General features: G+C 63.4%; 91 protein-coding genes, 1 tRNA gene and 1 other annotated feature (1 of these 93 running past the window's edge). Of the genes, 60 read left to right on the top strand and 32 right to left on the bottom strand.

Annotated features, from left to right (window positions below):
* The 3 genes from H163_RS22795 to H163_RS0113270 all read right to left on the bottom strand — a co-directional run.
* Window positions 1-1,022 carry the start of a CHASE2 domain-containing protein gene (locus tag H163_RS22795; protein ID WP_115336494.1) on the bottom strand. The gene continues 1,171 nt to the left of window position 1, outside the view, so only the first 1,022 of its 2,193 coding nucleotides appear in the window; its start codon is at window positions 1,020-1,022; its stop codon lies off the left edge, out of view.
* A gap of 119 nt (window positions 1,023-1,141) precedes the next feature.
* On the bottom strand, window positions 1,142-2,032 hold the full coding sequence (gene rpoH / locus H163_RS0113275; RefSeq protein ID WP_019965081.1) for an RNA polymerase sigma factor RpoH: 891 nt from the start codon (window positions 2,030-2,032) through the stop codon (window positions 1,142-1,144).
* A 175-nt stretch (window positions 2,033-2,207) separates the two neighbouring features.
* Window positions 2,208-3,233, bottom strand: coding sequence for an RluA family pseudouridine synthase (locus tag H163_RS0113270; protein WP_019965080.1), 1,026 nt, complete (start codon window positions 3,231-3,233; stop codon window positions 2,208-2,210).
* Here H163_RS0113270 and H163_RS0113265 point away from each other — a divergent pair.
* The gene (locus tag H163_RS0113265; protein WP_019965079.1) at window positions 3,232-3,609 is read left to right on the top strand and encodes a DUF6476 family protein; all 378 of its coding nucleotides are present in this window, start codon (window positions 3,232-3,234) and stop codon (window positions 3,607-3,609) included. The two genes, H163_RS0113270 and H163_RS0113265, sit on opposite strands and share 2 nt — an antisense overlap.
* Before the next feature lie 128 nt (window positions 3,610-3,737).
* A tRNA-Glu gene (locus tag H163_RS0113260) sits at window positions 3,738-3,812 on the top strand.
* Window positions 3,813-3,959: 147 nt separating this feature from the next.
* Here H163_RS0113260 and H163_RS0113255 read toward each other — a convergent pair.
* Both H163_RS0113255 and H163_RS0113250 read right to left on the bottom strand, forming a co-directional pair.
* On the bottom strand, window positions 3,960-5,126 hold the full coding sequence (locus H163_RS0113255; protein WP_147290456.1) for a coiled-coil domain-containing protein: 1,167 nt from the start codon (window positions 5,124-5,126) through the stop codon (window positions 3,960-3,962).
* 120 nt (window positions 5,127-5,246) lie between these two features.
* Window positions 5,247-5,879: a DUF1134 domain-containing protein gene (locus tag H163_RS0113250; RefSeq protein ID WP_019965077.1), complete on the bottom strand. Its 633-nt coding sequence runs from the start codon at window positions 5,877-5,879 to the stop codon at window positions 5,247-5,249.
* Window positions 5,880-6,216: 337 nt separating this feature from the next.
* Here H163_RS0113250 and H163_RS0113245 point away from each other — a divergent pair, with 337 nt between their 5' ends.
* From H163_RS0113245 to H163_RS0113205, 8 genes are all read left to right on the top strand, one after another.
* The gene (locus H163_RS0113245; RefSeq protein ID WP_019965076.1) at window positions 6,217-6,654 is read left to right on the top strand and encodes a YHS domain-containing (seleno)protein; all 438 of its coding nucleotides are present in this window, start codon (window positions 6,217-6,219) and stop codon (window positions 6,652-6,654) included.
* Between the two features lie 103 nt (window positions 6,655-6,757).
* Complete coding sequence (gene chpT / locus H163_RS0113240; RefSeq protein WP_019965075.1) at window positions 6,758-7,399, top strand: histidine phosphotransferase ChpT; 642 nt, start codon at window positions 6,758-6,760, stop codon at window positions 7,397-7,399.
* 133 nt (window positions 7,400-7,532) lie between these two features.
* Window positions 7,533-10,307, top strand: a complete 2,775-nt coding sequence (locus H163_RS0113235) for a hybrid sensor histidine kinase/response regulator (RefSeq protein ID WP_026355816.1) — start codon at window positions 7,533-7,535, stop codon at window positions 10,305-10,307.
* Window positions 10,304-10,783 (top strand): chemotaxis protein CheW, encoded by a 480-nt coding sequence (locus H163_RS0113230; protein WP_019965073.1) that lies wholly within the window; start codon window positions 10,304-10,306, stop codon window positions 10,781-10,783. The genes H163_RS0113235 and H163_RS0113230 overlap by 4 nt, the downstream gene beginning before the upstream one ends.
* Before the next feature lie 43 nt (window positions 10,784-10,826).
* Window positions 10,827-11,192, top strand: a complete 366-nt coding sequence (locus H163_RS0113225; protein ID WP_026355815.1) for a response regulator — start codon at window positions 10,827-10,829, stop codon at window positions 11,190-11,192.
* Between the two features lie 21 nt (window positions 11,193-11,213).
* Window positions 11,214-12,410: a protein-glutamate methylesterase/protein-glutamine glutaminase gene (locus H163_RS0113220; protein WP_019965071.1), complete on the top strand. Its 1,197-nt coding sequence runs from the start codon at window positions 11,214-11,216 to the stop codon at window positions 12,408-12,410.
* The gene (locus H163_RS0113215) at window positions 12,407-13,282 is read left to right on the top strand and encodes a CheR family methyltransferase (protein ID WP_019965070.1); all 876 of its coding nucleotides are present in this window, start codon (window positions 12,407-12,409) and stop codon (window positions 13,280-13,282) included. The genes H163_RS0113220 and H163_RS0113215 overlap by 4 nt, the downstream gene beginning before the upstream one ends.
* Window positions 13,283-13,569: 287 nt before the next feature.
* Window positions 13,570-14,559, top strand: coding sequence for an MBL fold metallo-hydrolase (locus H163_RS0113205; protein WP_019965069.1), 990 nt, complete (start codon window positions 13,570-13,572; stop codon window positions 14,557-14,559).
* Between the two features lie 274 nt (window positions 14,560-14,833).
* On the opposite strand, the gene ctrA is transcribed toward H163_RS0113205, so the two are convergent.
* Entirely contained in the window at window positions 14,834-15,526 is a 693-nt protein-coding gene (gene ctrA, locus H163_RS0113200; RefSeq protein ID WP_019965068.1) for a response regulator transcription factor CtrA, read from the bottom strand.
* Window positions 15,527-15,898: 372 nt separating this feature from the next.
* On the opposite strand from ctrA, the gene fliI reads away from it, so the two are divergent.
* On the top strand, window positions 15,899-17,224 hold the full coding sequence (fliI, locus tag H163_RS0113195; protein WP_026355814.1) for a flagellar protein export ATPase FliI: 1,326 nt from the start codon (window positions 15,899-15,901) through the stop codon (window positions 17,222-17,224).
* Window positions 17,225-17,253: 29 nt separating this feature from the next.
* On the top strand, window positions 17,254-17,661 hold the full coding sequence (gene fliJ, locus H163_RS0113190) for a flagellar export protein FliJ (RefSeq protein ID WP_019965066.1): 408 nt from the start codon (window positions 17,254-17,256) through the stop codon (window positions 17,659-17,661).
* Between the two features lie 84 nt (window positions 17,662-17,745).
* On the opposite strand, the gene H163_RS0113185 is transcribed toward fliJ, so the two are convergent.
* A complete protein-coding gene (locus H163_RS0113185) occupies window positions 17,746-18,834 on the bottom strand; it encodes a DUF2336 domain-containing protein (RefSeq protein WP_081626021.1) in 1,089 nt (362 codons plus the stop codon).
* A gap of 517 nt (window positions 18,835-19,351) precedes the next feature.
* On the opposite strand from H163_RS0113185, the gene H163_RS0113180 reads away from it, so the two are divergent.
* From H163_RS0113180 to H163_RS0113145, 8 genes are all read left to right on the top strand, one after another.
* Window positions 19,352-21,526 carry a mechanosensitive ion channel domain-containing protein gene (locus H163_RS0113180; RefSeq protein ID WP_208975397.1) on the top strand — a complete coding sequence of 725 codons (2,175 nt, stop codon included), beginning with the start codon at window positions 19,352-19,354 and terminating at the stop codon, window positions 21,524-21,526.
* Between the two features lie 434 nt (window positions 21,527-21,960).
* The gene (locus H163_RS0113175) at window positions 21,961-23,565 is read left to right on the top strand and encodes an ABC transporter substrate-binding protein (protein WP_019965062.1); all 1,605 of its coding nucleotides are present in this window, start codon (window positions 21,961-21,963) and stop codon (window positions 23,563-23,565) included.
* Window positions 23,566-23,680: 115 nt separating this feature from the next.
* Window positions 23,681-24,688, top strand: coding sequence for an ABC transporter permease subunit (locus tag H163_RS0113170; protein WP_026355813.1), 1,008 nt, complete (start codon window positions 23,681-23,683; stop codon window positions 24,686-24,688).
* A 91-nt stretch (window positions 24,689-24,779) separates the two neighbouring features.
* Window positions 24,780-25,634: an ABC transporter permease subunit gene (locus H163_RS0113165; RefSeq protein WP_244296262.1), complete on the top strand. Its 855-nt coding sequence runs from the start codon at window positions 24,780-24,782 to the stop codon at window positions 25,632-25,634.
* A gap of 4 nt (window positions 25,635-25,638) precedes the next feature.
* A complete protein-coding gene (locus H163_RS22790) occupies window positions 25,639-26,490 on the top strand; it encodes an ABC transporter ATP-binding protein (protein ID WP_019965059.1) in 852 nt (283 codons plus the stop codon).
* Window positions 26,487-27,320, top strand: a complete 834-nt coding sequence (locus tag H163_RS0113155) for a dipeptide ABC transporter ATP-binding protein (protein WP_019965058.1) — start codon at window positions 26,487-26,489, stop codon at window positions 27,318-27,320. The genes H163_RS22790 and H163_RS0113155 overlap by 4 nt, the downstream gene beginning before the upstream one ends.
* 127 nt (window positions 27,321-27,447) lie before the next feature.
* Entirely contained in the window at window positions 27,448-28,566 is a 1,119-nt protein-coding gene (locus H163_RS0113150; protein ID WP_019965057.1) for an ATP-dependent DNA helicase, read from the top strand.
* A gap of 532 nt (window positions 28,567-29,098) precedes the next feature.
* Entirely contained in the window at window positions 29,099-31,543 is a 2,445-nt protein-coding gene (locus H163_RS0113145) for a Tex family protein (RefSeq protein WP_019965056.1), read from the top strand.
* A gap of 291 nt (window positions 31,544-31,834) precedes the next feature.
* Here the strand turns inward: H163_RS0113145 and H163_RS0113140 are convergent, their stop codons facing one another.
* Window positions 31,835-33,049 carry a metallochaperone AztD gene (locus H163_RS0113140; RefSeq protein ID WP_026355812.1) on the bottom strand — a complete coding sequence of 405 codons (1,215 nt, stop codon included), beginning with the start codon at window positions 33,047-33,049 and terminating at the stop codon, window positions 31,835-31,837.
* 432 nt (window positions 33,050-33,481) lie between these two features.
* Here H163_RS0113140 and H163_RS0113135 point away from each other — a divergent pair, with 432 nt between their 5' ends.
* Window positions 33,482-39,163 carry an autotransporter outer membrane beta-barrel domain-containing protein gene (locus H163_RS0113135; RefSeq protein ID WP_019965054.1) on the top strand — a complete coding sequence of 1,894 codons (5,682 nt, stop codon included), beginning with the start codon at window positions 33,482-33,484 and terminating at the stop codon, window positions 39,161-39,163.
* A gap of 57 nt (window positions 39,164-39,220) precedes the next feature.
* On the opposite strand, the gene fumC is transcribed toward H163_RS0113135, so the two are convergent.
* Window positions 39,221-40,603 carry a class II fumarate hydratase gene (fumC, locus tag H163_RS0113130; RefSeq protein WP_019965053.1) on the bottom strand — a complete coding sequence of 461 codons (1,383 nt, stop codon included), beginning with the start codon at window positions 40,601-40,603 and terminating at the stop codon, window positions 39,221-39,223.
* 193 nt (window positions 40,604-40,796) lie between these two features.
* Between fumC and H163_RS0113125 the strand changes: the two genes are divergently transcribed.
* The 4 genes from H163_RS0113125 (at window position 40,797) to H163_RS0113110 (ending at window position 45,478) form a co-directional block, all read left to right on the top strand.
* The gene (locus H163_RS0113125; RefSeq protein ID WP_040678862.1) at window positions 40,797-41,789 is read left to right on the top strand and encodes a metal ABC transporter solute-binding protein, Zn/Mn family; all 993 of its coding nucleotides are present in this window, start codon (window positions 40,797-40,799) and stop codon (window positions 41,787-41,789) included.
* Between the two features lie 82 nt (window positions 41,790-41,871).
* Entirely contained in the window at window positions 41,872-42,645 is a 774-nt protein-coding gene (locus H163_RS0113120) for a metal ABC transporter ATP-binding protein (RefSeq protein ID WP_280176606.1), read from the top strand.
* Between the two features lie 678 nt (window positions 42,646-43,323).
* On the top strand, window positions 43,324-44,556 hold the full coding sequence (locus tag H163_RS0113115) for a metal ABC transporter permease (RefSeq protein ID WP_019965050.1): 1,233 nt from the start codon (window positions 43,324-43,326) through the stop codon (window positions 44,554-44,556).
* Window positions 44,546-45,478 carry a metal ABC transporter permease gene (locus tag H163_RS0113110; protein ID WP_019965049.1) on the top strand — a complete coding sequence of 311 codons (933 nt, stop codon included), beginning with the start codon at window positions 44,546-44,548 and terminating at the stop codon, window positions 45,476-45,478. The genes H163_RS0113115 and H163_RS0113110 overlap by 11 nt, the downstream gene beginning before the upstream one ends.
* Before the next feature lie 9 nt (window positions 45,479-45,487).
* On the opposite strand, the gene H163_RS0113105 is transcribed toward H163_RS0113110, so the two are convergent.
* The 3 genes from H163_RS0113105 to H163_RS0113095 form a co-directional block, all read right to left on the bottom strand.
* Complete coding sequence (locus H163_RS0113105) at window positions 45,488-46,564, bottom strand: quaternary amine ABC transporter ATP-binding protein (RefSeq protein WP_019965048.1); 1,077 nt, start codon at window positions 46,562-46,564, stop codon at window positions 45,488-45,490.
* Window positions 46,557-47,441, bottom strand: coding sequence for an ABC transporter permease (locus H163_RS0113100; protein WP_019965047.1), 885 nt, complete (start codon window positions 47,439-47,441; stop codon window positions 46,557-46,559). Before H163_RS0113100 ends, H163_RS0113105 begins: the two co-directional genes overlap by 8 nt.
* Before the next feature lie 142 nt (window positions 47,442-47,583).
* Complete coding sequence (locus H163_RS0113095; protein ID WP_019965046.1) at window positions 47,584-48,579, bottom strand: glycine betaine ABC transporter substrate-binding protein; 996 nt, start codon at window positions 48,577-48,579, stop codon at window positions 47,584-47,586.
* A gap of 605 nt (window positions 48,580-49,184) precedes the next feature.
* On the opposite strand from H163_RS0113095, the gene H163_RS22785 reads away from it, so the two are divergent.
* The gene (locus H163_RS22785; protein WP_019965045.1) at window positions 49,185-51,293 is read left to right on the top strand and encodes a putative bifunctional diguanylate cyclase/phosphodiesterase; all 2,109 of its coding nucleotides are present in this window, start codon (window positions 49,185-49,187) and stop codon (window positions 51,291-51,293) included.
* Window positions 51,294-51,384: 91 nt separating this feature from the next.
* Window positions 51,385-52,329, top strand: a complete 945-nt coding sequence (locus H163_RS0113085; protein WP_019965044.1) for a 2-hydroxyacid dehydrogenase — start codon at window positions 51,385-51,387, stop codon at window positions 52,327-52,329.
* Here the strand turns inward: H163_RS0113085 and gph are convergent, their stop codons facing one another.
* From gph to H163_RS0113070, 3 genes are all read right to left on the bottom strand, one after another.
* Window positions 52,330-52,989 carry a phosphoglycolate phosphatase gene (gph, locus tag H163_RS0113080; RefSeq protein WP_019965043.1) on the bottom strand — a complete coding sequence of 220 codons (660 nt, stop codon included), beginning with the start codon at window positions 52,987-52,989 and terminating at the stop codon, window positions 52,330-52,332.
* Window positions 52,986-53,672 carry a ribulose-phosphate 3-epimerase gene (gene rpe / locus H163_RS0113075; RefSeq protein WP_019965042.1) on the bottom strand — a complete coding sequence of 229 codons (687 nt, stop codon included), beginning with the start codon at window positions 53,670-53,672 and terminating at the stop codon, window positions 52,986-52,988. The genes gph and rpe overlap by 4 nt, the downstream gene beginning before the upstream one ends.
* 155 nt (window positions 53,673-53,827) lie before the next feature.
* Window positions 53,828-54,592: a DeoR/GlpR family DNA-binding transcription regulator gene (locus H163_RS0113070; RefSeq protein WP_019965041.1), complete on the bottom strand. Its 765-nt coding sequence runs from the start codon at window positions 54,590-54,592 to the stop codon at window positions 53,828-53,830.
* Between the two features lie 318 nt (window positions 54,593-54,910).
* On the opposite strand from H163_RS0113070, the gene glpD reads away from it, so the two are divergent.
* The 9 genes from glpD to H163_RS0113025 all read left to right on the top strand — a co-directional run bounded on the left by glpD (window position 54,911) and on the right by H163_RS0113025 (window position 65,890).
* Window positions 54,911-56,509, top strand: a complete 1,599-nt coding sequence (gene glpD, locus H163_RS0113065; protein ID WP_019965040.1) for a glycerol-3-phosphate dehydrogenase — start codon at window positions 54,911-54,913, stop codon at window positions 56,507-56,509.
* Between the two features lie 23 nt (window positions 56,510-56,532).
* Window positions 56,533-57,621, top strand: a complete 1,089-nt coding sequence (locus H163_RS0113060) for an ABC transporter ATP-binding protein (RefSeq protein WP_019965039.1) — start codon at window positions 56,533-56,535, stop codon at window positions 57,619-57,621.
* Between the two features lie 10 nt (window positions 57,622-57,631).
* Entirely contained in the window at window positions 57,632-58,708 is a 1,077-nt protein-coding gene (locus H163_RS0113055) for an ABC transporter ATP-binding protein (RefSeq protein ID WP_026355807.1), read from the top strand.
* Entirely contained in the window at window positions 58,708-59,580 is an 873-nt protein-coding gene (locus H163_RS0113050) for a carbohydrate ABC transporter permease (protein WP_019965037.1), read from the top strand. Before H163_RS0113055 ends, H163_RS0113050 begins: the two co-directional genes overlap by 1 nt.
* 83 nt (window positions 59,581-59,663) lie before the next feature.
* Complete coding sequence (locus H163_RS0113045; protein WP_244296261.1) at window positions 59,664-60,440, top strand: carbohydrate ABC transporter permease; 777 nt, start codon at window positions 59,664-59,666, stop codon at window positions 60,438-60,440.
* A gap of 17 nt (window positions 60,441-60,457) precedes the next feature.
* Window positions 60,458-60,730 (top strand): DUF2160 domain-containing protein, encoded by a 273-nt coding sequence (locus H163_RS0113040; RefSeq protein WP_019965035.1) that lies wholly within the window; start codon window positions 60,458-60,460, stop codon window positions 60,728-60,730.
* 49 nt (window positions 60,731-60,779) lie between these two features.
* Window positions 60,780-62,486 carry an ABC transporter substrate-binding protein gene (locus H163_RS0113035; RefSeq protein ID WP_019965034.1) on the top strand — a complete coding sequence of 569 codons (1,707 nt, stop codon included), beginning with the start codon at window positions 60,780-60,782 and terminating at the stop codon, window positions 62,484-62,486.
* 158 nt (window positions 62,487-62,644) lie between these two features.
* Window positions 62,645-64,132, top strand: a complete 1,488-nt coding sequence (gene glpK / locus H163_RS0113030; RefSeq protein ID WP_019965033.1) for a glycerol kinase GlpK — start codon at window positions 62,645-62,647, stop codon at window positions 64,130-64,132.
* 139 nt (window positions 64,133-64,271) lie between these two features.
* Window positions 64,272-64,327 (top strand) — a sequence feature (sul1 is cis-regulatory element that is thought to sense ions involved in sulfur or methionine metabolism; They are found in Alphaproteobacteria).
* 78 nt (window positions 64,328-64,405) lie between these two features.
* Window positions 64,406-65,890, top strand: a complete 1,485-nt coding sequence (locus tag H163_RS0113025) for a SulP family inorganic anion transporter (RefSeq protein ID WP_026355806.1) — start codon at window positions 64,406-64,408, stop codon at window positions 65,888-65,890.
* Between the two features lie 65 nt (window positions 65,891-65,955).
* On the opposite strand, the gene H163_RS0113020 is transcribed toward H163_RS0113025, so the two are convergent.
* The 7 genes from H163_RS0113020 to H163_RS0112990 all read right to left on the bottom strand — a co-directional run bounded on the left by H163_RS0113020 (window position 65,956) and on the right by H163_RS0112990 (window position 73,588).
* Entirely contained in the window at window positions 65,956-67,089 is a 1,134-nt protein-coding gene (locus H163_RS0113020; RefSeq protein WP_019965031.1) for a Gfo/Idh/MocA family protein, read from the bottom strand.
* A gap of 14 nt (window positions 67,090-67,103) precedes the next feature.
* Window positions 67,104-67,895, bottom strand: a complete 792-nt coding sequence (locus tag H163_RS0113015) for a sugar phosphate isomerase/epimerase family protein (RefSeq protein WP_019965030.1) — start codon at window positions 67,893-67,895, stop codon at window positions 67,104-67,106.
* A gap of 39 nt (window positions 67,896-67,934) precedes the next feature.
* Window positions 67,935-69,014 carry an ABC transporter ATP-binding protein gene (locus tag H163_RS0113010; protein WP_019965029.1) on the bottom strand — a complete coding sequence of 360 codons (1,080 nt, stop codon included), beginning with the start codon at window positions 69,012-69,014 and terminating at the stop codon, window positions 67,935-67,937.
* 4 nt (window positions 69,015-69,018) lie between these two features.
* Window positions 69,019-69,906, bottom strand: coding sequence for a carbohydrate ABC transporter permease (locus tag H163_RS0113005; protein ID WP_019965028.1), 888 nt, complete (start codon window positions 69,904-69,906; stop codon window positions 69,019-69,021).
* The gene (locus H163_RS0113000) at window positions 69,903-70,784 is read right to left on the bottom strand and encodes a carbohydrate ABC transporter permease (protein ID WP_019965027.1); all 882 of its coding nucleotides are present in this window, start codon (window positions 70,782-70,784) and stop codon (window positions 69,903-69,905) included. Before H163_RS0113000 ends, H163_RS0113005 begins: the two co-directional genes overlap by 4 nt.
* 128 nt (window positions 70,785-70,912) lie before the next feature.
* Window positions 70,913-72,145 (bottom strand): ABC transporter substrate-binding protein, encoded by a 1,233-nt coding sequence (locus tag H163_RS0112995; protein WP_040678859.1) that lies wholly within the window; start codon window positions 72,143-72,145, stop codon window positions 70,913-70,915.
* A gap of 423 nt (window positions 72,146-72,568) precedes the next feature.
* On the bottom strand, window positions 72,569-73,588 hold the full coding sequence (locus H163_RS0112990; RefSeq protein ID WP_019965025.1) for a LacI family DNA-binding transcriptional regulator: 1,020 nt from the start codon (window positions 73,586-73,588) through the stop codon (window positions 72,569-72,571).
* 279 nt (window positions 73,589-73,867) lie between these two features.
* Here H163_RS0112990 and H163_RS0112985 point away from each other — a divergent pair, with 279 nt between their 5' ends.
* A complete protein-coding gene (locus tag H163_RS0112985) occupies window positions 73,868-74,938 on the top strand; it encodes a sugar phosphate isomerase/epimerase family protein (protein WP_019965024.1) in 1,071 nt (356 codons plus the stop codon).
* A 14-nt stretch (window positions 74,939-74,952) separates the two neighbouring features.
* Complete coding sequence (locus tag H163_RS0112980; RefSeq protein ID WP_019965023.1) at window positions 74,953-76,125, top strand: Gfo/Idh/MocA family protein; 1,173 nt, start codon at window positions 74,953-74,955, stop codon at window positions 76,123-76,125.
* 53 nt (window positions 76,126-76,178) lie between these two features.
* Here H163_RS0112980 and H163_RS0112975 read toward each other — a convergent pair whose 3' ends face one another.
* Window positions 76,179-77,294: a Gfo/Idh/MocA family protein gene (locus H163_RS0112975; protein WP_019965022.1), complete on the bottom strand. Its 1,116-nt coding sequence runs from the start codon at window positions 77,292-77,294 to the stop codon at window positions 76,179-76,181.
* A 98-nt stretch (window positions 77,295-77,392) separates the two neighbouring features.
* On the opposite strand from H163_RS0112975, the gene H163_RS0112970 reads away from it, so the two are divergent.
* The 10 genes from H163_RS0112970 (at window position 77,393) to iolB (ending at window position 88,315) form a co-directional block, all read left to right on the top strand.
* Window positions 77,393-78,214 (top strand): MurR/RpiR family transcriptional regulator, encoded by an 822-nt coding sequence (locus tag H163_RS0112970; RefSeq protein ID WP_019965021.1) that lies wholly within the window; start codon window positions 77,393-77,395, stop codon window positions 78,212-78,214.
* A 117-nt stretch (window positions 78,215-78,331) separates the two neighbouring features.
* Window positions 78,332-79,273 carry a sugar ABC transporter substrate-binding protein gene (locus H163_RS0112965; RefSeq protein ID WP_026355804.1) on the top strand — a complete coding sequence of 314 codons (942 nt, stop codon included), beginning with the start codon at window positions 78,332-78,334 and terminating at the stop codon, window positions 79,271-79,273.
* Between the two features lie 96 nt (window positions 79,274-79,369).
* Window positions 79,370-80,467: an ABC transporter permease gene (locus H163_RS0112960; RefSeq protein WP_019965019.1), complete on the top strand. Its 1,098-nt coding sequence runs from the start codon at window positions 79,370-79,372 to the stop codon at window positions 80,465-80,467.
* Entirely contained in the window at window positions 80,467-81,246 is a 780-nt protein-coding gene (locus H163_RS0112955) for an ATP-binding cassette domain-containing protein (RefSeq protein WP_019965018.1), read from the top strand. The genes H163_RS0112960 and H163_RS0112955 overlap by 1 nt, the downstream gene beginning before the upstream one ends.
* A 31-nt stretch (window positions 81,247-81,277) precedes the next feature.
* Window positions 81,278-82,282 (top strand): inositol 2-dehydrogenase, encoded by a 1,005-nt coding sequence (iolG, locus tag H163_RS0112950; protein WP_026355803.1) that lies wholly within the window; start codon window positions 81,278-81,280, stop codon window positions 82,280-82,282.
* Between the two features lie 13 nt (window positions 82,283-82,295).
* Complete coding sequence (locus H163_RS0112945; protein WP_019965016.1) at window positions 82,296-84,206, top strand: bifunctional 5-dehydro-2-deoxygluconokinase/5-dehydro-2-deoxyphosphogluconate aldolase; 1,911 nt, start codon at window positions 82,296-82,298, stop codon at window positions 84,204-84,206.
* Entirely contained in the window at window positions 84,203-86,029 is a 1,827-nt protein-coding gene (iolD, locus tag H163_RS0112940) for a 3D-(3,5/4)-trihydroxycyclohexane-1,2-dione acylhydrolase (decyclizing) (protein WP_019965015.1), read from the top strand. Before H163_RS0112945 ends, iolD begins: the two co-directional genes overlap by 4 nt.
* A 3-nt stretch (window positions 86,030-86,032) precedes the next feature.
* Window positions 86,033-86,935 carry a myo-inosose-2 dehydratase gene (gene iolE, locus H163_RS0112935; protein WP_019965014.1) on the top strand — a complete coding sequence of 301 codons (903 nt, stop codon included), beginning with the start codon at window positions 86,033-86,035 and terminating at the stop codon, window positions 86,933-86,935.
* A 364-nt stretch (window positions 86,936-87,299) separates the two neighbouring features.
* Window positions 87,300-87,506, top strand: coding sequence for a hypothetical protein (locus H163_RS0112930; protein ID WP_019965012.1), 207 nt, complete (start codon window positions 87,300-87,302; stop codon window positions 87,504-87,506).
* Window positions 87,503-88,315 (top strand): 5-deoxy-glucuronate isomerase, encoded by an 813-nt coding sequence (iolB, locus tag H163_RS0112925; RefSeq protein WP_019965011.1) that lies wholly within the window; start codon window positions 87,503-87,505, stop codon window positions 88,313-88,315. Before H163_RS0112930 ends, iolB begins: the two co-directional genes overlap by 4 nt.
* 272 nt (window positions 88,316-88,587) lie before the next feature.
* On the opposite strand, the gene H163_RS0112920 is transcribed toward iolB, so the two are convergent.
* From H163_RS0112920 to H163_RS0112905, 4 genes are all read right to left on the bottom strand, one after another.
* On the bottom strand, window positions 88,588-88,944 hold the full coding sequence (locus tag H163_RS0112920; RefSeq protein WP_019965010.1) for a DUF1850 domain-containing protein: 357 nt from the start codon (window positions 88,942-88,944) through the stop codon (window positions 88,588-88,590).
* The gene (locus H163_RS0112915) at window positions 88,941-91,052 is read right to left on the bottom strand and encodes a TRAP transporter permease (RefSeq protein WP_019965009.1); all 2,112 of its coding nucleotides are present in this window, start codon (window positions 91,050-91,052) and stop codon (window positions 88,941-88,943) included. The genes H163_RS0112920 and H163_RS0112915 overlap by 4 nt, the downstream gene beginning before the upstream one ends.
* A gap of 90 nt (window positions 91,053-91,142) precedes the next feature.
* A complete protein-coding gene (locus H163_RS0112910; RefSeq protein WP_019965008.1) occupies window positions 91,143-92,096 on the bottom strand; it encodes a TAXI family TRAP transporter solute-binding subunit in 954 nt (317 codons plus the stop codon).
* A gap of 210 nt (window positions 92,097-92,306) precedes the next feature.
* A complete protein-coding gene (locus tag H163_RS0112905) occupies window positions 92,307-93,452 on the bottom strand; it encodes an ROK family transcriptional regulator (protein ID WP_019965007.1) in 1,146 nt (381 codons plus the stop codon).
* A 224-nt stretch (window positions 93,453-93,676) separates the two neighbouring features.
* On the opposite strand from H163_RS0112905, the gene H163_RS0112900 reads away from it, so the two are divergent.
* From H163_RS0112900 to H163_RS0112885, 4 genes are all read left to right on the top strand, one after another.
* On the top strand, window positions 93,677-94,816 hold the full coding sequence (locus tag H163_RS0112900; protein WP_019965006.1) for a CobW family GTP-binding protein: 1,140 nt from the start codon (window positions 93,677-93,679) through the stop codon (window positions 94,814-94,816).
* Between the two features lie 3 nt (window positions 94,817-94,819).
* The gene (locus H163_RS0112895) at window positions 94,820-95,092 is read left to right on the top strand and encodes a hypothetical protein (protein ID WP_019965005.1); all 273 of its coding nucleotides are present in this window, start codon (window positions 94,820-94,822) and stop codon (window positions 95,090-95,092) included.
* Between the two features lie 89 nt (window positions 95,093-95,181).
* On the top strand, window positions 95,182-97,791 hold the full coding sequence (locus H163_RS22780) for a hybrid sensor histidine kinase/response regulator (protein ID WP_019965004.1): 2,610 nt from the start codon (window positions 95,182-95,184) through the stop codon (window positions 97,789-97,791).
* Window positions 97,791-98,477, top strand: a complete 687-nt coding sequence (locus H163_RS0112885; protein WP_019965003.1) for a response regulator transcription factor — start codon at window positions 97,791-97,793, stop codon at window positions 98,475-98,477. Before H163_RS22780 ends, H163_RS0112885 begins: the two co-directional genes overlap by 1 nt.
* Window positions 98,478-98,526: 49 nt before the next feature.
* On the opposite strand, the gene H163_RS0112880 is transcribed toward H163_RS0112885, so the two are convergent.
* Complete coding sequence (locus H163_RS0112880) at window positions 98,527-99,501, bottom strand: GNAT family N-acetyltransferase (RefSeq protein WP_147290455.1); 975 nt, start codon at window positions 99,499-99,501, stop codon at window positions 98,527-98,529.
* A gap of 39 nt (window positions 99,502-99,540) precedes the next feature.
* On the bottom strand, window positions 99,541-100,497 hold the full coding sequence (locus H163_RS0112875; RefSeq protein ID WP_019965001.1) for a GNAT family N-acetyltransferase: 957 nt from the start codon (window positions 100,495-100,497) through the stop codon (window positions 99,541-99,543).
* Between the two features lie 263 nt (window positions 100,498-100,760).
* Between H163_RS0112875 and H163_RS22775 the strand changes: the two genes are divergently transcribed.
* Together H163_RS22775 and H163_RS22770 are read left to right on the top strand one after the other, a co-directional pair.
* Window positions 100,761-101,108, top strand: a complete 348-nt coding sequence (locus H163_RS22775; RefSeq protein ID WP_019965000.1) for an NHLP leader peptide family RiPP precursor — start codon at window positions 100,761-100,763, stop codon at window positions 101,106-101,108.
* Window positions 101,109-101,147: 39 nt separating this feature from the next.
* Entirely contained in the window at window positions 101,148-101,489 is a 342-nt protein-coding gene (locus tag H163_RS22770) for an NHLP leader peptide family natural product precursor (protein WP_147290454.1), read from the top strand.
* 57 nt (window positions 101,490-101,546) lie between these two features.
* Here the strand turns inward: H163_RS22770 and H163_RS0112860 are convergent, their stop codons facing one another.
* Window positions 101,547-102,572: a hypothetical protein gene (locus H163_RS0112860; protein ID WP_019964998.1), complete on the bottom strand. Its 1,026-nt coding sequence runs from the start codon at window positions 102,570-102,572 to the stop codon at window positions 101,547-101,549.
* A gap of 435 nt (window positions 102,573-103,007) precedes the next feature.
* Between H163_RS0112860 and H163_RS22765 the strand changes: the two genes are divergently transcribed.
* The 6 genes from H163_RS22765 (at window position 103,008) to H163_RS0112825 (ending at window position 112,890) form a co-directional block, all read left to right on the top strand.
* Complete coding sequence (locus tag H163_RS22765; protein ID WP_160118277.1) at window positions 103,008-104,546, top strand: efflux transporter outer membrane subunit; 1,539 nt, start codon at window positions 103,008-103,010, stop codon at window positions 104,544-104,546.
* A 15-nt stretch (window positions 104,547-104,561) separates the two neighbouring features.
* The gene (locus tag H163_RS0112850; protein WP_019964996.1) at window positions 104,562-105,866 is read left to right on the top strand and encodes an NHLP bacteriocin system secretion protein; all 1,305 of its coding nucleotides are present in this window, start codon (window positions 104,562-104,564) and stop codon (window positions 105,864-105,866) included.
* An 8-nt stretch (window positions 105,867-105,874) separates the two neighbouring features.
* Window positions 105,875-108,049: an NHLP family bacteriocin export ABC transporter peptidase/permease/ATPase subunit gene (locus H163_RS0112845; RefSeq protein WP_040678854.1), complete on the top strand. Its 2,175-nt coding sequence runs from the start codon at window positions 105,875-105,877 to the stop codon at window positions 108,047-108,049.
* 7 nt (window positions 108,050-108,056) lie between these two features.
* The gene (locus H163_RS22760; RefSeq protein WP_051105387.1) at window positions 108,057-110,753 is read left to right on the top strand and encodes an ATP-binding cassette domain-containing protein; all 2,697 of its coding nucleotides are present in this window, start codon (window positions 108,057-108,059) and stop codon (window positions 110,751-110,753) included.
* 17 nt (window positions 110,754-110,770) lie between these two features.
* Window positions 110,771-111,292 carry a cyclic nucleotide-binding domain-containing protein gene (locus H163_RS0112835; RefSeq protein WP_019964993.1) on the top strand — a complete coding sequence of 174 codons (522 nt, stop codon included), beginning with the start codon at window positions 110,771-110,773 and terminating at the stop codon, window positions 111,290-111,292.
* A 722-nt stretch (window positions 111,293-112,014) separates the two neighbouring features.
* A complete protein-coding gene (locus H163_RS0112825) occupies window positions 112,015-112,890 on the top strand; it encodes a LysR substrate-binding domain-containing protein (RefSeq protein WP_019964991.1) in 876 nt (291 codons plus the stop codon).
* Between the two features lie 33 nt (window positions 112,891-112,923).
* Here H163_RS0112825 and H163_RS0112820 read toward each other — a convergent pair whose 3' ends face one another.
* A complete protein-coding gene (locus tag H163_RS0112820; protein WP_019964990.1) occupies window positions 112,924-113,700 on the bottom strand; it encodes an SDR family oxidoreductase in 777 nt (258 codons plus the stop codon).
* Entirely contained in the window at window positions 113,700-114,623 is a 924-nt protein-coding gene (locus tag H163_RS0112815; protein ID WP_019964989.1) for a dihydrodipicolinate synthase family protein, read from the bottom strand. Before H163_RS0112815 ends, H163_RS0112820 begins: the two co-directional genes overlap by 1 nt.
* Between the last annotated feature and the right edge of the window lie 720 nt (window positions 114,624-115,343).

Raw genomic sequence — 115,343 nt, 5'->3', positions numbered from 1 at the left:
GATACGCCCGGCACCTGCTCGCCAAGGGGCGTGGAGCGGATATCGAACAGGCCGGCGGCAGAGGTGCCGATGAAGATGATCTGGCCATCGATCAGCGGCTGCACCTTGGGACGCTTCTGCGGGTCGAGCAGGTCGGCGACGGAAACATAGCGCTCCGGCCGGTTCCAGTCGTAATAAACCCAGAACTCGCCGGTTTCCGTCACTGGAACGGAGAAGCTGCCCACTCTGATCCCGTTGAGCGCCCCGCCCTTGCCGGTTTCATCCGCCCGCGTGATCAGCCCGGTTGCCCCTTGCGCCACGCGAAGGGCCTCCACCGCCAGACTGGGGAAGACTTCGGTCCCGTCAGTCACAAGCAGCGGAATGCGGCGGACGATGCCGCCTGTATCGTCGGCACTCAGCGACACGCTGCCGATGCCGCTTGCAGCCTCCTGCAGGGGCAGAATGGCGCCAAGAGCCGAGGCATAGGGCGGGAGCAGGCCGGCTGGGGAGGGGCCCACATGCGCCATGCCGGCCTTCAGTTGCGGCTGCTGCGGTGTGGCAGATGGAAGTATCGCGAAACCGAGAATGGAGGGTGCTTCTGCGAGGGCCTCCGCAAACAGCTCATCCGTATCCGGCAGCGACTTGAGTGCGGCTTTCACATCCGGCGAGGCAGCAATGGAACTTTCCGGCAGGCTGAGGGCCAGCTGCCGCGGCGAGGACCGGTCGGCTTCGGAAAAGATCACATCGAAGGCAATGGCAGCGGCGCCCATGCTATTGAGCGTGTTGACGATTTCCGCCATCCGGTCTCGTGGCCATGGCCACTGGCCGTAGAGCGCCAGAGAGGCATCGTCGATATCCACCACCCGCACCGGGCTGTCCTGATAGCCGCGGGGGGCGAGCCTCTGATAATAATCGAAGCTCAGCTCGCGCACGGCCTGCAGAAACGGCGGGTCGATGGCACGAATGCCTGCAAGGCTGGCCAAGGCCGCCAGCGTGACGAGCGCGACCCGCGCCCGCTTGCCTATAAAGTGCCCAAACCCCACGCTTCTGCAGCCTCCGCCCTTCGCGGCGCGTCCGGCCGCAGTCTGCCACGTTAGAAAAGCAAAAAACGGGACGCAAGTGCGCGTCCCGTTTCATCAAATGCCATTGATGCTGAAATGGATCAGGCCGGAACCGCCGTCTCCATCTCGCGGGCACTCTTCTGCACCGCCTTCTGCACCTTTTCAAAGGCGCGCACCTCAATCTGGCGCACGCGTTCGCGGCTGACGCCAAATTCGGTGGAGAGGTCCTCCAGCGTCATCGGATCTTCCGAAAGGCGGCGGGCCTCGAATATGCGGCGCTCGCGGTCATTCAGAACCGACATGGCGTTGCCGAGCAGCTTGCGGCGCATGTTCAGTTCTTCCTGGTTGGCGAGAATGGTCTCCTGGCTTTCGCTCTCGTCCACCAGCCAGTCCTGCCATTCGCCGGAGTCCGCTTCCGCAGACCGGATGGGCGCGTTCAGTGAGGTGTCACCGGCAAGGCGGCGGTTCATGGAGATGACGTCTTCTTCCGGAACGCCCAGCTTGGTGGCGATGGCCTGCACCTGCTCCGGCTTCAGGTCGCCTTCCTCCAGCGCCTGAATGCGGCCCTTGAGGCGGCGCAGGTTGAAGAACAGGCGCTTCTGATTGGCCGTGGTGCCCATCTTCACCAGCGACCAGGACCGCAGGATATATTCCTGGATCGCGGCCTTGATCCACCACATGGCATAGGTGGCCAGACGGAAGCCTTTTTCGGGCTCGAAGCGCTTGACGGCCTGCATCAGGCCAACGTTGCCTTCCGAGACGACTTCACCTAGCGGCAGGCCATAGCCACGGTAGCCCATGGCAATCTTGGCGACGAGACGCAGGTGCGAGGTGACGAGCCGTTCGGCAGCAGCAGGGTCTTCATGCTCGCGGTAGCGCTTGGCGAGCATGTATTCTTCCTGCGGTTCCAGCATGGGGAAACGGCGGATTTCGTCGAGATAGCGGCTGAGGCCGCCTTCGCCTGCTGTCAGCACCGGAATGTTCTGGGCCATGAAATGCGCCCCCTTTCCTAAAACCTTCTGCGTTCCCCTACCGGACGTCTGGCAGCACCGCTTGTGCGGCCACTCAGGGCAAACGCTTCACAATGGCATCCGTTCCCGGATCGCCGTCAGGTTCAAGATATAAGTAAGATCTTGCCGAAAACAGGACCGTAAAGGGGGCTGGAACCTAAAATTTTCGTAATGCTTCGAGAAGCGTGGCGAAATCCTCGGGCATCTCGCTTTCAAAATACAGCGTTTCGCCCGTCACCGGATGCTCAAAGGCCAGCACGCCGGCATGCAGTGCCTGGCGCGGAAAATCGATGACAGCGCTGCGAAGAGGCTCCGGAAGCGGGTTTGCCTTGGTCTTGAAACCTGCACCATAAATCTGATCCCCGATCAGCGGCAGGCCGATATGGGCCATGTGCACGCGGATCTGGTGGGTGCGGCCCGTCTCCAGCCGGCATTCCATCAGCGAGGCCAGCGGCGGCTGATCCACCGGGCCGAAGCGCTCGATCACCTGCCAGTGGGTGATGGCCTCACGGCCGCCCTTGCGCACCACGGTCATCTTCTGCCGGTTGCTCTCCGAACGGGCGAGGTTGGCCTCGATGGTGCCGCGCAGGCTGCCCGGCCCGCCCCAGACCAGCGCCAGATAGGCGCGTTCCAGCGGGCCGGTGCGGCCATGGTCGGCAAACTGGTCCGACAGGCCCTGATGGGCAACATCGGTCTTGGCAACAACCAGAAGGCCGGAGGTGTCCTTGTCGAGGCGGTGGACGATGCCGGGGCGCTTGACGCCGCCGATGCCGGACAGGCTGTCGCCGCAATGGGCAATCAGCGCATTGACCAGCGTGCCGGTCCAGTTGCCCGCTCCCGGATGCACCACAAGCCCGGCCGGCTTGTCGATGACGATGAGGGCATCATCCTCATAGACGATGTCGAGGGGGATGTCCTCGCCCTGCGGCTCGGGATCCTCCGGCTCGGGCATGGTCAGGCTCAGGCGGTCACCCTCATGCACCTTGTGCTTGGGCTCTTCGACGGTCTTGCCGTTGACCTGCACCTCGCCGCCCTTGATAAGGGCCTGCACCCGGTTGCGGCTGAGGCCTTCCAGCCTTGCGGCCATGACGGCATCGAGGCGCTTGCCTGCGTCTTCTTCAGAAGCGATAAAGCCGGATGCCCCATCCAGCCCCTGCGGCGCCTGAGGAGAAGTATCGTTCATGACCAATTCCGCCTTCAAAGACCGGGATGTGGAGACCAGCACACATGAGGAGGAAGCTCCTCTGGACCCCGCCGTGCTGCGGGTTCAGACGCGCCTGCGCCGCCTCATGGCGGGCTCCACGCTGATCATGTTCGCCGGATTTGCCGCTCTCTTCGCAGTAATCGTGTACAAGGTCAATTCCGTGGGCAAGGAAAACAGCGGCGTTGCCCTGCCGGAGACGGTGAAACTGGGGGCCGGTGCCGAGGTGCTGGGTCTTTCGCCGGGGGCGAATGGCAGCCTCATCCTGCTGGTTCAGCAGGAGGGCGCGTCCCAGCTGGTGCATCTGGACGCCTCATCCGGCGAAATCCTGGGCCGCACGAAGCTTCTGGCGGAGTAAGCTCTTCCTTCTGATCCGGGCTTCTGAAGCCGGGGAAGACATTTTTCCCCGGCGGATCAGAACTTTGCCCTTGCATGGCTCTGCTGTTGCGCCTATATGAGCGGCCTCGCAGCAAGATTGCTGCTGGCGCTCCCATCGTCTAGCGGTCAGGACGCCGCCCTCTCACGGCGGAAACAGGGGTTCGATTCCCCTTGGGAGTACCAAACTCTTCCCTCACATGATGGATATCAGGCCACACAGCGTTACACGCTGAGTGCGGGCTTTGGCTTGTTTCATCCGGGGATGTTCAGTTTCCAGACCTGAACAGCAAGACAGGCCAGAGGCTTGCGGCATGCTGCCTTCGCCTCACCTCAGGCGACGACCTTCTTTTGCGGGTCTGCCGGGGCAGATGCAGGCGTTGCCGTGACGGCTGACGGTGCTGCAGCCGCTGCCGCCTGGGCTGCCTGCTGCTGGCTGGCGGCAGCGGCGCTGGCACGCACGATCTTGCCGGCCAGCTGCGCGGGGCTGAGCTGCGTTGACTGTGCCGGCTTTGCGGCGGCTGTCTTGCGCGGCTTCGCTGGCTGGGCGGACGTCGCTGCAGGGGCAGAGCGTGGTGCGGGGGATGCAGCAGCCGTGCCGCCCGTCATGGCCTTGGTGATGGACTTCAGCTCGCTGCGAAGATCCTGGACAGTCGTGCCGGATGCCAGTTCGCTGCGCAGCCGCAGGTTCTCGCTGCGCACACGGGTGAGTGCCCGCTCCTGCGCCGCCGTGCGGGCCGCCAGCCTGGCTTTTTCCGTCTCTGCTGCCTGAAGTTCGGTGTCGAGCCGTGTCATCAGCGTTTCGGGCTTTGCACCGGCCATGTCCAGATGCAGGCTCAGGCGCGCAATGTCGGCCTGGGCGGCGATCAGATCGGCCTCCTTGTCGAGAAGGCGGGCTTCCAGCTGGGCGATTGTCTTGCGCAGCGCGCCTGCATCGGCTCCGGGCTGGATCTGGGTGGCCGCTGCACTGCCCCGGTATGTATCGAGCTGGCGCTTCATCGTGGCAATCTGCGCTTCCAGCGAGGTGATCGTGGCGAGCGCTGCCGTGCCGGTCAGCTCGGGTGCCTCTGTCTCGAACGTCTTTTCCAGAAGGGCGGAGTAACGGGCGCCCAGCTCGGACAGGGCGTCCTTCAGGCGCGCGGAATCGCGGCGTTCGGCCTCCAGCTGCTCCTCCAGCGCCTTGTCCTCACGCAGCTGTGCGTGATGCTCGCGCTCCAGCGCTAGCTGGGCCGGCAGTGCGCGTCCGGCCTCGGCACGGAGCCGGGTGCTTTCTTCCTTCAGTCTTGAAAGTTCCCGCTCCAGGCGGCGCAGCTCCACGGCATGTTCGGCACGCAGCGTGTCGCGTGCGGCCATGATCTCGCGGTAGCTGGTTGGCGTGGTGGCCAGCACAGCTTCACGTGTCAGGCGCACGGCGCGTTTCCACACGGCAGACAGAACAGCAAGGCCCAGCAGACTGGCTGCCAGGAACCCCAGAAGTCCATACATTGCCGCTTCGATCACACGCCGTCTCGCTGGTTCTGAAGTCTGTTCTGCCGCCAGTTGCCTTCATCAATACCGCAGCAGAAAGGGCAGGCCAAGAGGCCCGCCCTGAAAAGCTGCCGTTCAGATAACTTCCGCAGATCAGAAAGGATTCCAGGTTGGGCGCTGGGTGAACTTGAGGTAGCCCATGTTGACGCCGAGGCGGGCGCCGACGCCGGCACGCACGGGCACAACGTAGATGTTGTTGTAGGCGAGCACCGTCATGCCGAAGCCGCCGACGAGATAGGCCGAGCCATTGACGCCGACATAGCGGCGGTAAATGTCCTCGACCACCGGCAGATTGTAGATCAGCATCATGACGCGGGCGCCGTCGCCGCCGAAGTCCCAGCCGATCGACGGCCCCTGCCAGAAGATCTTGTGATTGCCGGCATTGCGGGTGTAGAGGTCGCCCTCGCCGTAGCGGGCACCAGCCACGATCGCGCCAGATCCTTCCTCGCCCAGAATGTAGCCGTTGGGCTCGCCATACTGGCTGATGGCCTTCTCGATGACCGAGGCAAGGCCTCCGGAGATTTCACCGAAGAAGCGGTGGCCGGCGTCCAGAATTTCCTGCTGGTTATAGCTGCCGCCCGGAGGAGAGCCCTGGGCCTGGGCGGCCCCCGAGCGGCCCATGAGGGCAGCACTCGCGACCGAGCCGAGCATGAAGCCCATCAACGCGCGCCGGCTGATCGGGCGGCTTTCGCTGGAGCTGGTTCCGGAAGCCTTGTTGTCTGCCATCTTGGTGTTTCTCCAAACTGAAATTCACAGCCATGCGGCTGAAGCTATTCTCTCTTCAAAGCCTGACCTGACGCTTGCGCCGCACACGGCATGCGCGGGGAGACGGCAGGCGCCATACTGGACAAACGCGCAATCACCTTTGCGGTTCCAGGTTCATTGTCCGTGCCGCCCGTCACGGTTTTCGCCTTGCCTCACCGCGGCCGTGTCCCGGTTGGAACGGAACAGGCATTTCGTAGTATGAAGGCTGAACGCTCGAATCATGGCAGCAGGACCCGAATCAATGTCAGAATTTACCTTGAATCTGACAAGGTTATGGCTTCCAGCCAAGCAATTCGCCATGGCAGCTGTTTTCTTTGCGGCCAGTGTCTTCGGAGCGTCTGCCCGTCCGGATTTTTATCTGGCCGATCCGGTCACGGCCTATGCCATCGGCGGCTACGACCCCGTCGCATTTTTTGTCGATGGCTATCCGCGGCTTGGTGACCGCCGGATCGAACTGTCCTGGCGCGGCGTTCGGTGGCTGTTCGTCAATGAGGGCAACAAGGCGGCCTTCGAGCGCGACCCGGAGGTCTATGCCCCGCAATATGGCGGCTGCGGCGCCTATGCACTGGTGGAAGGCTATGCGACGGCAGGCAATCCGGCCATTTTTGCGGTGGTTGAGAACCGGCTTTACTTCTTTCATACGGCGGTGAACCGCTACCTGTTCCTCACCTCCCGCGAGACCTCCGTCGAGGCTGCGGCGGCAAATGCCCTTAAAACTGGCTGTTTGCAGCCCTGAATGGACTGCATTCCCTTGGCAGGGCCTGCCCGCCTGTGTAACGCTTTGGTACATTTTCTCGAATCATGTCTGCAGCTGGCCAGATCTGGAGCTTTGTCCGTCCATGTCCGAAATGAAAGATCTCACCTCCCTCGACCTCTCCGCCCTGGTGTCCAGCCGTATTTGCCATGACATCATCTCGCCGGTGGGTGCGATCATCAACGGGCTGGAAGTGCTGGACGAGGACGGCTCCGGCGACATGCGCGAATTCGCCATGGAACTGATCCGCAAGAGTGCGCGCCAGGCCTCGGCGAAGCTGCAGTTTGCCCGTCTTGCCTTTGGCGCGGCCGGGTCCGCCGGGGCGGAAATCGATCTGGGGGACGCCCAGTCGGTTGCTGGTGCGCTTATGGAGAACGAAAAATCCAATCTCAACTGGCAGGTCGACCGGCAGCTGATGCCGAAGAACTTGGTTAAGCTTTTGCTAAACTTGCTTCTGATTGCCAATCAGTGCGTGCCGCGCGGAGGCGAGATCACCGTTTCGATGACCGGCCAGCCTGCCAGCCCGTCTTTCGAGCTGACGGCAAAGGGCGTAAATCCGCGGATTCCGCTGGGCATGCAGGCGACACTGTCGGGCGAAGAGCCCGAGCGCGTCGATGCGCACTCTGTGCAGCCGATCTATACTGTTCTGCTGGCGCGTGAATGCGGCATGAAGATTGATATTGTCAAAGACGACGAGGGTGTAAGGCTTACCGCAACTCAGGTATAGAAATCACCGGAAAGAAGCTGAATCCGCTTCAGTCTATCTTAACTGTTTAGGGCCAACCTCACGACATGGACATCCCGGTCCAGCCGTTCCTTCGGGGGCGCGGAACCAGTAACTAGTCGGGTGAGTGCAGGCCATGGACGACCTCCTCAGGGAATTTCTGACCGAGACCAGTGAGAGTCTCGATGTTGTGGACGTTGAGCTCGTCAAGTTCGAGCAAGAGCCAAACAACGCGACCATCCTGGATAACATCTTCCGGCTGGTACACACCATCAAGGGTACGTGCGGCTTCCTTGGGCTGCCGCGCCTTGAAGGGATTGCACATGCTGCCGAAACCCTCATGGGCAAGTTCCGTGATGGTGTGCCGGTAACACCTGAGGCGGTGTCGCTCATTCTCAGCTCGATCGACCGGATCAAGGAGATCCTGGCCGACCTCGAAGCTGCCGAAGGTGAAGAGCCGCAGGGTGACGACAGCGACCTGATCTCCGAACTGGAGCGCATGTCGATGAGCGCGCAGACACCTGCCGCCGCCGCTGCTGCCCCCGCTCCTGAGCCGGAGCCGGAACAGGCTGCCGAAGACATGCCGCTGCAGATCCTCGAGCGGCCGCTGCGCCCCGGTGAAGTGTCGCTTGACGAGCTGGAGCGCGCTTTCCGCGAGACTGAGGCCGAAGTCGATATCGCCGAAGCCGCGGACGAGGTGGAGCCTGCTCCCGTAGCGAAGTCCGCGCCGAAACCTGCGGCTGCTGCCGAAGCCAAGGCTGCCAAGGCGCCGCGTGCACCTGTTGCCCGTGACGACGACGGCGAAGACAAGGCTGACAAGAAGGCTGCTGCCGGCGGCGGTGTCTCCAACCAGTCCATCCGTGTCGCGGTTGAAACTCTTGAACACCTGATGACGATGGTGTCCGAGCTGGTGCTGACCCGTAACCAGCTGCTGGAAATTGTCCGCCGTCATGAAGACAGCGAATTCAAGGTGCCGCTGCAGCGTCTGTCCAACGTGACGGCCGAGCTGCAGGAAGGCGTCATGAAGACCCGCATGCAGCCGATCGGCAACGCCTGGCAGAAGCTGCCGCGCATCGTGCGCGACCTGAGCCAGGAACTGGAAAAGCCGATCGAACTGGAAATGATCGGCGCCGAGACGGAACTTGACCGTCAGGTCCTTGAAATGATCAAGGATCCGCTGACCCACATGGTCCGCAACTCCGCCGACCATGGCCTTGAAATGCCTGCGGCCCGCCGCGCAGCCGGCAAGCCGGACAAGGGCGTCATCACCCTGTCCGCTTACCATGAAGGCGGTCACATCATCATCGAGGTCAAGGACGACGGCCGCGGTCTGGATGTGGACAAGATCAAGGCCAAGGCAGTTGAGCGCGGTCTGGCGACCGAAGCTGAACTCGACAAGATGACCGATGCGCAGATCCATCGCTTCATCTTTGCCGCCGGCTTCTCCACCGCTGCCGCCGTCACCAGCGTCTCCGGGCGCGGTGTGGGCATGGACGTGGTGCGCAATAACATCGAGCTGATCGGTGGTACGGTTGACCTTCGCTCCACGCCGGGCAAGGGTTCCAGCTTCATCATCAAGATCCCGCTGACGCTCGCCATCGTCTCGACTCTGATCGTCGAGGCCAGCGGTGACCGTTTTGCGATCCCGCAGCTTTCGGTGGTCGAACTGGTCCGCGTGCAGACCAACTCCGAACACCGCATCGAACGCATCAAGGACACGCCGGTTCTGCGCCTGCGCAACAAGCTGCTGCCGCTGCTGCACCTGTCGCAACTGCTGGGCATCTACGAGGGCGAGGATGCCGAAAAGGCGATCAACGACGACAACGGCTTCATTGTTGTCATGCAGGTCGGCAGCCAGACCTTCGGTGTCGTGGTGGACGGCGTCTTCCACACCGAGGAAATCGTGGTCAAGCCCATGTCCTCGATGCTGCGCAACCTCAACATGTTCTCCGGCAACACCATTCTGGGTGATGGCTCGGTGATCATGATCATCGATCCGAATGGCATCGCTTCTGCGATGGCCAGCCACGCTTCCAGCGCGGTGGCCGAACAGAACGAAGAGAACGAAGACGCACGCAACCGCGTCGGTGAAGGCCAGAAGCCGATCTCGCTGCTGCTGTTCCGTGCCGGGGCTCCCGAGCCGAAGGCCGTGCCGCTGTCGCTGGTCACGCGTCTGGAAGAGTTCGAGGTCTCCAAGATCGAGCGCTCCAACGGCCGCGATCTCGTTCAGTACCGCGGTGCACTCATGCCGCTCGTTTACGTCAACGATGGCGACCACCACAAGACGGAAGGCACCCAGCCGATGCTGGTGTTCTCCGACAGCGGCCGCTCCATGGGCCTCGTCGTCGACGAGATCGTGGACATCGTTGAAGACCGCCTGAACATCGAGGTTGGCTCGGAGCGTCCGGGTATCCTGGGTTCGGCCGTCATCAAGGAGCGCGCAACCGAAATCCTCGACCTCGGCTACTACCTGCCGCAGGCCTTCGAGGACTGGTTCATGCGCAAGGAGATGGACATCCGCTCGCTGACCAAGAAGATCCTCTTCGTCGACGACTCCGCCTTCTTCCGCAACATGCTGACGCCCGTGCTCAAGGCTGCCGGCTACGACGTCACCACCTGCACCGGTCCGGACGAAGCGTTCGAGCTGCTGGAGAGCGGCGTCGAATTCCAGGCCATTGTCAGCGACATCGAGATGCCGCGTGTCAACGGCTTCGAGTTCTGCGAAGCCCTGCGCCGTGATCCGCGCTACCGCAAGATCCCGATCCTGGCCCTTTCGGCCATGGTCACGCCGGCATCCATCGAGCGCGGCCGCCAGGCAGGCTTTGATGACTACGTTGCGAAGTTCGACCGTCCGGGCCTGATTGCAGCCCTCAAGGATGTGTTCTCTGGTGAAATGGGAGTGGCCGCATGAGTGCCATTGATCACAATCTCGCCGGTTCCGGCAGCGACATGATCCAGTACGTCACCGTGGTGATCGGTGGTCAGCTGTTCGGTCTGCCGATTTCCCAGGTGCACGACGTGTTCGTGCCGGAGAGCGTCACCCGGGTGCCGCTCTCCGCTCCGGAAGTCGCTGGCGTGCTGAACCTGCGCGGCCGTATCGTCACCGCCATCGACATGCGCCGCCGCCTGCATCTGCCGCCCCGCCAGGATGGCCAGATGATGGCTGTCGGCATCGAATACAAGCACGAATCCTACGGGCTTGTGATCGATACGGTCGGCGAAGTTCTGACACTCTCGGCCAAGACGGCCGAGCCGAACCCGCAGAACCTCGACAAGCGCTGGTCAGAAATTTCTGGCGGTGTGCACCGTCTGGATGGCCAGCTGATGGTGATCCTTGATGTAGAACGCCTGCTCGGGGCGATGATGAATGAGCCCATGGCCGCTTGAGGCCATGGACGCTCAGAACCCGGGTACTATGGAGAACAGGCAGATGAAACAGTGTCTTGTAGTGGACGACTCCAGCGTGATCCGTAAGGTCGCACGCCGGATTCTTGAGGACCTCCATTTCGAGATCACCGAAGCCGAGGATGGGCAGCAGGCGCTCGACGCCTGCCGCAACCAGATGCCTGACGCCATCCTGCTCGACTGGAACATGCCGGTCATGGATGGCCTCGAATTTCTGACCAGCCTTCGCCGCGAACCCGGCGGTGACAAGCCCGTTGTGGTCTTCTGCACGACGGAAAACGATGTAGCGCACATTGCCCGTGCCATCCGGGCTGGTGCCAACGAGTACATCATGAAACCCTTCGACCGGGAAATCGTTGAGGCGAAGTTCCAGGAAGTCGGTCTCATCTAACCCTTTCACAGGGCAGCCAGGATGGCATTTGCACAGACAAATCTTACCACGGGATCGACTCCCAACACCGACCCCATCCGCGTGATGGTGGTTGATGATGCGGTCGTGATCCGTGGACTTCTCGGCCGTTGGCTGGATGCTGACCCGGCGCTTGCCGTTGTCGCATCCCACCGTAATGGCAAGCTGGCTGTTGATGATATTCTGCGCAGCAACCCGGACGTTGTTGTGCTCGATATTGAAATGCCGGAAATGGACGGTCTGACGGCGCTGCCGCTCATGCTGGCCAAGAAGCGTGATCTCATCGTGGTCATGGCCTCAACGCTCACGCGCCGCAACGCCGAGATCTCTCTCAAGGCGCTGTCGCTGGGTGCTGCGGACTATGTGCCGAAACCGGAAAGCACTTCGGAACTGACCACTTCGGTCGATTTCCGCCGGGAGCTTCTGGAAAAGGTCAAGGCGCTCGGAGAGCGTGCCCGCCGGATCAACAGCCGCGCCCGCGTCATGCGTGCGGAAACGGCGGCAGGGCGTACGGCCTCGCAGGCTCCCGTCGGGGCGCTGGCGACCCGTCCGGCACTGGCGGCCCGTGCCGAAGCGCCGAAGCAGGGCCTGCAGACCAAGCCGTATTCCTCGGCCCGGCCCCGCATTCTGGCGATCGGCAGCTCGACTGGCGGTCCGCAGGCGTTGCAGCAGGTCATGCGGGACATCGGCCCGGTGATTGCCGACATTCCGGTGGTCGTGACGCAGCACATGCCGCCCACCTTCACCGCGATCCTGGCCGAGCACATCGGCAAGGCCGCGATGCGCCCCTCCAAGGAAGGGCAGACGGGAGACGTGTTGCAGCCGGGCCATATCTATGTGGCGCCGGGCGGCAAGCACATGATCCTGGAAAAGGACGGCGGAGCGGTCAAGATCCGGCTGACGGATGATCCTCCAGTGAACTTCTGCAAACCTGCCGTCGATCCGATGTTCGACAGTGTTGCCAAGGCCTATGGCTCGGCAACACTGGCCCTCATCCTGACGGGCATGGGCTCGGACGGCGCGAATGGCGTGAAGACCATTTCAGCCGGCGGCGGCAGCATCATTACTCAGGACGAGGCTTCCAGCGTTGTCTGGGGCATGCCTGGGGCAGCCGCCAATACAGGCCTGTGCAGCGACATTCTGCCGCTCATGGAAATTGGACCCAAAATTGTGCGCGTGTTGAAGGGGACTATCCGATGACACCGGCCGAGTATGAATTCCTCAAACGCTTCCTGAAAGAGCGGTCCGGTCTGGTCTTGTCTGATGACAAGCAGTATCTGGTCGAGAGCCGTCTGGTGCCGGTGGCGCGCAAGAATGGCATTGACGGCCTGTCCGCGCTTGTGGGCTCGCTGCAGCGTGGCGGCAACGCCATGCTGGCCAATGCGGTGGTGGAAGCAATGACGACCAACGAGTCGTTCTTCTTCCGCGACAAGACGCCGTTCGACCATTTCAACAACATCATGCTGCCGGCCATGTTGCAGAGCCGCGCGAGCAGCCGCAGCGTGCGCATCTGGTGTGCTGCCGCCTCCACCGGTCAGGAGCCCTATTCTCTGGGCATCTGCCTGAAGGAGAACGGGGCCAAGGTTGCCGGCTGGCGCTTCCGCATCCTCGGCACCGATCTGTCTTCGGAAGTGCTGGAGAAGGCCAAGACCGGCATCTACAGCCAGTTCGAGGTGCAGCGCGGCCTGCCGATCCAGATGCTGCTGAAGTACTTTTCGCAGCAGGGTGACCTGTGGCAGATCAACCCGGATCTGCGCGCCATGATCGAGTGGCGCAAGCTCAACCTTCTGGAGAACTTCAGCCACCTGGGTGAGTTCGACATCGTGTTCTGCCGGAACGTGCTGATCTATTTCGACCAGCAGACCAAGGTGGATATCCTGCACCGCATCGCCAAGATGATGCCGGATGACGGATATCTGGTGCTCGGCGCAGCCGAAACCGTGGTGGGTCTGACGGATGCCTTCCAGCCGGTGCCCGGCCAGCGTGGCCTCTACCAGCTCAAGCAGGCAGCCGCAAAGCCCGCGTCCCGCTTCGCCGCCGCTGGGGCAACGTCTGCCTTTGGCCTGAAGTAATACCAATGCTCGATGAGCTTGACTCATCGAGCATTGGGTAAGCCCGTGCGGCGCTTGAGCATTTTCAAGGCGTGATGCGTCAGCATCGAAAGCCTTGGTATAAGCTGCCCGGATATCTCTTGTGCAGATGGCCGCCCCAACCAGGGCGGCCATTTGCTTTTCGTCTTCACGATCGTGTCAGATCACGTGCTTCTGCTTGATCTCAACCTGCCGTGCTCCACCTTCGTTCCGGATGCCTGAGGCATTCTGCCTCAGGCCGCGAATGACTGATCATATGGAGAACCGGGATGACGGATCAGCCAGTTTCACTCAGCCGCCGCCATGTTCTGGCCGGAGGCGCCGCAGGCCTGACAGCCGCAGGCGCGGCAGGCCTTGGTCTCGGCCTTGCGCCTGTCCAGGTACAGGCTTCAGCGCCCATGCAGACAGAATCCCTTCTTTCCGTCTCCCGCTTCAAGGTTGGCGCCTTCGAGGTGACAGCCCTTCTCGATGGGGCTGCGGTGAGCGAGGAGCCGCAGAAGACCTTCGGCATGAATGTGCCCGCCGAAGAGTTCAACGCGGTGTCCGAGGCCAATTTTCTGCCCGTGGACAAGTTCCGCAACTCCTTCACCCCGGTGCTTGTGAATACCGGTGACAAGCTGGTGCTGTTTGATACGGGTGTCGGTGAGGGCGGACGCCCGGACCGGGGCAACATGCGTGCTGCGCTGCAGGCCGCCGGCTATACGCCAGAGCAGGTGGATATCGTGGTGCTGACCCATATGCACCCGGATCATATTGGCGGCATGCTGGAGGGCGGCAATCCGGCTTTCCCGAATGCAGTCTACGTCACGGGCCAGGCCGAATATGATTTCTGGTCCGGGCAGGATCCGGCCAGCAATGGCGTGGCCAAGCTGATGGAAACCCACGTCAAGCCTTTCGCCGAAAAGATGACCTTCATCGGGGACGGCGGTTCCGTGGTTTCCGGCATCACCGGCATGGCGGCCGCCGGGCACACGCCGGGCCACATGATCTACAATCTTGAATCGGAAGGCCGGCGCCTCGTGCTGACCGCAGACATGACCAATCACTTTGTCTGGTCGCTGGCCCATCCTGACTGGGAAGTGCGTTTTGACATGGACAAGGCCGCCGCAGCGGAAACGCGCCGCAAGGTGCTGGGCATGATTGCCGCTGACCGGGTGGCCTTCGCGGGTTATCACATGCCGTTCCCCACCGTAGGCTTCGTCGAGGCCAATGGTGATGGCTTCCGGTACGTGCCCGCTGCCTATCAGCTGAACCTGTAAGCGTATCGGGCTTCCGAGCGCTGACAAACCTGTAACCTCTCCATCGTCATCCTCGGCCTTGTGCCGAGGATCTATACAAATCAATAACTTGCAGATGGCCGGGACAAGCCCGGCCATGACGAAAGAGAAGAAAGCCTCCTTTGTCATCAACCTCAAACCCACGTCCGGTTGCCGGACGCGGGTTTCTTGCAATTTGCGGCTCAGATTGCAAAAGAAAAACCCCCGGCCTTGCGGCCGGAGGTTCTCCTGAAGCGGATGAAGCGGGGAGGCTGTATCAGGCCGCCACTTCCATGTCGGGCTCGCGCAGCACATAGCCGCGGCCCCAGACCGTTTCGATGTAGTTCTTGCCCGAGGTGGCCGATGCAAGCTTCTTGCGCAGCTTGCAGATGAACACGTCGATGATCTTCAGTTCCGGCTCGTCCATGCCACCATAGAGGTGGTTCAGGAACATTTCCTTGGTCAGGGTCGTGCCCTTGCGCAGGGACAGGAGTTCCAGCATCTGGTACTCCTTGCCGGTCAGGTGGACGCGCTGGCCAGCGACTTCCACCGTCTTGGTGTCGAGGTTGACGCGCAGGTCGCCGGTGACGATCACGGACTGTGCGTGACCCTTCGAGCGGCGGACGATGGCGTGGATACGGGCAACCAGCTCGTCCTTGTGGAACGGCTTGGTCATGTAGTCGTCCGCGCCGAAGCCGAGGCCGCGCACCTTGTCCTCAATGCCGGCGAGGCCGGAGAGGATCAGGATCGGCGTCTTGACCTTGGAAACGCGCAGCGTCCGCAGGACTTCGTAACCTGACATGTCGGGCAGGTTAAGATCCAGCATAATGATGTCATAGTCGTACAGCTTGCCGAGGTCGATGCCTTCCTCGCCAAGATCTGTCGTGTAGACGTTGAAATTCTCGGACTTCAGCATCAATTCGATGCTCTGCGCAGTGGCGCTATCGTCCTCAATCAACAATACACGCATATCAATCCCCTTGTGCTGCCTGTTCTGGGCAAATCGCAACAGTTCAGCCGGTGCGTGCGCTACGTAGGACTGATGTCAACCCCGACTCACTTCGTGAATTATGGTTAACAAATTCTGATTCCCCGCAGCAAGCACCATTAGTCTGAAACTGTGAAAAAACGCGCCTGCAAGCGAGAGCCCAGGCAATCGGGGCTTTCAAATGCGTTAACGTTTCACATCAGGAAATCAGGCTAGCTGATTCCAGTCAGACTCTTTTGACCTTACCATCGCGCCCTGAAACGGCTCTCGCCTCTCAACGCTTCGTTCATTAACATTAAGCAGAGATGTAAACGTTCGGTTACCAGCGGGCCACGGATCGGGAGGAAGTTTGGTGTGAAGGCACTTTTTGCCGAGATTGAATCGTTGATGCCCGCTCAGATATGGGGCCGGGTTGTGGCGGTGCAGGGTCTCCTTGTCGAAATTGCTGGCCCTATTCACGAGATGAGCGTTGGCGCCCGGCTCGCCATCGATATTGGCGAGGGCATTCCTCCAGTCTTTGCCGAGGTGGTGGGCTTCCGGTCCGGTCATGCGCTGTGCATGCCGTTTTCCGGTCTTGAGGGGGTGCGCATGGGATGCCGTGCTCTTGTTGCCTCCCGCGACAGCGTCGTCCATCCGGCGGCCAGCTGGCTCGGCCGTGTCATCAACGCCATGGGCGAGCCGATCGATGGCAAGGGGCCTCTGGCCGGCGGCGAGGCAGCGAAACGCCTGCGCACGGCGCCACCCCCGGCCGCCGACCGGGCCCGCGTTGGCCCGCCGCTGGATCTGGGGGTGAGGGCGCTCAATACCTTTGTCACCTGCTGCGAAGGCCAGCGTATCGGCATCTTCGCTGGGTCCGGCGTGGGCAAGTCGGTGCTCATGTCGATGCTGGCGCGCAATACGGATTGCGATGTGTCGGTGATCGGCCTCATTGGCGAGCGCGGGCGCGAGGTGCAGGAATTCATCGAGGATGACCTGGGCGAGGAGGGGCTTGCCCGTTCGGTCGTCGTTGTGGCGACATCGGATGAAAGCGTGCTGATGCGCCGCCAGGCAGCCTATCTGGCGATGACGGTCGCGGAATATTTCCGTGACGAGGGCAAGAAGGTGCTCTGCATGATGGACTCGATCACCCGCTTTGCCATGGCACAGCGCGAGATCGGCCTGTCCATCGGCGAGCCGCCGACATCCAAGGGCTACACACCGACCGTCTTTACCGAATTGCCGCGCCTCCTGGAGCGTGCCGGGCCCGGCAAGGCCGGCAGCGGTTCGATCACCGGCCTGTTCACCGTGCTGGTGGAAGGTGACAATCACAATGAGCCCGTTGCGGATGCGGTGCGCGGCATTCTGGATGGTCACGTGGTGATGGAACGCTCGATTGCCGAAAGAGGGCGGTACCCGGCGATCAATGTGCTAAAGTCGGTTTCGCGAACCATGCCGCGCTGTGTTCCGCAGGACTATCTGCCGGTGCTGCGCAAGGCAAAGGCCCTGATGGCAACCTTTGCGGACATGGAGGAACTCATTCGCCTTGGCGCCTACCGGCGCGGGTCGGACCCCTTGGTGGACGAAGCGATTTCGCGTCATGATGCACTTGAGACATTTCTGACGCAGGGCAAGGGCGAGGCGACACCGCTGGATGATGGCTACATGCAGCTCGCCAACCTTTTGGAAATGACTCCGGGTTAGAGTGCGCCTTGTAAGGGGAGTACCGAGTAATGAAGTCCCGAGAAAGCCTCATTCGTCTGAAGCGGTTCCAGGTGGACGAGAAGCGCCGCCAAGTAACCCAGATTGAATCGATGATCGCCGAATTCCACCGCATGGCGGATGAACTCGACGATCAGATCCGGACCGAGCAGGAGCGTGTCGGCATCACCGACGTCACGCATTTTGCTTATCCGACCTTTGCAAAGGCCGCGGCAACGCGGCGTGACAATCTGCGCAACTCCGCGCACGAGCTGGATGACCAGCTGGAAAAGGCCCGCGACGAGCTGAGCGAAGCAATCGAAGAGCTGAAGAAATTCGAACAGCTCGAAGAGCGCGATCATCAGCGGGAACGGGAAGCGCAGGAGCAGGCAGAGCAGGATCAGCTGGATGAAGTTGCAGGACGCGTACGCGCCCGCTGATCGGAATTTTCAGAACGGACACGGGGCTCGCGTGGATGCGCGGGCCTCGTGCCGTTTCAGGGCCAGGTTTCAGAATTTCTCGAATCAGGATGGAGAGGCGGGCACGGGCCGGCGCTGACGGTGTGCTGCAAAGTCGCTGCGCGCCCTCTTGCGTTCCAGTTCGCTCTCGGCTTCGCTTCCAAAGCGCTGGATAAGGGCCTCGGCATGCTCGGGCTGGATATGCATGTGCTTGCTGCGTGCCCGGACCAGCTGAGCAAAGCTGGAGACCGAGAGACCTGCGAGGCGGGCGAAGTGGAGCAGCCTGTCCCCCTCGATGCTGAACACGGCGGAGCGTACATGCGCCTTGTGAGTGTTGCAGGCAAGGGCCAGGAGATCGGCAGCATTGGTCAGCCGGTCGTCTTCAAGCATGAGCAGGATGACATCGTCCAGCAAGGCGGAGCCCAGGGTGATGGCCCGCCAGAGCCGGCTGGTGTTGGACGTGTCCAGAAGCGTGCCCAGCTTGCGGCGAATCTTGCGCCGGCGGGCGATGCCCTCCAGGTCGTCGGCCGTCAGCCGCCCTGCTGCCAGTTCCTTGAGGCGCTCCTGCGTTTCTGCTCCGACGAATGGCATCAGGCCCCGGCAGATGCGCGGCGTCAGGTCGGAGCGCAGCGTCATCTCTTCCCGCAGGACAGAATCTTCCTGTGCGGCGCGGGCAAGTGCCGCCAGTGCCCCTTCGGAGAGCCTGATGCGGCGGTTCCCTGCGAGGCGGCGCCAGACCCGCACCTGTCCCCGGCGGACCAGTGTGTCGGACACTTCGGCCGGAAGATCATCGCGGCGGGTCATGCACTCGAGGTGATCTTCGCCAAGACCCTCTGCGAGAGCCGCGAGTTCCTGCGGACCCAGGGCCGGAGACTGTTCCAGAACCGGGCGGGCGACCTGAATTTCATCCTGCGCCAGCCGGACTGCAAGGCCACTGGGTGTTCCTGCGAAGGATGCAATTTTTTCGGCAAGCCGCACCCGCTCGTCCAGCGGGCTGCCGTCAAGCAGGCGTTGGATCACCTGATCGAACAGCAACAGTTCCTCGACGGAATTTTGGTCTGCGCGAAGCAGGAAGATATCTGCCAGCCTCTGCATCAACTCGCTTCGAGCATCTGGAGAGGCGTTCATGGCTAGACTGATCAGCTCTTGGGCCATGATTTTTCCGTCTGTTTCCAGCCTGCAATCTAGTGTTCTTACTGTTAGCAAAGAGTTATCGACCTTCGTTAACGATTGTCACCACCTTTAGGGGCCTTGAGGCCGGTGCAATTGGGGCAGCTGGAGACTGCCATATCCGATGTCTCCATCGAAAAGCTCCGCCAGCCGCCTCTGCTGTGCAGCCAGTCTGGATATTGCCGTATTGTTTGCTATGACTTAGCGCATGAAATCCACGATTGCCCGACTCACTGCTTCGCTTGGCCGCCTTGGCGGCCCCATGTTGGCCGTTCTGCTGACCGCTGGGGCGCTTGCGCCTGCTGCTGCGCAAAATGGTGCGCCACAAAGTGTTCCTGCGGCTCAGCAGGACCAGCCCGTGCTGCAATCCCGGCCAGCTTCCGAGGCTGCGAGGCCTGGGCAAACACCAGCACAGACATCTGCTCAGTCCAGTCAGCCGTCCGCATCGCATGGGGTGTCACAGGCCCCCGCGCAAGCGGCGCAGCAGGCAGGGGCCGCAGCCGTGACAACGGCAGCCGGCGAGCAGCAATCCATGGCCGAGGCCCGCGACGCTCTGGTCAAGGTCCTGCAGGATCCTGCCGGCCGGGCGGCGCTGATCGGGCTTCTGGAAGGCTTGGGGCAGGTGGAGCAGGCAGGCGCGGCTGTCTCCGGTGCTTCAAATGGTGCCGGTGCAGCTGCGGCTCCCGCAGAGCCCGAGCCGCAGGATGACACATTTGCTGTGCGGGTTGGCGCCTACACCAAATATGTGATCGACGACTTCATAAAAGTCGCCGAGCGGATGACGATCTCGCTGCGCGGATTTCAGCTGCTCGCGACGGGAGAAGTAACGGTCAAGTGGGACCGGATCCGCCATACCGCGCTTGAATTGCTGATCGTTTTCGGCTGCGCTTTTGCCGTCTACTGGGTGCTGCGCCTGATTGGCCGTCCGGTGGGCGACAAGCTGGAACAGCAGGCGGGACAGCGCGGCTGGCTCTGGCGCGCCGGCCTGCTGGTGTTTCTGGCATTCGCTGATCTCATCGCGCTTCTGCTGGGCGCTGTGGCCGGCTATGCGGCGGCGCTGATCCGGCTGGGGCCGCTGCAGAGCGGTCTTTCCCTGTTTGAGACTCTGGCGCTCAATGCCTTTGTGCTGACCGGCCTTGCCCGCCTTGCCGTGCGGATCACTTTTTCGCCCGCACGGGAAAAATTGCGCCTGCTGCCCATGTCGAATGCCCATGCCCGCTACTGGTCGCGGCGGCTTGGATTTGTCGTGTCATTCCTTGGGTATGGCGTGATGCTGGCGGTTCCTGTGGCGAACCTGACGATTTCGATCGCGGTCGGCAATGCCTTGCGGGTACTGGTCGTGCTGCTGGCGACGGCGATTGCGTCCATTATCGTCCTGATCAACCGCACTGATGTCAAGAACTCGATGATTTCCTATGCCCATTCGCTGGAGGGGGAAATCGGGCGGCATGCATTGCTGGCTCTTTCCCGGATGTGGGCGCCGCTGGCCCTGCTTTACATCCTCGTGGTCTTCGGCATCTGGATTACCCGGCCGTTCGAGGCAACCCGTGTGGTGATGACCGGCACGGGCCTGACCATGCTGACGGTGCTTGGGGCCATGCTCCTGTCCCTGATGATGACAAGGGCCATTTCTGGCGGCATCCGCCTGCCACAGGACCTGAAGGAGACGCTGCCGGAGCTGGAAGGGCGTGTGAACCGGTTTGTTCCGCATGTGCTGCAGGTGCTGCGGGTTCTGGTCGGCTTTCTGGCGGGAGCCATCCTGCTGCAGGTCTGGTCCATTCTGGATGTGACCGGCTGGCTGTTCGAGGGCTCGGGCGGCGGGCTTATGGGCAGGCTCATCTCGGCCCTGGTGATTGTGCTCATCTGCTTCGGGATCTGGCTGGCGGTCATGTCCTGGACGGACCTGCGCCTCAAGGGCCGGGCCGACTCCATTATTTCAGCGCGGGAGCGGACGCTCTTCCAGCTGTTCCGCAACGCCTTCACCGTCGTGGTGATCGTGATGGCGGCCCTTCTGGCCCTGTCTGAACTGGGGGTCGACATCGGTCCGCTCATCGCCGGTGCCGGTGTTCTCGGCCTTGCCTTCTCCTTCGGTGCGCAGACGCTGGTGAAGGATATCATCACCGGAGCCTTCATCCAGATCGAGAATGCCATCAACGAGGGAGATGTGGTGACGGTGGCCGGCATAACCGGCACTGTCGAGCGGCTGACCGTGCGCTCCGTGCGCATGCGCGATGTGAATGGCACCACGCATATCATCCCGTTCTCGTCGGTCGACATGGTGTCCAACTTCATGCGCGACTTCTCCTTCCACGTGGCGGAGATCGGCGTTGCCTACAACACGGACATCGCCACGGCGAAGGCGGCCATGAAAACAGCCTTCGACCGGCTGAAGGGACTGCCGGCCGGCGGCAGCATCATCGGCGATCTCGATATGCAGGGCGTTATCGCCTTTGGCGATTCTGCCATCACATTGCGCGCCCGCATCAAAACCTTCCCGGGCGCTCAGTGGGCTACAGGCCGTGCCTATAACGAGCAGCTGAAGATCGCCTTCGACGAGTTCGGCATCGAGATTCCCTTCCCGCAGGTCACCTATCACGTGGCGGACGGGCGCCCGCCGATGCTGACGCAAGAGGATCAGTCCAAGGGCAGCGGGGCGGGATCTGCGTCTGCGACGTAACGCCTTCGCACAAGTTTGCCCCGGCCTGCCGAGCAGTGCCGGGTGCAAAATCTGCTGGCCATAAAATTTTTGTACAAACGGTCAAAGTCTTCCGCAAGCAGCATACCGCAGTCTTTCAGACTAACGAATAGTACGACTTATTCGTGTGGTGTGATGCCTGCGTGTGTTCGTTTTTTTTCTTTTTTGACTCTTGCCTCGCCTCCGGATCAGAAAAGATGCCGGGACTGTTTTTCATATATCGGTCGCAGTTTAGCTTTGTCTTTTGGTTCGGCGTCTGGATTTGGAAAAATCCTTCCAAATTCGCGGTGAACAAGAAATAATTTGGCGGTTGATTTCAGGCGAAAAAGCGGCCTTATTTCGCTCAAGGCCGTGTTCCAGCCCGCCAAACCTAACGGCGGGGTCACGGCCCTTTCATCAAAGGGGAGAACAGTTTGATGATGATGCGTAAAACCCTCAAGGCTGCGCTTCTGGGTGCAACCCTCCTTGGCGTTGCTGCAACCGGCGCGCAGGCAAAGACACTGGTCTATTGCTCCGAGGGCTCTCCGGAAGGCTTCGATCCGGCACTCTACACGTCCGGCACCACGTTTGATGCGTCTTCCCAGACCGTCTACAACGGCCTCGTCCAGTTCAAGCCGGGCACCACGGAAGTCGTTCCGGCTCTGGCTGAAAGCTGGTCCGTTTCCGATGACGGGCTGGAGTACACCTTCAACCTGCGCAAGGGTGTGAAGTTCCACACCACCGACTATTTCACCCCGACGCGTGAGTTCAACGCTGACGACGTCCTGTTCTCCTTCAACCGTCAGGGCCAGAAGGACAACCCCTGGAACCAGTACACCGCTGGCGCTTCCTGGGAATATTATGACGGCATGTCCATGCCGGAGCTGGTGAAGGAAATCGTCAAGGTCGACGATCACACCGTCAAGTTCGTCCTGAGCCGTCCGGAAGCGCCGATGCTGGCGAACCTGGCCATGGACTTCGCTTCGATCCTGTCCGCCGAATATGCCGACACTCTCGACAAGGCCGGCACCAAGGATCAGCTGAACCAGCAGCCGATCGGCACCGGTCCGTTCGCCTTCGTTGCCTACCAGAAGGACGCGGTCATCCGCTATCAGGCTTTCGCCGACTACTGGGATGGCAAGCAGAAGATCGACAACCTCGTCTTCGCCATCACCACGGATGCGGCCGTGCGCCTGCAGAAGCTGAAGGCCGGCGAATGCCACGTGATGCCTTATCCGGCTCCGGCCGACATCGAGGCCATCAAGGCTGACTCCAACCTGCAGATGATGGAGCAGGAAGGCCTGAATATCGGTTACCTGGCCTACAACACCCAGGTGGCGCCGTTCGACAAGCCGGAAGTGCGCAAGGCACTCAACATGGCGATCAACAAGGACGCCATCATCTACGGTGTGTTCCAGGGCTCCGGCCAGAAGGCCACCAACCCGATCCCGCCGACCATGTGGTCCTACAACACGTCCATCCAGGACGATCCGTATGATCCGGAAGCGGCCAAGAAGATGCTTGAAGCTGCTGGCGTCAAGGATCTGAGCATGAAGATCTGGGCGATGCCGGTGCAGCGTCCCTACAATCCGAATGCCCGCCGCATGGCCGAGCTGATCCAGGCTGACTTCGACAAGATCGGCGTCAAGGTCGAGATCGTCTCCTACGAATGGGCCGAATACCTGAAGCGCTCGAGCGACGTGCAGCGCGATGGTGCCGTGCTCCTCGGCTGGACCGGCGACAACGGCGACCCGGACAACTTCCTGGCCGTTCTGCTGGGTTGTGACGCTGTCGGCGGTGCAAACCGCGCCCAGTGGTGCAACAAGGACTTCGATGCCCTCATCCAGAAGGCAAAGACGGTCTCCACCAAGGAAGAGCGCACCAAGCTCTATGAAGAGGCACAGGTCGTCTTCAAGGAGCAGGCTCCCTGGGCAACCATCGCTCACTCGATGGTGTTCATGCCGATGTCGAAGAAGGTCTCCGGCTACGTCATGAACCCGCTCGGCAAGCACTCCTTCGAAGGCGTCGATATCGCTGAATAATCAGTGACACTCGCGGGGCAGCGGAGCCATCTGGCGCCGCTGCCCTTTGCTGTTCCCGGGTGGCGGCGCGCTGGCTCAGCCACGCGTGCCGCTGCCCCTCATCCGGAACCGGACCATGATACGATTTCTCCTGAGCCGTCTCGGCCTGCTCATTCCGACCTTTCTCGGCGTGACGCTGATCTCCTTCAGCTTCATCCGCCTGCTCCCGGGTGACCCGGTCGAGCTGCTGGCGGGCGAGCGCGGCATTGATCCCGAGCGCAAGGCGCTGATTTTCCAGCAGCTGGGCTTCGACAAGCCGCTGTGGGAGCAATATCTCGACTTCCTCGTCAAGATCGCCCATGGTGATCTTGGTGTCTCCTTCGCCACGAAGAAGCCGGTCCTGGCCGAGTTTCTCCAGCTCTTCCCCGCGACGGTGGAACTCGCCTTCTGCGCCATTCTCATCGCCGTGCTGCTGGGCATTCCGCTTGGCATCTTCGCGGCAGTCAAGCGCGGCACGGTGGCTGATCAGACCATCATGGGCACTGCGCTCGTCGGCTATTCCATGCCGATCTTCTGGTGGGGGCTGCTGCTCATCATCCTGTTTTCGGTGACGCTGCAATGGACGCCGGTTTCGGGCCGCATCTCGCTGATGTATTTCTTCCCGCAGGTGACCGGCTTCATGCTGATCGACAGCCTGCTCTCCGGACAGAAGGGCGCGTTCCTGTCTGCCGTCCGCCATCTGATTCTTCCCTCGATTGTGCTGGCGACCATTCCGCTCGCCGTTATTGCCCGGCAGACCCGTTCCGCCATGCTGGAAGTCATGGGTGAGGATTATGTGCGCACGGCCCGGGCCAAGGGGCTGCCGCCGCTGCGGGTGATTGGCCTGCATGCACTGCGCAATGCGCTCATCCCCGTCATCACCACCATTGGCCTGCAGGTCGGTGTCCTGCTGGCAGGCGCAATCCTGACGGAGACGATCTTTTCCTGGCCGGGCATCGGCAAGTGGCTCCTCGATAGCGTCCTTCGAAGAGATTACTTCGCTGTGCAAGGCGGTTTGCTGCTGGTTTCCGGCGTTATCATGCTGGTGAACCTGATCGTTGACGTGCTTTACGGGCTCATCAACCCGCGTATCCGGCACAACTGAGCGCGGAGGAGAGACCATGACAAAAACTTCAGAGGCCGCACCCGTTTCGGCCGAAAAGCTCGCCCAGGAAAGCCGCAACGCCACCCGCGCCATGCTGGCCGAATTCTGGTACTATTTCTCCCAGAGCCGCGGTGCCGTTATCGGTCTGGCTGTGTTCGCACTCGTGGTGCTGATGGCGGTCTTCGCGCCGCTCATCGCCCCGCATGCGCCGCAGGTGCAGTACCGTGACAGCTTCCTCGTCCCGCCAGCTTGGGTTGAAGGTGGCGATTGGCGCTTCCTGCTCGGTACCGATGCAGTGGGCCGTGACATCCTTTCCAGGCTTATCTTTGGTGCGCGGTATTCTCTGTTCATTGGCGCGCTGGTGGTGACCATCGCGTCCTCTGGCGGTATCGTGCTTGGCCTTGTTGCCGGTTATGCCCGTGGCGCTGTCGATACGTTCATCATGCGTGTGATGGATATCATTCTGGCGTTTCCGTCTCTTCTGCTGGCGCTGGTTCTGGTCGCGATTCTTGGACCCAGCTTGACCAATGCGATGATTGCCATTGCTCTGGTGCTGCAGCCGCATTTCGTCCGCCTCACCCGTGCGGCCGTAATGGCCGAGCGTAACCGCGATTATGTGGTGGCGGCGCGTGTGGCCGGGGCAGGGCATCTGCGGCTGATGTTCAAGACCATCCTGCCGAATTGCGTTGCGCCGCTGATCGTGCAGGCGACGCTCTCCTTCTCCAATGCCATCCTTGATGCCGCCGCCCTCGGTTTCCTCGGCATGGGCGCTCAGGCTCCTACCCCGGAATGGGGTACGATGCTGGCCGAAGCACGCGAATTCGTCACGCGCGCCTGGTGGGTCGTCACCTTCCCCGGTCTTGCCATCCTCATCACGGTTCTTGCCATCAATCTGGTCGGCGACGGCCTGCGTGATGCGCTCGATCCCAAGCTGAAGCGGAGCTAAGCCCATGGCGCTACTTGAAATCCGCAACCTCCGGGTCGAGTTCGACACCGCCAAGGGCCCGTTCCGCGCGCTGGACGGCGTGGACTATACGGTCGAGGCCGGTGAAGTGCTGGCCATCGTCGGCGAGTCCGGTTCGGGCAAGTCGGTTGCCATGCTGGCCACCATGGGGCTTCTGCCGGACACGGCCACCATCACGGCGGACAAGATGGAGTTTGAAGGCCGTGACATGCGCAAGCTCTCTGCAGCAGAGCGGCGCAAGGTCATCGGCAAGGACATCTCCATGATCTTCCAGGAGCCGATTGCCAGCCTCAACCCGTGCTTCACCGTCGGCTTCCAGCTCAATGAAGCGCTGAAGGTGCACACGGATCTTTCCGGCAGCGCCCGCAAGGCCCGCGTGCTGGAGCTGATGAAGTCTGTCGGTATCCCCGAGCCGGAGCGCCGGGTCAATTCCTTCCCGCACCAGTTGTCGGGCGGCCAGTGCCAGCGCGTCATGATTGCCATGGCGATTGCCTGCGCCCCGAAGCTGCTGATCGCCGACGAGCCGACGACGGCTCTCGACGTGACGATCCAGAAGCAGATCCTCGACCTCTTGATGAAGCTGCAGAAGGACAGCGGCATGGGGCTGATCATGATCACCCATGACATGGGTGTCGTGGCCGAAACCGCCGACCGGGTGATCGTGCAGTATCAGGGCCGGAAGATGGAGGAGTCCGATGTGCTTTCCCTCTTCGAGGCGCCCAAGCACCCCTACACCCGCGCGCTGCTGTCGGCGCTGCCGGAAAACGCCACCGGCGACCGGCTGCCGACCGTGAGCGACTTTGCCAAGACCTTTGCAGCGCAGGAGGCCGGCGCATGAGTGACGCAATCCTCAAGGTGCGCGATGTCACGCGTGAATATGTCATCGGCGGGGGCATGTTCTCCAAGCCTCGCGTGCTGAAGGCGGTGAAGGGTGTCAGCTTCGATGTGGAGCGCGGTTCAACCCTTGCCATCGTCGGCGAGAGCGGCTGCGGCAAGTCCACCCTTGCCCGCATTCTCACCATGATCGACCCGCAGACCTCCGGCTCCATCGAGATCGACGGCCTGTCCATCGACATCGCCAGGACCGGGATCTCCCGCGAGATGCGCCGCAAGGTGCAGATCGTGTTCCAGAACCCCTATGGCTCGCTCAACCCGCGCCAGAAGATCGGTCATGTTCTGGAAGAGCCGCTGCTGCTCAACACGGACATGTCCGCAGCCGAGCGGCGCGATGCTGCGCTGTCCATGCTGGAAAAGGTGGGGCTGAAGCCTGAACATTACGGCCGCTATCCGCACATGTTCTCCGGCGGCCAGCGCCAGCGCGTGGCGATTGCCCGGGCGATCATGCTGAAGCCGAAGCTCCTGGTGCTGGACGAGCCGGTGTCTGCGCTCGACCTTTCCGTTCAGGCGCAGATCCTCAACCTGCTGAAGGATCTGCAGGACGAGATGGGCCTCACCTACGTGTTCATCAGCCACGACCTGTCGGTGGTGCGCTACCTCGCCGACAAGGTGATGGTGATGTATTACGGCGAAGTGGTGGAATACGGCACCCGTGAAGAGGTGTTCGACAACCCGCAGCACGAGTATACCCGCACCCTGTTCGGTGCGACGCCGAATGCCAGTGTGGACAGCATCCGCGCCCGCCTCGCGGCCAAGGCTGCGGCCGCCTGAAGCAGAACTGATTGAGGATATGCCCCGCGAGGCCGCCAGCCGGTCTCGCGGGGTTTTTGTTTTCGAGCCTTGGTGATGCGGTAAAAACCCGCTATTGCCTTGAGCGAACGAAACGGGAATCGCACGGATGCTCTGGTCGCCCCAGCAGGAAAAGGCCTTGTCGGATGCCGCGCGCTGGCTGAAGCGCGGGGACAAGCAGGTGTTCCGCCTTTTCGGCTTTGCCGGAACGGGCAAGACGACGCTGGCCCGCCATCTGGCGGAAGGCATTGATGGCGACGTGTGCTTCGGCGCTTTCACCGGCAAGGCAGCCCATGTGCTGCGCCAGAAGGGCTGCACGGATGCGGGCACCATCCACTCGCTGATCTACCGGCCGCGCGCGGCCAAGGAAGAGGAGATCGTCGAGGAGGGTGAGGATGCCGGACCGCAGTTTGCCCTGAAGCGTGACAGCGAGGCAGCGCGGGCGTCCCTCATCGTCATCGACGAATGCTCCATGGTGGATGAGGATCTGGGCCGCGATCTTCTGTCCTTCGGCACGCCGGTGCTGGTGCTGGGCGATCCGGCGCAGCTGCCGCCGGTGAAGGGCGGTGGCTATTTCACCGAGGCCGAGCCGGACGTGATGCTGACCGAGGTGCACCGGCAGGCGCAGGACAATCCGATCGTGCGCATGTCCATGACCATCCGCGAGGGTGGCAGCCTTGATTACGGCACTTTCGGCGCCAGCCGCATCATTTCCCGCCGGGAGATCGACAAGGAACAGATCCTTGCCGCCGATCAGGTGCTGGTCGGCACCAACCGCACCCGCCGCCTTTACAACAACCGCATCCGCGAGCTGAAGGGCTTCCTCCAGCCCATGCCCGCTGTGGGTGACAAGCTTGTGTGCCTCAGAAACGACAAGACCCGCGGGTTGCTCAATGGCGGCCTCTGGCAGGTGAAGCGGCAGAAACAGTCCAAGGGCAACACCCTGCGCTATGACATCATGCCCGAAGACGAGCCGGGCAAGCAGTCGGTGGAAATCAAGGTCATGCCTGCGCTGTTCGAGGAAGGCGCGGAGCAGATCCCCTACGCCCTGCGGCGCAAGTCCGACGAATTCGATTTCGGCTATGCCCTGACCGTGCACAAGGCCCAGGGCTCGCAATGGGACCGCGTTGTCCTCTTCGACGAAAGCTTCGCCTTCCGCGAACACCGCGACCGCTGGCTCTACACCGCCGTCACCCGCGCAGCGGAGAGCATTACCGTGGTGCGGTGATGATTTGCGGGAACCATAAATGCCCAGCTGCTGACAGCAGCCCGGTGTGGTGCATTTGATTTATGCTAGGGCATCTCCGCCCCCCTTCCACGAGGGGGCAGTGCTTACATTGGACGCACAGACGAGGATCGGGCCTTGGTTTTACCGCAGCGCCCCTCTCCCCCCTTGAGGGGGAGATGTCAGCGCAAGCTGACAGAGGGGGGTAGCCGCGCCTCAATACGGCAGGATCTCTGCTACAAGCGGACAGTCCATTACCCCCCTCTGCCCCCTGCCGGGGGCATCTCCCCCTCAAGGGGGGAGAGGAGTTGGAGCCTGACTGGCTACCCGTCGCAAACCTTGCCCTACGAGGGAGAGGGTCTGCGGCATTCTATTAGTGTCTTCCCCACCCACTCCCTGTGTGAAACCCTGCATTTCCGTGGACTGTGGCGGGGTGTCTCTTTATCGCCGCCTTTGCGGGCTCTATCGTCCGCGCTCCCTTGCCGGCCTTCCGGAAGGCAGGGGCTATCCGATCAATTTGCGATGGAACGACCCCATGTCCGATCTTTCCGACCTGAGCCCCGAGACCCCCGGCTTTGCCGCCACGCCTGCTTCCGGCAAGAAGGCGCAGGTCTCTCCCGAAGTGGCGCTCAGGATTGCGCGGCGGATTGCAGAGGAGATCGGCTGTCAGCCGAACCAGGTCAATGCCACGGTGCAGATGCTGGACGAGGGCTCGACGGTGCCCTTCATCGCCCGCTACCGCAAGGAAGCGACCGGCGGGCTCGATGACACCCAGCTGCGCAAGCTGGAAGAGCGGCTGATCTATCTGCGCGAGATGGAAGACCGGCGTGCCGCTATCGTGAAGTCGATCGACGAGCAGGGCAAGCTGACGGACGAGCTGGCGCTGAAGATCGCGCAGGCCGACACCAAGGCGGTGCTGGAAGACCTGTATCTGCCCTTCAAGAAGAAGCGCCGCACCAAGGCGCAGATCGCCCGCGAGGCGGGGCTGGAGCCGCTGGCCGATGCGCTGCTGACCGACCCGCGCAAGGTGCCGGAAACGGAAGCTGCCGCCTTTGTCAGCGAGGAAAAGGGCGTGGCCACGGTGAAGGATGCGCTGGATGGGGCACGCCAGATCCTGATGGAGCGTTTCTCCGAAAACGCTGAACTGGTTGGCCGCCTGCGCGAATATCTGACTTCCAAGGGCGTTGTCGTCTCCAAGGTCATCGACGGCCAGCAGGAGCCGGGCGCCAAGTTCGCCGACTATTTCGATTATTCCGAGAGCTGGGCCAAGATCCCCAGCCACCGGGCGCTGGCGCTGTTCCGTGGCCGCAACGAGGGTGTGCTTTCCGTCGAGCTGACGGTGGACACGGATGTGACCGAGGGGCTGAAGCCGGTCGAGCGCATGGTGGCACATGCGGCCGGTATCTCCGAGCAGGGCCGCCCGGCGGACAAGTGGCTGATGGATGTAGCCCGCTGGGCCTGGAAGGTGAAGCTGGCGCTGCACCTTGAGCTTGACCTGATGGGTGACCTGCGCGACCGGGCCGAGGAAGAGGCCATTCAGGTGTTCGCCCGCAATCTCAAGGACCTGCTGCTGGCAGCCCCCGCCGGCGCCCGCGCCACGCTGGGGCTGGACCCCGGCATCCGCACGGGCGTGAAGGTGGCGGTGGTGGATGCCACCGGCAAGCTGGTGGAGACGGCGACCGTCTATCCCTTCCAGCCGAAGAACGACATGGCCGGTGCCCGCAACACGCTGCTGGCGCTGATCGCCCGCCACAAGGTGGGGCTGATCGCCATTGGCAACGGCACCGCAAGCCGAGAGACTGACCGTCTGGCCGCAGAGGTTCTGGCCGACATTCCGGTCGCGGCGCGGCCCATCAAGGTCATCGTCAACGAGGCGGGGGCTTCGGTCTATTCGGCCTCCGAGCTGGCAGCCAAGGAAATGCCGGATGTGGACGTATCCCTGCGCGGGGCGGCCTCCATCGCCCGCCGCCTGCAGGACCCGCTGGCCGAACTCGTCAAGATCGAGCCCAAGTCCATCGGCGTCGGCCAGTATCAGCATGACGTGAACCAGACCCGGCTTGCCCGTGCGCTGGATGCCGTGGTGGAAGATGCGGTGAACGCGGTGGGTGTGGATCTCAACACCGCCTCGCCTGCGCTGCTTGCCCGTATTTCAGGCTTGGGCGAAAGCCTTGCCAAGGCCGTTGTGGAACACCGCGACAGCATCGGCCGCTTCACCAGCCGCAAGCAGCTGATGGATGTGCCGCGCCTTGGCGCCAAGGCCTTCGAGCTTTGCGCCGGCTTCCTGCGCATCCGCGATGGCAGCAATCCGCTGGATTCGTCCTCCGTGCATCCGGAAGCCTATCCGCTGGCCGAGCGCATCGTGAAGGCCTGTGGCCGGGATGTGCGGCAGATCATGGGCGACAGCGCCTTCCTGAAGACGCTGAATGCGGCCCAGTTCACCGACGAGCGGTTCGGTCTGCCGACGGTGCGCGACATCATCGCCGAGCTGGAGAAACCGGGCCGCGACCCGCGCCCCGAGTTCAAGACCGCAACGCTGCTGGATGGTGTGGAAGAGATTTCAGACCTGCGCGTGGGCATGAAGCTGGAAGGCACGGTCACCAACGTCACCAACTTCGGCGCTTTCGTCGATATCGGCGTGCATCAGGACGGCCTTGTCCACGTGTCGCAGCTGGCCGACAAGTTCGTGGATGATCCGCACAAGGTGGTCAAGGCGGGCGATATCGTCTCGGTGACGGTGCTGGAGGTGGATGCCAAACGCAAGCGCATCTCGCTGACCATGAAGAAGGCCGCCGACTATCAGGCCGCGCGCGAGCGGACCAGCCAGGAAGGGCCTCGTGATCCGCGTGGCCCCCGTCCCGGCGGCGGCGCCCCGCGTGGTGGCGGCGCACCCCGTGGCGGCGGCGCTCCGGCACCGGTCAGCGGCGGCAACAGCGCCATGGCCGCAGCCCTCGCCGCTGCGATGAACCGCAAGGGCAAGTGAGCGGGGACTGGTTTTCCGAGGGGGCCGGCTTGAGGGGGCTTCAAGGCTTCCGGTCAGGCACCAACTCCTCTCCCCCCTTGAGGGGGAGATGCCCCCGGCAGGGGGCAGAGGGGGGTAGCGGGCTATCCTTTCAAACGAAAGGTGATGCCGCACTGAAGCGCTGATACCCCCCTCTGTCTGCTGACGCAGACATCTCCCCCTCTCAAGGGGGGAGAGGGGTACTGCGGCCAAAGGAGGGTGTGCCCGGCCCCATCCTGCGAGCAAGACGGGGCGGAGAGATTGACTGCCTTGTCAGTGGCTGATGCCGCTGCCGCCGGCGATGGCGAGGGTGTAGGGCTGGCCTTCCACCGGGATTTCGCCGGTCTGCTTCAGGTCAGCGGTGCTGATGAGGCGCAAGAGGCCCTTGTTCGGATCGGTCATCACCACGGTATCACCGGCCACAGCAAGCCGCGGGCGCGGGTCGCGCCAGTGGCCGTCCATGCTGTAGGGCTCGCTCACCTTGACGGACACTTCGATCTCGCCCGACAGGATGTTCAGGCGGTGCAGCGTGCCGTCTTCGGTCAGCACATAGGCTGCCTGCGGCTTGGCCGGATCCAGCACGAAGTCCACCCGGCGGAAGGGCAGGGTGACGCGGGTGAAGTGGGGCGCATCGGCCGGGTCCACCACGACAAGGCCGTCAGCGCCATAGTTGCCAAGGAAGGCCTGCATGCCCTTCACGCCCAGCAGCGTGCCGGTCTTGCCCTTCGGGAAATCAGCAGGATAGGGCAGAAGCGCGAATTCGGGCTTTGCGCCATCCGTCTTCACCGTCAGGACGCCGTCTTCGCAGCCCGCCGCCAGATAGGCGCCGGAGAAAGCCTCGCCATGAATGCCGGGACAGGAAGCAAGATCCGACGCCGGTTTGCCATCGGCCGAAAAGGCCTGCAGCCCGAGGCGCGGCAGGCTTGACGCGCCTTCCGGCTTTTCCTTTGCCGAAACGGTCGAGAGCACATAATCGCCGAACACGGCCACAAAGCCATGGTGCGCAACCTCCTGCGGGAAGGTGCGCATCTGCGGATCGCCGCCGAGCAGGCCCTTCACATCCGCAAGCGACGCCTTGGCGTCCTTGTCGAAATTGATGGCCAGCACACCGGAATGCTCAACCACATGCACCGGATTGCCACCCTCCATGGAGGTGCTGAGCAGGGCCGGATCGCTGACCTCGATATCCGCGTGGTCGCCGTGGCTTTCCAGCGTGATGCCGCTTTTCAGAAAATCGGCGCGGTTCGCTTCAGCCTGCACCACGGCAATGCCTGCGCCATCACCGAAGGGATAGAGCCTTGCGTGGCTCTTCACTTCGAAGGACCAGCGCTGGTCCGGCTTGTTCAGATCGATCGCCGTGATCTTGCCGGTGGAATGATCGCCAACGAAAACGCGCCAGTGGCTCTGGGCTTCGTCGGCCCGTACCATTGTTCCACCTGCGGCCAGCGCCATCATCGCCAGCGCAAGGGCTGTCGTCTGCCTAAGCATCTCAAACTCCTGTAATGTTATTTTGTAACAAATCTATCTAAGCCAGCCGGTGCCTGTCTGGCAAGCCCTTCCGAGCCGGAGTCTCGGCCCGCCCTCGCAGAGTTTTGTCAAAATGCATGGCCGGTAAGGACTCATTAACCATTGCCGGATGACGTAGGGGGATTAGAGGGGGCTGCTATGGATGAGATGCTGGCGCTGGAAGGCACTGTTTCCCGGCCGGGGAGCGCGTTGCGCGATGCTGCCTGTTCCAAAATGCATCCAGCGGGGCGCCCTAATTCAGCTTCCTGCAAATGGCTGAGGCCCCTGAGGCCGGATCTTGTCTTGCCGGCGGTGGTTCTCCCCGTTCTGCTTTTGCCTCTGGCCGGCACATCCGCAAGCGCGCAGGGGTTCTTGTTTCCGGTGGTTACGGTTGCCGGATGCAATGGACCGTCCATGGGGGCACTCGGTGTCTTTGCCACTGTTGCTGATTGCTACGCAGATACATCGGGCAACCCTGGCCTCGGCATCACTTCAACCGGTTTTGACGGACAGCACGGGGGCGGCGCGGGCTGGGACAGAGCTTCAGGTGGCGGGGCTGGCGGCGGCGGGCTTTCGCTGCGGATCTCCAATGCCTTCGACTATGTCCAGTACAACGGCGGGCCAGCGGCCTTCTCGATCCTGAGTGTGGGCGGCAGGGGCGGTCATGGCGGCGACGGCAACATCATTCATGACGGGGCGTCCGGCGGCCAAGGTGGTGATGGCGGATCCGTGATTTTCATGCTGGAGCCCTCCGGCAGCATCGCGACCGGGACCATGGGAACCGTTGGCATTCTCGCGGTCAGCAAGGGTGGCCAGGGCGGTGATGGTGGCGAGGGCCACGGCGCGTCAGATGGCGGCACCGGTGGCCTCGGCGGCAATGGCGGTTCTGTCTCTGTCATCACCAATACCGGCTCAAGCATTTCCACCCTGGGCAACTATGCCGCAGCGGTGTCTGTTCTCAGTGAAGGGGGCTATGGCGGAGCGGGTGGGAGCGGCGGCTTCTTCTTCGGCCGTGGCGGCTCGGGCGGACAGGCCGGAAACTCCGGGTCATCGGTCAGTGTTAGCAATTCCGGCGCTCTTTCAACGCTTGGCGTCATGTCGCATGGCGCGCTCGCCCGCAGTGTCGGCGGCAATGGCGGAGAAGGCGGGGTCACCACCGGCACAATCCTCGTCCTTGGCGGCAATGGCGGTGCAGGCGGCAACGGCGAGCGTGTCGCGATGATGAACCTGGGCCGGATTACAACGGCCGGGGATCATGCGCGTGGCCTGTCGGGCCTGAGCATTGGCGGTGGTGGCGGCGATGGCGGGCAGGCCTTTGACTACAGCTCCTTTTACGGGGTTGCAGTTGGTGGAAATGCAGGCGGCGGCGGCGACGCTGGCATGGTGACGATCGACAATTCCGGAACCATTCTCACAGCTGGGCGCTACGCAACTGGCATGGTTGGGCGGTCGATTGGCGGCGGTGGCGGTGAGGGCGGCTCTGCTCAAAGCGTGGTTCTGGGATATCAGGCCGCGCTGTCGCTGACGATGGGCGGTCTGGGCGGTTCGGGCGGCAATGGAGGCATGGTGACGCTCACCAGCTCCGGACGGGTTGCCACCGGATATATCGATCCCCTGGACGCGGTTGAGCCGCGCAATGTGCAATTGCCGGGCGATCATGCCGCAGGCATGCTGGCACAATCGGTTGGTGGCGGGGGAGGCAACGGCGGGGCGGTGATCTCGGTCACGGCAGCCGCCAGCGGCAGCGGCGCCGTTGATGTTTCGTTCGCCCAGGGCGGCAGTGGCGGCTCGGGTGGCGACGGTTCGGATGCCGCTGTCTCTGTCCTGAGCGGTGGTTCGGTGATCACTTACGGACGGCTGGCTCCTGCTGTCCATGCTCAGTCTGTCGGCGGTGGTGGCGGCACAGGCGGCCATGCGATCGACGTGGGCGCTGCGGTGGGAGAAGCAGCTGTCAGCCTTTCGGCCGTCCTGGGCGGCTCGGGCGGCAGTGGCGGCAATGGCGGAACGGCTTCGGTCTACAATGAAGGCTCTGCCGCCACAGCATCTTCCAGGTCGCCCGCAGTGTTCGCCCAGTCCGTGGGCGGCGGCGGCGGCAGTGGAGGCAGCGTCGTCACGGTTGATACGGACATTGGCAAGAACGCGCTCAGTTTGAATGTTGTCCTCGGCATGACCGGCGGCAGCGGCGGACAGGGCGGTTCTGTCAATGCCACGACCTTCGCGGCCAGCACCATCCAGACTCTGGGGCATCAGTCGCACGGACTTTTCGCCCAGTCGGTGGGCGGCGGCGGCGGGCATGGCGGCGACGTTCACACCTATGCGATCTCTGCCATCTACGGAAACGGCACTGCTGCGGCAGTGCCCATCGCGGTCGGCGGTCACGGGGGGCGCGGCGGCACCGGCGGCAGCGTGGCTGTCAGCCATTCCGGCAGCATTCTCACATTCGGCGATCAGGCCCATGGCCTGTTTGGCCAATCCGTTGGCGGCGGCGGCGGGGATGGCGGCTCGGTGCTGGCCTTGTCGATTGCCGCGACGCTCGACAGCCGGAGCGGGGAAAACAAGGACAAGGGCGGGAGGGCTGTCAGCACGGCGGTGACCGTTGGCGGGCATGGTGGCGTGGGGAACCATGGCGGCAGCGTTGTGGCCAATGCGGCGGCGGGCAGCTCCATTGCCACCTCGGGTGTCATGGCCACGGGCGTGAAACTCCAGTCTGTTGGCGGCGGCGGCGGCACGGGCGGCGTGGCGCACAGCTTTGCCGTGTCGACATCGGTGCCAAGCTGGAACCGCTTCTATCCACCGCAGCCCCTTCTGCTCAGACTGGTCAACAAGGTGAGGGGGCTGCCCTCGCGCGAGACAGACAAGAAGAACGGTGCCGACATTGCCGTTTCCGTCGGTGGCTGGGGCGGTGCAGGCGGGAATGGCGGCAGCGTCACCTTCACTGCGGGACCCGGCGCAACCGTCGCGACATCCGGCGTCATGGCCTATGGTGTCCATGGCCAGTCGGTTGGCGGCGGCGGCGGCTCCGGCGGTCACGCCATTTCCAACGGTCTCATCGGCTTTGATACCTATGCCCTTGGGGTGTCTGTCGGTGGTTCCGGCTCTTCTGCCGGGGACGGCGGATCTGTCAGCCTTGCCGGCAGCGCAACGGGTCCTGAAACTGGCTGGAGCCTCATTTCGACGCAGGGTGCCAACGCACATGGCGTCTTCGCCCAGTCCATTGGCGGCGGCGGCGGCGATGGCGGAGCGGCTGCTTCCGCCATCAAGAGCATCCCCGTCTTGAGCGGTCAGGGTCTTGAGATGGCGATCGGCGGTGCGAGCGGCAGCTCCGGCGCGGGTGGCAGCGTGCTGGTGAGCAATCCCGGGCGTGTGCAAACCGCTGGCGCGGGCGCCCATGGCATCTTTGCCCAGTCGGTTGGCGGCGGTGGCGGCTATGGCGGCGATACGACCGCCGGAGGCCTTATGAAGCTGGCCATCGGGCGTGCGGGGTCAGGCGGCGGCAGCGGCGGCAGCGTGGCCGTTGAAGGGCAGGGCGCAATCGTCACGCTGGGGGCTGGCGCTGCCGGCATCTTTGCCCAGTCGGTTGGCGGCGGCGGCGGGGCCGGTTCTCTGGCGCATGAAGGCTCCCTTCCGTTTCTGCCGGACACCAACTACGGGCTTGCGCTCACCATTGGCGGCGGTGGCGGCAACGGGGGCTGGGGCGGCGATGTGTCGGTGAACTTCGGCGGCGGTATCGGCACCTATGGTGCCGTTGCCCCGGCCATTCTGGCCCAGTCGATCGGCGGCAGCGGCGGTGCGTTGGGCGTTGTTCGAGGCACAATTGCCGGTGGCGCCTTTCCGGTCACGGTGACCTCCAGCGGGGCGTTCGGGTTTGCAGGGCAGGTTGCTATTGATGACACCCAGGCACCCGCTCCACTTCTTGTTGAAACCCGGGGCGGCGGCTCGGCAGGCATCATCGCCCACGTGGCCAGCGGTGGAGGCGGCCTGGTGCTGATGGACACCGCTGTTCTGCCTCTCGATATTACGGCGGATCCCATTCTGCCATCCATGCTGCCATTGGAGTTCGGAGGCATCGATCTGAATCTGCGTGGCGGCATCTACACCGTGGGTGCCTCCGCTTACGGCATTCTGGCGATGGATCTTCCGCAAACCGTCGCGCTGCTGGGCACGGATGGCCTTCGGATTCCGCAATCGGCCAGCAGTTCCGGTTCTGGGACCGGGATCAATATCTGGCTGCGCAGCACCAGTACCGTCAGCACCTGGGGACCTGGGGCGCATGGCATCTACGTGGTGAGTAATGCGGACTATAACGGCAGCACTGCGCTTACCGCCCGCCTCGACGGCACGGTTGCCGTTCAAGGTGCCGGTGCCTGGGCGGTGAACATTTCCGACGGCTTGACCAGCGGCAGCACAGCTCTTGGGCAGGTCGCGCGGCTTGAGATCGGCCGGACCGGTGCCGTAAGTGCTGCAAAGGGCAGTGCGGGCGGTATCCGGGTGGGGGCGCAGGTGAGCAACCTGATGCTTGATGTGGAAGGCGCTCTGCGGGCACCCGGCGGAACTGCCCTTTGGTCCGGCGCCGGCGGTGCGCTGAACGTGGGGCGCGGCGGTATTCTGGAGGGTGATATCTCTGGTCCTGCCAGCAGGGACCTTGGGATCGGCAATGCGGGGGTGATCTTCGGCTCGATCCGGAACGGCGGTGCATACAGGATCGCTGAGAGCGGACGCCATTTCCTGGCACTTGATCCTGCGGGGCTTGGCAGCGATCGCATCGACCTGCTGTCACTCGATACGGGCCGGGATCAGATCATTCCGCAGCTGACCGCATTTGCCCCCGCGTTTGCGCAACCGAGCACCGTTCTGAGCTTTGCTGGGGCGTCTGACACATCCCCCATCAGTCTGCGTCCGGGCGAATCTTTGCCGTTCGGGCTTGCCTCCGGCACCGTGGCAACCCGTTTCGCCTATGATCTCTATCATGACAGGGCGCTTGTGACTGGCGCCTCCGTCGACTTTGGACTGGCCGGGCTCAGCGGCAATGCCGGGAAGGCCGCGACCTTCGCCAATGACATGGTCACGGCGCTCGGCCGCAATGTGCCCGGCGCCTATCCCGAGTTGGAGGCGTTGCTGCTGTTTGCAGCCAACACGCTTGACCCAAAGGCTCTGGAGTCCAGCCTGGCCGTGTTTGATGCGGCCGATTTCAGCAAGGCCAGTCAGACAACGCTCTCCTCCTCCGGAACGCACCTGTCGAACATGCAGAGCTGCGGCGGCACCGAGGGCCCCTATGCGGCCATCGCCGAAGAGGCCTGCAACTGGGCCAAGGTGACCGGCAGCACCACGCGCTATGACTGGTCAAGTGATGTTGACACGGTCATGGTCAGCCTCGGCCGTCAGCAGCGTGTCAGCGATGATCTGGTCATTGGTCTCAGCAGTGCCTATGAGGGCTCGCGCTTCCGTTCCAGCGGCCGGTCCGCTTCAGGTTACCGCCTGCATCTCGGGGCCATCGCAAAGGTCTCACAGGGACCGTTCTATGGCTCTGTGTCGCTCAACGGCAGCTATGGCAGTGGCAAGGCGGAGCGGCTCATTTCATCTGCGGGGACAGCCTATGTTGCCAGGTCTCGTCCTTCCTCGCTGGCGCTTGCCTCGCGGTTGCGGGCCGGGGTGCTGGCCAGGGCCGGGCAGGTTGATGTGATCCCCAGTGTTGAACTGGATCTGGCAGTCCTGCAGGACGGAGGCTTCACGGAGTCGGGTGCAGGCTCGCTCAATCTGAAGGTTCATCGCAGGACGCATTTCCTTGCTGATGTCCGCCCCGCCTTGCGCCTGTCCACGGACCATCCTTTTGCGGGCGGAATTGCGCGTGGCTATGTGGAGGCTGGAGCCCGGATTGCACTCAATGGCATGCAGCATACTGTCTCGCTGCCCGGCTCCCCCGCGCCGGACAAGATGCTGCGCCTTGATCTGAAGCGGGACCGGGCCGTCGCGACCCTCGGGCTCGGCGGGTCTCTTCTGTGGGGCAACAACGTGGAGGCCCGGCTGCATTATGAGGCAACGGCAGGGCGCAGCACGCTCGGCCATTCGGCAGGCCTGAAGCTGGGCCTGAAATTCTGACGGGGGTCGTGAACAGACATGTTGGGAAGGTGCCCGGCAGACGGGCACCTTCCGGTATCACCCCTCGCTGAGCATCAGCCTAGGGTCCACCAGCCGGTCGAAGTCTTCGGCGGAGATGTAGCCGAGGTCGAGGCAGGCGGCTTTCAGGGTCATGTCGTGCTCATAGGCGTGATGGGCAGCCTTGGAGGCCTTGTCATAGCCGATGTGCGGGCTGAGAGCGGTCACCAGCATCAGCGAGTTCTCGACATAGCCGGCAATGCGGGCCTCGTTCGCCTCCATGCCTTCCACCATGAACTTGCGGAAGCTGGTGCAGCCATCGGCCAGCATGCGGGCGGACTGGAGCACGGCGTTGATCATCAGCGGCTTGTAGACGTTCATCTCCAGATAGCCGCTGGCCCCGCCCATGCCGACGGCCACGTCATTGGCCATCACCTGAATGCAGAGCATGGCCATGGCCTCGCACTGGGTGGGGTTGACCTTGCCCGGCATGATGGAGGAGCCCGGCTCGTTGGCCGGCAGGATCAGCTCGAACAACCCGCAGCGCGGGCCGCAGGCGAGCAGGCGGATGTCATTGGCGATCTTGAAGAGCGAGCCGGCCGTAGTCTTGAGCGCGCCATGCAGCATCACCAGCCCGTCATGGGCGCCTTGCGCGGCAAACTTGTTGGGTGCGGTGATGAAGGGCAGGCCGGTCAGTGCCGCGATGCGGGCCGCAGCCCCTTCCGCAAAGCCCTTGGGGGCGTTGAGGCCTGTCCCCACAGCCGTGCCGCCAAGCGCCAGCTTGTAGACATCGGGCAGGGCGCCGGCGATGCGGTCAAGGTTCTCGTCCAGCATCTCCACATAGCCGGAGAATTCCTGGCCAAGGGTCAGCGGCACCGCGTCCTGCAGATGGGTGCGGCCGATCTTGATGATGTGGTCCCAGGCCTTGGCCTTCTTGTCCAGCGCATCGCGCAGCGCCTTCACGGCGGGCAGAACACGGGTCTTCACCGCGATGGCCGCTGCCATGTGCATGGCGGCGGGGAAGGTGTCGTTGGACGACTGGGACATGTTGACGTGGTCATTGGGGTGCACCGGCTTCTTGGAGCCAAGCGCCCCGCCTGCCACCTCGATGGCGCGGTTGGAGATGACCTCGTTGACATTCATGTTGGTCTGGGTGCCACTGCCGGTCATCCAGACATGCAAGGGGAAATGCTCGTCCAGCTTGCCTTCGCTCACTTCCCGCGCTGCGGCAATGATGAGGGCGGCAAGGTCCGGGCTGAGGTGCCCCAGATCCCGGTTGGTTTCGGCGGCTGCCTGCTTGAGGATGCCATAGGCGTGGATGATCTCGATGGGCATCAGCTCGGAGCTGATGTTGAAATAGGTCAGCGACCTCTGCGTCTGAGCGCCCCAGTAGCGGTCACTCTCGACGCTGATTTCACCCATGCTGTCAGTTTCCCGGCGCATTCTCTGCTCCATCCAAGGGGTTTCGCGTCCCGCACCAGTCCTGCGCCAGGCTGCCCGCTTTGGCAACCGGAAAAGCCATTCTCATTTTTGCTCTTGCAACTCATTCGCAATTGTCTATCTTAAATGCAAGTCGTTCTTAAAAGCATTTGCCTTTTGCGGTGCAGCGCGTAGGCTGGAACAGAAAGGAACCCCGATGTTTCTGACGAGACGTGGATTTATCCAGCAAGCGGCTATGGCGGCCGGTGGCGTGATGGCCGGGGCTTCCGGAGTGGCAGGCTTCTCCGGCACCGCACGGGCGGCAACGCAGCTGACGGTGAGCGCGACGACCGGCATGATTGCCGATACCGCATCCGTGATCGGCGGCAATCTTGTCTCGGTCTCCGCGCTGATGGGGCCGGGGGTGGACCCGCATGGCTACCGCCAGACGCGCAGCGACATCGTTGCGATGGCACGGGCCGATCTGGTGCTGCGGCACGGACTTCATCTGGAAGCGCAGATGGAGGAGTTCTTCGCGGATCTCTCCCGCAGGGGCAAGGTGGCGGCGGTTGCCGATACCATCGACCCGGCGCTGCTGCTGTCGCATGAAGACTATCCGGGCCGGTATGACCCGCATGTCTGGATGGATCCGGAGCTCTGGAAGACCGTTTCCACCACCATCGCCTCGGCGCTGAAGACGGCGCAGCCGGATCAGGCTGGGGGCATAGAGGAACGGCTTGCGGCCTTCACGGGCGAACTGGATGCGCTGGATGCCTATTCCATGCAGGTGCTGGACAGCGTGCCGGAAAATGCCCGGGTGCTGGTGACGGCCCATGATGCCTTCAGCTATTTCGGCCGGGCCTATGGTTTCGAGGTGCTGGGCATTCAGGGCATCTCCACAGAAAGCGAGGCAGGCCTTGCCCGCATTGCCGAACTGGTCGGCACGCTGGTCGAGCGCCAGATCGGTGCCGTCTTTGTCGAGAGCTCCGTGCCGGACCGCAACATGAAGGCGCTCATCGAGGGCGCGGCAGCCAAGGGGCACAAGGTGGTCATCGGCGGTGAACTCTTCTCCGATGCCATGGGTCAATCCGGCACCTACGAAGGCACGTATCTGGGCATGATCGACCACAACGTGACCACCATCGCCGCCGCCCTCGGCGGCACTGTGCCGGAGCGGGGCCGCCTCGGGCAGCTGCAGGCGGCGGGCTGAGCAGAAGGGCAACACAAGGATGATCCCGGTGCATTTCAAACAGACGGCAAACAGCGTCCTGCAACAGCAGGAGCAACCGGCCGTGGCGATCCGGGACCTTTCCGTCTCCTATGGAGGAAAGCCTGCCCTTCTGGGCATCTCGGTGGATGTCGAGGCCGCGTCCATGACGGCCATCATCGGCCCCAACGGGGCGGGCAAATCGACCTTGCTCAAGGCAGCGCTCGCCATCGTGCCGCGCCTGTCCGGCACGGTGGACATGTTCGGTCAGCCCTTTGCGAAGGTCCGCCAGCGTGTTGCCTATGTTCCGCAGCGCGCGTCCGTCGACTGGGACTTCCCGGCCCGTGCCGAGGATGTGGTGATGATGGGCCTCTCGCACGAGCTTGGGCTTCTGGGCCACATCCGCCAGCATCACCGGGAATTCGTCATGCACTGCCTTGAGCGGGTGGGCATGGCAGGCTTTGCAGACAGGCAGATCGGCCAGCTTTCCGGCGGCCAGCAGCAGCGCGTGTTCCTGGCCCGGGCGCTGGCGCAGAAGGCCGATCTCTATCTGCTGGACGAACCCTTTGCCGGCGTCGATGCGGCGACGGAGCGGGCGATCATCGGGGTTCTGAAGGCGCTCCGGGACGAGGGCCGGACGGTGGTCTGCGTGCATCACGACCTCTCAACCGTCCCGGCCTATTTCTCCCATGTGCTCGTCATCAACATGCGCCTCATCGCGCAAGGTCCGGTGGACGAAGCCTTTACTCCTGTCATCCTCCAGCGCGCCTACGGCGGCCGCCTCGATGCTTCGGCGCTCAAACCCTCCAAGTCTTCCGGCTTGCCATTGCCGGATATGGCGCTGGAAACGGGGAGGTGAGGGTGGCCTCTAGGGCAAATTCGCTGGTGTGCGTTATAGCCTCTCAGCCCCCCTCCCCACCTCGGGAGAGAATGCGGATTCCGGGCTGTGGCTTTGGCACTAACCCCTCTCCCCCCTTGAGGGGCAGTGTTTACAATGGACTGCTAGTGAGGTTCCAACTCCTCTCCCCCCTTGAGGGGGAGATGCCCCCGTCAGGGGGCAGAGGGGGGTATGCAGCCTCTCGAAAGACCCGGAAGTCTGTGCCGTGCCGAGGCGCTGCCCCCCCCCTCTGTCAGCTTGCGCTGACATCTCCCCCTCAAGGGGGGAGAGGGGCGCTGCGGCCAAAGGAGAGTGCCTTCCTCCTCCTTGCGTCCGGTGTAAACACTGCCCCCTCAAGGGGGGAGAGGGGCGCTGCGGCGGATCGTTTTTGCCCTGCCTTTGTTTCCCGCAGATACCCCCACCCCTTACCCCTCCCCTCAAGGGCAGGGCTATCGCATATGGCGGAAATCTCTTCCGTCTGCGCAAGGATCGAACGCTCAGTCCTTGCGAAGGGTAATTTTGGAATCCGGAAATGCGTTGCGGCGACAGATCCGAATCCAAAAATTCCATATGCGATTCCCCTGCCCTCAAGGGGGAGGGGGGCGGATGGGCCTTGCCTGACGGATAAAAGGGCGGCCAGGCACCCACTGGAGCCCGGCCATGACTGAGGTCCTGTCCAGCTTCCTCTCTGCGCTGATGATGCAGGCGGGATATAACGCCGCTTTGGTGGGGGTTGGTGCGAGCTTGCTGGGGGCGGCGGCGGGGAGCACGGGGACGTTCCTGTTCCTGCGCAAGCGCTCGCTGATCAGCGATGCCAGCGCCCATGCGACGCTGCCGGGCATTGCGCTGGCTTTCATGGTGATGGTGTCGCTGGGCGGCGATGGCCGCTCCCTGCCGGGGCTGCTGCTGGGCTCGGCCCTGTCTGCCGGGCTGGGGCTGCTGGCTGTGACCTTGCTCACCCGCTACACCCGGCTTGCCGAGGACACGGCGATCGGCGCCGTGCTGTCGGTGTTCTTCGGCTTCGGCATCGTGCTGCTGACGGTCATTCAGGTGATGGGCACCGGCCGGCAGGCGGGGTTGGAAGGGTTTCTGCTCGGCTCCACGGCGGGCATGCTGTTCAGCGATGCGGTGCTGATTGCCTGCGGCGGTGCCATCTGCGTGCTGGTGATGCTGATTTTCCGCAGGCCCATGCTGCATGTCTGCTTTGATCCGGGGCATGCGGAAACCATTGGCATCCGCACCGGCCTTGCCGACGGGGTGATGCTGGGGCTGATGCTGGCCGTCACCGTCACCGGGCTGAAGCTGGTCGGACTGGTGCTCATCGTTGCGCTGCTGATCATTCCCGCAGCGACCGCCCGGTTCTGGAGCGAACGTGCCACCGTCATTCTTGCCCTTGCGGCCCTGTTCGGCGCGCTGGCCGGATATGTTGGCTCGGCGCTGTCGGCGGCGGCGCCCAATGTTCCGGCGGGGCCGGTGATCGTGCTGACGGCCGCGGTCTTCTTCACGGCTTCCCTGCTTGCCGCGCCACGCCGGGGACTGGTGGCGGCCGTTCTGGCGCGGGCGCGGCAGCGCCGCCGCCTGCTGCTGCGGCAAGGGGTTCTGACGCTGGCGCAGCAGGGCGTCATTCATGATCCTCGTCTTCTTCAGGCGCTGTCCCGCGCAGGTCTTCTGGCGGCTGACCGCAAGCTCAATGACGAGGGCCGGGCGCTGGCGCAGATGCTGGCTCAGGACGAAGCGCGCTGGGCCGCGCTGCAGGCAGGTGGCGCCAGTGAGGATGTCATGTCGCGCTATGACGGTGTGCGTCTGATCAGCAGTCTTTTGTCCGCAGGCGAACTCGCGCAGCTGGACAGGCACGCTGCCGCCTCATCCGGGGAGCTGCGCCATGGGGTCTGAGATGTTCGGTGCGGAGTTCGTGCAATTCAGCCTGACGCCGTTGCTCATCGGCACGCTGGCCGCGCTGGCCTGTGCCCTGCCGGGCAATTTCCTCATCCTGCGGCGCGAAGCGATGATCGGCGATGCAATTTCGCATGTGGTGCTGCCGGGCATCGTCGTGGCCTTTCTGATCACCGGGCAGATTTCCACATGGCCGATGATGCTGGGGGCGGGCAGCGCGGCGCTTGTGGCCGTGGTGCTGATCGAACTGCTGCGCCGCTACGCACGGATGGAGCCGGGCGCGGCGATGGGCGTGGTCTTCACCACGCTTTTTGCCGCCGGTGTGCTGCTGCTGGAGCAGAGCAACACCAGCACGGTGCATCTGGATGTGGAGCACGCGCTCTATGGCAATCTGGAAAGCCTGATCTGGCTGGATGCGGACGGCTGGGGCTCGCTCACGGATCCGCAGGCGCTGGCCGGGCTGCCGCCGGAACTCCCGCGCATGGCGGGCGTCGCCGTGGCTGTCTTCCTGCTGATGGGCCTGTTCTGGCGGCCGCTGGTGCTGATGACCTTCGACGAAGGCTATGCCGCCGCACGCGGGCTGCCGGTGACGCTGCTCAGCCTCGCTCTGGTCACCTTGTCCGCAGTGGCGGCGGTGGCGGCCTTTGATGCGGTGGGCTCGATCATCGTCATCGCCATGTTCATCTGCCCGCCCGCAACGGCGCGGCTGATGACGAACCGGCTCGCTGCTCAGGTGGGGCTCAGTCTTTTGATTGCGGCACTGGCGGCCATCACCGGTTATGTGCTGGCGGGCTACGGCCCGCTGTGGCTGGGGGCGAACAATTCGGTCAGCGCGGCGGGAATGATTGCCACCGTCTCCGGCCTTTTCCTTGCGGTGGCCGCCGTTTCCGGCCGCCACCGCAAGGGGCTTTCACGGGGTTGAATGCGTGCCTCAGCCCGGTGACACCATGGCTGCGATCATGTCATGCAGCTGGATGGTGCCAAGCTTCCGCCCATCGGCGCGCGTCACGATGGCGGCCGTTTCGCTCGTCTGCGAGAACAGTCTTGCGGCATCTTCCAGCAGGCTGCCGCTGGGGATCGTCAGATCCGTTTCGGCCAACTCGCCCTTGCGCATGATGGTGTTGACCTTCAGCACCCGGCCCCGGTTCACCTCGCGCACGAAATCGGCGATGTAGCTGTCCGCCGGGCGCAGCACGATCTCTTGGCCCGTGCCATCCTGCACGATCTCGCCATCGCGCAGGATGGCGATGCGGTCGCCGAGGCGCAGCGCCTCGTCCAGATCGTGGGTGATGAAGACGATGGTCTTCTTCAGCTCCTGCTGCAGGTCCAGCAGCACCTTCTGCATATCCATGCGGATCAGCGGGTCGAGGGCCGAATAGGCCTCGTCCATCAAGAGGATGCCCGCGTCATTGGCCAGAGCCCGGGCGAGGCCGACGCGCTGCTGCATGCCGCCGGAAAGCTGGTTGGGATAATAATCCTCATAGCCCTCCAGCCCGACGCGGGTCAGCCACTTGGCAGCGCGCTCCTTGGCTTCCCGCTCGGGAATGCCCTGAATTTCAAGGCCATAGATGGCGTTGCGCAGCACTGTGCGGTGCGGCAGGAGAGCGAATTTCTGGAACACCATCGCCGTCTTGTGGCGGCGGAAGTTGCGCAATTCCTGGGCGGACATGGAGCACACATCCTGCCCCTCGAACAGCACTTCGCCTGCCGTCGGCTCGATCAGCCGGTTGATGTGGCGGATCAGGGTGGACTTGCCGGAACCCGACAGCCCCATCACCACCTGAATGCGCCCGGCAGGCATGGTGAGGTTGATATCCTTGAGGCCGAGGATGTGGTTGTGCCTGTCGTTCAGCTCCGTCTTGGAGATGCCCTCCCGAACGAGACCCATGACGCTTGCAGGATTGGGGCCGAAGACCTTGTAGAGGCCGCGCAGCTCGATGCCGGCAACGCTTGTCTCCTCGTCCGGATCGTCGGTGGGGGAGGGGGTGTGGGTCAGATGATCAGCCATGGGAGGCCTCCGTGTGTTTCTGCATGCGCTTGCCATAGGCCTGGGTGGACCGGTCGAAGATGATGGCGATGGCGACAATGGCGAGGCCGTTGAGAATGCCCATGGTGAAGAACTGGTTGTTGATCGCCTGAAGCACCGGCTGGCCAAGGCCGCGCACGCCGATCATGGAGGCGACGACAACCATGGACAGGGACATCATGATGCACTGGTTGATGCCGGCCATGATGGTGGGCAGCGCCAGCGGCAGCTGCACGTCTTTCAGCTTCTGCCAGGAGGAGGAGCCAAAGGCATCGGCAGCTTCCAGCACATCGGCGCTGACCAGGCGGATGCCGAGGTTGGTGAGGCGGATCATCGGCGGAATGGCATAGATGACCACGGCAATGACGCCCGGCACCTTGCCGAGACCGAAGATCATCACCACCGGGATCAGGTAGACGAAGACCGGCATGGTCTGCATCAGGTCGAGCACCGGATTGATCGTGGCCTGCAGCCTGTCGGACCGGGCCATGGCGATGCCGATGGGAATGCCGAGCACGACCGCTGTGAGGGTACACACTGCCACCATCGCAATGGTGCGCATGGTGTCATCCCACATGCCGAGCACGCCGATCAGCACAAGTGCCACGAGACTGCCTGCCGTGATGCGCCAGCTGCGGCTGATGAGGAAGACAATGGCGAGGATCCCGGCCAGAACCAGCGGCCAGGGGGAGTTGAGCAGCAGGTTCTCGATACCGTTCAGCAGCAGGCGCAGCGGTTCGAAGGCCCGGGACAGCGCGTCGCCATAGGCGCGGGTGAACTCAAGAAACCCCGCATCGATCGTTTGCCGCAGGGCACGCAACGTGCCGCGGCTGAGCGAGGGAAAGTCGAAAAGATCCATTGAAGTGTCCTTTTTGCGCCTGCCCTCTGCTTTGCGTGGAGGCGGGCGCCTGAGGATGAAAAGCGCAAGCCGGAAGGGGGCGTCCGGACGCACTCTGCAGGCTGTGCTGCCAAGCGCGTCCGGCCGCCTGTCATTCACCGGCTCAGAGGGCGGCTTTCACCTTTTCCGCCACTTCCGGGGAGACCCAGGCCTCCCAGACTTCCGGCTTGTTCTCGAGGAACCAGAAGGCGCCATCCTCATTGGAGGCCTGATTGTCCGTCATCCAGGCCAGCACTTCGCCAGCGGTTGCGTTGTCCCAGGAGCGGCCCTTGACGTACTCCATGGCAACGCCCGCCTTCTCCGCGAATTCCTTGGTCACGACGGTGTAGACCGGCGACTTGTCCCAGTCGTTGGGCTTGGGGTCGAGGCAGCCGGAGACGGCGGTGCAGCGCTCCCATTCGGCCGCATCATGCTCGACGCCCAGTTCAAGCCGGGTCATCTCGTATTTGCCAAGGATGGGCGTCGGCGCCCAGTAGTAGCCGAGCCAGCCTTCATTGCGGGAAAAGGCACGGGAGATGGAGCCATCGAGCCCGGCTGCCGAACCGGTGTCGACCAGCTCGAAGCCTTTGCTTTCCACATCGAAGGCTGCAAACAGATTGGTGGTCAGGGTCTGGCAGGCCCAGCCCGAGGGGCAGTTGAAGAAGGCGCCCTTGCTGCGGTCTTCAGCACCGGGGAACAGCTCCGGCTTTGCCAGCGCGCCGGCCAGCGTCTTCAGGCCATGTTCTTCAGCGAGAAAGGTGGGGACCCAGAAGCCCTCCACGCCGCCTTCCGACAGGACCTCGCTGCCGATGATCAGCTTGTCTTCTGCAACGGCCTTGTCGAGCGGATCCTGGATGGTGTTCACCCACAACTCGGGAGCCATGTCCGGCTCGGCCTTCTCGGTCATGGAGGTGAAGGTCGGCACCGTGTCGCCAATCACCAGTTCCACCTCGCAGCCGAAGCCTTCCTCGAGAATGATCTTGTCGATATGGGCAATGGCACCCGCTGAGGGCCAGTTCATTTCGGCCAGCGTCACCCGCCCGCATTCTTCGGCAGCCGAAGCGCCGGACATGCCAAGGCCAATCAGGGCGGCGCCCGTCAGCAGAAGTGTCTTTGTCATTGTCAGTCTCCTGTTGGTCGTCATCCGCTGGCAAAGCCTGCGGAGCGAAAGCCAGCACGATCCAGGATCACGTGGTGGCAAAATGTAATGCCGGACGGAGAAGGTCCTCCCGCGATTGAAAATCGCCGGCACTTTGTAATATCGTCCCTGCATTCAGGGTGATGATGCTCAACATAGTCTGCAGGATATTTATGTCAAGGTTTTGACATATTTAAAATTTCTCTTTTCTGGAGTTGGCTGTCAGGGTTGTGCTGATCGTGATTTCTCTTAATGACATTTTTGATTTGAAATGGAATATTTTGCCTTTTTATTTTCTATGTATACTATTGGATGACGATCTGTTTGAGCTGTGAAGTTTTTGTTTCTTTATCGTGGTGTAATTTTTATGATTTGTGGAATTTTATTCCGATCCGAGAGTTTCGTCCCGCCCATGCGCCGCTTGGATTGGCTTTCCGGAGGAGCAATCAGCCGGTGAGCTTTCGGGGGCTGTTTCAATATCCGGTTGTCCGGATCAAGGAATTGGTGACGCTAAAAGCGGAATTCCCGCTACGTTAGGAGACTTTACGCGGCTGGTACGTATTTTCCCCTGTGAAGGGGTGCAATGCATGCTGAACGTCTTGTCCTGTATCGCGGTCGAACACGACCTGCGCTATGTCGCGCTTGCCGCAATCGTCTGTGTTTTCGGGTCTTTCCTGTCGATGCGCATTTACACGCGCATGCGCAGAAGTGACGGCTCGCGCCGGTGGCTCTGGCTGTTCCTTGGTGCGCTCGTTGCGACCTGTACGATCTGGACCACTCATTTTGCGGCCATGCTGGGCTATCTCGTCCCGTTCGACCGCTCATTTGCACCCGGATTGACGGCAGCCAGCTTTGCGGTCTTGTTCCTCTGCATCTGCTTTGCCTTCAGCGTCTCTCTGCGCTCCCCGGCGGGGCTGACGATCGAGCTGGGCGGCGTGCTGTTTGGCCTTGGCATCGCGATCATGCATTACACCGGCATGGCCGCATTTCTTGTGCCGGGCATCATCACCTGGGAGCCATCCTACGTGCTGGCATCCGTGCTGCTCGGTGCCCTGTTCGGTGGCCTTGCCTTCAACCGTGCCTCCCGGCCGGTGACCCGCTTCTGCCGGTCCTGGGCGATGGTGGCGATGGTTCTGGCGATCGTCTCCATGCACTTCACCGGCATGGATGCGATGACGATCATACCGCTGGCAGGCATTGATATTCCGCCCCAGGCCATGCCGGATGAATACATGCTGGCGACGGTGATCGGCGTGACCACCGTCCTGCTGGTCACGGTTGGCTCGTCCTACACCATCGACCGTTTCTCCTTGCAGGAGGCAACGGAGCGCTATCAGCAGCTGACCCAGTTTGATGCTCTGACCGGTTTGCCGAACAAGATCTGGGCGGAAAGCAAGCTCGCCGAGCTTCTGGTCAGTGCCCTGCGGAGCAACGACAAGGTGGCGGTCTACGCCATAGATCTGGAAGAATTTGCCATGATCAACGCAGCGCATGGCGAGATCACCGGAGATGCTGTGCTGCGGGAAGCCGGCTTGCATCTCAATGATGCCCTGCTGGCTGACGAATACACCGCCCGCTTGCCGGGTGCGCAGTTTCTGTTCATCAAGACAGGGGTGTTTGGCCGGCATGAGACCACCGCCGCTGCAGCCCGGCTGCAGAAGCTGGTGGCCGGGCCGCACATGACACCGGCCGGAAAACTGACCCTGCGCAGCGCTGTTGGCTATGCGGTTTTTCCTGATGACGGGCTGGATGCCCCGGCGCTGATCACAAGGGCGGCCCTTGCCGCGCAGGAGGCCCGGCGCGGTGGCAGCGGGGAAGTCCGTCGCTATCAGGCCGGTCTTGATGACGATGTGCGCCACCAGGCCCGGCTGGCCATTGATCTGCGGAGTGCGGCTTCGGGCAACCAGCTGGAGCTTTATTACCAGCCCCAGAACTGCACCAGCACCCGGTCCCTCGTCGGCTTCGAGGCGCTGGTGCGCTGGCACCACCCCACCCTTGGCATGGTGTCTCCGGGCGATTTCATCCCGGTTGCAGAGCGCACGGGACTGATTGCGGAGATCGGCGAATATGTCCTGCGCCGTGCCTGTGCCGATGCGGCGGCCTGGCCGGGTGGCTACAAGGTTGCGGTCAATGTCGCAGCCTATCAGCTGACGCGCATCGATCTGCCGGCTCTGGTGGATGAAGTGCTGCGGGAGACGGGGCTTGCTCCGGAGCGTCTCGAGATCGAGCTGACCGAAAGCGGCCTGATCGCCGATCACGCCCGGGCCCTGGCGACCATAACCCGGCTCAAGGCGCTGGGTGTTTCCATCGCCATGGATGATTTCGGTACGGGCTATTCCTCGCTGGCGCTGCTGCAGCATTTCCCGTTCGACAAGATCAAGATCGACCGCAGCTTCATCACCGATGTGGCCAACCGGCCCAGGGCTGCCGCCATTGTGCGCGCCGCCCTGCTGATTGCCGAGAGCATGAACATCCCGGTGCTGGCCGAAGGCGTCGAGAACGAAGAAGAGTTTACCTATCTGCGCGATGCCGGATGCCCGGCGGTGCAGGGGTTCCTCTTCGGGCGGCCAATGCCGCTGTCTTCCGTGCAGACGCTCATGCTGCGGGAGCAATTGCGCGCGGCGTCTCCGGGCGCGGCCGCCGGTGACACTGATGGCAGGACGGAAATGCCCGGAGCAGGGCGGTTGGCCAGCTGATTTTTGCAGCCGGCGGGCACTTTCCACTTTGCGGCAGCATTGTGGCAAGGCATGATCCGGCGCAAATCTGAAAGCGCAAGGTGCCACCGTCATGAAACCCGTCGTTCCCTTCATCGCCCGGATCTCTGCCGAGGAACGTGCGGAATGGATGGTGCAGTTTGAAACGCTGATGCCGCAGATCGATGTGCGGCCACTGGCCACGATGGACGCCGCAGAGCGCCTGTCGGCGCGCGTGGCCATTGTCGCCAATCCGGATCCGGCGCATCTGCATGAACTGCCGGGTCTTGTCTGGGTGCAGAGCCTGTGGGCCGGGGTGGAGCGGCTGCTGGGCGAGCTGATCGGCACGGATTTTGCCATTGTCCGCATGACCGATCCGCAGCTGGCGGAAACCATGGCGGAGGCGGTGCTGGCCTTCTCACTCTATCTCCACCGGGATATCCCGCTCTATCTGACGCAGCAGCGCGAGAAGATCTGGGCCGAAGCCCTGCCACGCCTTGCGGCTGACCGGCATATCGGCATCCTCGGGCTGGGGAACCTCGGCAAGGCTGCGGCGCGGCGCCTGCTGGCCAATGGGTTTCCGGTCAGCGGCTGGAGCCGCACGCCTGCCAAAGTGGAGGGGGCGGAGTGTTTCAGCGGTGAGGAGGGGCTGCAGCGGGTGCTGTCGCGCTCGGATATCGTTGTTGTCTTGCTGCCGCTGACGCCGGATACGCGCGGCCTGCTCAACACGGCTCGTCTTGCCATGCTGCCGCGCGGCGCCGGGCTTATCAATTTTGGCCGGGGACCGATTGTCGACCAGCCGGCGCTGCTGGCCGCTCTTGACGAGGGACAGGTGTCCCATGCGGTGCTGGATGTGTTTGCGCAGGAGCCGCTTCCGGCGGACAATCCCTGCTGGAGCCATCCGTCGGTCACCGTGCTGCCCCACATCAGCGCGCCAACAACACCGGCGACGGCCGCCCGGATCGTGGCGGCCAATCTTTCGGCCTATTTCGAGCGCGGCGAGATCCCGCCGGCAGTGGACCGCCAGCGGGGCTACTGATCACCCGTTCAGCAGAGCTTCCAGGTCTGCGAAGTCGCTGAAGGCGGCTTCATGCGGCAGGGCCGTCACCGGGCTCTTGCGGTAGCCTTCGGTGAAGAGGAAGAAGCGCGCCTTGGCTGCCACGGCGGTTTCCGCATCCACTTCGCTGTCGCCCACATAGGCAAAGCCCGGATCTTCCGGCGAGAGGGCCAGCACCTTGGCCGCATAGGCGAGCGGGGCCGGATCCGGCTTGCGGGTGTTCAGGGTGTCACCCGTCACCACCACGTCGAAAAAGTCGCTCCAGCCGAGGGCCGCGACCAGATTGTGCGTTGGCGCGCCGGGCTTGTTGGTGCAAAGCCCAAGACGGATGCCGCGTGCTTTCAGGGCGTGCAGGGCCGCTTCCACGCCGGGGAAGGGCGGGTTGGCGCTGCCGGGGGCCTGCGCATAAAGCTCTTCGAAGCGCTCCACCCGCTCGGCCAGCAGGCCGGCATCACCGCTGATGCCGCGTGCCGCCAGCGCCCGCTCGACGAAGCGCGCCGCGCCATTGCCGATGTAGCTGCGCGCTTCCGTGACGGAGAGGGGGGCGAGATCCAGTTCGCTCATCAACGCATTGCCGATGTCGGCGATGGCCTGCACGCTGTCGACCAGCGTGCCGTCCAGATCGAAAATGACCGCCTTCATGCCTTGGCTGCCGCATTGCCCGCGCTGCGGATGGCCTCGATCTGCGCGGCATAATGGGAGGCCGTCTCGGGCGTGCCGCCCTTGAACACGGCGGAACCGGCCACCAGCACATTGGCACCGGCCGCCGTCACCAGAGGCGCGGTTTGCGGGGTGACGCCGCCATCCACCTCGATATCGATCGGGCGGTTGCCGATCATGGCCTTGATCCGGGCGATCTTGTCCACCACGGCAGGAATGAACCTCTGTCCGCCAAAGCCGGGGTTGACGCTCATCACCAGCACCAGATCCAGCCGGTCGAGCACATATTCGATGACGCTTTCGGGCGTTGCCGGGTTCAGCGAGACGCCGGCCTTCTTGCCCAGATTGCGGATGGCCTGCAGCGACCGGTCGAGATGGGGCCCGGCTTCTGCATGCACGGTGATGATGTCGGAGCCCGCCTTGGCGAAGGCTTCCAGATAGGCATCGCAAGGGGCGATCATCAGATGCGTATCGAACACCTTGGCGGTGTGCGGGCGCATGGCGGCGATGATGTCCGGGCCAAAGGTGATGTTGGGCACGAAATGGCCATCCATCACGTCCAGGTGGATCCAGTCGGCACCGGCGCCGTCGATGGCGCGGATCTCGTCACGCAGGCGCGAGAAATCGCTGGCCAGCATGGAGGGTGCAATCAGGGTGTGGCTCATGGTGTCACTCCACAAGGATGGCCCGCAGTTCTGCCGGCCTGTTCCGGGGCTTGTGCCCTTTGGCGAAAGGATTGCCGCACTGCGGCATAGACGAGGAGGTAGCCGCAGCAGCGGCGGCTGTCATCCTCTTTCTTGCGAAAAGCCGCCGTGGCGGCTTATCCGCCGCAGATCACTGTCTTCGTGCCCCATTCCCGGCAGCGTGCGCTGAGGGCAGGAGAGAGCGGCCGGTCGGTGAAAAAGGTGTCGATCTCGCTCAGCGAGGCAATCCGCACGGGCGCGCCGCGCAGGAACTTGGAGTGATCGCTGACCAGAAATGTCTTGCGCGCCTGCCGGATGATGGTCTGGCTGACGCCAACTTCCTGAATGTCGAAGTCCAGCAGATCGCCATCTTCGTCCAGCGCCGAGCAGCCGATGACGGCAAAGTCGAAGCGGAACTGTTCGATGGTGCGCATGGTCAGCGTGCCGACCAGACCGCCATCGGTGCGCCGCAGCGCCCCGCCCGCCACAATGACCTGACAGTCCGGATTGGCGGCCAGGATATTGGCGACATTCATGTTGTTGGTCACTGCCATGAGATTGCGGTGGTGCAGAAGTGCGCGGGCTACCGCTTCCGTGCTGGTGCCGATGTTGAGAAACACGGACGCGTTTTCCGGGATGGCTTTCGCGCAGGCCTCTGCAATGGCGGCCTTCGCCTCACGGTTCAGGCTGCGCCGGTCCTCATAACCTATGTTGGAGACGCCGGAGGGCAGGATCGCGCCGCCATGCACCCGTTCCAGTCGGCCACTGTCGGCAAGATCGGCCAGATCCCGGCGGATGGTCTGCACGGTCACGCCGAAATGAGCGGCAAGCTCTTCGACGGTCACTTTCCCCTGCTGGCGGGCGAGTTCGAGAATCTCGGGCTGGCGGAAGCTCTGGGACACGGCATATTCCTTTTTGGATGCGCAATATGTTCGGTTTGGTTCCCTTTTTCAAGCTTCAGGCGTGAGGGCGAATGCTTGCCGGGGAAGGGCCGGGCCTTCTGCGGTGCGGGAGAAAGCGTGCGATGCACAAGAAACTCATGCTGTTATGCAGCAAGGCCCGTTTGCAGACTGTTTCCGCAAGCTGGTGCCGGTCAAGTGATTGACCTTACGTGAGAAAACAAAACCGAACAGAAACGAAAATCAGCGATTGACGAAAGCCCGCCTCTTATGGTTCGTTTGTGTTCACAAATGTCCGGTTTCAGGAGGCCTTTCCCCGTGATGTCGCAGCAGGACCAGGTGGTCGATCTCTTTATCATCGGTGGCGGCATCAATGGCTGCGGCATTGCCCGTGATGCGGCGGGGCGCGGTCTGTCCGTGGCGCTGGCCGAGATGAATGACCTGGCATCTGCCACCTCTTCGGCCTCCACAAAGCTGTTCCATGGCGGGTTGCGCTATCTCGAATATTTCGAGGTCCGGCTGGTGCGCGAGGCGCTGATCGAGCGGGAAACGCTGCTGGAGGCAATGCCGCATATCAGCTGGCCGATGCGTTTCGTGCTGCCCTATCACAAGGACATGCGCTTTGAGGGCGAAACGCCGACGTCAAAGCTCCTGAACATGGTGATGCCCTGGATGAAGGGCCGCCGCCCGGCCTGGCTGATCCGTTTCGGCCTGTTCCTGTATGACAATCTGGGCGGCCGCAAGATCCTGCCCGGCACCACGACGGTCAATCTGAAGTCCGGCCCCGAGGGTGAGCCGCTTCAGGACCGCTTTGCCAAGGCCTATGAATATTCCGACTGCTGGATCGAGGACTCGCGCCTTGTGGTGCTGAACGCCCGGGATGCTGAGGCGCGCGGCGCCGAGGTGATGGTGCGCACCCGCGTGGTCTCCGCCGAACGGGTGGATGGCCTGTGGTCGATCGTGCTGGAAGACTGCAGCACCGGCGCCCGCACCAGCCGCAAGGCGAAGATGCTGATCAATGCCGGTGGCCCCTGGGTCGGGGATGTGATCCGCAACACCGTGCGCTCCAATTCGCAGGACGGCGTGCGCCTCGTGCGCGGCAGCCACATCGTCACGAAGAAGCTCTTCGATCACGGCAAGTGCTACTTCTTCCAGGGCGAAGATGGCCGCATCATTTTCGCCATTCCCTACGAGACGGACTTCACGCTGATCGGAACCACGGATGCCGACCATCCGGAGCCGGGCATCAAGCCGGTCTGTACGGAGCAGGAGCGCGACTATTTGCTGAGATTCGCTTCCGGCTATTTCAAGCGTCCGGTGACGGTTGATGATATCGTCTGGAGCTATTCCGGTGTGCGCCCGCTCTACAATGACGGCGCCAAGTCGGCGACGGCGGCGACCCGCGATTATGTGCTGAAGGTGGAAGAGACGGGCGGTGCGCCGCTGCTTAACGTCTTCGGTGGCAAGATCACCACCTACCGCAAGCTCGCCGAGCACGCGCTGGAAAAGATCGTGCCCTATTTCCCCGGCGCTGCCGGGGCCTGGACAGCCCGTGTGCCGCTTCCGGGCGGCGACTTTCCGGTGCAGGGCGTAGCGAAGCTGATCGGGGACCTGCGCGCCGCGTATCCGTTCCTTGATGAGCGCTGGGCCACGCGCCTGGTGAAAGCCTATGGCACCGAGGCGGCAGGTATTCTGGCTGGTGCGGCAAAGGTGGAGGACCTTGGCCGTCACTTCGGATGGAACCTGACCGAGCGGGAAGTCAACTGGCTGATCGATAAGGAATATGCGCGCACCGCAGAAGATGTGGTGTGGCGCAGATCGAAACTGGGCCTTCGTCTGAGTGCCGTGGAGGTGGCGGCACTGGACGAGTGGATGAAGAGTACCTGCGCGCTGCGGCTTGGGGAGGTTGCAGCTCAGTAGGAGGAATTGGGAGGAGGGAATACATGACCCTGGTCCTGGAGAATGTCTCCAAGGTCGTGGGTGCGAATACGCACATCCACACGACGAACCTTACCTTGCGTGAGGGAAGCATGAACGTCCTGCTTGGACCGACTTCGGCCGGCAAGACGTCTCTGATGCGCCTGATGGCCGGCCTTGATCAGCCGTCTGCGGGCAAGATCCTCTGGAACGGCACGGACGTGACCGGTGTGCGGGTGCAGGATCGCGCCATCGCCATGGTCTATCAGCAGTTCATCAACTACCCGGCAATGACCGTCTATGACAACATTGCCAGCCCGCTGCGGCTGATGGGCAAGTCCGCTGCGGACATCGACAGGGCGGTGCGTCAGACCGCCGAGATGATGAAGCTCACCCCGATGCTGCAGCGCAAGCCGCTCGAGCTCTCGGGCGGCCAGCAGCAGCGCTGTGCGCTGGCACGTGCGCTGGTGAAGAATGCAGGTCTGGTGCTGCTCGATGAGCCGCTCGCCAACCTCGACTACAAGCTGCGCGAGGAACTGCGCGTCGAAATCCCGAAGATCTTCGAGGCCTCCGGTTCGATCTTCGTCTATGCGACGACGGAGCCGGAAGAGGCACTGCTGCTCGGCGGCAACACGGCGACGCTCTGGCAGGGCCGTGTGACCCAGTTCGGCCCGACGCCGGAGGTCTACCGCCGTCCGGTCGATGCCACGACGGCGCGCGTTTTCTCCGACCCTCCGATGAACTTCCTTCAGATCGCCAAGGCCGGTGCCCGGCTGATGTTCGGTGATGGCCAGTCGATCCCGGCCGCCGGCAAGCTGTCGGATCTGAGCGATGGCCGCTATATCGCGGGCTTCCGCCCCAATCATCTGGAACTGCACCGGCACAGCGCCGATGCCATGGAGTTTACGGCGCATCTGATGGTCACGGAGATCACCGGGTCGGAGACCTTCGTGCATCTGGAGCACCATGGCGAGCGCTGGGTGGGGCTTGTGCATGGCGTGCATGACCTGGCCCTGGGAACGGCGCTCAAGGTCTATCTCGATCCTTCCCATGTCTATGTCTTCGGACAGGACGGTTCGCTGGTGGCTCCGGCCGCCTATGCGCTGGCGGCGTGAGGAGGGACCCATGGCCAAGATCACGCTCGACAATCTCGCCCATTCCTACAATCCGCGCCCGAAAAACGAGGACGACTTTGCGCTCAAGGAACTGAACCACGTCTGGAACGATGGTGAGGCCTATGCGCTGCTCGGCTCGTCCGGTTGCGGCAAGTCAACGCTTCTCAACATCATTTCCGGTCTGCTGGTGCCGAGCCAGGGCCGCATCCTGTTCAATGACACCGATGTCACCGGGAAGGCGACGGCGGAACGCAACATTGCGCAGGTGTTCCAGTTCCCGGTCGTCTACGACACGATGACGGTGCGCGGAAACCTTGCGTTTCCGCTGAAGAACCGGGGGGCGAGTGCGGCCTATGTTGCCGAGCGCGTGCAGAAGATTGCCCGCATGATCGGCATGGAAGAGGTGCTGGACCGCAAGGCACGCGGGCTGACCGCCGATGCCAAGCAGAAGATTTCACTTGGCCGCGGCATGGTGAGGGAGGATGTCAACGCGCTGCTCTTCGACGAGCCGCTGACGGTGATCGACCCGCATATGAAGTGGGAACTCAGGACGCAGCTGAAGTCGCTGCATCACGAGTTTGGCCACACGATGATCTATGTGACGCATGACCAGACCGAGGCGCTGACTTTCGCCGACAAGGTGGTGGTGATGTATGACGGCCGGGTGGTGCAGATCGGCACGCCGCAGGAATTGTTCGAGCGGCCCGCCCACACATTCGTCGGCTATTTCATCGGCTCGCCGGGCATGAACCTGATGGATGCCAGGGTCGAGGGCAACTCGGCCTATGTGAACGGGGCAACCATTCCGCTTGGCCACGGCTATTCAGGCCTGGACGGCAAGATCCAGATCGGTGTGCGTCCCGAATTCGTGCGCCTGTCGGAGACTGAAGGCCTGCCGGTGAAGGTGCGCCGCGTCGAGGATGTGGGGCGGCACAAGATCGTCCGGGCCGAGTTCTTCGGTGCTGACATCAACATCATTGCGGGCGAAAGCGACCCCGTCACATCCGGCATGACCCGCGTGGTGTTCGATCCCGCGCATGTCAATGTCTATGCCAACAGCTGGCGCGTTACGGGGGAGGCGGCCTGATGGAAAAGACAGTCAATCACAAGGCCTGGTTCCTGGTCCTGCCCGTCCTGCTGCTCGTCGCCTTCTCGGCGGTGATCCCGCTGATGACGGTGGTCAACTATTCGGTGCAGGACACGTTCGGCAACAACAAGTTCTTCTGGGCGGGTGTTGAATGGTTCGATGACATGCTGCGGTCCAAGCGCCTTTGGGATGCACTGGGCCGCCAGTTGGTCTTCTCGGCCGTGATCCTTGCCATCGAAATCCCGCTCGGCATTTTCATTGCTCTCAACATGCCCAAGCGGGGCTTCTGGGCCTCGTTCTGCCTCGTGCTCATGGCGCTGCCGCTGCTCATTCCGTGGAATGTGGTGGGCACGATCTGGCAGATCTTTGCCCGTGTCGATATCGGCCTGCTGGGCGCAACGCTGCATGGCCTGGGCATCTCCTACAACTATACGCAGGATGCCGTTGCCGCCTGGGCCACTGTCATCGTCATGGACGTCTGGCACTGGACGTCGCTGGTGGCGCTGCTGGCCTATGCCGGTCTGCAGTCGATCCCCGACGCCTATTATCAGGCGGCAAAGATCGATCAGGCGAGCCGCTGGAGCGTGTTCCGCTACATCGAGCTGCCGAAGATGCAGGGCGTCTTGATGATCGCCATCCTGCTGCGGTTCATGGACAGCTTTATGATCTACACAGAGCCCTTCGTGGTGACGGGAGGCGGGCCGGGCAACTCGACGACCTTCCTGTCCATCGACCTCGTCAAGATGGCTCTCGGCCAGTTCGATCTTGGTCCCGCCGCTGCCTTCTCGATCATGTACTTCCTTGTGATCCTGCTGATTTCCTGGGTGTTCTACACCGTGATGACCAACCTCGACAAAAGGGAGGGCTTCTGATGGGTGCCGCAACCACGACCGCCACCATCCCGGCCCGGCGCCGCAGTTCTGCCCGCATCGGCATAAACTCCCGCGCCGTAGTGATGGCTCTCTATCTGATCTTCCTGCTGCTGCCGATCTACTGGCTCGTCAACATGAGCCTGAAGACCAACACGGAGATCCTGTCCACCTTCTCGCTGTGGCCGCAGAGCCCGACGCTGGCCAATTACATCACGATCCTCACCGATCCGAGCTGGTACATGGGCTATGTCAACTCGCTGATCTATGTGGTGATGAACACGGTGATTTCGATCACCGTGGCGCTGCCGGCGGCCTATGCCTTTTCGCGCTACACGTTCCTCGGCGACAAGCACCTGTTCTTCTGGCTGCTGACCAACCGCATGGCCCCGCCGGCCGTGTTCGCGCTGCCCTTCTTCCAGCTCTATTCCTCGGTCGGACTGTTCGACACGCATATCGCCGTCGCTCTGGCGCACTGCCTGTTCAACGTGCCGCTGGCCGTCTGGATCCTGGAAGGCTTCATGCGGGGCGTGCCGAAGGAAATCGACGAAACTGCCTATATTGACGGCTATTCCTTCGGCCGTTTCTTTGTGAAGATCTTCATGCCGCTGATCGCGAGCGGCATCGGGGTGGCGGCCTTTTTCTGCTTCATGTTCTCCTGGGTCGAGCTGCTGCTGTCGCGCACGCTCACCTCGGTGAATGCCAAGCCGATCGCCGCCACCATGACCCGTACGGTCTCGGCGTCTGGAATGGACTGGGGCGTGCTGGCAGCTGCCGGTGTGCTGACAATCATCCCGGGGGCGCTGGTGATCTACTTCGTCCGCAACTACATCGCCAAGGGCTTTGCCCTGGGCCGCGTCTGATCTGAGGGAGAACAGATATGGACTGGATGGCCTGGACTGCTCCGACCGCGATTTTCTTCGCAACGATAGCGGCGCTGCTGGTGATCTTCACCGTGCTAGCGATCCGCTTTCCGGAGACGCCGCGCACCGGCGTGCTGCGGATCGAGACGACCCGGGGGGATCGTCTCTTCATATCCCTTCTGGGCTCAGCCTTCATCACGCTTGGCTGGCTCGCCGCCTTCGGTGCTCCCCTGTGGGGGGCTCTGATCGCCTGTCTCGTCTATGCCCTGGCGGTTTTCCGCTGGGTCTGACGGGCAGGCAACCTGATCTCACGATCATGAAACTTCGGGAGGAAATGGAATGAGAGTGTTTTACACCTCCACCGCCATGGCGCTCGCCATGCTGGTCGGAAGCGGAAGCGCCTTTGCTGACATGGAGGCAGCAAAGAAGTTCCTTGACGCGGAAATCGGCGATATGTCGGCGCTGTCACGCGCCGATCAGGAAGCCGAGATGCAGTGGTTTATCGACGCTGCTGCTCCGTTCAAGGGTATGGACATCAAGGTCGTTTCCGAAACGATCACCACCCATGAATACGAAGCCAAGGTTTTGGCCCCTGCCTTCACCGCAATCACCGGCATCAAGATCACCCATGATCTGATCGGCGAAGGCGATGTGGTGGAGAAGCTGCAGACGCAGATGCAGTCGGGCGAGAACATCTACGACGCCTACATCAATGACTCGGACCTGATCGGCACCCACTGGCGCTACCAGCAGGCCCGCAACCTGACCGACTGGATGGCGGACGAAGGCAAGGACGTCACCAATCCGGGCCTTGATCTGAGTGACTTCATCGGCATCAAGTTCACGACCGGTCCGGACGGCAAGCTCTATCAGCTGCCCGATCAGCAGTTCGCGAACCTTTACTGGTTCCGGTATGACTGGTTCAACGACGAGAAGAACAAGGCGGACTTCAAGGAGAAGTACGGCTATGAGCTCGGCGTACCGGTGAACTGGTCGGCTTATGAGGATATCGCCGAGTTCTTCACCGGCCGGGAAATCGACGGCAAGAAAGTCTATGGCCACATGGACTACGGCAAGAAGGACCCGTCACTCGGCTGGCGCTTCACCGATGCCTGGCTGTCGATGGCTGGTGCCGGCGACAAGGGCGAGCCGAACGGCCTTCCGGTCGATGAATGGGGCATCCGCGTCAACGAAAGCTTCCAGCCGGTCGGCTCGTGCGTGGCCCGTGGTGGCGACACCAACGGCCCGGCTGCGGTCTACTCGATCGCCAAATACATCGAGTGGCTGAACAAGTATGCGCCTCCGGCCGCTGCCGGCATGGTGTTCGGCGAAGCCGGTCCGGTGCCTGCCCAGGGCGAAATTGCCCAGCAGATCTTCTGGTACACCGCCTTCACCGCCGACATGGTCAAGCCGGGTCTTCCGGTCATGAACGAGGACGGCACGCCGAAGTGGCGCATGGCTCCCTCGCCGCATGGCGTGTACTGGGAAGAGGGCATGAAGGTCGGCTATCAGGACGCTGGCTCCTGGACGCTGATGAAGTCCACTCCGGTTGACCGTGCCAAGGCGGCCTGGCTCTACGCCCAGTTCGTCACCTCCAAGACCGTGGATGTGAAGAAGAGCCATGTCGGCCTGACCTTCATCCGCGAATCCACGCTGCAGCATGACAGCTTCACCGAACGCGCTCCGAAGCTTGGTGGTCTGGTCGAGTTCTACCGCTCGCCCGCCCGCCTGCAGTGGTCGCCGACCGGAACCAACGTTCCGGACTATCCGAAGCTGGCTCAGCTGTGGTGGCAGAACATCGGTGATGCCTCCTCCGGTGCAAAGTCCCCGCAGGAAGCCATGGATGCGCTTTGCGCAGAGCAGGAAAAGGTGCTGGAGCGCCTGGAGCGTGCAGGCGTGCAGGGCGATATCGGCCCGAAGCTGAACGAGGAGCAGAGCGCCGAGTTCTGGTTCGACCAGCCGGGCGCACCCAAGCGCAAGATCCCGGACGAGAAGGAGCAGCCCATTACCGTTTCCTATGATGAGCTGATTGCCTCGTGGAAATAAGTAATTAGCTATCGACAATCGGGGGCGGGGCCGTAAGGTCCCGCCCTTGGGCTGACCGGGTCCGGGCGGAGAATGCCGCAGAGCCCGGTTGCATTGAACAACAAAGGTGCTCCTGTCACACGTGGACAAGAGCCGCAGGTGCAATCGAGGAGGCTGACTTGACCCATATTCTTGCCATTGACCAGGGCACGACTTCGAGCCGCGCGATCCTCTTCGACAAGCACATGAAGGTGGTTGCGAGCGCGCAGGAGGAGTTTCCGCAGATCTATCCCCAGTCCGGCTGGGTGGAGCATGATCCGGCGGACCTGTGGTCCACGACCGCCGGTTCCTGCCGCGCTGCGATTGAGCGTGCCGGGCGCACGGGCCGCGACATTGCCGCCATCGGCATCACCAACCAGCGTGAGACGACGCTGGTCTGGGACCGGAGCACCGGCCAGCCGGTCTATAACGCCATCGTCTGGCAGGACCGCCGCACGGCGGACCTGTGCCGCAAGCTGAAGGACGAAGGCCATGAAGCCATGGTCAGCGCCCGCACCGGCCTGCTGCTCGACCCCTATTTCTCCGGCACCAAGCTGAAGTGGATCCTCGACAACGTGGAGGGCGCCCGCGCCCGTGCCGAAAAGGGCGAGCTGCTGTTCGGCACGGTCGACAGCTTCCTCATCTGGAAGCTGACGGCAGGTGCCGTTCATGCAACGGACGCCACCAACGCTGCCCGCACTCTGCTGTTCGACATTCACAAGGGCGAGTGGAGCGCGGAGATCTGCGAGCTTCTCGATATTCCCATGGGAATGCTGCCGGAAGTGAAGGACTGCGCTGCCAATTATGGCAATGCCCGCGCCGACCTCTTCGGCCACGAGATCCCGATCATGGGCGTTGCCGGTGACCAGCAGGCCGCGACCGTGGGGCAGGCGTGCTTCAAGCCGGGCATGCTGAAGTCCACCTATGGCACGGGCTGCTTTGCCCTGCTCAACACCGGGGACAAGCCAGTCGTCTCGCAGAGCCGGCTGCTCACCACCATCGCCTATCAGATCGGCGGCAAGCGCACCTATGCGCTGGAAGGCTCCATCTTCATCGCCGGTGCCGTGGTGCAGTGGTTGCGCGACGGACTGAAGATCATCCGCGAAGCCAAGGAAACCCAGCCGCTGGCCGAGCAGGCTGATCCCGGCCAGCACGTGATCATGGTGCCGGCCTTCACCGGCCTCGGCGCGCCCTACTGGCGTCCGGATTGCCGCGGCGCCATCTTTGGCCTCACCCGCAACTCCGGCCCCGCCGAGTTCGCCAAGGCAGCGCTGGAAAGCGTCGGCTACCAGACCCGCGATCTCCTGGAAGCCATGCAGGTGGACTGGACGGATGCAGCCGGAAAGCCCGTGCTGCGCGTCGATGGCGGCATGAGCGCCAGCGACTGGGCCATGCAGTTCCTCTCCGACATCCTCGGCGCCCCGGTTGACCGGCCGCAGGTGCTGGAGACGACGGCGCTGGGCGCTGCCTGGCTCGCCGGCATGGCGGCTGGCGTCTATCCGGACATGGAAGGCTTTGCCGAAAGCTGGGCCATCGAAAAGCGCTTCGAGCCTGCCATCGGCGAAGACGAGCGCCAGCGCAAATACGGCGCCTGGAAATCCGCCGTCACCGCGACCATGAGCCTTTGAGCCATTGACATCCCGTGATCCGGCATGTGCAGTCAGCGTGTGCCGGATCACACAGACAGACTTATAGTGCGCCGCATTTTTGCGCGCTTGCGATGTTGCATCGCAGCGTCAGCCGGGTTAGGTAAAACCCCATAAGTCATCAGGACCCGGTGCAATTCCGGGTGGCTCTTCCGGCCGCCGATCCGCCGGACAATTCACATGATCGCGCATGCAAGGACGTTCTGCCGGCTGGTAATACCGCCGGACTGCGCAGGTCATCTGAACGGATTTCTCATGATCTCACTTTCCGCTTACCGGAACCAATGGTTCGGCAATGTGCGCGCCGACCTGCTTTCTGGCCTGCTCGTGGCCCTTGCCCTCATCCCTGAGGCCATCGCCTTTTCGATCATCGCCGGGGTCGATCCCAAGATCGGCCTCTATGCCTCCTTCTCCATTGCCGTCATCACCGCCATTGCGGGCGGACGGCCGGGCATGATTTCCGCCGCGACGGCTGCAACGGCCGTGCTGATGGTCACACTGGTGAAGGAGCATGGCCTGCAATATCTGCTGGCGGCGACCATTCTTGCCGGTGTGCTTCAAGTTGGGGCAGGGCTGCTGCGGCTGGGCCACGTCATGCGCTTCGTCTCGCGCTCGGTCATGACCGGTTTCGTCAATGCGCTGGCGATCCTCATCTTCATGGCGCAGCTGCCGGAACTGATCGGCGTGACGCCGCTGACCTATGTGATGACGGCAGCCGGTCTCGGGATCATTTATCTGTTTCCCTACATCACCCGGGCGGTGCCTTCGCCGCTCGTCTGCATCTTCGTGCTGACGGGTCTTGCCATCTGGTTTGGCCTTGATGTGCGCACGGTCGGCGACATGGGCGAGCTGCCCTCTACCTTGCCGGTGTTCCTTCTGCCCGAAGTGCCGCTGACGCTGGAAACCTTCCTGATCGTGCTGCCTTACTCGGCGGCTGTTGCGGCTGTGGGCCTGCTGGAATCCCTGATGACCCAGCAGCTGGTCGATGAAGTGACCGATACGCCGTCCGACCGCAATCAGGAGTGCATCGGGCAGGGCCTTGCGAATTTCGCCACCGGCTTCATTGGCGGCATGGCGGGCTGTGCCATGATCGGCCAGTCGATGATCAATGTGAAATCCGGCGGGCGCGGGCGCCTGTCCTGTTTCGCGGCGGGCGTCATCCTGCTGTTTCTCATCGTGGTGCTGGGGGATTGGGTGAAGCAGATCCCCATGCCTGCGCTGGTGGCGATCATGATCATGGTGTCGGTGGGCACCTTCAGCTGGACATCAATCCTCAACCTGCGCAGCCATCCGCGCTCTTCCTCCATCGTCATGCTGGCGACGGTCATCTGTGTGGTGGCAACCCATAACCTTGCCATCGGCGTGCTGGTGGGTGTGCTGCTGTCGGGCATCTTCTTTGCCTGGAAGATCTCCCAGTTGTTCCGCGTCACTTCGGAGCTTTCCGCCGATGGCAGCAGCCGGACTTATGTGGTTGAGGGGCAGCTGTTCTTTGCTTCGGTCGAGGATTTCTATGCGGCCTTTGACTTCCGCGAAGCGCTGGACCGGGTCACGATCGACGTCAGCCGTGCGCATATCTGGGATATTTCCAGCGTCTCGGCGCTGGACATGGTGGTGCTGAAATTCCGCAGGCTTGGGGCGAAAGTGACCGTCACCGGCCTTAACGCGGCCAGCGAGACAATCGTGGACAAGCTCGCGCTCCATGACAAGCCGGGTGCGCTCGACAAACTCAGCGTACACTGACGCAGAATGAAGTCACGGCACGCGGGGGCAGCCGTGCAGGCTGCCCCCGCTTGTGTTTTCATGCCTCAGAGGAAGACGGCCTCTCCCGTCCCATGCGGCACGGCTTGCGGGCGCTCGCAGGTGGTTTCCAGCGTGATGCGCCGGCCTTCGTCCGAGGAACGTTCGAGGCTTTCCATGATCTCCAGCACATGCAGCGCCAGCGCGCCATTTGCCCGGTGCGGGCGGCCGGTACGGATGGCGGCGGCCATGTCGAAGACGCCGGCCATGCGGTAGTCGGCGACCTCCCGCCCATCGCGCAACGGGCGGTTCGGCGCGCCGAAGGGCAAGTGCGAAATGTCCTGCGCTTCCCACTCACCATTGCGGGCAGACAGGAGAACCTCGCCACCGAAGAAGTTCGGGTCCGGGTTGAGGATGCTGCCTTCCGTGCCGTAGAACTCGATCGGCTTGCGCCCGTGCTTCCACACGTCCCAGGAGGCGGTGAAGGCGACATTGGCGCCATTGGCGAAGGCGAGCACGCCGTTGACCGTGGTCGGCACCTCCACCGTCAGTTCCTTGCCGTTGTGCGGCTCGCTGGTGATGACGCGCGTCTCCCGCCCGCGCGAGGCATGAGCCACGACGCTTTCCACCGGCCCCAGGCAATTGACCAGCTGGGTAATCGGATAGCAGCCGATATCCAGCACCGGCCCGCCGCCCCTCTGGAAGAAGAAGAACGGGTTGGGATGCCACATTTCCATGCCGGGGGTGGCGAAGGTGACGGCACCGCCGACCACCTTGCCGATCCTGCCTTCGTCGATCAGCTCACGGGCGCGCTGATGGGCTGCGCCGAGGAACGTGTCCGGTGCCGAGCCGATCCTCAGCCCCTTGGCATCGGCGGAAGCAACCATTTCCTTCGCCTCCGCATAGGTGACGGCAAAGGGTTTTTCGGAATAGACGTGTTTGCGGGCCGCGAGGATCGCTCCACTGACGGTGGCATGGGCCTGCGGCACCGTCAGGTTGATGATCATTTCGATGTCCGGATCGGCGAGCATGGCGTCAACCGTCATGGCCTCAACGCCATAGGCCTCTGCCTTGGCGCGCGCGGCTTCCGCGTTGAGATCCGTCACCGCTTTCACCGAAACGATCTGCGATCTGGCGCCGCCGGTCAGATAGGCATCGGAGATGTTGCCGCAGCCGATGATGCCGAGTTTCATGGTCTTCATTTGTGTGCGTTCCTTCAGGCGCTGCGGGCGGTCTTGGCGGCTTCGCCGGAAAGGCCGGTGAGATAGGAATAGCTCTGGCGGGCGAAGGCTGCTGCATCGGCGGGCTTGTCATGCTCCAGCACCATAAGGCGGACGCCATAGCTGCGGGTGGCTTCGTGCAGCGCCGGCCAGTCCAGCGTGCCTGCGCCCACATTGGCCCAGCCGTCTTCATCAAGATTCTCGCCCTGCGGGGCGATGTCCTTCACATGGATGGCCGACAGCCGGTCCTTGTGCTTTGCCATCCAGGCGAGCGGGTCCGCGCCGCCGCGCACCAGCCAGGCAAGATCCGCCTCGATCGTCAGCGGAGAACCGGCGGAAGCCTCGATCAGCAGATCAAAGGGGATCGCACCACCGGCACAGGGGAACAGCTCCCAATGGTGGTTGTGATAGCCAAGGTCGATGTTCCGGCTCTTGAGGCGCACGGCCATTTCACCCAGCTCCACACCGAGCTTGCGCCAGTAGTCGGCGGGCATGCCCTCGCGCTCTCCGGCGGGGACGGCGGGCATGTAGAGCTGGGAAATGCCGATTGCCGCAGCCTGATCCGTCACCCAGTCGAACCGTTCGCGCAGGTCCGCCAGCCCGACATGACCGGAGGGGGCGGTCATCCCGTGCTGGTCGAGCAGGGCGCGTGTTTCCGTGGCATTGGCCAGATGCGAGCCGATGGTTTCCACATGGCGGAAGCCGATGGAGGCCAGCGTCTCAAGCTGACGGGCGAGGTTTCCATAGTCCCGCAGGGAGTAAAGCTGGATGGAGATGATGTCCTGCATGTCGATTGCTCCAGTGAGATGAGGGAAGAAGGGGCGGAGTCAGAGGCGTTCGCCATCCTCTGCGCCGAAGAGCGAAAGCTGATCCGCGTCAAAAGCGAGGCTGACGGCGGTGCCAAGTGGATAGCTGACGGTGCCGGGCAGGCGGATCTGCAGCGAAATGCTGTCATTGGCGCACCACATCAGATTGTCGGCGCCGTGGGTTTCCAGCAGATCGACCCGGAAGCCCGGCTGGGCATCGGGGGTGTTGACGCGCACATGCTCCGGCCGCACGCCGAGCGTTGCGGGCATGGGCGCACGTACCGGCTCGTGGAAGCGGTACTGGCTCAGCGGCTGGAGGATGCCAGGTGCGGTGAAAACGGGCGCCCCGTCACCCGGCTGCACCGTGCCCTCGATGAAGTTCATGCGCGGGCTGCCGACAAAGCCAGCCACGAAGAGATTGGCCGGGTGGTGATAGATCTCTGCCGGGGTGCCGAGCTGCTGGATCTTCTGGTCCTTCATCACGGCAATGCGGTCGGCCAGCGTCAGCGCCTCGATCTGGTCGTGGGTGACATAGATCATGGTCGTGTTCTGCATCTGCTGGTGCAGGCGCTTGATCTCGACGCGCAGTTCATTGCGCAGCTGCGCATCGAGGTTGGACAGGGGCTCGTCGAAGAGGAACACATCCGCATCGCGCACCAGCGCCCGGCCAATGGCGACGCGCTGGCGCTGGCCGCCGGAGAGCTGGTCGGGGCGCCGGTCGAGAAGGTGGCTGATCTGCAGCATGTCTGCCGCGCGGCTCACCTTGGCGTCGATGCTGGGTTTGGGTGTCTTGGCCATGCGCAGGCCGAAGGACATGTTCTCCCGCACGCTCATGCGCGGGTAGAGCGCGTAGGACTGGAACACCATGGCGATGCCCCGGTCTTTCGGCTCTTCCCAGGTGACATTGCGCCCGCCGATGTGGATCTGGCCTTCATTGATATCGAGAAGACCGGCGATGGCGTTGAGCAGGGTTGACTTGCCGCAGCCAGATGGGCCGAGCAGGACGATGAATTCTCCGGCTTCGATATCGAGCGACATGCCGTCGAACACGCGGTGCTGGCCGAAGGCTACACTGACGTCACGGACTGAAACAGCAGACATGGCGTTATCCCTTGACCGCGCCGGCGGCGATGCCCCGCACGAACCAGCGTCCCGAGAGGAAATAGACCGCAAGCGGAACCAGCGCCGTGAGCATGGTGGCGGCCATGTCCACGTTGTAGGCGCGCTCGCCCTGGGTCGAATTGACGATATTGTTGAGCTGCACCGTCATCGGCAGGTTCTCCCGCCCGGCGAAGGTGAGGCCGAAGAGGAAGTCGTTCCAGATGCCGGTAACCTGCAGGATGGTGGCGACGATGAGGATCGGCGCCGACATGGGCAGGATCACCCGCAGGAAGATCGTCCAGAAGCCGCCGCCATCCACACGCGCCGCCTTGAACAGCTCGATGGGCAGGCCCGCATAGTAGTTGCGGAACAGCAGGGTCATCAGCGGCAGGCCGAAGATGACGTGAACCAGCACGATGCACAGGAGCGAGTTGTAGATGCCGGTGGTGGCGAAGATGCGGACCAGCGGATAGAGGAACACCTGATAGGGCACGAAAGCGCCGATCAGCAGGATGCCGAACATCAGGTTCGCGCCCCGCACCCGCCAGAACGACAGGGCATAGCCCGTGACGGCGCCCAGGGCGACCGAGAAGAACACCGATGGCACGAGGATCTTCAGCGAGTTCCAGAAGCCGGTGCTGATGCCGGAGCAGTCAAGGCCGGTGCAGGCCGAGGACCAGGCGCGCAGCCACGGCTCGAAGGTCAGCTCCTTCGGCCAGGCGAGAATGCTGCCAAGCCGGATTTCCTCCATGTCCTTCAGCGAGGTCATGAGCATGATCCACAGCGGCAGCAGGAAGTAGAGCGAGCTGATGACCAGGAAGGCATAGACACCGGCGCGGGCGAGGGTCAGGCGCTGGGGCTTGCGGCCCGAGGGGATGACGGTCTGGCTCATGCGTGCCTCCCGTGTTGCGGGCGGATGTAGCGGGCATAGACCCAGGGGGCGAGAACGCTGGCGACGGCGATGAGCATGGCCGTCGCGGCTGCTGTGGCGAGGCCGATGTTGTTGCGCTCGAAGAAGTGGTCCATCACGAACTTGGCCGGCACTTCGGAGGCTATGCCTGGCCCGCCGAGTGTCATGGCGACAACGAGGTCGTAGAGTTTGACCACGCCCGTTGCGAGCAGGACGACAGCTGTGATGATCATCGGCCCGAGCAGCGGCAGCACCACTGACAGATAGGTGCGCCAGACGGGAATTCCGTCGATGCGGGCGGCCTTCCAAAGGTCGGCATCAATGCCGCGCAGGCCCGCCAGCATGATGCACATGACAAGGCCTGCACCATGCCAAAGACCCGCGATGACCAGCGTGTAGATGACCATCTGCGGATTGACGAGCCAGTCGAAGCGGAAGGCCGGGAAGCCGAGGTCGCGGACGATCTGCTGCAGGCCGAGCGTGGGGTTGAGGAACCACTGCCAGGCAAGGCCGGTGACCACAAAGGACATGGCATAGGGATAGAGGAAGATGGTGCGGAACAGCGCTTCGCCGCGCACATTCTGGTCGATGAAGACCGCCAGCAGGAAGCCGAGGATCAGGCAGCCGGCGATGAAGAGCACGCCGAAGACGGCGATGTTCTCGACCGAGAGCAGGAAACGCTCGTTGGCGAAGAGGCGGGAATATTGCTGCAGGCCCACCCAGTCCAGCACGGGCAGAAGTTTGGAGCTGGTGAAGGACAGGCGGATGGTCCAGAGCAGGCAGCCGACAAAGACCACCAGAACAATGAGTGCCGTGGGAACGAGGGCGAGGGCGGCCGCCAGATTCCGCCGTTTGCGCATGCGCCCCCGTTCCGGCCGGACGGCCGGTAGAGCTATGGTCATGGTTACATACCCCTTGATGAGTCCCGGTCTGCAGGCTCCGGCAATGATGCCTGGGCACGCCGGAGCCCGCCGGAAGCTTGTCCGGTTCAGCCGGCCGATTGCATCGCGGAGATGAACCGGGCGACGAAGTCATCCGGGGTCATGGACGGGGTGCTCCAGAACTGGGTCACCACATCGCGGGTCGCGCCGACAAGGTCGGGCGAGGCGATGAAGTTGATGCTGGGCACCTGCTGTTCGGGGTCCTTCAGGGCGGCCATGCCTGTCTGTGCGCAGCTGTCCATGCCGCTCACATCCACATCCAGCCTGACCGGAACCGAGCCCTTTTTCGTGTTGAAGGTGACCTGGGTTTCGGGTGCCAGCATCAGTGCAGCCATGGTGGCCTGTGCGTCCTGGGCGCCCTTGTCACTGACTTTGGGAAAGACGAAGACATCGCCGCCCATGACATAGCCGCCGGGCATGACCGCGCAGCCGAAGTCCTTGCCGGCGGTCAGGCCTGCTGCGGTGAATTCGCCCTTGGCCCAGTCGCCCATGACCTGCATGGCGGCCTTGCCGGTGATCACCAAGCTGGTGGTGTCGTTCCAGTTGCGCCCCGGGCTGCCTTCGTCGGTCAATGTGCGCAGGGCGGCGAAGGTTTCGGCTGCCTTGCGGAAGCCTTCGCTTTTGGCCGCTTCCGTGTCACGGTCAGCATAGACCTTCTGGAAGACATCCTTGCCTGCTTCCGCCACGAGGATGGCATCAAACAGCAGATGATCCTGCCAGTTCTGGCCGCCATGGCCGAAGGGCACGATGCCGGCGTCGCGCAGCTTGGGGCCTGCGGCGATGATATCGGCAAAGGTCTTCGGCGGTTCCACTCCGGCCTTGGCCAGAGCCTCCGGATTGTAGAAGAGCCAGTTCTGGCCGTGGATATTGACGGGCACCGCATAGAAGCTGCCGTCGCGCGTGGTTGCGGTGACGATGTCCGGCGGCAGCACATCGCGCCACTTGTTGGCTTCCGCGATCTCGTCCAGCGGGCTCAGCATGCCGGTTGCCACCAGTTCATCAAACTGAAGGCCGGTGTTGAACTGCATCACGGTTGGCGGATTGCCGCCGACGATGCGGTTGATGCCTGCCGTCCGGGCATTGGGGCCTCCGGCGATGGCGGAATCTATCCACTCACCACCCTTGGCCTTGAAGGCTTCTGCAAACACCTTGATGGATTCGGATTCTCCTCCCGACGTCCACCAGTGCAGCACTTCCGCCTTCATCTCTGCGGCCTGGCCAGCCATGGGCATGGCAACGCAGACCGCCGTCACCATTAGGGTGCGATGAAACTTTTTCATATGGTCTCCTCCCGTTGAAACGATTTCATTGCCTCTTTGGATCTTTTGTAATCGTTTACATCAAAATGCATAGCACAAGCTTGCACCGCTTGAAAAGGGTAAATTTTTAGTAGGACAACCGGGAGGGTTGAGGGGCGGGCGGTTAGGTTGGCACTTTCTGATTTCGTGGTCACTGCCCTGAATTGCCACCCACGCAGAGACAGCCTTTGTGCCGGGACCTGTAAGGTGAGCACAGCCTTCCAGCTGTCTCAGGCTGCTGTTTTGGCGTGCGGCCTGTCCTGCCAGCGTAACCCAGTGCTTGCCTGCAGCGCAGTGCCGGATTTTTTGATGGAGCGGTGCGCCCCTGGCAGGTCCCGGCACAAAGGCCGGGACGGCGCGTGGGGGGGCTTAGGCCGCCTGTATGAGCCCTGCCTGCTTGCGCGCTCACCTTGCGCTGGCAGGTGTTCCCGTGCTGCCGCGCACGATGAGTTCCACCGGCAGCACCCGGTGCAGGGCCGGGGCGGTGCCGGTTTCGATCAGGTCCAGCAGCACGCCCATGGCTTCCTCGCCGATTTCGCGGCGGGGCTGGCGCACGGTGGTCAGCGGCGGGTTCGTGCAGCTGGAGAACTGGATGTCATCGAAGCCCATCACCGCCACATCCTCCGGCACCTTCAGGCCGCGCCGGGTCAGCTCCATGATCACGCCGATGGCCATTTCATCATTGGCGCAGAAGAAGGCCGTCGGGGGCTCCTCCATGCCATCCATGCTGGCTGCGGCCCGGACACCGCTTTCGATAGAAAAATCGCCGGGCAGCAGCAGGGCCGGGTCGAGCGGAATGCCGGCCGCTGCAAGTGCTGCGGCATAACCTTCCTGCCGCTGGCGCGTGAGGATGTTGCGCGCCGGGCCCGCCACATAGGCGATGCGGCGGTGGCCGGCGGCGATCAAATGCTCCGTGGCGAGCCGTGCTGCGGCCTGATTGTCGATGCCGATGAAGGGCAGGCCGGGCATCTCGATTTCCTCGCAGACCGAAATCATCGGCGGCGGATTGGCCGGAATGCTGCCCGCTGGCCAGGGCAAGCGGCCGGAGAGAAGAACCAGCCCGTCCACCTTGCCGGAACGCAGGTAGGACACGTAGGTTTCCTCGATGGCAGGGTCGTTCTCGCTGTTGCCGATGAGCAGGCCGTAGCCGCGCTGCTGCGCCACGGCCTCCAGTCCGCGCAGGATGCTGGCGAAAAAGGTGTTGCCGATGTCGGGCACGATGACGAGAATCATGCGCGTGCTTTTCAGCCGCAGGCTTTGCGCCATGGCATTGGCGGTAAAGCCGGTGCTGTCGATGGCGGCCAGCACCTTCTTGCGAGTGGCTTCCGCCACCTTTGCCGGATGGTGCAGCGCCCGGCTGACGGTGGCGATGGAAACACCGGCGAGGCGCGCAACGTCCTCGATCGTGGCGGTCTTGCTCTGCATGCTTGCTCCCGGTCTTTCGCATCCGCCGTCTTCTGCGGTACGCCTGCAACCCCAGACCTATGCCCTGCAATATTGCGTCTGTAAATGTTTACAGCTCCAATAAAAAGGTTTACATAAGCCGTGTAGGCCGTCTGGAGCATGATAATCCACGGCTTGCATCCGCGTTACCCCTGCCGGATGAAATGCAGAAACATGTTCCAGCACGCCAGACCCGGCGCCTCTCCTCGCAGCAGGTGAAGCCCGGAACAGGGGGATTTTGTCATCGCTCGGGAGGTGCGCATGAAAACGATGAAGGGTCCGGGTCTGTTTCTGGCCCAGTTCGCCGGGGATACGGCGCCGTTCAACTCGCTCAAGTCCATGGTGAACTGGGCGGCGGACCTCGGCTATCGCGGGGTTCAGATTCCGACCTGGGACAGCCGCCTGTTTGACTTGGACAAGGCCGCTGCCTCTTCCGGCTATTGCGATGACATAGCGGGAATGTGCCGGGAAGCGGGTGTGGAGATCACCGAGCTTTCTACGCATCTTCAGGGGCAGCTTGTGGCCGTTCATCCGGCCTATGACGTGCCATTCGATGGTTTTGCCCCGGCGGCGGTGCATGGCAATCCGGCTGCGCGGCAGGCCTGGGCGGTGGATCAGATGCTGAAGGCGGCCAAGGCCTCGCGCCATTTCGGCCTAAATGCCAGCGTCAGCTTTCCCGGTGCGCTGGCCTGGCCCTATGTCTACCCCTGGCCGCAGCGGCCTGCGGGGCTGATCGAGGCGGCCTTTGACGAACTGGCCCGGCGCTGGCAGCCGATCCTTGACGCCTATGACGAGGCGGGCGTCGATCTGTGCTACGAAATTCATCCCGGCGAGGACATCTTTGACGGCGCCAGCTTCGAGATGTTCCTGGAGCGCGTTGGCGGGCATCCGCGCTGCTGCATCAACTATGACCCCTCGCATTTCGTGCTGATGCAGCTCGATTATCTGGCCTTCATCGACATCTATCACGAGCGTATCCGCGCCTTCCATGTGAAGGACGCCGAGTTCAATCCGGACGGGCGGCAGGGCGTTTACTCCGGCTATCAGCCGTGGATCAACCGCGCCGGGCGTTTCCGCTCGCTGGGCGACGGGCAGGTGGATTTCGCCGGTGTCTTCTCCCGCCTCACGGCCCATGGCTATGACGGCTGGGCCGTGCTGGAATGGGAATGCTGCATCAAGCACCCGGAAGACGGCGCGGCCGAAGGGGCGCCCTTCATTGCGGATCACATCATCCGGGTGACGGAAAAGGCCTTTGACGACTTTGCCGCCAGCGGGGCGGATGATGCGGCGAACCGGCGCATGCTGGGCCTTGCCCCGGCTGCGGCCGGCTGAGGGAGGGCTGGAACATGGCAATTGAAGCAAGGGGCGAAGGTGGACAAGCCGGCCGCGTGCGCCTCGGCATGGTTGGCGGCGGGCAGGGCGGCTTCATCGGCGCGGTCCACCGAATGGCCGCGAGGCTGGATGGTGACTTTGACCTCGTGGCCGGCGCCTTCTCGTCGGATCCGGAACGGGCACGCCAGTCCGGCCTTGAGCTGGGCGTCGATCCGGCCCGCTGTTATGACAGCTTTGAAGCAATGGCCACTGCGGAAGCGGCAAGGCCGGACGGCATCGAGGCGGTGTCCATCGTCACGCCCAACCATCTGCATTTCCCGGTGGCCCGCGCCTTTCTGAAAGCCGGCATCCACGTCATCTGCGACAAGCCGCTGACCTCGACGCTGGAGGATGCGGAAGAGCTGGTGAAGCTGGGTGAGGCCAGCGGGCGGCTGTTCGTGCTCACGCACAATTATTCCGCCTATCCCATGGTGCGGCAGGCGCGGGAGATGATCGCCAATGGCGAGCTTGGCACATTGCGCGTGGTGCAGGTGGAATATCCGCAGGACTGGCTGACCGAAGCGGTGGAGGAAAGCGGCCAGAAGCAGGCCTCCTGGCGCACCGACCCGGCGCGTTCGGGCGCGGGCGGCTGTATTGGCGACATCGGCACTCATGCGTTCCAGCTGGCTACCTTCGTGACACAGCTTGCCCCGTCGCAAGTGCTGGCCGATCTCACCACCTTCGTTCCGGGGCGCCGGGTGGATGACAATGTCAACGTGCTGCTGCGGTTTGCCGGCGGGGCGCGCGGCATGCTCTGGGCCAGCCAGGTGGCGCCCGGCAACGAGAACGGGCTGCGCCTGCGTGTTTATGGCGACAAGGGCGGGCTCGATTGGGAGCAGGAGAACCCCAACCATCTGTGGTTCACCCCCTTCGGCGAACCGCGCCGCCGCCTGACACGCGGCGGGGCAGGCACGGGTCCGGCGGCCGCTGCCGTAACGCGGGTGCCCTCTGGCCATCCGGAAGGCTATCTGGAGGCCTTCGCCACGCTCTACCGTGAGGCGGCGGTAGCCATCCGCACGGCACGCGACGGCGGACCTGTGGCCCTGCCGGAGCATCTGCCGGGCCTCAGTGATGGGCTTGCCGGCCTGCGCTTCATCGGCGCCTGCATCCGCTCGTCATCTGCGGGCGGGGTGTGGACGGAGCTGTAAGCCGTTAAAAAATAGGGGCCGGAGCATTCGCTGCTCCGGCCTTTTTGCTGATCTTACACACGCACCCGCGTGCCGCTGCGGGCAGCTTCGGCGATGGCGTGGATGACCTTTTCGAATTCCAGAGCGGCTGCGAAATCCGGCCAGGGACGGGTGCCGGTTTCGATGGCGCGCAGGAAATCGGCAGCCTCGATGATTTTCAGGTCGTTGAAGCCGATCTGGTGGCCGGGGGCGGGGCAGAAGGCGCCGTAGACATCGTGATCCGGCCCGGTGAGGATGGTGCGGAAGCCCTGCTCGGCTTTCGGCCCCTCGTTGACGAAGAGCTGCAGCTCGTTCATCCGCTCCTGATCATAGATGATCATGCCCTTGGTGCCGTGGATCTCGAAGCCAAGCCGGTTCTTGCGGCCCCAGGCGGAGCGCGACGCGGCGAAGGAGCCTTGCGCCCCATTGGCAAAGCGCAGGATGGCGGTGGCCGTATCCTCGTTTTCCACCTTGCCCCGGCCGGTGCCATCGGGCAGGGGGCGGGTTTCATGCACGGTCTGCATGTCGGCGATGAGGCTTTCGATGGGGCCGCAGATGCCGCAGAGCAGGCTGATCAGGTGGCAGCCGATATCTCCCAGTGCACCAAGGCCTGCTTCACCCAGCTTTGCCCGCCAGGTCCAGGGCAGGTCCGGGTCGGCCTGATAATCCTCATCCACCGCGCCGCGCACATGCACGATGCGGCCGATCCGCCCCTCCTGCACCAGCTTCTGCGCATGACGGTAGGCGGGATTGCGGGTGTAGTTGTAGCCGGTCATGGTCAGCTTGCCGGAGCGGGCGCCTGCGGCGGCCATCTCTTCGGCCTCGGTCAGCGTCAGGCCCATCGGCTTCTCGCACCACACATGCTTGCCCGCCTCAAGAGCGGCGATGGCCATCTCCTTGTGAAAGCGGTTTGGCGTGGTGATCGACACCACATCCACCTTCGGGTCATTGACCAGCGCCTGCCAGTCTCCGGTGGAGCGGGCAAAGCCGAACTGGCTGGCAAAGGCGGCGGCTTTGTCTTCCGGCGTGTCGCAGAGCAGTTCCAGCCGCACGTCCTGCACGTCGCCCATGACGGCGCGGGCATTGCGCCAGGCAAGCGCATGCGCCTTGCCCATGAAGCCTGTTCCGATCAGGCCAATCCCAAGGGTCATTGATTTCCTCCCGAAACCAAATAGAATTTTTATTCCATTCATGTCATCCTGCGGCTATCCTGTTTTGTCAAGCAGGATCAACGAACTGGCAAACCGCAATGTCGCACCTCTCCGCCCCGCGCAACATCGAAGCCTTCCATGCCCGGTTGCTGGAAGCGGCAGAAACGCTGCCGAAACGCCTGCGCCAATGCGCGGAATATCTGGCGGCGAACACGGACCGGATTGCCGTCTCCACCGTAGCGGAGATGGCGCTTGCCGCCGGTGTCCAGCCTTCGGCGCTGATGCGATTCTGCAAGATCCTCGGTTTTTCCGGCTATTCAGAGATGCAACGCCTGTTCCGGGACGCCTATGCGCAGGGCTGGCCGGACTACGCGACACGGCTCAGAAACCTGCGGGAAAGCGGTGCTGGCAGCCCATCCGCCCTGCTGGCGGAGTTCATCGATGCGGGCCGCATGTCGCTGGAAAATCTCGCCAGCAGCGTCGACAGCCGCAATCTGGACCGGGCGGTGAAGATTCTTTCCGAAGCCGGAATGGTGCATCTCGTGGGTCTTCGCCGAGCCTTTCCGGTGGCGTCCTATCTCGCCTATGCCTTTGAAAAAATGGATGTTCCAGCGTTCCTGCATGATGGTGTCGGCAAGCTCGACCACCGCCATGCCATCCGTCCGGGGGATGCGCTGGTGGCCATCACGTTCCCGCCCTACAGCGGTGAAACGGTGGAACTGGCGGAGTTTGCCCGCAGCCAGGGTGTGCCGGTCATCGCCATTACCGACACGGTGATGAGCCCGCTGCAGAAGCTGGATGCCACGGTGCTGAGTGTGGCGGAAGTGGATTTCGGTGCCTTCCGTGCATTGTCGGCGACGCTTTCGCTCGCCATCACGCTGGCGGTGGCCGTTGGTGCCGGGCGAAAAGCCGCGCCATAAAAAAACTGTTGCATCAAACCTAGAAATGGAATGAATATTCCACACCCGAAGCCCGGACATATCCGGACCGGGTGGCCGCCGGGGGGAGCCGGCGGATCCGCACTCTGGGAGGTTATGATGAGAAAAGCGCTTACCGCCATTGCCGCTGCGGCCATCGCCGTGGCTGGCCTGTCTGCTCCGGCTGCTGCCGAAGGCGAAAAGTTCGTCCTGGTCAGCCATGCGCCGGACAGCGACAGCTGGTGGAACACCATCAAGAATGCCATCGCCGTTGCCGGTGACCAGATGAAGGTCAGCGTCGAATACCGCAACCCGCCGACCGGTGATCTGGCCGACATGGCCCGCATCGTGGAGCAGGCGGCAGCATCCAACCCGAATGGCATCATCGTCACCATCGCTGACTATGACGTGCTGTCCGGCCCGATTTCCAACGCTGTGGCCAAGGGCATTCCGGTTATCACCATCAACTCCGGCACCATCGAGCAGTCCAAGAAGCTTGGCGCGCTGCTGCATGTGGGCCAGCCGGAATATGACGCAGGCTTCGGCGCGGGCGAAAAGGCCAAGGCAGCCGGTGCCAAGTCGTTCCTGTGTGTGAACCATTACATCACCAACCCGGCCTCCGTGGAGCGCTGCCAGGGCTTTGCTGCCGCACTCGGCGTGGAACTCGGCAACCAGATGATCGACGCCGGTCAGGACCCGTCCGAAATCCAGAACAAGGTCTCGGCCTATCTGCAGACCAATCCGGACACGGGTGCAATCCTTGCCCTCGGCCCCACCTCTGCGCATCCGACGCTGGCGGCGCTGGAGCAGAATGGCAAGGCTGGCCAGATCTTCTTCGGCACCTTCGATCTTTCGCCGGAAATCGCCAATGCCATCAAGGCCGGCACCATCAACTTCGCCATCGATCAGCAGCCCTATCTGCAGGGCTATCTGCCGGTCGTGATCCTCACCAACTACGCCCGCTATGGCGTCGTTCCGGGCAACTCGATCAACTCGGGTCCGGGCTTCGTGACCAAGGACAACATCGCACTGGTTGAGAAATACGCCGGCCAGTACCGCTAAGCGGCTGGCTTGAGCTGAAATTCCAGCCCCGGCCGGGGCGGTGTGAAAGCGCCCCGGCCCCTTGCAACAGACGTTTCCTGAAAATCGAGGCAACTCATGACGGACGAGCGCATCAAGCAGGTCTCGGCCCTGCGCCGTGCCATGATCCGGCCCGAGCTGGGTGCGACCACCGGCACCGTTCTGGTCTTCCTTTTCTTCCTTCTGATTGCCGGCAACTCCGGCATGTTCGCGCCGGAAGGCATCATGAACTGGACCGTGGTGTCCGCCCAGTTTGCCATCATCGCCGTGGGCGCCTGCCTGCTGATGATCTCCGGTGAATTCGATCTTTCCGTTGGCTCCATGATCGGCTTTGCCGGCATCGTGATCGCCATTCTGAGTGTCAAATTCGGCTTGCCCGTGTGGGTGTCCATCATCGCGGCCTTTGTCATCTGCGTGACGCTGGGCTGGATCAACGGCATGCTGGTGATCAAGACCGGGCTGCCATCCTTCATCGTCACGCTGGCCTTCCTATATATCCTGCGCGGCCTCACCATCTGGCTGTCGATCCTCACCACCCGCCAGACCATCATCGGCGGCGTCAAGGATCTGGCACAGAACGACTGGCTCGCCTTCCTCTTTGGCGGCGTCATCCTGAAGGATCTCTTCGTCTGGTTCGCGGATCTCGGCCTTGTCGGCAAGTTCGTGGCCGGTCCCAAGGCCGGGCTTCCGGTGGTGGAAGGCGTGCCGATGCTTGTGGTCTGGGCGCTGGTTCTGGTCGCCTTCGGTCACATCCTTCTCACCCGCACCAAGTTCGGCAACTGGATCTTCGCTTCGGGCGGAGATGCACAGGCGGCCCGTTATGTGGGTGTTCCGGTTAACCGGGTGAAGGTGCTGATGTTCATGTTCACCGCCTTCTGCGCCACCGTGTTCGCCACCTGCCAGGTGATCGAATTCGGTTCGGCTGCGGCAGACCGTGGCCTGCTGAAGGAATTCGAGGCCATCATCTGTGTGGTCATCGGCGGCGCACTGCTGACTGGCGGCTATGGTTCGGTCATCGGTGCGGCGCTGGGCGCCATCATCTTCGGCGTGGTGCAGCAGGGCCTGTTCTTCTCGGGCGCTGAAAGCTCGCTCTTCCGGGTGTTCCTCGGCACGATCCTGATCCTCGCCGTGATCCTCAATACCTACATCCGCCGCATGATCACGGGAGAACGCTGATGTCCGCCCCGCTCATCGAACTGCGCAACATCGAAAAGCATTTCGGCCCCGTGATCGCGCTGGCAGGCGTCAGCTTCGACGTGAAGGCCGGAGAGTGCCACTGCCTGCTCGGCGACAACGGCGCCGGCAAGTCCACCTTCATCAAGACCATGGCGGGCGTGCACAAGCCTTCCTCGGGCGAGATCCTGGTGGACGGCAAGGCTACGGCCTTCAACAGCCCGCGTGACGCCATGGGCGCAGGCATTGCCACGGTCTATCAGGATCTGGCCATGATCCCGCTGATGTCGGTCACCCGGAACTTCTGGATGGGCCGTGAGCCGGAGAAGAAGTTCGGCCCGTTCCGCTTCATCGACTTTGACAAGGCAAACCGGGTGACGCTGGAGGAAATGGCCAACATGGGCATTCACCTGCGCGAGCCGGAACAGGCGGTCGGCACGCTTTCGGGCGGCGAGCGCCAGACGGTGGCCATCGCCCGTGCGGTCTATTTCGGCGCCAAGGTGCTGATCCTCGACGAGCCGACGTCAGCGCTCGGCGTGCGTCAGACCTCCAACGTGCTGGCAACCATCGACAAGGTGCGCAAGCGCGGCATTGGTGTCGTCTTCATCACCCACAATGTGCGCCATGCCATGGCGGTGGGGGACCGGTTCACAGTGCTGAACCGCGGCAAGACGCTGGGCACCGCAAAACGCGGGGAAATCAAGCCGGAAGAATTGCAGGACCTCATGGCAGGCGGCAAGGAACTGGCTGAACTTGAGGGTTCGCTCGGCGGCACGATCTGAGGTGTTGCGGGTTAATTTAGGAAAGACCGACATGACAATGCGTTTCGCAGTATTGGGGGCAGGGCGGATTGGCCGCGTCCATGCCAAGGCGATCGCCGCAACGGAAGGAGCCACGCTGATTGCCGTGGCCGATCCCGTCGCTGCGGCAGCTCAGTCGCTGGCGGCGGAGCATGGCTGCTCCATCCGCACCATCGACGAGATTGAAGCGGCAAAGGATGTGGATGCCGTCATCATCTGCACCCCGACAGACACCCATGCAGACCTGATCGAGCGCTTCGCCCGCGCCGGCAAGGGCATCTTCTGCGAAAAGCCGGTGGACCTGAACGTCCAGCGCGTCAAGGACTGCCTGAAGACGGTGAAGGAAACCGGCGCCACGCTGATGGTCGGCTTCAACCGCCGCTTCGATCCGCATTTCGCCGCGCTCAAGGCGACCATCGACAGCGGCCGCATTGGCGATGTGGAGATGGTGACGATCACCTCCCGCGATCCTTCGCCCCCTCCGTATGAGTATATCTCCCGTTCGGGCGGCATTTTCCGCGACATGACCATCCATGACTTCGACGTGGCCCGCTGGCTGCTGGGCGAGGAAGTGGAAACGGTGATGGCCTCTGCCTCCGTTCTGGTCGATCCGGAAATCGGCAAGCGCGGTGATTTTGACAGCGTCAACATCATCCTGCGCACCGCTTCAGGCCGTCAGGCGATCATCACCAACACCCGCCGGGCGGTCTATGGCTATGACCAGCGCATTGAGGTGCTGGGGGCCAAGGGGCTGGTGGCTGCAGAGAACCTGCGCGAAGCCAACATCGAGGTGGCCGATGCCAGCGGCTATCACAAGCCGCCGCTGCTCGACTTCTTCATGACCCGCTACACGGCAGCCTATGCCGCCGAAATCACCGCCTTCATCAAGGCCGTGACGGACCGCACCGTGCCGCCCACCACGGGTGAGGACGGGCTGAAGGCACTGGCTCTGGCGGAAGCGGCGCTGAAGTCGGTCGCAGAAGGGCGGGCCGTGCGCCTCTCGGAAATCACGGGCTGAAGGACCAACGCGGATGAGCAAGACCCTCGATCTCATCACCATCGGCCGGTCCTCGGTCGATCTCTATGGCTCCCAGGTGGGCGGCCGTCTTGAGGATATGGGCAGCTTCCAGAAATATATCGGAGGCTCGCCCACCAACATTGCCGCCGGTTCTGCGCGGCTTGGCCTCAAGGCTGGCCTCATCACCCGCGTGGGGGATGAGCACATGGGCCGCTTCATCCGCGAACAGCTGGTGCGCGAGGGCGTGGATGTGACGGGGGTGAAAACCGACCCGGAACGCCTCACCGCCCTCGTGCTGCTGGGCATCCGTGACGACAAGCAGTTCCCGCTGATCTTCTACCGCGAGAACTGCGCCGACATGGCGATCTGCGAGGATGATATCGACCCCGCCTTCATCGCCAGCGCAAGGGCTGTTGTCGCCACCGGCACGCACCTGTCCCATCCGCGCACCGAAGCTGCCGTGCTGAAGGCCCTGCGCCTTGCCCGCGAAAGCGGCGGCCAGACGGCGCTCGACATTGATTACCGTCCCAACCTCTGGGGCCTGTCCGGTCATGGCGACGGCGAAAACCGCTTCATCGCTTCGGCCAAGGTGACGGCCCGCCTGCAGCAGCACCTGCCGTTGTTCGATCTGATCGTCGGCACGGAAGAGGAATTCCACATTGCAGGCGGCTCCACCAACACCATCGAGGCGCTTCGTGCCGTGCGGGCGCTGACAGGGGCGACGCTGATCTGCAAGCGCGGCCCCATGGGCGCTGCCGCCTTCGCCGGAGCCATTCCCGATACGCTGGATGAAGGCGAGGCAGGGCCGGGCTTCCCCATCGAGGTGTTCAACGTGCTGGGCGCGGGCGACGGCTTCATGGCGGGCTTGCTGAAGGGCTGGCTCGACGGCGAGACCTGGCCGCGTGCGCTGACCTATGCCAATGCCTGCGGTGCCTTTGCCGTGTCGCGTCATGGCTGCACACCGGCCTATCCGTCCTGGGAGGAGCTGCAGTTCTTCCTGAAGCGCGGCATCGTTACGCCTGCGCTGCGCAAGGACGCTGAGCTGGAGCAGGTGCACTGGTCCACCAACCGCTCCTATGACTGGCCGTCGATGCATGTCTTTGCCTTCGATCACCGGCGCCAGCTGGAAGAGCTGCCGGGGGCAACGCCGGAGAAGATCGGCGCCTTCAAGAAGCTCTGCCTTGCCGCCGTGGAAGAAGTGGCTGCCGGCAAGACCGGGTACGGTCTTCTGTGCGACAACCGCCTTGGCCGCGACGCCCTGCATCAGGCGGCCGGCAAGGGGCTGTGGATCGGCCGCCCTGTCGAGTGGCCCGGCTCGCGTCCGCTGACGCTGGAGCCGGAGCTGGGGCCGGACTATGGCGGTCTCGCCGAATGGCCGCTGGAACATGTGGTCAAGGTTCTGTGCTTCTGCCATCCGGATGACGATGCGGCGCTGTGGGCCGAGCAGGAAGCGGTGATCCAGCGCCTGTTTGCCGCTGCCCGCCGCAACCGGCTGGAATTCCTGCTCGAGGTCATCCCCTCCAAGGTTGGCCCGGTGGATGATGACACGACCGCCCGCATCATCGAGCGCTTCTACAAGCTCGGTGTTTATCCGGACTGGTGGAAACTGGAGCCAATGCGCTCCGATGCTGCCTGGAAGAGCACCTGCGACATGATCAAGGCCTATGATCCGCGCGTGCGCGGCATCGTGGTGCTGGGTCTTGATGCGCCGGAGGACGAGCTGGCGGCCTGCTTCGCCACGGCGGCGCAGCATGATCTGGTCAAGGGCTTTGCCGTGGGGCGCACCATTTACAGCGAGGCGGCACGCGGCTGGCTCGCCGGAACCATGACGGATGCTGAGGCCATCGCGCAGATGGCCGGAAAATTCGCCCGCCTGTCCGCCACTTGGGATGCGGCACGCGGTGCAACGGGAGTTGCGGCATGAGCAAGGTAAGACTGACCGCCGCCCAGGCCATGGTGCGCTGGCTTTCCAGCCAGATGACCGAAGACGGCGTGCCCTTCATCGCCGGGGTCTGGGCCATCTTCGGCCATGGCAATGTGGCAGGTATCGGCGAGGCGCTCTACGGTGTGCGCGACACGCTGCCCACGTGGCGGGGCCACAACGAGCAGGGCATGGCCCATGCGGCCATCGCCTATGCCAAGCAGCTTGGCCGCCGCCGGGCCATGGCGGTGACTTCCTCCATCGGTCCCGGCGCCACCAACATGGTGACGGCGGCAGCGCTGGCCCATGTCAACCGGCTGCCGGTGCTGTTCGTGCCGGGCGATGTCTTCGCCAATCGCGGGCCGGACCCGGTGCTGCAGCAGATCGAGGATTTCGGCGACGGCACCATCAGCGCCAATGACTGTTTCCGCCCGGTCTCGCGCTATTTCGACCGCATCATGCGGCCCGAGCAGCTGCTGACTGCTTTGCCGCGTGCCATGGCGGTGATGACCGATCCTGCCGATTGCGGCCCGGTGACGCTGGCTTTCTGCCAGGATGTGCAGGCGGAAGCCTATGACTGGCCGGAAGAGTTCTTTGCCCCCCGCGTCTGGCGCCAGCGCCGCCAGCGCCCGGACGAGGCGGAACTTGCCGAAGTGGTGGCCCTGATCCGCGCCGCGAAGAAGCCGGTGCTGATCGCAGGCGGCGGCGTGCATTATTCCGGCGCCACGGAAGCGCTGAAGGCCTTTGCCGAGGCGCATCAGATTCCGGTGGTGGAAAGCCAGGCGGGCAAGTCGGCCCTGCCGTGGGATCATCCTCTCAACCTTGGCCCCGTTGGTGTTACCGGATCGGAAAGCGCCAACAGCGCCGCGAAGGATACCGATCTCGTCATCGGCGTTGGCACCCGTTTTCAGGATTTCACCACCGGCTCCTGGGGGCTGTTCCGCAATCCGGCGCGCAAGCTCGTTTCCATCAACGTCGCAGCCTATGACGCCATGAAGCATGGCGCCGTGCCGCTGCAGGGCGATGCCCGCGTCTGCCTTGGCGAATTGTCAGCGCAGCTGGGTGCCCACAAGGGCCCGGCCGTTGCCGCAAGCCTCAAGGCGGACTGGTTTGCCAAGGTCGATCCGCTGACGGCTGCGCCGGAAGCGGATGCAAACGGCCTGCCCACGGATCAGCAGGTGATTGGCGCCGTGCAGCGTGCAGCTGGTCCCGATACGGTGGTGATGTGTGCCGCCGGTACCATGCCAGGCGAGTTGCATAAGCTGTGGAAGGCGAGCCGCCCCATGTCCTATCACATGGAATACGGCTTCTCCTGCATGGGCTACGAGATCGCCGGAGCGCTGGGCATCAAGATGGCGGAGCCGGAGCGCGACGTCATCTGCATGGTCGGTGACGGCAGCTACATGATGATGAATTCCGAACTCGCCAGCGCCGTGATGCTGGGCCAGAAGATCACGGTCGTCATCACCGACAACCGGGGCTACGGCTGCATCAACCGGCTGCAGATGGGCACCGGCGGAGCCGAGTTCAACAACCTTCTCGACCACACCAACCACACCAACCCCAGCCATATCGACTTCGTGGCCCATGCAGGTGCCATGGGGGCGAAGGCGGTGAAGGCCGGGTCCATCGCCGAGCTTGAGGCAGCTCTTGCCGAAGCGAAGACGGCGAGCGGTCCGTTTGTGGTGGTCATTGACACCGATCCCTACCCCTCCACGCCCCATGGCGGCCACTGGTGGGATGTGGCGGTGCCGGAAGTTTCCGCCCGTGCCGAAGTGCGGGCGGCGCGCGAGTCCTACGAACGTTCGCTTCAGGAAAGAAACTGATCCATGATCCTCTATGGCACCAATCCTATTGCCTGGTCTAACGACGACGACCAGACCCTCGGCGCCCATATTTCGCTTGAGCAGTGCCTCGATGAAACCGCCAAGATCGGTTTCGACGGCATCGAGAAGGGCCACAAGCTGCCGACGACGCCGGAAGGCATCGCCAAGGAGCTGGGCGGACGCGGGCTGAAATATATCTCCGGCTGGCACTCGCTGAACCTTCTGACGAACTCCATCGAGGATGAGAAGGCAGCGATGCAGCCCTTCCTCGACCTGCTGAAGGCGGTGGGTTCCAAGGTGATCATCACCTGCGAAACCTCCAATGCCATTCATGGCAATGACGGCGTGCCGGTGAACAACAAGCCGGTGCTGGCCGCCTCCGAGTGGGCTGACTTTGGCCGGGGCGTCGAGGCGCTGGCGGCCTTTGCGGCAGAGCAGGGCATCACGCTGGTCTATCACCACCACATGGGCACGGTGGTGGAGAGCGAGGCGGAAATCGATCTGTTCATGCAGCACACGGGACCGGCCACCAAGCTGCTGTTCGACACCGGCCACTGCTATTTCGGCGGCGGCAATCCGGCAGCAGTGGCCGAGCGCCACATGGCCCGCGTGCGCCATATCCATGCCAAGAACGTGCGCCCGGACATCATGCGTCAGGTGCGTGAGGAAAACCTCTCCTTCCTCGAAGGCGTGCGCCGCGGTGTCTTCACCGTGCCGGGCGATGCGGAAGGCGGCGTGGACTTCCTGCCCGTGCTGAAGAGCGCAGCCGCGCACGGCTACGAAGGCTGGCTTGTCATCGAGGCCGAGCAGGACCCGAGCGTGCGCAATCCCTTCGAGTACCAGAGCATGGGCTTCAACGCCTTGCGCAGCTTCGCCCGCGAGGCTGGGCTTGACAAGGGCAGGTGATGGAGCTGGGGGCGGGGTTTCTCCGGCCTCCCATCTCCCTGGCGGGGCAGTGTTTACAACGGACTTCCGTCAGGCACAAACTCCTCTCCCCCCTTGAGGGGGAGATGCCCCCGGCAGGGGGCAGAGGGGGGTAATGGACTGTCCGTTTGTGAGAGAGCCAGCCGTATTGAGGCGCTGCACCCCCCCTCTGTCTGCTGACGCAGACATCTCCCCCTCAAGGGGGGAGAGGGGCGCTGCGGCAATAGGCCGGACCTGGGAAACATGGCATGAAGCTCCGTCCGGGGTATATTCAGCGCATGCCCCGGACATCTGCTACGCTCGGCGCAGCCGCTCTCTCCTGATCCCTCGCAGCAAAGAGACCTTGATGAAGATTATTGACCCGACCCATTCCTTCTACGGCCCGCTGTGGCGGCGCATTGCCATTGTGGTGGTCACGGCTGGCTGGGCCGGGTTTGAATACTGGAACGGCTCCACGGGCTGGGCGCTGTTCTTCGCGGCCATTGCGGCCTATGCCGCGTGGGCTCTGATCATCACCTACAAGCCGCAACAGGGCGGAGATGGAACGGTATGAGCAAGCTTCTGAGAAAGCCGCAAGGCACCCACGGCAAGACCCATGCCATCACGCCGGAAAGCGCCGGCTGGGGCTATGTGGGCTTTGATCTCTACCGCCTGAAGGCGGGCGAAAGCGTTGGTGAGGCCACCGGCGGACGCGAAGTCATTCTCGTGCTGGTCGAGGGCAAGGCCCGCCTCTCCGCATCGGGCAAGGATTTCGGCGAGCTGGGGCTGCGCATGGACGTGTTCGAGCGTCTGCCGCCCGCCTGCCTTTATGTGCCGGACCAGTCGGACTGGTCTGCCACCGCCACCACGGATCTGACGCTGGCCGTCTGCTCGGCACCAGGCAAGGGCACCCATGAAGCGCAGGTGCTGGGGCCGGATGGCATCCAGCTTGATCAGCGCGGGCAGGGCACCAACACCCGCTACATCCACAACATCGCCATGGAAGGGCGGGATGTGGCTGGCAGCCTGCTGGTGACGGAAGTCTTCACCCCCTCCGGCCACTGGTCGTCCTATCCGCCGCACCGGCATGATGAGGACAACTATCCGGACATGACCTATCTGGAAGAGACCTATTATCACCGGCTCAACCCGGCACAGGGCTTCGGCATCCAGCGGGTCTTCACCGAGGACGGCTCTCTCGAGGAGACGATGGCCGTCTCCAACCATGACGTGGTTCTGGTCCCCAAAGGCCACCACCCCTGCGGCTCGCCCTATGGCTACGAGATGTATTATCTCAACGTCATGGCCGGCCCCTTGCGCAAGTGGCGCTTCAAGAACCACCCGGACCATGACTGGATCTACCAGCGCGACATGGTGAAGTGACAGGTGCAGCCGCTCTTTATCCTCGTGACGGGTTAGGTTTCCCGGTCCACTAGTCAGACACCAAACCCTCTCCCCCCTTGAGGGGGAGATGCCCCCGGCAGGGGGCAGAGGGGGGAAACTGACTGTCCATTCAAGAGAGAGGTTCTGCCGTATCGAGGCGCTGCTACCCCCCTCTGTCTGCTGTCGCAGACATCTCCCCCTCAAGGGGGGAGAGGGGTTTCTTGACTTTGGGAGTCGAGCAAAACTCAGGCCGCAATGATCCTTGCCTCCCCCTACTCACACGGCGCAATTCTGACCGGTTCCGAGGCATCGGCACCGATCATGTGGCAGGTGCCGTTTGCGCAGAGGGTCCAGCCGGAGACGGTGGCGCCGGAGGCGGCGAGAAGCAGCTCTGCTTGCGGCGGCAGGTTTGGGGTCCAGACCCACCAGCCGTCCTGAAGCCGGGCGCCATCGCCCGGCTCCATGCCTGCGCCCGAGCCGCGCACACGGGCCTCCTGAAGTCTGAGGCCCTCTTCCGTTACCGCCCAGGTTTCCTGCCACTCCGTCTTTTCGACGGAGTGGGTCCATTCCAGCGTGAAAGGGCCGGAGAGGCTGAGCGTCAGTGCTCCGGCCAGAAGGCAGGCGCTCATGCGCCTGCGTTCGGGGTGGCCTTGTTGCCTGCCGCCATGTTGGCCCGCCAGACGAGGAAGGCGAAGAGGGCGAAGAGCCCCAGCCCCACTTCATCGGTGACCGGCAGGGCCGCCACCAGCGTAAACGCCGAGGCGATGGCGAGCGCCCGCATCCACCAGGCCAGCGGCACGCCGAGCCAGCCGATGACGGCTGCGCCCCACAGGCTGATGGCAATGGCGACCTTGAGGACGATGTAGATCACCGCCGGGACATAGCCGATGCTTTCTGCCAGCGCGCCGCCATCCTGCAGCATCAGGGCCGGTGTATAGACGGCCATGAAGGGGATGACGAACCCGGCGGCTGCCACCTTCACCGCCTCGAAGGAGATCTTCAATCCGCTTTCCCTGGCGATGGGGCTTGCGGCAAAGCAGGCAAGCGCCACGGGCGGGGTGAGATCGGCGAGGATGCCGAAATAGAACACGAACATGTGGCTGACGATCAGCGGCACGCCGAGTTCCAGCAGGGCAGGGCCTGCGATGGACGAGGTGATGATGTAGTTCGGGATGGTCGGGATGCCCATGCCCAGCACGATGCAGGTGATCATCGTCAGAAGCAACGAGAGGAACAGGCTGTTCTGGCCGACGCTGACGATGAACTGGCCGAAGGTGGTGGCCGCACCCGTCAGCGTCATGGTGCCGATGATGATGCCGACGAGGGCACAGGCCACACCAACGGGAAGGGCGGTGCGGGCGCCATCGGCGAGACTGTCGCGGCACAGGGCCAGCGTGTTGCGCCCGCCCTTGGTGAAGATGTTGAGGAGAATGAGCGCCGAGATCGCGATCAGCAGCACCTTGATGCCGAGCGCAAAGAAGGCGGCGCCCGTCAGGCCAAGACCGATCCAGAAGATCGACCGGATGACGCCCTGCGGCAGGCCAAGCGCAATGGAGCCGCCGAGGATCAGCAGGACCGTCAGTCCCAGACCGATGGTGCCTGCAAACAGCGGCGTGTAGCCGCCGAAGAGCAGATAGACCAGCACGCCGAGCGGCAGCAGCAGGAACCAGCCTTCCTTCAGCGCCTTCACGGCGGAGGGCAGTTCGTCCTTCGGCAGGCCGCGCAGGTTCCGCTTGCCCGCTTCCAGATGCACCATCCAGAAGGCCGAGGCGAAATAGAGCACGGCAGGAATGAGGGCCGCCTGCACCACCTCGTAATATTCAACGCCCAGCGTTTCGGCCATGATGAAGGCCACCGCACCCATGACCGGCGGCATGATCTGACCGCCCATGGAGGATGTGGCCTCCACACCACCGGCAAAGGCCGGGCGGTAGCCGAAGCGCTTCATCAGGGGAATGGTGAACTGGCCGGTGGTGACCACATTGGCAACACCCGAGCCGGAAATGGTGCCCATCAGGCCGGAGGAAATGACCGACACCTTGGCGGCTCCGCCCGTGGCATGGCCGACGAGGCCGAGGCTGACATCGGTGAAGAGCTTGATCATCCCGGCCCGCTCCAGGAAGGAGCCGAAGAGAATGAACAGGAAGATGAAGCTGGAGCTGACATAGACCGGAATGCCGTAGATGCCTTCCGTGCCATAGGTCATGTGCTCGACAACCTGCGCAAAATCGTAACCGCGATGGTCCAGCGGCGCGGGCAGATACTGGCCGAAGAGGCAATAGGCGAGAAACAGCCCTGCAATGATGGGCAGCGCCAGCCCCATCATGGCCCAGGCGGCAGCAAAGACCGTCACAAGCGCGATGACCCCCATTGCCAGATCCCGCGGCAGCGGGTCGCCTGCCCGGATCAGCAGGTCGGTGTAATCCCACCACTGATAGGCGGCGACGGAAACGGCGGCGAAAGCCATCAGCCAGGCGGCAATGCGCACCGGCAGCTTGTCATGCCGGGCGGCGGCGACCAGCGGGAAGGTCAGCAGGCCGAGAAAACCGACATGCACCGCGCGCACGATCTGGCTCGGCAGGTCGATGACATGGGCGGCCGTGGCGATCTGGAAGGCGGAAAAGGCAAAGGCGATCCAGAACAGCAGGCGGCCTTCGAAGCCTTCCTGAAAGCCAGCGCCATGCGGGTCTTCCTGAGGCGCAGCAATCTGGGTCTGCGGAGAGAGGGGTGTGCTCATGCGCGGCTCGAACTTTCGCGGGGTGCGGCAATGCGGAAAGGGAAAAAGGGGGAGCGCAGATGCCGCGCTCCCCCCCCGTCAGCCGGGGCCTTACATCAGGCCCTTTTCCTTGTAGAAGCGCTCTGCACCCGGATGCAGCGGCACGGGCATGCCGGTGAGGGCATTGTCGAGGCTGATGGCCTTGGCTGCTGCATGGGCGGCGACCATTTCCGGCAGGTTCTCGAACAGCTGCTTGGTCATCTGGTAGGCGGTTTCTTCCGAGACATCCTCATGGGTGATGAGGAAGTTGACGACCGCGACCGTCGGCACGTCGGCACTCTGGCCCTCATAGGTGCCAGCCGGAATGGTGGCGGCGATGTAGGGCGCGCCCAGCTTCGTCACAACGTCTTCCGGCACGGAGACCATGTTGACCGGAACCGAGGTGGCAAGGTCCTTCAGCGAGGCCACGCCAAGGCCTGCGGACTGCAGGGTAGCGTCGAGCTGGCGGTTCTTCATCAGTTCCACGGACTCGGCGAAGGGCAGGTATTCGGTCTTGGACAGATCCGAGTAGCCCATGCCTGCGGCGGCAAAGATGGCGCGTGCGTTCAGCTCGGTGCCGGACTTGGCCGCACCCACGGACAGGCTCTTGCCCTTCAGGCCGGCCAGATCGGTGATGCCGCTGTCCCTGGAGGCAACGATCTGGATGTAGTTCGGATAGATGGCGGCAATGCCGCGCAGCTTGGTCAGGGGTGCCTTGAAACCGGCCTCGGCATCGCCTTCCCAGGCGAGCTTGACGGAATCACCCAGGGCAAAGCCGATCTCGCCCTTGCCCTGCTGCAGCAGGTTGAGGTTTTCGACCGAGGCCTTGGTGGCCTGCACCTGCGGGCGGGCGCCTTCGATCTTGTCGCCATAGATCTTCGACAGGGCAACGCCCAGCGGATAGTAGACGCCGGATGTGCCGCCCGTGAGCACGTTGATGAATTCGGCCTTGGCCGGGACCATGGCAACGCCCATGGCCGTGGCGGCGATGGCAGCAGCACCAAGCGAACGCTTGATCAGGTTCATGAATATGCCTCCCTTTTGGTTCCGGTCTTTTCGTCCGGCATGCAGCACGGCTGGTGCCGCAACTGCCTTCTGGCTCATGGCCACACGGGCACAAGGTCTCCTCCCGTGAGCCTTACCGGCAGCAAAGGTAGCGGGGGAAATGGCGCTAGGGCAACCGTGTTTATACCGAGGCCATCCGGGGGAGGGCGCCTTTGGAACGAGGTGCGTTGCTCAGCCGCCGAGGGCCGCCTCGATCAGCCGGGGAAGACCAAGCCGGGCTGCGCCTGTCAGCGGGGCGTCTCCGCCGAGCTGCGAGCGGCGGATTTCCGGCGGAGCCGGATGACACAGCGGCAGAAGCGCGCGGACACGGGCGATGAAGTCCGCCCTTGCGCCGATGGAACCACCCAGCACCACAAGGGCGGGGTTGGTGATGGCGGCAAGGGCGGCGATGGCGCGAGCCACAAGCCGGGCGGTGTCCTCCAGCACGGCTTCGGCGGCAGAGTTGCCCTGTTCTGCCTGGGCGAAAATCTCCGGCACGGTGAGGTCTTCACCGCTCAGCGCCTGGTAGCGGTGGCGCATGCCGTGGGAGCCTGCTTCCTGCTCCAGCGCGCCGCAGTCCCGCGATTGCGGGTCAAAGGGATCAGCGCCGAAGGGCAGGAAGGCGATTTCTCCGGCCGCATGCGCAGCGCCGCGCAAGAGCCGGCCGTCGCAGATCAGCCCGCAGCCGATGCCTGTGCCCACGGAAACATAGGCCATGTCCAGAACAGGAGCGGCGGCAGACAAAGCCCACCGCTCGCCTTCGGCGGAGAGGTTCACGTCATTTTCCAGCTGCACGCTGCACCCGAGCGCTTCGGCAAAGGCGGCGCATACGTCGAATGCGTCAAAGCCGGGAATGTTGGGCGCCATCATCACCCGGCCTGTCCGGCTGTCGGGCGCGCCGGGCACGCCGATGACGGCATGGCGCACCCGGTTCCAGTCAATGCCGGAAGCCGCAGCGGCTTCCCGGCACAGGCGGGCGATCTGGGTGATGACGCGCCCGCCGCCCCGGCTGTCCGTTGGCTCCGTCAGGCCGGGCAGCAGCGTGCCGTTGAGGGTTGAGAGCGCCACGGCCACCTTGGTGCCGCCCAGATCCACTACGGCGCAGCAGGCAGTCTCTGGAACGGGCGCAAAGACCGATGCACGCCGTCCGATATGGCCTGCGGTCTCACCGGTCTGACGGATGAGCCCCGCAGTCTCCAGCGCCCGGCAGATGAGCGTCAGCGTCTGTTTCGACAAGCCGCAGCGGCGCGCCAGCTCAGCCCGGGACATGGGGCCGTTGGTGAGAAGTTGCTGGAATACAGTGTGATGCGTGGCCGGATGCTGCGGGACGGGGACCATATGGGGCTCTTTTTAGTTCGTCAGATTGACGAACTAAAAAGCTGAACTTCCCTGCTGTCAAGCGCCTGACCGTCTTGCAGCGCCGGAGTGCATGTAATAATGTAACAAAAACGCGCGCGCTTGCCAGCACGTGCCAGATGCTTATTTCTAGCCGGGGTCCTGGCTGATTGCCTCAAGGCAGGACAGAATGAACTGCAGCGCCGGTGCGAGGAATTGGGGACGGAATGCCAAAGATTACGCAGAAAATCCCCGTTATCGTCCTCACCGGCTTTCTCGGTTCGGGCAAATCGACGCTTCTGCAGGAGTTGCTGGCCCGCGAGAACGGGCAGGACACGGCGGTCATCATCAATGAATTCGGCGAGGTGCCGATTGACCATGATCTGGTCCGGGTGGGCCGGGGTGAGCTGATGCGCACCTCCACCGGGTGCCTGTGCTGCACCGCCGGCTCCGATGTGCGCGGAACCCTTTACGAGCTGTATGAAGCGGTGGAGAGCGGCGATGTGGCCCCGTTCTCCCGCGTCATCATCGAAACCACCGGCCTTGCCGATCCCGCGCCGCTGGTCAACCAGCTGGTGGCCGGTGCCATGCCCGCCATGGGCCTGCGTGATCATGTGGTGGCACGGCATTTCGTACTGGCCGGTGTCGTGACCACGGTGGACATCATCACCGGCGAAATCACGCTCGAGAACCATTTCGAGGCTGCCAAGCAGGTGGCCTTTGCCGACCGTATCGTCCTGACCAAGACGGATCTGGCGCAGGATCCGGCGAGCAAGCGCGATATCGATCTGCTGGCTGAAGGCCTGCGGCAGCTGAACCCTGCGGCTGAACTCACCGACCGGCACGGGGAAGGCGTTGATCTCGACAGCCTGTTCGTGCCGCGCAACTATCAGCCGGCCAGCCTTGGCGAGGATGTACTGGGCTGGCTCGCCATGGATCAGGCGGTCAGCGCCGAAGGCGGCCATGCACATGGCAAGGGCGGCCTTTCCCGCCACGCCGCGCGGGTGAACAGCTTCGTGCTGACCTCCGATGCGCCTTTTGCCGAGGCCAACTACAAGCGCTTCATGGATGTGCTGGTCAAGGCGGCGGGGCCGCGCCTCCTGCGCGTCAAGGGATTGATCGCGCTGGAAGATGCGCCGGACAAGCCGCTGGTCATCCATGCCGTGCAGCATGCCGTGTTTCCGGCGGTGCAGCTGGAGGCCTGGCCGAGCGAAGACCGGCGCGGGCGGCTCGTCTTCATCACGGACGAGCTGGAAGAAAAGCCCGTCCGCGAGTTGTTTGAAGCGGTGCTCATCGGCCGTCCTTCAGCCATGGAGCGCCTGCGCAATGCAATCGGGCTGGGGCCCAAACCAACACGGGACGCCTGACACATGACCGCATTCATCAATCCGCTCAAGCCGCGCTCACGCGGCATTCCGCAGAAGATCGCGGAGATCAAGGGCTGGGTCCGCACGGCCTTTGCGCTGGAAGAGGGCGTGGCTATCTCTCTCTCGGAACTGACGTGCCGCGATGAGGGCTGCCCGGATGTGGAAACGGTCATCGGCCTGCTGCGCGAGGGGCATCCCATCGAAGTGCACCGTCTGCACATGCCGCTGACGGAGGTGAGCGAGGCGGATGTGCGGAAGCTGGCTGCGGGCAGCTGAGCTTCTGGCGTTTTTCGGGTTGACGTCGCGCGCCTGTGAATAAGGCGCTATGTCTTCGGGAAACCACAGACCTGCGCAGGCCCGATTCGATGAGCATGCAGCCCGCCCTGGACCTTCCTGCATCACGGCTGTTCAGCTGGACAGGCGAATTTCTCGATCGTGAGCGGGAGGATGCCTATTGCACGGCGTCCCTGCGCGAAACGCTCGGCTCGTCCAAGCTTTGCATTCTGGCCACGACCATTTCCAGCCTTGCCTTCATCCCGATGGACGTGATGATGCTGGACGAGCCGCGCCTCATGTTCTTTCTTGGCATACGTGCGCTGCTGGCGGTGCTTTGCATTGCGGTCCTGTTCGGGCTCAACAAGCAGGTTAGCCATCAGCGTGTCACCTGGCTGACCTATGCTCAGATTATTCCCTTCTTCTTTCTCAACGGCCTGATCTTTGATCATCCGGCGCTGACCCGCCACGGCGGGTTGCTGCTGCCCCTGATCGCCATTTCCATGCCCATGTATCTGCCCGGCCGCTTCTGGATGGTGGCGCTGACGAGTGCCTATGCGCCTCTGGTCAGCCTGCTGTTCTGGGGTGTCTTGAGGCCGCAGCCCGAAACGCCGCTGGATCTTGCGTCCATCTTTCTGGCGGTCACCGTCGGTTACGTTGCCGGAAGCGTGGCGCGGGTGCAGCTCAACCGCATGCGCCGGGAAGAGTTTCTGCGCATTGACCGGGAGCGGCAGATCAATGAGGAACTGCGGCAGGCCAAGGACGAGGCAGAAGCCGGGGCCAGAGTGAAGGCAGACTTTCTGGCTGTCATGAGCCACGAAATCCGCACGCCGCTCAATGGCGTGCTTGGCATGGTGCGGCTGGCACAGGCCGAAGAGCTGCCGCCGGTCGCCCGCACGCGGCTGGAAATCCTGCAGCAATCCGCTGAGGCTCTGGCCACCATCCTGGATGATGTGCTGGACCTGTCCAAACTGGAAACGGGAACGGCGGAGCACGAAAATGTCCCGCTGGACCTGCAGAAAATTCTCCAGGATGTCATGACGCTTGTCAGTTCCAAGGCGCAGGAAAAGGGGCTTTCGGTCCGTCTCGACCTGCACCCCGAGGTGCCGCGGCATGTGGCAGGCGACCCGGCCAGACTGCGCCAGATCCTGCTCAATCTGGCCGGCAACGCGGTGAAGTTTACCGAGAAGGGTTCGGTCAGCATAACGGTTGACCTGCAGGGGCAGCTGCCCGGCGGGACGAAGGCGGGCAGCGGGGCTCTGCCGCTCCGCTTTTCTGTCCGGGATACGGGTATTGGCATTTCACAGGACGAGATGCCGCGTCTGTTCCAGCCCTTCTCGCAGGCCGATGCCTCGATCCGCCGCCGCTATGGCGGTTCGGGCCTGGGCCTTGTCATTTGCAAGCGGCTGGCGGAAGCCATGGGCGGCAGTGTCTCCGTGACCAGCGTGAAAGGCGAAGGCAGCTGTTTCCAGCTGAACCTGCCCATGGCACCGGCATCCGGGCGCTCCCTGCCGGAAGCTGCAGCAGAGCTGGGGGCAGGCGCGCCGGCCGGTCTGGTGCCGCTGCAAAGCCTGGCGATCCTTCTGGTGGAGGACAATCCGGTCAACCAGCTGGTCGCCAGTGGCTTGCTGGAACGCGAAGGCCATGTCTGCACCGTGGCAGACAGCGGTGAAGAGGCGCTGAAGCTGGTGCAGACCCGCCCCTTTGACGTGGTGCTGATGGATCTGCAGATGCCGGGCATGGATGGCTATGAGACCTGCGGCGCCATCCGGGCGCTGGGCGGGGCCTTCCGCCATCTGCCCATCATCGCGCTGACGGCAAATGCGCTTCCGGAAGACCGCCGCCGTTCGCAGGAGGCGGGCATGGACGGGCATCTGGAAAAGCCGGTGCGGCCTGAGGTGCTCAACGATATGCTGCAGCGGGCCGCCAGCCGGCGGCAGGCACAGGAGCGGGCAAGTGCAGAACCGCGCCCCTTGCGTCCGTTCAACATTCTTCCGGGTGCAGATATGCTGATTGCAGGGGACGTTCCGCCAGGCTTGCCCGAGGAGCTTACCGGTCTTGGCTACCGGGTCTTTCCGCTGCCGGACGTGAAGGCAGCGCAGCATATTCTGGCCGTGAGGCCCTTTCCGGTGATGATCCTGTTCCCGCGCCGCATGGGCGACGTGGCTGTGGCGCAAGAGCTTTGCGAAGGCGGCATGCGGCTCGTGACCTGCGCTTGCGGGCCTGCCGCGCTGGATGAATTGCAGCGCCTCGGGGTCGAGGCAGCCTTCGATTGCGGCCGTGCGGAAGGCAAGCGCGTGCGGGGTCTGGCGGAAGAACTCGGGCAGCTGCTGACCGGCCCTGCCTCCTCCGGCGGCGCTGGGCATGAGGCCGCTGCCCCTGCCCAGCTTCTGGGGGAAGATCGGCTCGCGCAACTCAAAATCTTGTTCCTTGAGAATTTGAAAGAGCAGCTTCAAGCTTTGCGTAAGGTTGACGCTGGTAGCGTGGAGCTGCAGCGTATTGCACACCGCGTGAAGGGAAGCGCAGCGAATATGGGTTACACGGACCTTCAGCATGCTGCAGGCCTGTTGTTGACAGAAAAAGCGGCGCCAAGTAACGGCGCTATCGATGAGCTTTCAACCGCACTTCGTGCAGCGATTGAAGAGCTCGAAACGAATGCGGGTGCGCAGGCGCCTGATGCGCCCGGGAAGACAGCATACTGATGACCGCAACAGTCCTCGTCGTTGAAGATGCCCCAGAGAGCCTGGAGATGATTTCCGGCTTTCTCACGGATAATGGCATGAGTGTGATCACCGCAGGCAGCGGTGCGGATCTGCGGGCGCGATTGCAGGGATTGCAGCCGGATATCATCCTGCTTGATGTCAATCTCCCGGACGAGGACGGCATCGAACTGGCGCGGCAACTGCGCCTCGGCGAGCGGTTCGGCCTCATCTTCGTAACGGGCCGGGATTCCGATGACGATGTGCTGGCCGGGCTCGATGCAGGCGGGGATGACTATGTCACCAAGCCGATCAATCTGCGCACGCTGCTTGCTCGCATCCGCAGCGTGCTGCGCCGCTCGCGTGAGCCGGTGATCACCTTTGACGGGTGGATTCTGGACGTGGTGCGCCGCGAGCTGTTCCGTCCCAACGGTCAGCTGGTCGAACTGACGGCTGGTGAGTTCAACATTCTGGTGGCGCTGGCTTCCCGTCAGATGCAGCCGCTGAGCCGGGACTTTCTGCTGGATGTGATCTCCAACCGCGACCCGCGTGATATCAGCGGCCATACGGTCGACAACCTGATCGCCCGCCTGCGCAAGAAGATGCAGCATGAGGGGAAAGATGCGCCGATCGTCACGATCCGGGGCGTCGGCTATGCGTTGATGCCCTCGCAGGGCAAGCCGGACTGAGCCGGGATGGCCCCTTTTCGCAGGGGCCATCCCGTTTGAACAGTCCAGATCAGCCGAGAGCCTTGTGGCTCTCCAGAATGCTGTCGGCCCACATGGCATAGGAGCGGAAGCGGCGGTCGAGCAGGAGGCAGACCCTGGCGCCTTCCGTTGTGGTCGGCTGCAGGATGAGGCTCGACTGGGGGCCGCGTATCTCTTCCAGCCGGGCCAGAAGCTCTCCCATCCCGGCAATCAGTGCACCGTTCCAGCGAATGGAGGGTGACAGCCAGCCGCAGGGCAAAGTCCAGCGCCCGGGCGCCGAATGATGTTGCGCCAGAAGCCAGCCGGCAGGCTCTCCACCGGCACTGAGAAGCACCTGCGACACCTCACGGTCGAGCCCCTCCTGCCACAGCTGTGGATCGGCCCAGGCGGGCAGGGCCTGGCGGACGGTGAGCTGGCTCGTGGCGGCGGAAAGGCTTGCCTCTTCGCGTGCATCCAGGCTGGCCAGAGATTTCAGAACGAGCCCACGGCGCTCAAGATGGTGCATCAGCATTTCGTGCTGCGGCAGGGCGTCGTGCCGCTCACCCACGTGAAAGGCCATGCGAAGCCGCGCCTTGGCCGCAGGCAGCCAGCCGGAGGCGGTCAGCAGACTGGCGAAAGCCTCGCCCTGCGGCAGCCGCTCGGACCATAGGGTGGCAAGCCGGGTGCGCCCTTCCGCCTTCATTTTTGAGGCAAAGGCTTCCAGCAGGCGCAGGGCCAGATGCTGGCGGCGCAGAAGTGGCAGAACCATTACGGACAGAAGCTCCTGCTCGCCGGGCGCCATGCTGCTGCGCCGGGACAGAAGCAGTCCTGCGGGTATGTCGCCCAGCCACAGGCCGAGATGACAGTAACGGTCCTGCTCTGCGCCGCTCAGCCCTTCGCGCAGCGTTGCGGAAAGTCCCTGCGCGGTCAGCGGAGCAAAGCGGGGCAGGTCGTCGGGCCTGCAAGGTCTGATCTCAATCGGCTCCGTCAGATGCATCGATGGGGGCCTGGCTGGTGTCGGGGACATTCATGTGCTCACAGTGGTGTTGTACGGGCTCCGGAGCATTCAGTCTGCGCTGAATATGTACTCGCTCTCGAAGAGGTAGTCGGTGGAAGCCGCGTGGCTGCCAAAGTGCTTGTAGAGCATCTGCTCCATGCCGCCGGGCACATCGGCGGGCGGCTGGCAGATGAGAAGGGTGTCGGGGCCGGCCTCTTCCTCCAGCACCTGCAGCAGCCGTGCGACGCCGCCCAGAAGCCAGCCTTGCTGGACACGCTCGCGCACAACCCAGCCCTGCGGAATATACCAGCGCTGGAAGGCGGATTGCTGGACGCACACGAGCCAGCCTTGAACCGCGCCTGTCCCGTCAAACAGGATCTGGCTGAGGCCTGCCCCTTCGCCTTGCGCCCAGTATGCGGGGTTGGACCACTCCGGCGCACGTCCCTGCGCAATCAGATCCTGTCCCCCCTGCACAAGCTGCTGGCGTCTGGCATCATCCAGACTGTCAAGGCGGACGCAGCGCAGCCCCTTTGCCTCCAGCCGCGTCAGGATGCGGTCGCGCAGGGGAAAGCCTTTTGGCCAGTCACCAATGCGCCATGACATGCGGCGGCGCGAGACCTCGGGCTGGCCCCATCCGGAGGAGGCCAGCAGCCGGGCAAACTCGGCCGCGCGCGGCAGGCGGCTGGACCAGCGGGCATAGAGGCCCCGCCGCCCGCCCTTGTGCAGGGTCTGGCTCAGCCGCGCCAACAGCATCATCGCGATGCCCCGGCCACGCCACTTCGGTGCCACCATGATGGAGGAGAGCTCCTGCAGGCCGCCTTCGCCCGCACATGAGAGGACCAGTCCGGCGGGCTCATCGCCGATGTAGGCGGCAAGGCGCAGCACACGCATGTTCTCAGTGGGCGCGGCAAGCATCCACTGCAGGGCGCCTGCGGTCAGCGCGGCAAGGGCTGGTGCTTCTTCGGGTCTGGTTTCGCGGATCTGCGGCACCTGCGTGCCCTGATCCTGTGCTGTCATGGTGTCCATTCGGGCCTGCCGCCATATACCGGCCGCCCCGCGGCGGCCCGGCTTGTCTGCCTCCTTACTAGCGCAGGCGCGGCGGTTTGTTTTGGCACTTTTGAGGTCCAATCCGTCTCTGTGCCATCCGCCGCGCCTATAACAGCCATCAGATGATTTCTGCACTCTGGGCGCCTTCCGAGGGCCCTGAAGCCCGGCATGCAGGATGACTGGCTTGGCCCGCCGCACCGGCAGGCCCCTGATTGTCTTTCCAACGCAAAGGCGGAGTGAAAATGTCCCACGTTCCCGATCCCATGACGCAGGCCCGTCAGCACATCGAGCGCGCGCTGATCGAGAAGGCGCAGTCCGACGAGGCCTTCCGCAAGCTGTTGCTGCAGGACCCGCGCGCGGCGCTGAAGCAACTGATCGGCGTTGATCCGATCCCCGGTTTCAAGATCCGTGTTCTGGAAGAGGTGCCGGGCGAAGTGGTTCTGGTGCTGCCGCGTGCCATCGCGCAGGACGAGCTGCCAGATGAAATTCTGGACTACGCAGCAGGCGGCGCCGAGGGCAACCCCTGCCCTGATCCGCGGGGCGGCCAGCGCGGCACCATCGTCAAGATCATTCGTGATTCCGGCAATTGACGGAAGCTGTTCCTAAGTCAGTGACAGGGAGTGATGACCATGCAGGTTCTGGATCAAATCTCTGAGGTGAAAAGCCGGCTGCAGGCCATTGCCGCAGCCAGGGCTGATGAAGATGCGCCCTTCCGCGAGGCATTGAAGGCCGATCCGCAGGCGGCGCTTGGCAAGCTGCTCGGTGTAGACGGTTTCGGCGGGCTTTCGATCCGGGTGATCGAGGAGAAAGCCGGAGAAGCTGTCCTCGTGCTCCCGCCCGCAGTGGATGACGGGGCGCTTACCGATGATCAGCTGGCACGGGTTTCGGCTGGCGTGGGTGTCTCCGACAATCTGGTATCTTTGCTGACCGTGCTGAATTCTTTCATCCGCTTTCAGTCCGTACGCCCCTGAGGGGCAGCAGAACAGAAGGCGCCTGCCAGCCGGCGGGCGCCTTTCTCATGTCTGAGGTCAGTCAGTCGCCAGCAGGTAAGCAAAGTTGCCGGTGAGCCAGCTGTCCATCGCGTCCCAGGCGCTCTGCCGGACTTCGATGTCGCGGCCGCCGCGTGCGTGCAGTTGAACGAGGCCCAGCGTTTCGGCCTGCTCCATCAGCAGGCGGGCGTGGGTTCTGGAAATGCCGGCATGCTCGGAGATGGCTTCATAGCCCATCTGGATGCGGCTGCTGCCGGTTTGGGCTGCTTCATGCAGCAGCATCAAAAGTGTAAGATAGCCACCGTCCCGCTCTGCCAGCGCCGAGACGGAGCGGTGCTGCATCCGCATGCTGAAGTAATCCTGCAGCAGGGGGGCAAAGCCGCGGCGCCAGTTGCGATGGCCTGCCGTTGCCGGAGCGATGCTGCGCTCTGACCAGGCCGGTGCCATCGGGTCCGCATGCTGGTGCAGGCTGCCGTTTGCCCCGCTGCCCGTTTCGCCGGTATGGCTGAGGCGGGCCAGAAGCTGGCTTGCCGCCGCCGACTGGTCTCCCTGATCCGGCTGCAGGCACAGGGGGGACAGGTGCATCCCGGTGAAGAGCGCGTCAGCGGACCACATGCGGGCCGTGGGCATCAGGATGCTGATCCGCAGATCCTCCTCCGCCTTGCGCCGTTCGATGAAGCCATAGCGCTCGAAAATGGCCACCAGGGCCTCGATCCGGTTGCGGCTGGTCATGCCTGACGAGGAGAGGCGGGCCTGAAGTCGCCCGAGTGTCAGCCAGCTGTCCCTGTCTTCCGGGTTCTGCGCGGCGCTCAGGCACAGGATGGCCTGAAACACCATGAAGCGGCCTTCTTCCAGCATCAGCCGTGCCAGCAGATAGTCACCGCGGAAAAGGGACACGAGGTTCTGGACAACGGCGTCGCGGACAGGTGGCGTGATGGTCTGCTGTCCGGCGTTGAGGATCTCAAGGGCTGAAGCGTTCTGGGGCTCCGCACCCTCCCACAGGCATCCAGCCGTGGCACTGAGCGTGCCCGGAACAGGGTGCTTGAGAGGGGCTGCAGCATTCATCAGGTGATCTCCAGACCGGCTTTCGCTGGCGAGCCTCTTGCGCTTGGCAAAGGCTTCTACGATCGCACGTACTCTGTTCGATATTGATACCACGTAATTTGATGTGCTGAAGTAGTGGAATATCAATGGCCGTTGATGTTTCAAGTTCATGAAATATTATCATGTATGTATATTCTTATTATTGATGACATTCCTTTGATATCGAGTATTTTTTGTTTGTTTTTGCTTAATCACCAGATGATTTTTGACGCTCTTGAATAGTTCTCTTGTGTGGTTTTCGGTGTGTATTGTGTGTGGCCGGGATTGCCAGTGCCTCATCGTTGGTGCTGGATGCGGCTGGCGTTTTTTGGGTGCTTTCGGGGTTGCTCCGCCGCCGGGTGTTACGTGTTTGGGGAATGTGGGGCTGGTATGTGGCGTGTCGGGCGGCTTGGAGTGATGCGTAACGGGATTTCGCTCCCGCTTGCCGGGGTGAGGCGCGCAGGGGCCGTGGGGCTTCTGGGTGCCCTGCTGTCCGGCTGCGCGCTGGTCGGCAACCCGCTTGTGCCGGCCGATGACTTTTCTCCGGCGATGCCGTCCGCCTATATCCATCAGGACCCGCGCAGTGAGGCGTTGATGCGCGCGCCGGCTGCCGCGCCCGCGTTCTGGGCCGCCTTTGGCTCGCCGGAGCTTGCCGCGCTTGTTTCCCGTGCCGAGGAGGGGAGCAAGGATATTGCCGCCGCGATTGCCCGCGTCCGTCAGGCGGAATGGGGTGCGTTGCAGGCCGGTACGGGGCTTTTGCCGTCAGGTGCGCTGAGCGGGACAAGCACGACATTCCGGTCCTCAGCCACGGCGGCGGGGCTGGAAAGCGGGCGCCTGCCACAGCAGCAGCTGCGCCGCGCGGGTCTGTCCGCCTCCTGGGAACTGGACTTCTGGGGCAAGAATGCCGCGCTTTACTCCGCCGCCGCCCGCCGTGAGGAGGCAGGTGTCTTTGCGCTTGCCGCAACACGTCTGGCTGTGACGGCGGAAACGGCGCAGACCTATGTGACCGTGCTGTCCCTGCGTGACCGGCTGGCGATTGCGCGGCAGAACCTCACGCTTGCCCGCAAGGTGATGGACAGCATCCGCGAGCGGGTGGAGGCCGGGTCGGCCACACAGGTGACGCTGGCCCAGCAGGAAACCGTGGTGCGCCAGCAGGAGGCCGCGATCGTCAGCCTCAGAAGGTCGGCGTCGCAGGCGGAACTGTCGCTGGCGCTGCTCGTGGGCACCCGTCCGGGGAATGTCAGCCTTGGCAAGGGCGGGCTGAAGGGCCTTAAGCTGCCCCCGCTGACCGCCGGGCTGCCTTCGGATGTGCTGAGCCGCCGGCCGGATGTGCGTCAGGCCGAAGCGCAGATTCTGGCTGCCTCGCAGGATGTAGGTGCTGCCCGTGCGGCGATGCTGCCCAGCCTCAGTTTCTCGCTTCAGCGCGGCTTCGAGAGCTTGACCACGAGCACGCTGATTTCGCCTGCGTCCGGGGTTGCCAACTTCACCAGCCAGCTGACCCAGCCGCTCTTTGATGCGCCCCGGCTGGCGGCGCAGATGAAGGGGGCCGAGGCCCGGCGGGAAGAGCTGATCGCCACCTACGAGCAGGCGGTTCTCTCCTCGCTGTCCGATGTGGAGAAGGCGCTGGTGGCGCTGAACACGAGCGGGGAGGAACTGGCAATTGCCGGAAAGGCCGTGGATGCGGCGCGCCGGGCCTATGAGCTGACACAGGAGCAGCTCGAGGCAGGGCAAGTGGACATGACGACGGTGCTGAACACCCAGCGGGAATATTTCTCCGCCTCTGACAGTCTGGAACAGCTGCGCCTTGCGCGCTTCCAGGCCGCCATCGCGCTTTACCGGGCGCTGGGCGGGGGATGGTCGCCGGAAGATGCAAGGCTGCTGATGCAGCCGAAGGAAACGCCGTCCGCAAGCGGAACGAAGACCGTAGCCGCCGCAACTGCGGCTGCGGCGCAGTAAGAGAAGGCAGGGGCCATGTCATCGCAACCGAGCCCGGCGCCGCAGGACGGCGCGTCCAATCAGGCCATCCGGCTGTTCCGGCAGGCGGCGCTGGACCGGCTTTCCTCTCCCGAGCAGCTGGATCAGCTGATCTCGCTGACGCGCCCGCGTGACCTGCTGGCCATGCTGACGCTGTTTGCCCTCATTGCGCTGGCGATTGGCTGGTCCATTCTGGGGCGTGTGCCCGAACGGGTGAAAGGCTCCGGCATTCTGATCACCACGGGCGGGCGCGTTGTCGATGCGGTGGCGACCGGCGACGGCACGCTGACGGATATTCTGGTGGAGGTCGGCGGCGGCGTGCAGCAGGGGCAGGTGGTGGCACGGGTGATCCAGCCCGCCCTGCGCCAGCAGCTCGACAACATCAACGCGGTGATCGCGGAGCGCAAGGCGCTTCTGGAGGAACTGAAAGGGCAGGTGGCGGAGCGCACCCGTGCCGCCGATCAGACACAGACGGCCCGCGTCAACGCCCTGACCATGCGTGTCAGCGATGCGCAGGAGCGGGTGCGGGTGCTGGACGAGCAGGAAAAGCGCGATACGGCGCTGTTCGACCGCCGCCTGATTACATGGCAGCAGCTGCTGGAAACCCGCAGGGCGTTGGCCGAAGCGCGGCAGAGCGAACTGGAAGCGCGCAGTCAGATCTCGCAGGTGGAAAGTGACGCCATCGTGCAGCGCAATTCCAACGACCGGGATATCCGCTCCTCCGAGGAACGGCTGGCTGATGCCGAGCGGCAGAAGGCCGAACTGGAAATCCAGCTGCGCCAGCAGGAAACCATCACCAGCCCGGCAAATGGCCGCGTGGTGGAGTGGAAGGCCGTGCCCGGCACCCGCATCGCGCCGGGGCAGGCGCTGCTGAGCATCGAGAGCGGGGCGGCCGGGCTGGAGCTGCTGCTGTACCTTCCGCCCAATGATGGCAAGCGCGTGGTCGCCGGCATGCCGGTGCAGATTGCACCCTCCACGGTTCGGCGCGAGGAATATGGCATGATGGAAGGCACGGTGGCGGCGGTTTCCGACTTCCCCACCACGGCCCAGGCGATGCAGGCCATCCTGCGCAATGACCAGCTGGTGCAGAGCTTCTCTTCCAAGGGCGCGCCCTTTGCCGCTCGTGTGCTGCTGACGCCGGACGCCAATACGCCGAGCGGCTTTGCCTGGAGCGGCGGCTCCGGGCCTGAGCAGCAGTTCAGCAGCGGCTCGTTGGCCGAAGCGGAAGTGACCGTCGCCTGGCGGCGCCCGATCAGCTACGTCATTCCCTGGCTGCGCAAGGTCTCGGGGCTGGCAGGGTGAGCGGCCGCATGAGCACGGACACGCCCCCCAAACCCGCAAAGCGCCGCCGCAAGGCCACGCCGTCCATCCTGCAGATGGAGGCGGTGGAATGCGGTGCGGCCAGCCTTGCCATGATCCTCGCCCATCACGGGGCCTGGATTCCGCTGGAACAGTTGCGCGTTGCCTGCGGCGTTTCGCGCGATGGCTCCAAGGCCAGCAGCCTGCTGAAGGCTGCCCGGCAATATGGCTTCACCGCCAAGGGTTTCCGCAAGGAGCCGGAGGCGCTGACCGATCTGCCCTGGCCTGCCATCCTGCACTGGAACTTCAACCACTATGTGGTTTTCGAGGGCATGACGGAGACCCATGCCTATATTAACGATCCGGCGCTGGGGCCGCGTGTCATCACCCGTGAGGAGCTGAGCGAAGCCTTCACTGGTGTGGTGCTGACCTTCGAAAAGACGGATGCCTTCCGCAGGACGCGCAAGCCCGAGGGGCTGCTGTCCGCCTTCCGCGTGCGTGTTTCATCGTCCCATGGGGCGCTGTGGCTGATCGGGCTTCTGAGCCTTGCGCTTGTCATTCCCGGCGTGGTGCTGCCGGTCTTCGCCAAGATCTTTGTCGATGGCATCCTGATGCAGCAGCAGGAGCATCTGACGCGTCCGCTGCTGATTGCACTGGGTCTGACGGCCCTGATCAAGACCGGCCTCACATGGCTGCGCTCGTCGCTGATCCTGAGATTGCGCACCAAGCTGACGATCTCCGGCGCGGGCGCCTTCGTCTGGCGTGTGCTGCATCTGCCTATGTCCTTCTTCTCCCAGCGCAGTGCCGGTGAGATTGCCTCCCGCGTCGAGGCAAGCGAGCGGGTGGCGGAGGTCATCTCCGCCGACATGGCCAATGCGGTGCTGAACTGGGGCACGCTGGCCTTCTTTGCCGTGGTGCTGGTCAGCTATGATCCGGTGTTAGGTGCGCTGACCATTGCCCTCAGCCTGCCGAACCTCGTGGTGCTGCGCGTGGTGCAGGAGCGGCTGAAGCAATCCTCCATTCGTCTTGCCGTGGAGCACGGCAAGCTAGGCGGCACCACGGTCGGCCTCATCTACAACATTGAGACCATCAAGGCTTCGGGCCTTGAAACCTCCTCCTTCGGGCGCTGGGCAGGCATTCATGCAAGGCTGCTCAATGCGGTGCAGGAATCGGGCTCGCGGGCGCTGATCACCTCGCTGGCCCCGGCGCTGCTCACCGGCCTGGTGGATGTGGCCATTCTGGGTGCTGGCGCCTTCCGCGTGATGCAGGGCGCGATGACGCTGGGCGATCTCGTGGCCTTCCAGCTTCTGGCTGCCAGCTTCTCCGCGCCGCTTGTCAGCCTCGTGGCCTTGTCGCCGAAGCTTGCCAACATCCGCGCCGATCTCAACCGCGTCGATGACGCCATGCGCAACCAGCCCGATCCGCTGACGCAGAGCCCGGCTGGTGGCGCTTCCCGGCTGATGAGCGGCGCCCTGGAAGTGGATGCCATCCGCTATGGCTACAATCCGCTGGATGAGCCGCTGTTCGAGCGCATTTCCCTGTCCGCCCGTCCGGGCGAGCGCATCGCCCTTGTCGGCCGCTCGGGCTGCGGCAAGTCCACGCTGGGGCGGCTGATCTGCGGGCTCGTGGCGCCCTGGAAAGGGGAAATCCGCCTTGATGGCGTGCCGCTTTCCCAAATGGACCAGTTTCAGCGTGCGGCGAACATTGCCTATGTGGATCAGGACATCTTCCTCTTTGAAGGCACCGTGCGCGAGAACCTGACGCTGTGGAACCCGGATGTGCCCGATGATGCCATCACCCGGGCGCTGGAAGATGCTGCGATCCTTGATGACATCGTGTCGCGCCCCGGCGAACTCGACGCTCATGTGGAGGAAGGCGGGCGCAACTTCTCCGGCGGCCAGCGCCAGCGGCTGGAACTGGCCCGCGCCCTTGTCGGCGACCCAGCCATTCTTGTGCTGGATGAAGCCACCGCCGCCCTCGATCCGCAGACGGAAAAGGCCATCGATGACAACCTGCGCCGCCGTGGCTGCACCTGCATCATCATCGCCCACCGGCTCAGCACCGTGCGCGATTGCTCGGAGATCATCGTGATGGAGCGGGGCGAAATCGTCGAGCGCGGCACCCATGACAGCCTGATGGCCGCCAATGGTGCCTACGCGGATCTCATCCAGACGGGGGCGCAGTGAGGCGGACATGACACAAGGCTCCCATCCCGCTCTGACTTCTGGCGCTTACTTGCCTTCCGGCAGTGCCCATCCGCATGTGCTCGATGACCCGGCACAGTGGATCATCATCGAGCGCGGCTATCTCGATGTGTTCGCCGTCTTCGGCGCGCCGCTGGAAGGCCGCCGGCTATTTCTTTTCCGGCTGGAACAAGCGGCGCTCGCACGCGGCATTGCGGCAGCCGCTCTGGACGATGGCCGCAGCCTGGCCCTTGTTGGCGTTGGTGGTGCGGACAGCGCTTTGCGCCGCTGCGCCCCCGGCGAGCCGGTGGCTGCAGAGGCCGTGCAGCGCTGGCAGGACATGCTGACCCAGGCCGCGGACTTGCCGCCGGTGCCCGAAGATGCTGCGGAAGGCAGTGAACGCAGCGACGCCGTGCTGCTGCTCGCACTGGCCAACAGCCTTGCAGAGCGCGAAGCCTTGCGCAGCCAGCACGACTGGCGCAGCGAAAGGCGCAAGCTGGGTGAAGCGCGCAAGACGCAGGCTCTTTCCGAACTCGCCTCTGCTGCCGCCGGACATACAATCGAAGCGGCCGTTACTCCGGCCGCTGCCGAAGACCCTGACCCGCTGCGCTCCAGCCTGTTGCGTATCTTTGGTGCCTTGAAGGTTGCGCCGAAGCTGGAGGCCTTCGAGACGCCGGGCGGGCTTGAGGAGGGGCGCAGCCGCCTCGACATCATCGTGTCGCGCCATCAGATGACCCGGCGCACAGTGCTGCTGCGGCCCGGCTGGACGCTGCTGCCCGGCCTGCCGCTGATCGGCTTCATGGGCGAAGAGCGCCGCCCCGTGGCGCTGTTGTTCCGCAAGGGGCGCTGGCATGTGCATGACGGCCCGCGTGTGACGCCGATTGCCAGCGACGGCACGGAAGGCAGCGGCACCACCGGCCTTGCGGCGGACGCGGTGCAGATCTATCCCGCGCTGCCCGCCAGCTCCCTGCGCTTCCGCGACCTCTTTGCCTTCGGCTTTGCCAGCCTTGCGGCAGACCGGTGGCGGCTGGTCTTGCTGATGCTGGCCGCCGCCATTCTGGCAACACTGGTGCCCTATGGCTCGCGCTTCCTTGTCAGCGACGCGATCCCCTATGCCAATCTCAACCTCACCTGGGTGATCATCGGCGGGCTTCTGGCCGCAGCGCTGGCCCGGGCGGTGTTTGATGCGGGCAAGGGGCTGACCATGCTGCGCTCCGAACTGGGCTTTGAAAGCCGGCTGCAACCGGCGATGCTGCTGCGTCTGCTGCGGCTGCCGCCCGCCTTCTTCCGCCGCTATGCGGTGGGTGACATTTCCGACCGTGTGCTCGGCATTCAGGCCGCGCGTGAGGTGATCACCTCCAGCTTTACGAGTGCGGCAGCGAGCAGCGTGTTCTCCATCATCAGCCTCGTGCCCATCCTCACGGTGGATGCAAGGCTGGCGCTGATCGTGCTGCTGCTGGCGGTGTTCATCGGGCTCATCAATGTGGCGATCAGCTACCGTGCGCTCGTTCACGAGCGCCAGCGCATGGCGCTGAAGGGGCGGATCGAAAGCTTCGTGGTGCAGATGCTGATGGGCGTCACCAAGCTCAAGGCCTCTGCCAGCGAGGCGATGGGCTTTGGCCGCTGGTCGGGCCTTTTCGCGCAGAACATGCGCCATGCGGTGAAGGCCGGGCGCTGGACCAATCTGCAGGGCGCAGCCGATGCCCTCCTGCCGCAACTCGCCACCATCGTGCTCTATGCGATGATCCTCTATTTCCTGAAGGCGGACATGGAGAAGGCGGCGAGCGGCGGTGATGCAGGCAAAGGCTTCTCGCTGGCCGATTTCATCACTGTCTCGACGGCCTTTGCCCAGGTGCTTGGCGGCATTTCGGCGCTGGCCGGGGCGCTGATCCAGTCGCTTTCTGCCGTGCCGCTGATCGAGCGTGCCGGGCCGATCATCGAGGCCGTGCCGGATGCTCCGCCGCCGGAAAGCCGCCCGGTGAAACTGTCCGGTGCCATCGACATCCGCAATGTCTCCTTCCGCTATTCGGAGAAAGCCCCGCTGGCGCTCAACGAGCTGAGTGTGCGCATTGGCAAGGGCGAGTTCGTTGCCATCGTCGGGGCATCGGGCTCCGGCAAGTCCACGCTCTTGCGGCTGCTGCTGGGCTTCGACCGGCCGGAGCTGGGCGACATTTTCTTCGATGGCCATTCCCTCAGCCGGCTGGATCTGGCGCAGGTGCGCCGCCAGATCGGCGTGGTGCTGCAGCATGGCCGCATCATGGCCGGCAGCATCCATGACAACATCGCCGGCGAAAGCGGCCTTGGCATGGATGCTTCGCTGGAGGCCGCGAAGATGGTTGGTCTCGACAAGGACATCGAGCAGATGCCCATGGGCCTGCACACGGTAATGCTGGACGGCGGCGGCACGCTGTCGGGCGGTCAGCGCCAGCGCATTCTTCTGGCGCGGGCGCTGATCAGCAAGCCGGCCGTGCTGTTCCTCGATGAGGCGACAAGCGCCCTCGACAACCGCACTCAGGCCATTGTCACCGAAACCCTGCAGCGGCTGCCGGTGACAAGGCTCGTCATTGCCCACCGGCTCAGCACCATCGAAAGCGTCGACCGCATCATCATGCTCGACAAGGGACGGGTGGTGGAGACCGGCAGCTACGCCGAACTCATGGCACTCAATGGACATTTTGCGGCGCATGCCCGCCGCCAGCTGGTTTGAACTGAGGACGGATTTTCATGCGCAAGGTTCTTTACATACTGGGTCAGCTGGATGACGCGGACATCGCCTGGATGGCCCAGACCGGCGAGCGCCGGACCGTGGCTGCGGGCGCTGTGCTCATTCAGGAAGGCCGCGCCACGGCGGATCTCTTCATCGTGCTGGACGGGCAGGTGGATGTGCAGGTGACCGGTGTCGGCACCGTCGCCAGCCTGTCGAGCGGCGAAATCCTCGGCGAAATGTCCTTCGTCGACAAGGCGCCGCCCTCGGCCACCGTCGTGGCCGCCCGCGATACCCGCGTTCTGGCACTGGAAAAGCGCCGCATCGAGCAGCGGCTGGAGGAGAACGCGGCCTTCGCCGCCCGCTTCTACAAGGCGCTGGCCGTGTTTCTGGCCGACCGCCTGCGCACCACGACCCTGCGCGGCAAGGGGGGCGGCAGCCAGGCCGAGGACGAGCTGGATGACATGGTGCTGGATGGCGTCTCCATGGCCGGGCTCCGCTTCCAGCACCTTCTCGAAATCCTGAATGGCGGCAACGGCTGACATCAAGCCTTTGGCACCATCAGGCAAAAGGCCGTGCAGAGGTGGGTCTGCACGGCCTTTTTGTTGTCTGGACTGATGTTGAAAGGGGGGCAGGCTTTCCGTTTGATTGCGTGCGGGACAGCAGCCTTGCAAGCTTTGAACTGTAAAGCCTCTCTAACAGGTCCCGGCACGAAGGCCGGGACGGCGCGGAGAATGTGACTGGTTTGGAAACCAACGGACGCAGTTATAAAGCTCTGCCAGAACATCCCCACCACGCTGTCCCGGCCTCCGTGCCGGGACCTGTCAGGGACTAGCTGCCTTCTAGTTTTCCGGGTCTCACCCTTTCCAATATCCTGCTCTTTGGAGACCTGATGCAGGTTGTTTGGTTTGGCCTATCAAAATCAAGGGAGTCCAATTTAGATAACGGCGGCCTGCTCACCTGCCGCGCCGCCCGTTTTTGCCATCAGTCAGGCCTATGTCTTGCTGCAGGTGCTCCGGCAAGGCATCCTTGCGGGGAACCCAGACCCTGTGCTGGTCCTCCAGTCTTGCGGATGTGGCGGCTTCCTGCGCGGAAGAGGCCGCCAGAAGCTTGAGAACAAGACGGAAAATCAGGTTTCCTGCGCTGCCTTGGAGCGTCATTTCGTTTCATGTCCCGGTTGAAGTTGCCCGCACCATATGTTTGATGCATTGTTCCGATCCAATCAAAGCTCGCGCAGGAATCATAAGGACAGCTTGTGTCAGACTTGCCTCCTCTGGCGGCGCTCCGCGTTTTTGAGGCCGCCGCCCGCCATTGCAACTTCACCCGGGCCGCCGAAGAGCTGGGGATGACACAGGCCGCCGTCAGCTATCAGATCAAGCTGCTGGAGGAGCGTTCCGGCGGGCCGCTGTTCCTGAGGAAGGCCCGTCAGGTGGAACTGACCGAGCTGGGCCGCCGTCTCGCCGGGCCTGTGACGGAAGCTTTCGATCTCATCCGGGGAACGTTTTCCAGCGTCCGGCAGGAAGCGCAGGGCGTGCTGGTGATCAACTGCGGCCCCACCTTTGCGGCCCGCTGGCTGGCCCAGCGGATCGGCACCTTTCAGCTGCAGCATCCTGAGCTCGCCGTGCGGTTTGATGTGTCAAACCACCAGGTGGACTTCGCCCGCGAGGCGGTGGATGTGACCATCCGTGCGGGGCTTGGCAACTGGCCGGGTCTGGCGGCGCATCTGATCAAGCCCGCACCTTTCACGCCCATGCTCAGCCCGCGCCTTGCCGCCTCCATCGGCGGTGTCCGGGAACCGGCAGACCTTCTGAAGCTGAAGATCATCGACCCGAGCGATCCCTGGTGGCAGGTCTGGTTCAAGGCTGCCGGGTATGATGCGGTGGCACTCGATGCCCGTTCGCGCTCGCAGATGGGCGCGCAGGTGCTGGAGGCGCAGGCGGCGGTGGCCGGGCAGGGAGTGGCCATTCTCACACCGGATTTCTACCGGGAAGAGCTGGAGCGCGGCCTGCTGATTCAGCCGTTTGATCTGGTGGCCAGCAATGGTGAGGGCTATTGGCTGGTCTATCCGGAAGGCCGCAGGAACAACCGTAAGATCCGCGCCTTCCGGGAGTGGATTGTCAAGGTCGCGGGGGAAGCGTGACCGGAACAGCGTCTCCGGTCACGCCCCGGCTCATCAATGGCTGCGGGTGGCTCCGCCATCCACACGGATCAGCGAGCCGGTGACATAGGACGCCCGCTCCGAGGCAAGGAAGGCGACCATGGCGGCAAACTCGTCCGGACGGCCGTAGCGGCCAACCGGAATGGCTTCCGCCGAGGCGCGCGCCACCTCTTCCACGGGCTGGCCGGTGCGCTTGGCTGCGGCTGCATCCAGTTCCTCCAGGCGCGTCGTCAGAATGCGGCCCGGCAGCACCACGTTGACGGTCACCCCGTCCCGGGCAACTTCGGCAGCCAGCGTCTTCGACCAGCCGGTGACGGCAGCGCGGATGCCGTTGGACAGGGCAAGGTTCGGGATCGGCTGTTCAACACCGGACGAGGCAATTGTGATGACGCGGCCCCAGCCCTTCTTCTGCATCTGCGGCACAAGGCGGCCCGACAGATGGAAGAGGTTCGCTGCCATCGCCTCGAAGTGCTGGATCCACAGGCTGCGGTCCATGGTCAGAGCCGGGCCGGGGGGAGGGCCGCCAATGTTGTTGACGAGAATATCCACCCCGCCTTCCGCCAGCAGCTTGTCCAGCGCCGCGTCAATGGCGGAGAGATCGGTGAGGTCCAGCTTCAGCGGCGTAACCTGCGCGCCGGGAATTGCACCGGCCCAGGCTTCGATGGCCTCGCTGGTGCGGGCCGCGGCGATCACATGTGCGCCTTCCCGGGCGAGTTCCTCGGCAATCGCCCGGCCAAGGCCGCGGCTTGCACCCAATACGAGGGCGCGCTTGCCCTTCAGTCCAAGATCCATCAGTTCAACTCCTTCAGACGCTTCTCAAGGCGGGTCATCAGCCGGTCCACTTCCGCGCGGGACAGGGGATCGAGCGGCGCACCGGGTTTGCGCAGGGCAGGGCTTGCGAGAATGCCGCGCCGGTACATGATGTATTTGCGGATGGCGAGACCGGCGCCGGGCTGCTGTTCCATCCGGGCCAGCGGCAGATAGGCATCGAACAGATCCCGCGCCCGCTCCATATCGCCCTTGCGGTGGTTTTCAACGACGCCCGCCATCATTTCCGGATAGGCAAAGCCGGTCATGGCGCCATCGGCGCCCCGTTCCATTTCTTCCGGCAGGAAGACGCCGCCATTGCCGCACAGGATGGAGATGCGCCGGTTCAGCGTGCCCTTCTTGCGCAGGGCGGTGATCTTGGCCAGCCCCGGCCAGTCCTCATGTTTCAGACAGACGGCGGTGGGCAGGGCATTGAAGATGCGGGCGAGCGCCGGAACGGAGATCTGCACGCCCGTCACAAGCGGGAAGTCCTGCAGCACGAAGGGCGTGTCACCCAGGAACTCGGCCACCTGCATATAATAGGTGACGATCTGGTCGTCGGTGCGCAGGGAGCCGGGAGGGGCAACCATGACACCGGCCGCGCCCATATCCATGACGCGTGCCGTCAGATCCTGCATCTGCGCAAAGCCGGGGGCGGAGACGCCCACAATGATGGGCACCTTGCCCTCTACCCGCTTCAATATATGGCGCACGAGGGTGGCAGACTCTTCAGACGTCAGCTTGGGCGCTTCCCCCATGATACCCAGCAGCGTCAGGCCCGTGGCGCCTGCCTTGAGATAATGATCGACCATGCGGTCGCAGCTGCCGAAGTCAATGTCACCCGTTTCGGTGAACGGCGTGGCGGCGATCACATAGACCCCGCTGGCCGCTTCTGTCAGTCGTGTCATTGGTGTTTCCCGTGATGCTGGCCGCCTCGCGGCCGGTGGAAAGGCAGACTGCATTTTCCAGCTTCAGATGTCAGCAGAAACCGTTGAAACGGAGCAGACGGGCAGGGCTTAACAGAAGGTTTATGCAGCAGGATCAGAAGGTTCGGTTCAGAGCGGGCTGCCTGCAAAGTTTTTTGTCCGGGCCTGTTGAAAACTCTGGAAGGGCTTGCAGCCGCAGAATTCTGCGGGGTTCAAGGGGGTGGCGGGTGAGGTTGTCCACATGGGGCCATCCAAAATTCACGTGACCGGCAAAAAATCGTCACGAAAGCGATTGACCGGTCCGGTGGGTCTGCGTATAAGCCTGTTCATCGACGGCGGCAACGTCGCTGGCGGCGGGGACGCTGTTCCCGAGACTTCCCGACAGGGTGGCTTTGGTGGCCGGATGAGAGTTCGGCGGCGGGTTTCTGTTGGGTGATGAACGCTTAGGTGTTCAGTTCTTTGACAATTTGGAATTGAAGGAAGGGAAACGCGGCCGGCGTTGACTTTGCGCTTCGGCGGACCTGGAGACGGGTTTGCTAAGAAGCAAGGGTTACGGACAGGTACGTTTCTTTTTCGGAAAGAAGCAAGGAAGACACATTTTGGTCGTGAGATTGAAATGGTCTCTGTCGAGTTTCATGCGCTGAGAAGTGTGTGAGAACTTTGAGTGCTTTATGCAGCGATTGAGAATTGGTGCCTGTGATT

The organism is Pannonibacter phragmitetus DSM 14782 (assembly GCF_000382365.1).
Taxonomy (GTDB): Bacteria; Pseudomonadota; Alphaproteobacteria; order Rhizobiales; family Stappiaceae; genus Pannonibacter; species Pannonibacter phragmitetus.
The sequence above is the reverse complement of the archived record's forward strand: the minus strand, read 5'-3'. Positions and strand labels throughout refer to the sequence as shown.

Bases quoted from the DNA above. Each gene is read 5' to 3' on its own strand.
- fumC (WP_019965053.1), bottom strand. From the start codon at position 40,603: ATGCGCCGGGAAACTGACAGCATGGGTGAAATCAGCGTCGAGAGTGAC.
- H163_RS0113155 (WP_019965058.1), top strand. From the start codon at position 26,487: ATGAGTGACGCAATCCTCAAGGTGCGCGATGTCACGCGTGAATATGTC.
- H163_RS0112945 (WP_019965016.1), top strand. From the start codon at position 82,296: ATGAGCAAGACCCTCGATCTCATCACCATCGGCCGGTCCTCGGTCGAT.
- H163_RS0113270 (WP_019965080.1), bottom strand. From the start codon at position 3,233: ATGAACGATACTTCTCCTCAGGCGCCGCAGGGGCTGGATGGGGCATCC.
- H163_RS0112905 (WP_019965007.1), bottom strand. From the start codon at position 93,452: ATGGTCCCCGTCCCGCAGCATCCGGCCACGCATCACACTGTATTCCAG.
- H163_RS0112990 (WP_019965025.1), bottom strand. From the start codon at position 73,588: ATGCAGAGCAAGACCGCCACGATCGAGGACGTTGCGCGCCTCGCCGGT.
- H163_RS0113085 (WP_019965044.1), top strand. From the start codon at position 51,385: ATGAAACCCGTCGTTCCCTTCATCGCCCGGATCTCTGCCGAGGAACGT.
- H163_RS0112875 (WP_019965001.1), bottom strand. From the start codon at position 100,497: ATGGACACCATGACAGCACAGGATCAGGGCACGCAGGTGCCGCAGATC.
- rpoH (WP_019965081.1), bottom strand. From the start codon at position 2,032: ATGGCCCAGAACATTCCGGTGCTGACAGCAGGCGAAGGCGGCCTCAGC.
- H163_RS0113035 (WP_019965034.1), top strand. From the start codon at position 60,780: ATGAGAGTGTTTTACACCTCCACCGCCATGGCGCTCGCCATGCTGGTC.
- H163_RS0112995 (WP_040678859.1), bottom strand. From the start codon at position 72,145: ATGAAAAAGTTTCATCGCACCCTAATGGTGACGGCGGTCTGCGTTGCC.
- H163_RS0113060 (WP_019965039.1), top strand. From the start codon at position 56,533: ATGACCCTGGTCCTGGAGAATGTCTCCAAGGTCGTGGGTGCGAATACG.
- H163_RS0113095 (WP_019965046.1), bottom strand. From the start codon at position 48,579: ATGACAAAGACACTTCTGCTGACGGGCGCCGCCCTGATTGGCCTTGGC.
- H163_RS22765 (WP_160118277.1), top strand. From the start codon at position 103,008: ATGCGTAACGGGATTTCGCTCCCGCTTGCCGGGGTGAGGCGCGCAGGG.
- H163_RS0112920 (WP_019965010.1), bottom strand. From the start codon at position 88,944: ATGAGCGCCTGCCTTCTGGCCGGAGCACTGACGCTCAGCCTCTCCGGC.
- H163_RS0112880 (WP_147290455.1), bottom strand. From the start codon at position 99,501: ATGTCCCCGACACCAGCCAGGCCCCCATCGATGCATCTGACGGAGCCG.
- H163_RS0112815 (WP_019964989.1), bottom strand. From the start codon at position 114,623: ATGACACGACTGACAGAAGCGGCCAGCGGGGTCTATGTGATCGCCGCC.
- H163_RS0113115 (WP_019965050.1), top strand. From the start codon at position 43,324: ATGACTGAGGTCCTGTCCAGCTTCCTCTCTGCGCTGATGATGCAGGCG.
- H163_RS0113100 (WP_019965047.1), bottom strand. From the start codon at position 47,441: ATGGATCTTTTCGACTTTCCCTCGCTCAGCCGCGGCACGTTGCGTGCC.
- chpT (WP_019965075.1), top strand. From the start codon at position 6,758: ATGTCCGAAATGAAAGATCTCACCTCCCTCGACCTCTCCGCCCTGGTG.
- iolB (WP_019965011.1), top strand. From the start codon at position 87,503: ATGAGCAAGCTTCTGAGAAAGCCGCAAGGCACCCACGGCAAGACCCAT.
- H163_RS22775 (WP_019965000.1), top strand. From the start codon at position 100,761: ATGTCCCACGTTCCCGATCCCATGACGCAGGCCCGTCAGCACATCGAG.
- iolE (WP_019965014.1), top strand. From the start codon at position 86,033: ATGATCCTCTATGGCACCAATCCTATTGCCTGGTCTAACGACGACGAC.
- H163_RS0112885 (WP_019965003.1), top strand. From the start codon at position 97,791: ATGACCGCAACAGTCCTCGTCGTTGAAGATGCCCCAGAGAGCCTGGAG.
- rpe (WP_019965042.1), bottom strand. From the start codon at position 53,672: ATGAGCCACACCCTGATTGCACCCTCCATGCTGGCCAGCGATTTCTCG.
- H163_RS0113220 (WP_019965071.1), top strand. From the start codon at position 11,214: ATGGCATTTGCACAGACAAATCTTACCACGGGATCGACTCCCAACACC.
- H163_RS0113125 (WP_040678862.1), top strand. From the start codon at position 40,797: ATGTTTCTGACGAGACGTGGATTTATCCAGCAAGCGGCTATGGCGGCC.
- iolD (WP_019965015.1), top strand. From the start codon at position 84,203: ATGAGCAAGGTAAGACTGACCGCCGCCCAGGCCATGGTGCGCTGGCTT.
- H163_RS0113170 (WP_026355813.1), top strand. From the start codon at position 23,681: ATGATACGATTTCTCCTGAGCCGTCTCGGCCTGCTCATTCCGACCTTT.
- H163_RS22780 (WP_019965004.1), top strand. From the start codon at position 95,182: ATGAGCATGCAGCCCGCCCTGGACCTTCCTGCATCACGGCTGTTCAGC.
- H163_RS0113005 (WP_019965028.1), bottom strand. From the start codon at position 69,906: ATGAGCCAGACCGTCATCCCCTCGGGCCGCAAGCCCCAGCGCCTGACC.
- H163_RS0112985 (WP_019965024.1), top strand. From the start codon at position 73,868: ATGAAAACGATGAAGGGTCCGGGTCTGTTTCTGGCCCAGTTCGCCGGG.
- H163_RS0113235 (WP_026355816.1), top strand. From the start codon at position 7,533: ATGGACGACCTCCTCAGGGAATTTCTGACCGAGACCAGTGAGAGTCTC.
- ctrA (WP_019965068.1), bottom strand. From the start codon at position 15,526: ATGCGTGTATTGTTGATTGAGGACGATAGCGCCACTGCGCAGAGCATC.
- H163_RS0113185 (WP_081626021.1), bottom strand. From the start codon at position 18,834: ATGGCCCAAGAGCTGATCAGTCTAGCCATGAACGCCTCTCCAGATGCT.
- H163_RS0113265 (WP_019965079.1), top strand. From the start codon at position 3,232: ATGACCAATTCCGCCTTCAAAGACCGGGATGTGGAGACCAGCACACAT.
- H163_RS0113135 (WP_019965054.1), top strand. From the start codon at position 33,482: ATGGGGGCACTCGGTGTCTTTGCCACTGTTGCTGATTGCTACGCAGAT.
- H163_RS0112970 (WP_019965021.1), top strand. From the start codon at position 77,393: ATGTCGCACCTCTCCGCCCCGCGCAACATCGAAGCCTTCCATGCCCGG.
- H163_RS0112835 (WP_019964993.1), top strand. From the start codon at position 110,771: ATGCGCAAGGTTCTTTACATACTGGGTCAGCTGGATGACGCGGACATC.
- H163_RS0112965 (WP_026355804.1), top strand. From the start codon at position 78,332: ATGAGAAAAGCGCTTACCGCCATTGCCGCTGCGGCCATCGCCGTGGCT.
- H163_RS0112900 (WP_019965006.1), top strand. From the start codon at position 93,677: ATGCCAAAGATTACGCAGAAAATCCCCGTTATCGTCCTCACCGGCTTT.
- H163_RS0113245 (WP_019965076.1), top strand. From the start codon at position 6,217: ATGGCAGCTGTTTTCTTTGCGGCCAGTGTCTTCGGAGCGTCTGCCCGT.
- H163_RS0112860 (WP_019964998.1), bottom strand. From the start codon at position 102,572: ATGAATGCTGCAGCCCCTCTCAAGCACCCTGTTCCGGGCACGCTCAGT.
- H163_RS0112820 (WP_019964990.1), bottom strand. From the start codon at position 113,700: ATGGATCTTGGACTGAAGGGCAAGCGCGCCCTCGTATTGGGTGCAAGC.
- H163_RS22760 (WP_051105387.1), top strand. From the start codon at position 108,057: ATGACACAAGGCTCCCATCCCGCTCTGACTTCTGGCGCTTACTTGCCT.
- H163_RS0112975 (WP_019965022.1), bottom strand. From the start codon at position 77,294: ATGACCCTTGGGATTGGCCTGATCGGAACAGGCTTCATGGGCAAGGCG.
- H163_RS0112845 (WP_040678854.1), top strand. From the start codon at position 105,875: ATGAGCACGGACACGCCCCCCAAACCCGCAAAGCGCCGCCGCAAGGCC.
- H163_RS0113230 (WP_019965073.1), top strand. From the start codon at position 10,304: ATGAGTGCCATTGATCACAATCTCGCCGGTTCCGGCAGCGACATGATC.
- iolG (WP_026355803.1), top strand. From the start codon at position 81,278: ATGACAATGCGTTTCGCAGTATTGGGGGCAGGGCGGATTGGCCGCGTC.
- H163_RS0112955 (WP_019965018.1), top strand. From the start codon at position 80,467: ATGTCCGCCCCGCTCATCGAACTGCGCAACATCGAAAAGCATTTCGGC.
- H163_RS0113050 (WP_019965037.1), top strand. From the start codon at position 58,708: ATGGAAAAGACAGTCAATCACAAGGCCTGGTTCCTGGTCCTGCCCGTC.
- H163_RS0112980 (WP_019965023.1), top strand. From the start codon at position 74,953: ATGGCAATTGAAGCAAGGGGCGAAGGTGGACAAGCCGGCCGCGTGCGC.
- H163_RS0113040 (WP_019965035.1), top strand. From the start codon at position 60,458: ATGGACTGGATGGCCTGGACTGCTCCGACCGCGATTTTCTTCGCAACG.
- H163_RS0113225 (WP_026355815.1), top strand. From the start codon at position 10,827: ATGAAACAGTGTCTTGTAGTGGACGACTCCAGCGTGATCCGTAAGGTC.
- H163_RS0113140 (WP_026355812.1), bottom strand. From the start codon at position 33,049: ATGCTTAGGCAGACGACAGCCCTTGCGCTGGCGATGATGGCGCTGGCC.
- H163_RS0112930 (WP_019965012.1), top strand. From the start codon at position 87,300: ATGAAGATTATTGACCCGACCCATTCCTTCTACGGCCCGCTGTGGCGG.
- H163_RS0113165 (WP_244296262.1), top strand. From the start codon at position 24,780: ATGCTGGCCGAATTCTGGTACTATTTCTCCCAGAGCCGCGGTGCCGTT.
- H163_RS0113250 (WP_019965077.1), bottom strand. From the start codon at position 5,879: ATGGCAGACAACAAGGCTTCCGGAACCAGCTCCAGCGAAAGCCGCCCG.
- fliJ (WP_019965066.1), top strand. From the start codon at position 17,254: ATGAAGTCCCGAGAAAGCCTCATTCGTCTGAAGCGGTTCCAGGTGGAC.
- H163_RS0113150 (WP_019965057.1), top strand. From the start codon at position 27,448: ATGCTCTGGTCGCCCCAGCAGGAAAAGGCCTTGTCGGATGCCGCGCGC.
- H163_RS22785 (WP_019965045.1), top strand. From the start codon at position 49,185: ATGCTGAACGTCTTGTCCTGTATCGCGGTCGAACACGACCTGCGCTAT.
- H163_RS0113010 (WP_019965029.1), bottom strand. From the start codon at position 69,014: ATGTCTGCTGTTTCAGTCCGTGACGTCAGTGTAGCCTTCGGCCAGCAC.
- H163_RS0113105 (WP_019965048.1), bottom strand. From the start codon at position 46,564: ATGGCTGATCATCTGACCCACACCCCCTCCCCCACCGACGATCCGGAC.
- H163_RS0113025 (WP_026355806.1), top strand. From the start codon at position 64,406: ATGATCTCACTTTCCGCTTACCGGAACCAATGGTTCGGCAATGTGCGC.
- H163_RS0112850 (WP_019964996.1), top strand. From the start codon at position 104,562: ATGTCATCGCAACCGAGCCCGGCGCCGCAGGACGGCGCGTCCAATCAG.
- H163_RS0113205 (WP_019965069.1), top strand. From the start codon at position 13,570: ATGACGGATCAGCCAGTTTCACTCAGCCGCCGCCATGTTCTGGCCGGA.
- gph (WP_019965043.1), bottom strand. From the start codon at position 52,989: ATGAAGGCGGTCATTTTCGATCTGGACGGCACGCTGGTCGACAGCGTG.
- H163_RS0113175 (WP_019965062.1), top strand. From the start codon at position 21,961: ATGATGATGCGTAAAACCCTCAAGGCTGCGCTTCTGGGTGCAACCCTC.
- H163_RS0112915 (WP_019965009.1), bottom strand. From the start codon at position 91,052: ATGAGCACACCCCTCTCTCCGCAGACCCAGATTGCTGCGCCTCAGGAA.
- H163_RS0113020 (WP_019965031.1), bottom strand. From the start codon at position 67,089: ATGAAGACCATGAAACTCGGCATCATCGGCTGCGGCAACATCTCCGAT.
- H163_RS0113145 (WP_019965056.1), top strand. From the start codon at position 29,099: ATGTCCGATCTTTCCGACCTGAGCCCCGAGACCCCCGGCTTTGCCGCC.
- H163_RS0112960 (WP_019965019.1), top strand. From the start codon at position 79,370: ATGACGGACGAGCGCATCAAGCAGGTCTCGGCCCTGCGCCGTGCCATG.
- glpD (WP_019965040.1), top strand. From the start codon at position 54,911: ATGTCGCAGCAGGACCAGGTGGTCGATCTCTTTATCATCGGTGGCGGC.
- H163_RS0113215 (WP_019965070.1), top strand. From the start codon at position 12,407: ATGACACCGGCCGAGTATGAATTCCTCAAACGCTTCCTGAAAGAGCGG.
- H163_RS0113000 (WP_019965027.1), bottom strand. From the start codon at position 70,784: ATGCGCAAACGGCGGAATCTGGCGGCCGCCCTCGCCCTCGTTCCCACG.
- H163_RS0113045 (WP_244296261.1), top strand. From the start codon at position 59,664: ATGGCTCTCTATCTGATCTTCCTGCTGCTGCCGATCTACTGGCTCGTC.
- H163_RS22770 (WP_147290454.1), top strand. From the start codon at position 101,148: ATGCAGGTTCTGGATCAAATCTCTGAGGTGAAAAGCCGGCTGCAGGCC.
- H163_RS0113110 (WP_019965049.1), top strand. From the start codon at position 44,546: ATGGGGTCTGAGATGTTCGGTGCGGAGTTCGTGCAATTCAGCCTGACG.
- H163_RS0112910 (WP_019965008.1), bottom strand. From the start codon at position 92,096: ATGAACCTGATCAAGCGTTCGCTTGGTGCTGCTGCCATCGCCGCCACG.
- H163_RS0112895 (WP_019965005.1), top strand. From the start codon at position 94,820: ATGACCGCATTCATCAATCCGCTCAAGCCGCGCTCACGCGGCATTCCG.
- H163_RS0113015 (WP_019965030.1), bottom strand. From the start codon at position 67,895: ATGCAGGACATCATCTCCATCCAGCTTTACTCCCTGCGGGACTATGGA.
- H163_RS22790 (WP_019965059.1), top strand. From the start codon at position 25,639: ATGGCGCTACTTGAAATCCGCAACCTCCGGGTCGAGTTCGACACCGCC.
- H163_RS0113055 (WP_026355807.1), top strand. From the start codon at position 57,632: ATGGCCAAGATCACGCTCGACAATCTCGCCCATTCCTACAATCCGCGC.